Here is a 115,343-nt window from a genome sequence, read left to right on the forward strand (position 1 = left end):
GTTAAAAAATACATTGGATTATTCCGAATACGGCGGTGCCGCTTTGTTTGGATTGAACGCTCCTGTAATTAAGGCGCATGGCTCATCCAATGGTCAGGCTATATTTAGTGCTATTAGACAAACAAGGGAAATGGTAAGCAATGATGTTGTTGGTTTAATAAAGATGTCTTCTGAAGAAGAGAATCGAGAAAAAAGTAGAACGGTAAAGGAGTTATGAAATGAATAAAATAGCATTCGTATTTCCAGGACAAGGGTCACAAACGGTCGGAATGGGAAAAGAATTAGCAGATAAACATTCCGAGGTGATGGATTTTTTTAGAAGAGCTGATAAAAAGTTAAATATTCCACTGAGTAATCTAATTTTTGATGGCCCGAAGGAAGAGTTGACTATTACCTACAATACACAGCCTGCCCTATTAACAACAAGTATTGCTATTTTAGATTACTTTCAAAAATTTGGGATTAAGGCTGATTACGTAGCTGGTCACAGTTTAGGGGAGTATACGGCTCTTGTTGCTGCCGGTACCCTTTCTTTTGAAGAAGGAGTATATGTCGTTAGAAAACGGGGCGAATTTATGGAGAATGCGGTCCCGAATGGAGAAGGGTCAATGGCTGCCATACTAGGGCTTGACCGAGATCGTCTTTTTGCAGTAACAAATGAGGTAAGTGAATCAGGGAATCCGGTTTCACTAGCAAACCTAAATTGCCCTGGCCAAATTGTTATTTCTGGGTCAAGAAAAGGGGTCGAGTTGGCTAGTGCCAAAGCAAAAGAAGCAGGAGCAAAACGGGCTCTTCCTCTAGAAGTTAGCGGTCCATTCCATTCCACTTTAATGAAGCCTGCTGCAGACCAGTTGCGTGAAGTTCTGGATGGAATTGAAATGAAGGATGCCGAAGTCCCAATCGTTGCAAATGTAACAGCTGAGCCTGTTAGCTCAGCATCTGAAATGAAGGATAAATTAATTGAGCAGCTCTATTCCCCTGTATTATGGGAAGATTCTGTTCGCAAAATGATTGAGCTGGGTGTCGATACATTCATTGAAGTTGGTCCTGGAAAAGTTCTTTCAGGGTTAATCAAAAAAATTGATAAAACAGTTACCACTTTCTCTGTCTCGGATGAGGAAAGTGCACAATCTGTTATTGATGTATTAAAGGAGGAGAAAATATGAATCTTGAAGGGAAAGCAGCCCTTGTCACAGGTGCCTCAAGAGGAATCGGCAGAGAAATTGCTCTCGAACTTGCAAGGCAAGGAGCCAATGTAGCCGTAAATTTTTCAGGCAGTGAAGCAAAAGCAAATGAGGTTGTCGATGAAATCAAAGCACTTGGCAGAGAGGCATTCGCTGTAAAATGCAATGTTTCAAACTCTGAAGAAGTTGCTGAGATGATTAAAGGAACCATAGCCAGTTTTGGAAAACTTGACATTCTAGTCAATAATGCAGGAATTACAAAAGATAATTTGTTGATGAGAATGAAAGAAGAAGAATGGGATGATGTTATTAATATCAACCTCAAAGGTGTGTTCCTTTGTACGAAGGCAGTAACAAGACAAATGATGAAACAGCGGGTGGGTCGGATCATTAATATTGCATCAATTGTTGGCGTTAGTGGGAACCCAGGTCAGGCCAACTATGTAGCTGCCAAAGCAGGGGTCATCGGTTTAACAAAAACAACTGCGAAAGAACTGGCATCCCGTAACATTACAGTTAATGCAATTGCACCAGGCTTCATCACAACAGATATGACAGATAAGTTACCGGAAGATGTAAAAGCAGAAATGTTAAAACAAATTCCGTTGGCAAGATTAGGAGAGCCTAAAGACATCGCCAAAATAACAGCGTTCCTCGCATCAGATGATTCGTCCTATATTACTGGACAAACACTTCATATTGATGGCGGCATGGTAATGTAATAAGAAAAGCGGAAGCACCCTTGGGCGCTTGAGCTAGACAGTTTAAAAAGATTAAAATTCAAATAGTAATAAAAACCTAGTGTATTATTTTGTTGAAATACTCTATAATAGCTTGAGGGGAGGTGAACAGGCATGGCAGAGGTATTAGAACGTGTAACAAAAATCATCGTTGACCGCTTAGGTGTAGATGAATCTCAAGTTAAACTTGAAGCTTCATTTAAAGATGATCTTGGTGCTGATTCCCTTGACGTAGTTGAACTAGTTATGGAATTAGAAGATGAGTTCGATATGGAAATTTCTGACGATGATGCTGAAAAAATTAGCACAGTTGGTGACGCTGTTAATTACATACAAAGCACAAAGTAATCGTTGGATTTCTTCACAAAAGCTCCGTTTTCAAACGGGGCTTTATTCTGTAAAATAGAACTTGGCTTCCAACAGTGATGCCAAGTTTCTTTGCGTTTTGCGAAAAACTTTTTTAAACTAGAATGTAGTAGGGTAGGCAGTAGTGTGTAAATTATTAGATGCAAGGTGGAGAAGTTTTATATGCGCAAGAACAATAATGAAAAAGAGTTGAATAATCGCGCAAAGGAAAATCTTTTTAAAGATTTTCAACATACGATTGGTATTTCGATGGAGAATGAAAAATTATTAAAACAAGCATTTACTCATTCATCCTATGTGAATGAGCATCGCAGAAAGCCTTTCGAAGACAATGAGAGACTTGAGTTTTTAGGGGATGCTGTTCTTGAACTAACTGTTTCACAATTCCTTTACAAAAAATATCCAACGATGACCGAGGGTGAATTGACAAAACTTCGAGCAGCCATTGTTTGCGAGCCGTCTCTAGTATCTTTTGCTAATGAATTACATTTTGGAAAATTAGTATTGTTAGGTAAAGGTGAAGAGATGACAGGTGGAAGGGAACGTCCAGCTTTATTAGCTGATGTTTTTGAAGCATTCATCGGGGCCCTTTATTTAGACCAAGGAATTGAAACAGTGATAAGTTTTCTTGAGAAAGTAGTCTTCCCTAAAATAAATGCTGGTGCTTTTTCTCATGTGATGGATTATAAAAGTCAATTACAGGAGCTCATTCAGCGAGATGGTACAGGGACAATTGAATATCGTGTACTTCAAGAAATTGGACCTGCCCACAACAAAGAATTTGTTTCAAAAGTTTCCTTGAATGGCAAGGAATTAGGTGTAGGAACCGGAAAATCAAAGAAGGAAGCCGAACAACATGCCGCCCAAATGGCTTTAGACATATTAAAGGCTAAAACAACTTAGAATGACAAAATGTTTGCAAGGAGTCCAACTTGCATGCATAGGGAGGATTAAGAAATGTTTCTAAAACGGTTGGACATTATTGGCTTTAAGTCCTTCGCTGATCGTATAGGGGTTGATTTTGTTCCAGGCGTAACGGCGGTGGTAGGTCCTAATGGCAGTGGAAAAAGTAATATAACCGATGCTATCCGTTGGGTTTTGGGGGAACAATCTGCTAAATCGCTTAGAGGCAGCAAAATGGAGGATATTATTTTTGGTGGAAGTGACACAAGAAAGCCTCTGAATTTTGCTGAAGTAACATTGACCTTAGATAACCAAGACCAAGGCTTATCCCTTGATTATAACGAAGTAAGTGTGACGAGAAGAGTAACCCGGTCGGGTGAGAGTGAATTCTTAATAAATAAACAGCAATGCCGTCTTAAAGATATCATTGATTTATTCATGGATTCTGGGCTGGGACGAGAAGCATTTTCGATAATCAGTCAAGGGAAAGTGGAAGAAATACTTAATAGTAAAGCAGAAGAAAGACGAACCATATTTGATGAAGCTGCAGGGGTTCTAAAGTATAAACAACGTAAGAAAAAGGCAGAAGTGAAATTGTTTGAGACTCAGGACAATTTAAACCGTGTAAATGATATACTTCACGAACTCGAAAGCCAAGTTGAACCATTAAAAATACAGGCATCAATGGCCAAGGACTTTCTGGAGAAAAAAGAGGAACTTGAAAAGTTTGAGGTTTCCTTAACTGTTTATGAAATTGAAGATCTTCACCAAAAATGGGAAGAACTTTCTAAGCAGTTAAAAGTACATCAGGAAGATGAACTCAAAATTTCAACGGAACTGCAAGTAAAGGAAGCTAAGATTGTTGAAAAAAGAGATCAGATCGCTGCGTTTGATGAGTCCATTACTGACCTTCAAAATGTTCTTCTTCATGCAACAGAGGAACTAGAAAAACTTGAGGGGAGAAAAGAAGTCCTTAAAGAAAGGAAGAAAAATTCCTCCCAAAATAAAGAACAGCTTCAAACGAACATTATTGAAATAACTGATAAAATTAGCCAATTAAAAAAGAATAGTGACAGTGTTTCTATTTCTGCTGAAGAACTAAGTAAGCAAGTAAACCAATTACAAGTACAATTAAAAGAAAAGCAATCAAAACTGCAGTTATTTAATGAAAATATTGAAGAAAAAATCGAGAACTTAAAAAGTGAATATATTGAAATACTTAACGACCAAGCTGGTGCAAAAAATGAATTGAAGTACATTGACCAGCAGCTTGAACAGCAGGGAAGAAAAAGTTCCCGTTTAGATATTGAAAATGACAAGTTTATTGAAGAGCGGCAAATCGCGAAGGACAAGGTATTAGATATCCAATCTTCATTAAACGAAATACAACAAAAAATAGAGAATCAAGTCGGTACCTATAGAGAAAAGCAACGTAAGCTTGAAGCATTGAAAAATAATTATCAAAAACAGGAAAAGACTTTGTACCAGGCATATCAAATTCTTCAGCAGGCACAGTCAAGAAAAGAAGTGCTCGAAGAAATGGAAGAAGATTACTCAGGCTTTTTTCAAGGTGTCAAAGAGGTTCTTAAAGCACGAGGGAAAAATCTCAAGGGAATTGAAGGGGCTGTAGCGGAACTTGTTACCGTTCCGAAAGAGTATGAAACGGCATTAGAAACTGCTTTTGGCGGAGCACTGCAGCATATTGTGGTAGATAATGAACCAAATGCACGATCAGCTATTCAATATTTGAAACAAAATTCTTTTGGCAGGGCTACATTTTTACCTCTAAGTGTCATTAAGGGGAGAGCATTATCTTTAGTCCAATTATCTTCGATTCAAAATCATCCATCTTTTATTGGAACTGCCGTCAGTCTTGTAAAATTTGATCCTAAATTCGCGGAGGTTATGAGCAGCCTTCTTGGAAATGTGGTTATAACAAGAGACTTAAAAGGTGCCAATGAATTAGCAAAAATTCTTCAATACCGATGCCGGATGGTCACGCTTGACGGAGATATCGTCAATCCTGGCGGATCAATGACAGGTGGGGCGGTTAAGCAAAAAAACTCTTCTTTATTAACTCGTAAGGGGGAACTTGAAGAGTTAAAAGAAAAGTTAATTGGGATGGAAGAAAAAACAATTCAGTTAGAGAATCTTGTAAAGTCATTAAAAACAGAGGTACAAGATTTAGAGGTTCTATTGGATGAACTCCGTAAAAATGGTGAAGATTTGAGATTAACGGAACTGACATTGAAGGGTGATCTTCGCCAAGCAGAGCTTGAAGAAAAAAACATTAATGAAAGATTAGCTATATATGACCTTGAAAAAGGGCAATTTTTTGATGAGAAAACAACCCTAACCAATAGAAAAAATGAATTATCTGCTGCGATGGAAAACTACAAAACTTCTTTAGCAGAACTAGATGCTCAAATATCAAAACTCTCGGAACAAAAGTCGAATGATCTGACCTCAAAAGAAGCACTTTCGAATGAAATCAACGATTTAAAAGTTGCCTTTGCCTCCAAGAATGAACAGTATATGAGTACTCAAGAACGCCTAGCTCAATTACAAGCCGATTTAGATGAGAGTAAACAAAAGCTTTCTTTGTATACAGAAGACCTTAATCTGTTAACTTCGGAAATGACAAATAGTTCATCCGGTGAGGAGCAGCTAGAAACTGCTGCAATTAGAAAACAACAAGATAAAGATGCCGCAATGAAGTTAATTTCTGTAAGAAGAGAAGAGCGCTTAACCCTAAAGACCACATTAGAAGATTTAGAATTGGAAGTAAAAGAATTAAAACGACTTCAGCGTGGGCTAATTGTTGTTTTAAAAGACGAGGAAGTAAAAATTAACCGTTTGGATGTAGAACTTGAAAACCGATTTGCCCGCTTAAGAGAAGAATATCTTTTATCGTTTGAGGGGGCTAAGGAGCAATATCCATTAACCATACCGCTAGAAGAGGCTAGGAAGAAGGTCAAGCTCATCAAACTTGCCATCGAGGAACTTGGAAATGTGAATATCGGAGCGATTGATGAATATGAACGTGTATCTGAACGATATGAATTTCTTAATGAACAAAAGACAGATCTCCAGGAGGCCAAAGAAACCCTTTACATGGTAATTGAGGAAATGGATGAGGAAATGAAAAAACGCTTTGAACAAACCTTCAATGGTATTCGAGAGCATTTTGAGCCAGTATTCAGATCACTGTTTGGAGGGGGAAGAGCAGACTTAGTGCTTACCATCCCAGGAGATCTATTAAATACAGGTGTCGAAATTGTTGCCCAGCCGCCGGGAAAGAAACTGCAAAACTTAGGCTTATTATCAGGTGGAGAGCGAGCATTAACAGCCATTGCACTCCTCTTTTCAATTCTAAAAGTCCGTCCTGTTCCATTCTGTATTCTTGATGAGGTTGAAGCGGCATTGGATGAAGCGAATGTCCAGCGCTTTAGCCAATACTTAAAACGATATAGTAAGGAGACACAATTTATTGTAATCACCCACCGTAAAGGAACGATGGAGGAAGCGGATGTATTATACGGAGTAACCATGCAAGAATCAGGCGTCTCAAAACTAGTATCCGTTCGTCTAGAAGATACCAAAGAGCTTGTTGAAACTTAATATTAGGAAGTGATAAAATGAGTTTTTTTAAAAAGTTAAAAGAAAAAATCACTAAATCAACCGATACGGTTACAGAGAAGTTTAAGGAAGGTCTTACGAAGACAAGAAATAATTTTTCAGGAAAAGTAAATGATCTTGTTGCAAGATACCGTAAAGTGGATGAAGACTTCTTTGAGGAATTAGAAGAAATAATGATTCAGGCCGATGTCGGTTTTGATACGGTCATGAAACTAATTGAAGAGTTAAAAATGGAGGTCAAACGCAGGAACATCCAAGACCCACGAGAAGTTCAAAGCGTAATTTCCGAGAAACTGGTTGATATCTATAATGCGGGTGAGGAGCAATCCTCCAAATTAAACATTCAAGAGGACGGTCTAACTGTTATCCTATTTGTTGGGGTTAATGGTGTGGGGAAAACCACCACGATTGGAAAATTAGGCTACAAATTTAAAAATGAAGGAAAGAAAGTACTATTGGCAGCAGGTGATACCTTCCGTGCAGGTGCAATCGAACAACTAGAAGTCTGGGGAGAAAGAGTAGGTGTTGACGTCATCAAGCAAGCAGAAGGATCAGATCCTGCAGCCGTTATGTATGACGCAATTCAGGCAGCAAAATCACGGAAATCCGATATTTTGTTATGTGACACTGCTGGACGTTTGCAAAACAAAGTAAACCTGATGAAAGAGCTAGAGAAGGTTAAGCGTGTCATCGAAAAAGAAGTTCCTGGTGCGCCGCATGAAGTAATCCTAGTCTTAGATGCAACAACAGGTCAAAATGCGTTAATCCAGGCAAAAACATTTAAAGAAGTGACAAATGTAAGTGGAATTGTCCTTTCAAAATTGGATGGAACAGCAAAAGGTGGAATCGTCCTTGCGATTCGCAATGAATTAAAAATACCTGTGAAATTTGTTGGTCTGGGGGAAAAAATGGATGACCTTCAGGAATTTGATGCAGAGAAATATGTATATGGCTTATTTGCGAATGAAATTGAACAAACCGAATAGGTGATGTAAAGGGATTATCTTGACAGATAATGTCCGACCCTGTAAACTACTTATGTAAAGGCTTTTCACTTAACATACGTGTTGGAGGGGATTGGCATGCTTGAAAAGACAACACGAATGAATTATCTTTATGATTTTTATCATTCGTTGTTAACACCTAAGCAGCAAAGCTATATGTCTCTCTATTATTTAGATGATTTCTCATTAGGAGAAATAGCCGAAGAGTATGATGTCAGTCGACAAGCCGTCTATGATAATATTAAGCGGACTGAGACAATGCTCGAGGAGTATGAAGAAAAGCTGCTGTTATTTCATAAATTTCAAGAGCGTAGTAAACTTTTAAGAAATGTGAAAGAATTGCTTAACGAGGACGACCCTTCAAAGCAGGCAATGCTAGAAGCTGTTGCCGAGTTGGAGAATTTAGATTAGGAGGCGGCATGAATGGCATTTGAAGGATTAGCCGACCGACTGCAGAATACAATTCAGAAAATCCGTGGAAAAGGGAAAGTCTCAGAAGCGGATGTTAAAGAAATGATGCGGGAAGTGCGTCTCGCTTTACTAGAAGCAGACGTAAACTTTAAGGTAGTTAAAGATTTTGTGAAAAAAGTCAGTGAACGTGCCGTTGGACAGGAAGTACTGAAAAGCTTAACACCAGGACAGCAAATTATTAAAATCGTTAATGAAGAATTAACGGAATTAATGGGTGGAGAACAAAGCAAAATCGCTGCATCTAATCGTCCCCCTACTGTCATTATGATGGTCGGTTTACAGGGGGCTGGTAAAACGACAACTTCAGGCAAACTTGCTAATTTACTTCGCAAAAAGTATAACCGCAAGCCATTGCTTGTTGCTGCAGATATTTACCGACCTGCTGCCATTAAACAACTTGAAACTCTTGGTAAACAATTGGACATGCCCGTTTTCTCACTCGGTGATCAAGTAAGCCCAGTAGAGATTGCTAGGCAGGCAATTGCAAAAGCAAAAGAAGATCATAATGATTATGTCCTTATTGATACAGCTGGTCGACTTCATGTGGATGAAGCATTAATGGGTGAGTTAAAAGACATTAAAGAATTGACAAAGCCTGATGAAATCTTCTTAGTTGTCGATGCCATGACTGGTCAAGACGCGGTCAATGTTGCTCAAAGCTTTAATGAACAGCTCGGTCTAACTGGTGTTGTATTAACCAAGTTGGACGGCGATACCAGGGGCGGAGCTGCGTTATCAATTCGCGCAGTTACCCAAACACCGATTAAATTTGTCGGTTTAGGTGAAAAGTTAGACGCTCTTGAACCGTTTCACCCTGAACGGATGGCATCTAGAATCCTTGGTATGGGTGACGTGCTTACGTTGATTGAAAAAGCACAGGCTAATGTTGATGAAGAAAAAGCAAAAGAGTTGGAACAAAAAATGCGGACAGCGTCTTTTACGCTCGAAGATTTTTTGGATCAACTTGGTCAAGTCCGGAATTTAGGACCGCTTGACGAATTATTAAAGATGATGCCTGGTGCAAACAAAATCAAGGGATTAAATAATCTTCAAATTGATGAAAAACAAATTTCCCATGTAGAAGCAATTATTCGTTCAATGACGATGGCTGAAAAAACGAACCCTGAAATCTTGAACGCGAAACGGAAAAACCGGATTGCTAAGGGCAGCGGTCGTTCTGTAACAGAAGTAAACCGTTTGTTGAAGCAGTTTGACGACATGAAAAAAATGATGAAACAAATGACTGGAATGCAGCAAAAAGGTAAGAAAAAAGGTGGATTTAAGTTCCCATTTAATCCATTCTAACTTGTTTTGTTTTTGAAAAAATTGGTAATACTGTATGTAAAGAAAAAACACTTTACAAACTATAAAAGAATTGATATTATACTATCTTGTGTGAAACTATTCGGAGGTGCTTTTTTAAAATGGCAGTTAAAATTCGTTTAAAACGTATGGGAGCTAACAAAACTCCTTTCTATCGTATCGTAGTAGCAGATTCTCGTTCTCCACGTGATGGACGTTACATCGAGGTTGTTGGAACTTACAATCCAGTTGCACAACCAGCAAAAGTTGACATCAACGAAGAACTAGCTCTTAAGTGGTTACAAGACGGTGCGAAACCATCTGATACAGTTCGTAACCTTTTCTCTAACCAAGGCATCATGGAAAAATTCCATAATGCAAAATTAAGTAAGTAAAACGGACGACGATGAAACAATTAGTCGAAACGATTGTTAAGCCCCTTGTTGATTTTCCAGAAGACGTCCATGTGGATGTTAAGGAAGACGATAACCGGATTACTTATCAGCTGTCTGTGAATAAAACAGATATGGGAAAAGTGATTGGTAAACAAGGGCGTGTTGCAAAGGCCATTAGAACTGTTGTTTATGCAGCAGGATCATCACAACAAAAGAAAATTTTTCTAGAAATTGGTGAATAGCTTTTTGCACCTAGAAGAAAGGGGGGAATTAATTCCTCCCTTTTTTTGCATACGAATGTGAAGACGTAAGGGAGGTCCTTTCTTTGCAAATCATTCAAACGGTTGTGGTTAAACAAATTCTAACGGAAAATAGTAAGAAAAAATTATTCCATCAATATGAGGCTAAAAAACTACAGCTTCAACGGGAAAACAGTCAGCTTCAATTTGAATTGAAGCGGATGGAAAAAACCAAAAATTTTTCACCTCAAGCGTTGAAGGCTCAATTTGAAAAAGAAATCAGTAAACGTTTAGAAAAAGAAAAGCTTCTTGACTTTCAAATCGAACAATTACATATGCTACCTTTAGGCAGTGAATTAAAGGAAAAGGAAGTACAAGCACTCATTGAAGTGAAAATAGGCGATTCCTGGAATGAACGCACAGGACAGCCTGAGATTATCATTAAAGACGGTATAATTGAGGAAATTAGAGAAGGTGAATAATGAAATGGAAAAATGGTTTAATGTCGGGAAAATTGTTAACACACAGGGAATTAAGGGGGAAGTCCGGGTCATATCAAAGACTGATTTCCCTGAAAAACGCTATAAGGCTGGTAATGTTTTATATTTGTTTATGCCGGGTTCAAGTTCGCCGATTGAATTAACAGTCAAAAGCCATCGAACTCATAAAAATTTTGAATTACTTACATTTGAAGGGTATAACAATATCAATGAAGTAGAAAAGTTCAGAGAAGGAATTTTGAAGGTTCCTGAATCCCAATTAGGTACACTTAAGAAAGATGAATTTTATTACCATGAGATTATAGGATGTCTTGTTGCTACAACAAGAGGAGAAGAACTTGGAAAAGTCTCTGAAATTTTATCTCCTGGTGCCAATGACGTATGGGTGGTTAAAGGTAAGGGAGGCAAAGAAATACTCATCCCTTATATCCATGATGTGGTCAAGAAAGTAGATGTGAAAGAAAAAGTCGTCTTAATTGAACCGATGGAAGGGCTGCTTTCATGATGCAGATTGATATCCTTACCCTTTTCCCAGAAATGTTTTCTGGGGTATTTGGTCAATCAATTTTGAATAAAGCTGCTGAAAAATCTGCAGTCAGTTACAATGTGATAAATTTTCGTGAGTATGCAGATAACAAACATTCTACTGTTGATGATTATCCCTATGGCGGCGGTGCTGGGATGGTTCTAAAACCACAGCCGATCTTTGATGCCGTATCAGCACTGAAGGATAATGCTAAAAGTAAGAACCCAAGGGTCATTCTGCTTTGCCCTCAAGGTGAACGCTACCAACAGCGAAAAGCAGAGGAACTGGCAAAAGAAGAGCATTTAATATTTATTTGCGGTCATTATGAGGGATACGATGAACGAATAAGAGAACATGTGGTAACAGATGAAATCTCGATCGGCGATTATGTCCTGACTGGTGGTGAACTTGGTGCAATGGTGGTAGTTGATAGTGTTGTCCGACTTCTGCCAGAGGTGCTGGGCAATCAGGAATCACATATGAAAGATTCCTTCAGTACGGGACTGTTAGAGCATCCTCACTACACAAGACCAGCGGATTTTCGCGGCCTGAAGGTTCCTGAAGTCCTAATGTCAGGGAATCATAAGTTAATAGAAGAATGGCGCAATAAAGAAGCATTACGTCGAACATTTTTAAGACGACCAGACCTTTTCGAGAAAATGGAATTAACTGATGAACAGGAAAAATGGCTTAAAGAAATAAAAAAAGAATACAAGTAGTATTGCGCGTGTCTAGTAATTGTGGTATGATAATTCTTGTGACTTGAGCTGATACCTATCAGATTGTAGTCTTATAACGATGTTCCGCTGCAATGGATTTAGAAGTTTGATGTGCATGAGCGTCTGTTGGAAGGAGTTGAAAACGATGCAAAAATTGATTGAAGAAATCACAAAAGAACAACTTCGTACTGATCTTCCTGCTTTCCGTCCTGGTGACACTGTACGTGTACACGTTAAGGTTGTCGAGGGTACTCGTGAGCGTATTCAGTTATTTGAAGGTGTTGTGATTAAGCGTCGTGGTGGTGGAATTAGCGAAACTTTTACAGTTCGTAAAATTTCTTACGGAGTAGGCGTTGAGCGTACTTTCCCAGTACACACACCAAAAATTGCGAAGCTAGAAGTACTTCGTCGCGGTAAAGTTCGCCGTGCTAAGCTTTACTACTTGCGTAACCTTCGCGGTAAAAAAGCAAGAATTAAAGAGATCCGATAATAGAAGAGAAAAAGAGCTTGCTCGGAAGCAGGCTCTTTTTTTATGTATATTGATTTGAAACCCTTAACGATATATTTGGAGTTAACCAATTTATTGCTTGTTTTTTAACAAATTATTAAAGTTTGATTAAAAAATATGTTCCCATCGTGTTAAATTTGTTGAAGTTATGTAAAATAAGCTTTATAAAACATTTTTTTACTGAGATTGGCGGGGATTGCGATGACAAAAAAGAAAAATGAACTCTGGGAATGGACAAAGGCCCTTTTGATTGCAGTTATCTTAGCTGCTGTTATTCGATACTTTTTATTTGCTCCAATTGTTGTCGATGGGTTATCGATGATGCCTACATTGAAGGATCAGGATCGAATGATAGTAAATAAGTTTAGTTATAATATTGGGGAGCCAAAGCGGTTTGATATCATTGTCTTTCATGCTCCAGAGAAAAAGGATTATATAAAACGCGTAATTGGACTGCCCGGCGACACCATTGAGTATAAAGATGATACATTATATGTTAATGGAAAAGCGTATAAAGAGCCATATTTGGATAAATATAAAAAGGAAGTTGAGGATGGACCGTTAACCGATCCATTTACCTTGGATGAAACAGCTGTTGGTCGTAAAACCGTTCCAAAAGGTGAATTGTTTGTCATGGGTGACAATCGTCGCTTCAGTAAAGATAGTCGCCATATTGGGACCATTTCTTATGATAAAATTATTGGTAAAACAAGTTTTGTTTACTGGCCATTAAATGATGCCCATATTGTATCAGTGAAATAGATTTTACTACACAGTTACGGCGCCTTGATCAAGGCGCTTAAGCTTTTAGAGGAGGTGGCCGGGTCATGACAATCCAATGGTTTCCAGGCCATATGGCTAAGGCTCGCAGAGAGGTCACAGAAAAGTTAAAGTTAGTTGATATTATATTTGAATTGGTGGATGCGAGGATTCCCTACTCTTCGAGAAATCCAATGATTGATGAAATTATTCAGCATAAGCCAAGGCTTGTTTTGTTAAATAAAGCAGATATGGCTGATCGGGATGCAACTAAGGAATGGATAAACTTTTTTGCCGAAAAAGGAATTAAAGCACTAGCAATTAACTCCCAGGCTGGGGAAGGTATGAGAGAAATTGCGCAAGCTTCACAAGAAATATTAAAAGAAAAATTTGACCGTCTCAGAGCAAGAGGGGTAACGAATCCACGGGCGATTCGAGCAATGATAGTCGGAATTCCTAATGCCGGTAAATCGACTTTGATTAATCGGTTAGCGAAGAAAAATATAGCTAAAACGGGTAATACTCCAGGTGTTACCAAAGCCCAACAATGGATTAAAGTAGGGAAGGAAATGGAACTTCTAGACACGCCGGGAATATTATGGCCAAAGTTTGAGGACCAAGAAGTTGGCAAAAAACTGGCCGTTACCGGAGCAATCAAAGATACACTACTGAACCTCCAAGATCTCACGGTTTATGTACTTAGGTTTTTAGAAAGAGAATATCCTGAGCGCTTAAAGGAGCGTTACAATCTTGAAACTCTTCCTGACGATGTTGTCGAGATGTTTGATAAAATAGGTGTATTGCGCGGATGCCTTGCAGCTGGAGGTATCGTTGATTATGATAAAGTATCTGAACTAGTCATCAAGGAAATTAGGTCAGAGAAATTTGGCCGGATAACATTTGAACGACCTGATGATATTATTACTGAATAAGAATTAGTTTTACTCTCCCGACGGAGAGTCTTTTTTATGGATTTTTCCCAGTATTTATCGGAGGCTATTTTGCCTTATATCTTGTAATATAATTGTATAGAAAATAAAGGAGCATCCTAAATGAAATATCGATCTGCATTTGATATTATTGGTCCAGTCATGATTGGACCATCAAGCTCTCATACCGCAGGCGCAGCTCGAATTGGCCGTGTAGCAAGAACCTTATTCGGTCAGCTGCCAAAGAAAGCAGTCATCTCATTGTACGGTTCATTTGCAAAAACCTATAAAGGACACGGAACAGACTTTGCCATTGTGGCTGGACTGTTGGATTTAGATACATTTGATGAACGAATGCCAAAATCCTTGGATATTGCAAAAGAAATGGGGTTAGAGGTGATCTTTCGTACTGAAGTGGCAGTAACAGATCACCCTAATACCGTGAAAATAAATTTGTATCATGAAGATAACGAACTTGAACTCGTTGGGATTTCAATTGGTGGTGGAACGATCGAGATAACTGAATTAAATTCATTCCCATTGAAACTTTCGGGTGAACATCCTGCAATATTAGTTATACATCAAGACCGTTTTGGTATCATTTCAGCCGTAACAAGTGTGTTATCAAAATATGAAATTAACATAGGGCATATGGAAGTTTCGCGATTAGAAAAAGGTGAAATGGCTTTAATGGTTATTGAAGTGGACCAAAAAATTGATAACAGGGTAATTGAGGAATTACAACAGCTTTCCAATGTATCGCAAATCATTCGAATGGCTGAATAGATTGACTTAAGGACACATCTGGAGGTGTTTATATGTTTCGAAATGTAGCGGAACTTGTGCAACTTGCAGAGGAAAATCAAGTTAAAATTGCAGAAATCATGATTCGTCAAGAAATCGAAGTTTCAGGACTTTCTAGAGAAGAAGTTCTAGCTAAAATGGATAGGAATTTAGCAGTAATGGAACAAGCGGTGGAAAGAGGTTTGAAGGGAGTACACTCCCATACAGGCCTAACTGGCGGCGACGCAGTGTTGCTTCAAAACTATATTAAGAGTGGCCGAGCCCTAGGGGGGACGATTTTGTTAGATGCCGTTAGTAAGGCTGTGGCAACTAATGAAGTGAACGCTGCTATGGGTGTGATTTGTGCTACACCAACAGCTGGTTCAGCAGGCGTAGTACCTGGAACATTATTTGCAGTAAAAGAAAAATTAAATCCAACTCGCCAAGAAATGATAGAATTTTTATTTACGGCAGCGGCATTCGGCTTCGTAGTCGCAAATAATGCCTCTATTTCAGGCGCTGCAGGTGGATGCCAAGCAGAAGTAGGTTCAGCGAGTGGAATGGCAGCTGCAGCGATTGTTGAATTAGCAGGCGGTTCGCCTAAGCAGGCAGCCGAGGCGATGGCGATCACCTTGAAAAATATGCTTGGATTAGTATGTGATCCAGTTGCTGGTTTAGTTGAGGTTCCTTGTGTAAAACGGAATGCAATGGGCGCATCTAATGCGATAACAGCTGCAGATATGGCGTTGGCGGGAATTACAAGTAGAATCCCATGTGACGAAGTCATACATGCTATGTTTTTAATAGGTCAATCCATGCCATCTGCTTTAAGAGAAACAGCCGAGGGCGGACTTGCAGCGACTCCAACAGGGAAAAGATTAGAACAAGAAATTTTTGGAAATGACAAACCATTCAAATTAAAAGACTTAGTATTATCCTAAAAAGTATGAATAACACCCAATGCGAATCAAAGATTGGGTGTTATTTTGCTTGTTAATAGAAAATGATAAGATCAAAATTGCAGGTGATAGAATGAAACAATTAACCATCGCAGAGATTGAAAAGCGAATAGAAAATATCGTAATCGAATCTGATCCGTTCTTATTGGACCTTCTTCAAGATGAGCGTAAAGGTGTTCAACAGTTGGTACATAGATGGAAAAAGAAATATGCCGAGAAACAACAGCTAAAAGAAAAATTTGCTGAAATGAATGTTTATGAACATAAATGGCGTTTAAACGGTTTTGAACTGATTGCAGGTGTTGACGAAGTCGGAAGAGGACCGCTTGCAGGTCCAGTAGTTGCAGCGGCTGTCATTTTGCCACATGACTTTTTTCTTGCAGGAATTGACGACTCTAAAAAGCTGTCTGAAAAAAAACGTTTGGAATACGATTCAATCATTAGAAAAGAATCCATTGCCTTCAGCATTTCTATGATTCATGCGCAGGAAATTGATGAAATGAATATTTATCAAGCGACAAAAAAAGCAATGAATGTTGCTATTGCATCTTTAGAACCTAAACCAGACTTTTTACTTATTGATGCAATGAAACTTGAAATTCCCTTCCCCTCTGAATCTATTATTAAGGGTGACGCCAAAAGTATTTCAATCGCTGCAGCATCGATTATAGCAAAAGTAGCAAGAGATACATTGATGAAGGAAATTTCACAAACCTATCCAGTCTATGGATTTCAACAAAACATGGGCTATGGAACGAAAGAACATATCGATGCAATTAAACAACATGGAATTACATCGTATCACAGAAAGACCTTCGCACCAGTCAAAGACTTTGTTTAAGGAAATCAACAGACTAGTTTAATGTAGCCATACAAAAAAGATTGTCGATTTAAAACCCGAAATCCTTCGGATTTGTCGACAGTCTGTAATAAAAACAGGCAAAGCTAGTTTTTTATTATTATATTAAGAAACAAATTATTCCAAATGAGGTGCTAACTTCCTGTGTGAAATCGAAAAAAATAATTGACAATTTAGAATATTTCTAAGAAGTATATAATTTTTTAGCATAATGGTAGACAAGGTATGTATCATTATATAAAATGAAAACGGAGTCAGTTTTTAGAAGAGTTTGAATAGGAGGATGGGAAATGAATATCCATGAGTATCAAGGGAAAGAGATCCTCAGAAAATACGGGGTTGCGGTTCCAAATGGAAAAGTAGCGTTCACTGTAGAGGAAGCAGTGGAAGCAGCGAAAGAATTAGGTACACAAGTTTGTGTAGTAAAAGCACAAATCCATGCTGGTGGACGGGGTAAAGCCGGCGGTGTTAAAGTAGCAAAAAACCTTGATGAGGTTCGTACATATGCAAGCGAAATCCTCGGAAAAACTTTAGTTACACACCAAACAGGTCCAGAAGGTAAAGAAGTGAAACGCCTGCTTATTGAAGAAGGCTGTGATATCAAAAAAGAATACTATGTTGGACTAGTATTAGACCGTGCGACATCTCGAGTTGTTTTAATGGCTTCAGAAGAGGGCGGTACGGAAATTGAAGAGGTTGCTGAAAAGACTCCAGAGAAAATTTTCAAAGAAGAAATTGATCCGGTTGTAGGCTTACAGCCTTATCAAGCACGTCGCATTGCATTCAATATTAATATTCCAAAAGAATTAATTAATCAAGCTGTTAAATTTATGACAGCGCTATACAATGCATATATCGATAAAGATTGCTCCATCGCAGAAATTAATCCGCTTGTTGTTACAGGTGATGGTAAGGTAATGGCTCTTGATGCAAAATTAAACTTTGACTCGAATGCTCTATATCGTCAAAAAGACGTTCTTGAGTATCGTGACCTTGAAGAAGAGGATGCAAAAGAAATCGAAGCATCTAAATACGACTTAAGCTATGTTGCTTTAGACGGAAACATTGGTTGTATGGTTAATGGTGCAGGCCTTGCTATGTCAACGATGGATATTATTAAACATTACGGCGGCGACCCTGCTAACTTCCTTGATGTTGGGGGCGGCGCAACAGCTGAGAAAGTTACAGAAGCATTCAAAATTATCCTTTCTGATCCAAACGTAAAAGGTATTTTCGTTAATATCTTTGGTGGAATCATGAAGTGTGATGTTATTGCTGAGGGTGTAGTAGAAGCAGCTAAGCAGGTTGGTCTAAGTGTTCCGCTTGTAGTTCGCTTAGAGGGAACAAACGTTGAATTAGGTAAGAAAATCTTAGCCGAGTCAACTGTTGAAATTATTGCTGCTGAATCCATGGCTGATGGCGCACAAAAAATCGTTTCATTAGTGAAATAGGATCATAGAAAGGGGAATTAATGTGAGCGTTTTTATTAATAAAGATACAAAAGTTATTGTTCAAGGGATTACTGGTTCAACTGCCCTTTTTCATACAAAACAAATGCTTGAATATGGAACACAAATTGTTGGTGGGACATCTCCAGGTAAAGGCGGAATGGAAGTAGAAGGCGTTCCTGTCTTTAATACGGTTAAAGATGCTGTTGTTGCAACAGGTGCTACAGCTTCTGTTATTTACGTACCTGCACCATTTGCTGCCGATGCGATTATCGAAGCTGTCGATGCTGAGTTGGATCTTGCCATTTGTATCACTGAACATATTCCAGTTTTAGATATGGTAAAAGTAAAACGTTATATGGAAGGCAAAAAGACCCGCTTAGTTGGTCCAAACTGCCCGGGTGTGATCACTGCTGATGAATGTAAAATCGGAATTATGCCTGGTTACATTCATACAAAAGGACATGTTGGTGTTGTATCCCGCTCTGGAACATTAACATACGAGGCTGTTCATCAATTAACCCAAGCTGGTATTGGTCAAACAACTGCTGTCGGGATTGGTGGAGACCCTGTGAATGGAACAAACTTCATCGATGTTTTAAAAGCATTTAATGAAGATCCTGAAACATACGCTGTCATCATGATTGGTGAAATCGGCGGTACAGCTGAAGAAGAAGCAGCTGAATGGGTGAAAGCGAACATGACAAAACCTGTAGTCGGCTTCATCGGTGGACGTACAGCTCCTCCAGGGAAACGTATGGGCCATGCAGGTGCCATTATTTCAGGTGGTAAAGGTACGGCAGATGAAAAGATTCGTGTCATGAACGAGTGCGGAATTAAAGTTGCTGATACTCCATCTGTTATGGGTGAAACTTTAATTGAAGTGTTAAAAGAACAAGGTTTATACGAAAAGTGTAAAACACACTAATATTTACTGCTAGTGTTTAACAATCAGTCCCTCATAAATGAGGGGCTATTTGTCTAAGCTAAAATTATAAGGAGGAAATTATTAAAAATGGACGACTTTAAGGAGAAACTGATTTCTTTGTTACATTATCCAGATATTTCTTGGAGCACCGTTTTCCAAATGCTAAAAAAAGACCCAACCCTGAAAAACGTCTATAAATTCCAAACCCATTTCCCACACCAGACTAGTTTATTTTCACCTAGTACCTCAAGTAACTCTTCAGATAATTCTTCTAACTCTTCATTTAATCCTGATATCATTCGAGATCAAATCCGCCAATACGAAACCAATGATATAGCTGTGATCACTATTCTAGATAAAGAATATCCTTCATTGTTAAAAGAAATTTATCAACCACCATGGGCATTGTTTGCCAAGGGTGATCTCTCCCTCCTCGAAAAAGACCCCAAACTTGCCGTAGTTGGTTCCCGTCAGGCTACCCAGTATGGAAAAAATGCTATTCGAGTGATTTTTCCTGGTTTAATAGATAAGGGAATCCTTATAGTAAGTGGTTTGGCAAGAGGGATTGACGCACTTGCACATGAATATGCGATAAAAAATGGTGGAAATACTATTGCCGTGATAGCAGGTGGGTTTTATCATATTTATCCAAAGGAAAATATGAACTTAGCTTTAGAAATGATGAAAAATCAACTTGTTCTTTCAGAGTATCCCCCGGATACTAAGCCGCTCAGATGGCATTTTCCATCGCGGAATCGAATCATTAGTGGTTTGTCTAAGGGGACCTTTATTATAGAAGCAAAGCGAAAAAGCGGTTCTCTGATTACCGCCAATTTTGCGGTCAATGAGGGAAGAGAGGTATTTTCCTTACCTGGAAGCATTTTTAACCCTTATTCAATCGGCGCAAATGAACTAATTCAACAAGGGGCAAAGCTGGTAACTGGTGCGGAGGATATATTAGTTGAAATTAGATAAAACTCTAGGTTACCTAAAATTTTTAAGAAAAAATTGTTTATTTTTAAAGGTTTTTATGAATAAATGGAGAAATTAGCTTAAAAAGGTTGCAATAATTTCTAATTTGTTATACATTTTCCAACAGATGTTCGAAAAAAAGAATATTTGCACATGGAATAAATAATTATGTAAAAACACATATAAAAGAAAAACTTTGGGATAGGGCAGTTTTGTAAAGTATTTTCTCCGGTCATTTTAGGTAAAACTGGTATGTAGGAAAGCTTCTCAAATGAAAAGCACCTTAGAAACAGAAATTTTGCCAGAATCGGGGCGCTTCTACACTTTCCCTCTTAAGGAGGATATTTAAATGGCTGATTTTCTTGTAATCGTTGAATCGCCGGCAAAAGCGAAAACGATTGAACGATATTTAGGAAATAAATATAAAGTAAAAGCTTCAATGGGACATATTCGCGATTTGCCACGGAGCCAAATGGGGGTTAATGTAGAAAATAGCTATGAACCAAAATATATAACGATTCGTGGAAAAGGTCCTGTTTTAAAAGATTTAAAAACAGCAGCTAAAAAAGCGAAAAAAATTTATCTCGCAGCTGACCCGGATCGTGAAGGGGAAGCAATTGCATGGCATTTAGCCCATAGTTTATCAGTCGACATTAGTTCTGATTGTCGAGTTGTTTTTAATGAAATAACAAAAGATGCGATAAAAGAATCCTTTAAGCATCCACGTCCAATTAATATGGATTTGGTGGATGCCCAGCAGGCACGTAGAATTCTCGACCGGCTTGTGGGCTATAATATCAGTCCTCTTCTCTGGAAAAAGGTAAAGAAAGGCTTAAGTGCAGGTCGAGTTCAATCCGTAGCTGTCCGTCTTATTATCGATCGAGAAAATGAAATCAAAGCCTTTGTCCCAGAAGAATATTGGACGATTGATGGCGAGTTTTTAAAAGGAAAAGACCATTTCAGTGCCCAATATTTTTCCTTAGCAGGCAAAGAAAAATTTGAACTTAAATCTGAACAAGATGTTCAAAGCATTCTAAGCCAAATGGATGACAATAAGTTTGTAGTCATATCAGTTACAAAAAAAGAACGAAAAAGAAACCCTGCGCCACCTTTTATAACTTCATCTTTGCAACAAGAAGCAGCCCGAAAATTAAACTTTCGAGCTAAGAAAACGATGATGCTTGCACAGCAGTTATATGAAGGGATTGAGCTTGGAAAAGAAGGAACGGTTGGTCTGATTACATACATGAGAACGGATTCAACAAGGATCTCAGATGTCGCACAAACCGAGGCTGCTGAGTACATCCGCTCAGAGTATGGGGAAGATTATTTAAAAGATGAGCAAAGAAAAGAGAAGAAACAATCGAACGCCCAAGATGCACATGAAGCGATTCGCCCGACAAGTACTTTGAGAGATCCCAATAGCTTAAAATCATTTTTATCAAGAGACCAACTGCGTCTATATAAATTAATCTGGGAACGGTTTTTAGCGAGCCAAATGGCACAAGCTGTTATGGATACTATGAGTGTAGACTTGCAAAATGGGAATGTTCTATTCCGAGCAAATGGTTCAAAAATCAAGTTTCCTGGTTTTATGAAACTTTATGTTGAGGGCTCAGATGACAATGTAGATGAAAAGGATAAAATGCTTCCAGATCTAAAAGTTGGGGATGAAGTATTTAAAAAGGACATCGAGCCTAAGCAGCACTTTACTCAGCCACCTCCAAGGTATACGGAGGCAAGATTGGTTAAGACACTGGAAGAGCTGGGAATTGGCCGTCCGTCGACATATGCACCAACCCTCGACACAATTCAAAAGCGGGGGTATGTAGCACTCGATAATAAAAGATTTATACCTACCGAACTTGGTGAAATTATCGATGAGTTAATTTTAGAGTTTTTCCCAGATATTCTAGACGTCGAATTTACAGCAAAAATGGAACAGGGCTTAGATAATATCGAAGATGGTAAGGTCCCTTGGGTCAAAATTATCGATGAGTTTTATCAAGATTTTGAAATTCATCTAAAAAAAGCTGAAGAAGAAATGCAATCGGTTGAAATCAAAGATGAGCCTGCAGGGGAAGATTGTGAGAACTGTGGGAACCCAATGGTCTTTAAAATGGGACGGTATGGGAAATTTATGGCTTGCAGCAATTTTCCTGATTGCAGGAATACAAAACCAATTGTCAAAGAAATCGGAGTAACTTGCCCGAGTTGTAAAGAAGGACAAATCATTGAGCGTAAAAGTAAGAAGAAGAGATTATTTTACGGGTGCACTAAATACCCTGCATGTGAATTTATCTCTTGGGATAAACCACTTCCAAGGGAATGCCCTAAATGTGAAGGCATGCTGGTTGAAAAGAAATTAAAAAAAGGCGTGCAAGTTCAATGTGTTAGTTGTGATTACAAAGAGGAACCTCAAAACTAGGGGGAAGAGTGGACAAAGTCCACTCTTTTCATTTTGTTTTAATCATAATTAAAAACATTTCCACATTACTTAAAACTTTTTTCTTTTTCATTCGTATAGTACAATGCAAGATGGACTAAATTGTGGGAAAGGTAATGATAGGTATGTGAACTTTTCCACATTTACATAAACCAAGGTTAATATTAGGAGGATAATAAATGAAGGATGGTACTATAAATGTAATTGGGGCTGGTCTTGCAGGAAGTGAAGCAGCATGGCAAATTGCAAAACGCGGGGTCAAAGTAAGACTTTATGAGATGAGACCAGTGAGGCAAACACCTGCCCACCATACAGATAAATTTGCAGAATTAGTTTGCAGTAATTCTTTACGTGCTAATACATTAACAAATGCAGTAGGTGTATTAAAAGAAGAAATGAGAAAACTTGATTCTGTCATCATCGCGGCGGCTGATGCTTGTTCTGTACCTGCCGGGGGTGCGCTAGCAGTAGACCGACATGAATTTGCAGCTAAAGTGACTGAAATGGTAAAAAATCATGAAAATGTGACGGTAGTAAATGAAGAAGTAACGGAAATTCCTGAGGGCATAACAGTTATTGCCACTGGCCCGCTAACAAGTCCGGATCTTTCTGAAAAACTTAAGGGGCTGACAGGTGAGGAATATCTTTATTTTTACGATGCTGCTGCACCAATACTTGAAAAAGATAGTATTGATATGGAAAAAGTTTATTTAAAATCCCGTTATGATAAAGGGGAAGCAGCATACCTGAACTGTCCGATGACTGAAGAAGAATTTAACCGTTTTTATGACGCGCTAATCACTGCTGAAATAGTTCCTGTAAAAGAATTTGAAAAGGAAGTTTTTTTTGAAGGGTGTATGCCCATCGAAGTAATGGCGTCACGTGGAAAGAAAACGATGCTGTTCGGTCCGTTAAAACCAGTAGGATTAGAGGATCCAAAAACAGGAAAAAGGCCCTTTGCAGTAGTGCAGCTTCGTCAAGATGATGCGGCTGGAACACTTTTTAATATTGTCGGTTTTCAGACACATTTAAAGTGGGGCGCACAAAAGGAAGTCATTCAATTAATTCCTGGCTTAGAAAATGCAGAAATTATCCGTTATGGTGTGATGCACCGGAATACGTTTATCAATTCTCCAAAAGTCTTAAAAGCGACCTATCAATTCCGAAACAGAGAAGATTTATTCTTTGCCGGTCAAATGACAGGGGTAGAAGGCTATGTTGAATCTGCGGCAAGTGGGTTAATCGCAGGAATAAATGCCGCGCGGTTAAGCCAAGGATTGGATCCACTTGAATTTCCGGAAGAAACAGCGATTGGAAGTATGGCGCATTATATTACGACTACCAATGCTAAGAATTTCCAGCCAATGAATGCAAACTTTGGTTTATTTCCCGAACTGCCGGTAAGAATTAAAGGAAAGCAAGAGAGAAATTTACAGCACGCAAATCGAGCGCTAGAAACAATTCAGAACTTTGTGAAAGTTTTGTAAAGTTTATTGCAAGGGAATTAGAAGTATGTTACGATTTAGTAGCCCTTGCGAAGAAAATATTATGACAAATGTGAATATTTTCTTAAAGTTAATTATAGAGTATTTACAAATTGAAATTTCACATGTTACATAATTATCTGTGCGAAAATTAAATCGAAATCACTCCAAAAGGAGGTTCATCTTTATGAACCAATTTCATGCGACAACGATATTTGCAATCCATCATAATGGTGAATATTCAATGTCAGGTGATGGACAAGTGACATTTGGTAATGCGGTAGTGATGAAACACACAGCAAGAAAAGTAAGAAAGATATTTAATGGAAAAGTACTTGCTGGTTTTGCCGGTTCTGTTGCAGATGCATTTACCCTTTTTGAACTATTTGAGGGAAAATTAGAGGAATTTAACGGAAACCTTCAGAGAGCAGCGGTAGAGCTTGCTAAAGAGTGGAGAAGCGATAAAGTGCTCAGGAAGCTTGAAGCAATGCTAATTGTTATGAATCGTGAATATTTACTGCTTGTATCAGGAACTGGAGAAGTAATCGAACCTGATGATGGAATTCTAGCGATTGGCTCGGGTGGTAACTATGCGTTATCCGCTGGCCGTGCCTTAAAGAAATACTCAGGAGACCACTTGTCTGCAAAGGAAATAGCGAAAGCTTCTTTAGAAATAGCAGCAGAAATATGTGTGTATACGAACCATAACATTATTGTGGAAGAGCTATAACGGAAGGAGACGTATATTATGGGAAAAACCACTAATTTAACCCCTCGTCAAATCGTTGAAAAACTTGATCAATATATCATTGGACAAAAGGATGCCAAAAAAGCAGTGGCTGTTGCCCTTAGGAATCGATTCAGAAGGGGATTGTTAAATGAAAAACTTAGGGATGAAATTATCCCTAAAAATATTTTGATGATCGGGCCAACTGGCGTGGGTAAAACGGAAATTGCCAGAAGAATTGCTAAAATTGTCGGCGCTCCTTTTATCAAAGTGGAAGCTACCAAGTTTACGGAAGTGGGCTATGTTGGGCGTGATGTTGAATCCATGGTTAGAGATCTTGCTGAAACCTCTGTACGTTTAGTGAAAGAAGAACGAATGCAAAATGTGAAGGAACGGGCTGAGGAAAATGCAAACAGCCGACTGGTCGATTTACTAGTTCCGTCCGCTAAGAAAGCAAATAATTTTAAAAATCCTCTTGAGATGCTCTTTGGCGGTGGCAATCCGTCTACAGATACAGAAGCTCAGCAAGAAGATTATTCAATCACAGAAAAAAGAAAAATTGTGAAAGAAAAATTAGCATTAGGGCAGCTTGAGGAAGAAATCGTTACAGTAGAAGTAGAAGAGCAAACACCATCCATGTTTGATATGCTTCAAGGCTCAGGGATTGAACAAATGGGAATGAATATGCAAGATGCATTAAGCAGCTTTATGCCTAAAAAACGCAAAAAGCGCAAATTGACTGTTCGTGAAGCTAGAAAGGTGTTAACTAGTGAAGAGGCTTCTAAGCTAATTGATATGGATGAAGTATCGTCTGAAGCAATCTATCGTGCGGAACAAAATGGAATTATTTTCATAGATGAGATTGATAAAATTGCTAGCAAGAACTCTGGAGGATCTTCAGCAGATGTATCAAGAGAAGGTGTCCAACGAGATATTTTACCTGTGGTTGAAGGTTCAACAGTGGTAACAAAATATGGTTCAGTAAAAACAGATCATGTTTTATTTATTGCAGCCGGCGCATTTCACATGGCCAAACCTTCAGATTTAATTCCGGAGCTTCAAGGGCGCTTCCCGATTCGTGTTGAATTAACGAAATTGACTGTGGAAGATTTTTTCAGGATCTTAATCGAACCTGATAATGCACTAATAAAGCAATATCAAGCATTATTGGAAACCGAAGGTATACAAATTGAATTTTCTGACGATGCTATTCGTAGAATTGCTGAAGTGGCATATGAAGTAAATCAAAATACAGACAATATTGGTGCAAGACGTCTTCATACCATACTTGAAAAGCTTTTAGAAGATTTATCTTTTGAGGCACCAGATATTTCGATGGAGAAAGTTACTATTACACCAAAGTATGTAGATGATAAACTTGGTGCTATTTCGAAAAACAAAGATTTAAGTCAATTTATCCTATAAAAGTGAACATTTGTTTTATGAAAATTTTGGAAGCGATGTTCATTTATTAGATACCTAAAATGTAGAAATTACGCTTGATTAAAATTTAATAATGGTTGTAGTTACTTAGGAGGAAGAAACAGATGGATTTACTTACAAAAACTAGAAGAATTAACGTATTATTGCAAAAGGCGGCTGGAAAACCAGTTAATTTTAAGGAAATGTCCGAGACATTGAGCGAAACAATCGAAGCAAATGTGTATATTGTCAGCCGTCGCGGGAAGCTTCTTGGTTTTTCAATTTATCAGCAAATTGAAAACGAAAGAATGAAAAAAATGTTTGAGGATCGTCAATTTCCTGAAGAATATACAAATGGCTTATTTAATATTCAAGAAACATCTTCTAACCTTGATATTGAAAGCCAATATACTGCTTTTCCAGTGGAAAATGGAGATTTATTCCGTACAGGATTAACAACAATTGTGCCGATTATTGGTGGAGGGGAGCGTCTTGGAACACTCATTCTTGCAAGATTAGAAGCGAAATTCCATGATGAAGATTTAATCCTTGCAGAATATGGGGCAACAGTTGTAGGAATGGAAATTCTCCGTGAAAAATCAGAAGAAATTGAAGAAGAAGCAAGAAGTAAAGCCGTTGTTCAAATGGCGATTAGTTCATTATCATATAGTGAGCTTGAAGCGATTGAGCATATTTTTGAAGAACTGAATGGCCGTGAAGGGTTATTAGTTGCATCTAAAATTGCAGACCGTGTTGGAATTACCCGTTCAGTTATCGTTAACGCTTTAAGAAAGCTTGAGAGTGCTGGGGTAATTGAATCACGTTCACTTGGTATGAAAGGAACATATATCAAAGTCTTAAATGATAAGTTCTTGATTGAATTAGATAAACTAAGAGCAAATTAATTAAACCATTCCCTAGCTGAGCTAGGGAATTTGTTTTTTTAGTAAAGTAATGCTTGATTGTTATTACCACATATGCTATATTATTTCATGGTGTTAATACACACGCTCATTGATTTAAACAGATGGTGCTGTTAATGACAGTTTCTGTTTAGAAATGAAGTGAGCGGAGGAAAACAAACCATTAGGAGGAAAAAATCATGTCAGTAATTTCTATGAAGCAATTGCTTGAAGCTGGTGTACACTTTGGACACCAAACACGCCGTTGGAATCCAAAAATGAAGAAATATATCTTCACAGAGCGTAACGGTATCTATATCATTGACCTACAAAAAACAGTTAAAAAAGTTGAAGAAGCTTATAACTGGGTTAAGGACCTTGCTGGTAACGGCGGAACTGTACTTTTTGTTGGTACAAAGAAACAAGCTCAAGATTCTGTTAAAGAAGAAGCAGGCCGTTCTGGTATGTACTATGTTAACCAACGTTGGTTAGGTGGTACACTAACAAACTTTGAAACAATTCAAAAGCGTATTGGCCGCTTAAAAGATATTGAAAGAATGTCTGAAGATGGTACTTTTGAAGTACTACCTAAGAAAGAAGTAGTACAATTGAAGAAGGAACAAGAACGTCTTGAAAAATTCCTAGGCGGAATTAAAGACATGAAACAACTTCCAGATGCACTATTCATCATCGATCCTCGTAAAGAGCGTATCGCTGTTGCGGAAGCTAAGAAATTAAACATTCCAATCGTTGGTATCGTTGATACAAACTGCGATCCAGACGAAATCGATGTTGTTATTCCTGCGAATGACGATGCGATCCGTGCGGTTAAGCTTTTAACTGGTAAAATGGCTGATGCAATCCTTGAAGCAAAACAAGGTGAAGAAGTAGCTGTTCAAGCTTAATTTAAGTGATTGAATGAAAAGGTGATAAGAGGGAGACCCTTTATCACCTTTTTTTAAGAAGGTTTTTTTAAGAAAGTTTTATATTAGCTGTCATTGGCTAAGATATGGATACATAGAAAAATAAAGGAGGAATTTACATTATGGCAATTACTGCTCAAATGGTAAAAGAATTACGTGAAAAAACTGGTGCAGGTATGTTGGATTGTAAAAAAGCATTAACTGAAACTAATGGTGATATGGAAAAAGCAATTGACTTCTTACGCGAAAAAGGAATTGCATCTGCGGCTAAAAAAGGTGACCGTATCGCTGCAGAAGGGTTAACATATGTTGTTACTGAAGGAAACAATGCAGTTATCCTAGAAGTAAACTCTGAAACTGATTTCGTTGCGAAAAACGAAGCGTTCCAGGCACTTGTTAAAGAATTAGCTGCACATCTTCTAAAAAACAACCCAGCATCTGTTGAAGATGCATCTGCACAAACAATGGAAAATGGCGTGACTGTAGCAGACCATATCAATGCTGCGATTGCGAAGATTGGTGAAAAATTAACACTTCGCCGTTTTACAGTTTTATCAAAAACTGATAACGATGCATTTGGTGCTTACATTCATATGGGTGGCCGTATTTCTGTGTTATCTGTTCTTGAAGGTACTACAGATGCAGATGCTGCAAAAGATGTTTCTATGCATATTGCTGCACTTAAGCCGAAATATGTTTCCCGTGATCAAGTTTCACAAGACGAAGTAGAGCACGAGCGTCAAGTATTAACTCAACAAGCTCTAAACGAAGGAAAGCCTGAAAAGATCGTTGAAAAAATGGTTGAAGGCCGCCTAGGAAAATATTTTGAAGATGTATGTGTCCTTGATCAAACTTTTGTTAAAAACCCTGATCAAAAAGTACGTCAATTTGTTGAATCTAAAGGTGCTACAATCCGTGAATTCGTTCGTTACGAAGTAGGAGAAGGCATTGAAAAACGTGAAGATAACTTTGCAGAAGAAGTAATGAATCAAATTAAAAAATAATCTGAAATATTCTTGAGCAAAAGGGAATATTACGAAATAGTTATTAAATAGGGGACACTGTGTGTTCCCTTTTTTAAAAAGTATTAATACATAAATGGAGGTTTATATGAACGGTCCTAAGTACAAACGCGTTGTATTAAAGTTGAGCGGAGAAGCACTAGCAGGTGATGAGAGCTTTGGAATTAAACCTTCTGTGATCAAATCGATTGCTATTCAAGTGAAAGAAATAGCGGAACTTGGTGTCGAAGTTGCTGTTGTGGTTGGCGGCGGTAACATTTGGCGTGGTAAAATTGGCAGTGAAATGGGAATGGATCGGGCAACTGCTGATTATATGGGGATGCTTGCAACGGTAATGAATTCCTTAGCCTTACAGGATAGTTTAGAGCATTTAGGCATTGAATCAAGAGTGCAAACTTCTATCGAAATGCGTCAAGTAGCTGAACCTTATATTAGACGTCGTGCGATTAGACATTTAGAGAAAAAACGAGTGGTAATTTTTGCAGCTGGTACTGGGAATCCATACTTCTCAACTGATACAACAGCAGCACTCCGAGCAGCGGAAATTGATGCTGAAGTGATCCTGATGGCTAAAAATAATGTCGATGGTGTTTACTCTGCAGACCCTCGTTTGGATGCAAACGCAACTAAATATGAAGATTTGTCCTTCCTTGATGTGCTTAAAGAAGGATTAGCAGTTATGGACTCAACTGCCTCTTCATTATGTATGGACAATGATATTCCATTGATTGTATTCTCAATTATGGAGCAGGGCAATATTAAACGCGCTGTTATGGGTGAAAAGATAGGAACAATTGTTAGGGGGAAACATTAATGCCAAAACAGGTCATTGCTGCGACAAAAGATCGTATGACAAAAGCGATTCAGTCATATTCACGTGAACTTGCAAGTATTCGAGCGGGAAGAGCAAGTGCTTCATTATTAGATAGGATTACAATTGATTACTATGGTGCACCAACCCCTGTCAATCAAATGGCTGGAATTACCACACCTGAAGCAAGGCTGATTGTGATACAACCGTATGATAAATCCATTCTTGGTGATATTGAGAAAGCTATTCTCAAATCCGATTTAGGATTAAATCCTAGTAATGATGGAACGGTTATCCGCCTTGCGATTCCACAGTTAACTGAGGAGCGTCGTAAAGAACTGGTCAAGTTAGTTAAAAAGTATTCAGAAGAAGCTAAAGTAGCTGTCCGTAATATCCGTCGTGACGGAAATGATGATTTGAAAAAGCTTGAGAAGAACGGTGAAATTACTGAGGATGCTCTTCGCGGTCATTCTGATGATATTCAAAAGCTTACTGATGAGTATATTAGTAAAATTGATCAAATTACAAAAGATAAAGAAAAAGAAATTTTGGAAGTATAATTTATTATAGAACCCTCTGCATAGGGGGTTTTTCACTATTTTATTACGTAAATAATTCCAATTGAGGGATTTTGAAAGTTGTCTGAAAATAATTCTTAATTCCTTTTATTTTACATAAGTTAATTAATAGAGATATCTTAATGCTTTTTTGGTATGATAAAAACATGCTACCCCGAAATGTCCATTACATAACAACACACGCTTCAATGGAATTGATTGATGATTTATTTTCGGAGGAAATGATTAACTAATTAGAGGAGCAATGTCATGTTTAATAAAATAAGGCTTGGGAAGAACCGAAATACCTCTTCCACACTCCGAAATAAAATAGATGAAATAAAAAAATTGCCTGTTCCTGAACATGTGGCGATTATTATGGATGGAAACGGGCGTTGGGCTAAAAAACGAGCATTACCAAGGATTGCTGGTCATCACGAAGGTATGAAAGTCGTCCGAAAAACCACGAAGTTAGCCAATGAACTTGGAATTAAGACGTTAACATTATATGCGTTTTCGACTGAAAATTGGAAAAGACCAAAAAATGAAGTGGAGTATATAATGAGTCTTCCTGATGAGTTTTTAGGTACTTTTCTTCCAGATTTGATTTCAGAAAATGTACAGGTGAAAATGATGGGTTACAAAAATCAACTTCCCCCACATACACTGCGTGCAATTGAAAAGGCTATTGATGATACAAAGGATAACAACGGGTTAGTCCTCAATTTTGCTTTAAATTATGGGAGTAGAGCAGAAATACTAGATGCTGTTAAGAAGGTCTTAAAAGATAGCAAAAGTGGTAAACTAAAAGAGTCAGCCTTAGATGATAAGGTCTTTTCTTCCTATCTAATGACCGCCGACTTTTCTGATCCAGACTTATTAATCCGAACGAGTGGTGAAATCCGCTTAAGTAACTTTATGCTTTGGCAGTTAGCTTACTCAGAATTTTGGTTTACCGATGTGTTATGGCCAGATTTTAGTGAGGAACATTTACTGGAAGCAATAGAAACATTTCAAAAACGACAGCGTCGGTTTGGTGGTATATAGTACAACAAAGGTGTTGAAAATTAAATGAAGCAAAGAATCATAACAGGAGTCATCGCAGCTGCACTTTTTTTACCCATCGTTTACTTTGGCGGGTTTCCAATGGTATTGTTAACCTACTTTTTAGCGACGATCGGTTTATATGAATTATTGAAAATGAAAAAAATTAATATTTTTTCTGTAAATGGTGTTTTGACGGTTTTATTTCTTTGGGTGCTGCTTTTTCCTGAGGAGTATTATCACATATTGGATTCCTTTTATTATTCAAAAGTGGAGATATGTATTGCTTTAATTTTTTTGTTACTTACTTTTACAGTCATAACCAAGAATCAATTTACATTTGAAGATGTTTCATTTTCCATTTTGTCTGCTATTTATGTAGGGATTGGTTTTTACTTTTTCTTCGAAACAAGACAAGACGGCGGCCTCGTTTTTATCTTGTATTCTTTATTTATGATTTGGGCTACCGATTCAGGTGCATATTTTATTGGAAAGGCCCTTGGAAAGACAAAGCTTTGGCCGGAAATTAGCCCCAATAAAACAGTGGAAGGATCAATTGGCGGTGTTGTTTGTGCTGTTTTGGTTGCAGTTCTCTTTGCAATCTTTTCTGACATCAATGTCGGTCTCTTATCATTAATGGGAATTACAGTTGTTCTATCTATTTTCGGACAAATTGGTGACTTAGTTGAATCTGCTTTTAAGCGTCATTTCCATGTTAAAGACTCTGGGAATATCTTGCCAGGTCACGGAGGGATTCTTGACCGATTTGACAGCCTATTATTTGTTTGGCCCTTGCTTCATCTGTTTCACCTTTGGGTATAAAGCGTATGTGCTTTACATTTAGGAGTTGACCTTATTGAAAAAGATTAATTTATTGGGTGCGACAGGATCAATCGGCACTCAAACGTTAGATATTATTCGTGAACATCCATCCGAATTTAGAGTGACAGCTATTTCTGTTGGGAAAAATATTGATTTGGCTCGAAAATTTATTGTTGAGTTTCAACCTGAGCTTGTTTCTGTACAAGACTATCAGGATTGTCATACATTAAAAGCAGAATTCCCTAATATTAAGTTTACATTTGGTCAGGAAGGACTTATTGAGGCTGCCGTTTATGAAAAGGCAGATATCCTTGTCAATGCTGTTATTGGAAGTGTGGGTTTAAACCCAACGCTGCAAGCGATCGAGAGTGGGAAAATCATTGCTATTGCTAATAAAGAAACTCTTGTAACTGCTGGCCATTTAGTAATTGATGCTGCTAAAAGAAATAATGTTCCACTCCTACCTGTCGATAGTGAGCATTCTGCCATTTTTCAAGCCTTGCAGGGGGAGAAAGAAAAAAATATTGAAAGATTAATTCTTACTGCTTCTGGTGGAAGCTTTCGTGATCGAACTCGGCAAGAATTGAAAAATGTTACCGTCGAACAAGCTTTAAACCATCCAAATTGGTCAATGGGAGCCAAAATCACCATTGATTCGGCCTCGATGATGAATAAAGGTTTGGAAGTCATTGAAGCACACTGGCTCTTTAATATGCCATATGAAAAGATTGATGTACTGCTTCATAAAGAAAGCATCATCCATTCAATGGTTGAATTCCATGATAGCAGTATAATTGCCCAATTAGGTACACCAGATATGCGCGTACCTATCCAATTTGCTCTTACCTATCCCGATCGCTTAGCATTACCTACATCAAAACGTTTGGATTTAGCAAGTATTGGGAAATTGCATTTTCAGGAAATGGATGTTGCAAGATTTCGCTGTCTAGGGTTTGCCTATGAAGCAGGAAAAAAAGGGGGTTCGATGCCTACGGTATTGAATGCGGCAAATGAAGTGGCCGTTGCAGCATTTCTAGCGGGAAAAATCCATTTCTTGCAAATTGAAGATTTGATTGAAAAGGCATTAACTACTCACCAAATCGTGGATCACCCTAGCTTAGCAGCAATCCAAGAGATAGATACAGAAACAAGAGATTATGTACGTTCACTTCTATAAAAAAAGGTGGTTTTAATTTGACTACAGTAATTGCCTTTATTGTGATTTTTGGCGCGCTTGTATTCTTTCATGAATTAGGTCATTTGATTTTCGCAAAAAGGGCAGGTATTTTATGCCGTGAATTTGCCATAGGTTTTGGTCCCAAGGTATTTTCCCATAAAAAAGGGGAAACGACGTATACTATTCGCTTACTACCGATTGGCGGATTTGTCCGTATGGCTGGAGAAGACCCAGAAATAATTGAAATTAAGCCTGGCTATCGAATTGGCCTGTTGTTTGATAAAGATGAGAAAGTAAATAAAATCATCCTGAATAATAAAGAAAAATTTCCTAATTGCCGAATTGTTGAAGTGGAATATGCAGATATAGAAAAAGATTTAATCATTAAAGGATTTCCTGACGATGAGGAAGAGGAATTAAAAACATTTACCATTGACCCAAAAGCAGTCATTGTAGAAAATGGGGTCGAATCACAGATTGCTCCCATTGATCGTCAATTTGGTTCAAAAACATTGGGGCAACGAACAATGGCTATTTTTGCTGGACCAATGATGAATTTTGTACTTGCATTCATTGTATTTATTATTATTGCTTTTATTCAAGGTGTTCCTACGAATGAACCTAAGTTAGGTGAAATTACTCCTGAAGGAGCAGCAATGGCTGCAGGTCTTAAAAAGGGTGATTTAATACAGACAATCAATGGTTCAGAAATAACTAGTTGGTCTGATGTTGTGGAAGTTATTCGGAAAAACCCAAATGAAAAACTCGATTTTTCAATTCGCCGTGACAACAAGGATTTAGATATCACGGTAACCCCGATTGAAAAAACAGTGGAGGGAAAGAAAATTGGACTGATTGGTGTATATAGTCCAGTTGAAAAATCTCCCATTCAAGCGGTAAAAGCAGGATTCACAGAAACCTATTTCTGGACTAAGCAGATTTTTGTGATGGTCGGTAAATTAGTTACGGGACAATTTTCAATCGATGCTCTATCTGGGCCGGTTGGTATTTACCAAGCTACTGATTCTGTTGCTAAATCTGGAATTTATTATTTAATGAAATGGGCCGGGATTTTAAGCATTAACTTAGGAATTATGAACTTATTACCTATTCCTGCTCTTGATGGCGGCAGATTGATGTTTTTTGCTGTTGAAGCTGTCAGAGGAAAACCGATTGATCGTCAAAAGGAAGGAATGGTCCATTTTATTGGATTTGCCCTCCTCATGCTGCTCATGCTAGTCGTAACGTGGAATGATATTCAAAGATTCTTCCTGTAATTAAATATTAATGATTTATGGGGCCGTCTATACGGTCCCTTCATTTGTTTTCAGGAAAACTATTTTACCTAAAATGGAGAATTTTTTCTGTCGAATAAAGACGAATCCATTCAACTCATATGATATAATTATTTTTTGACGAAATAAAAATTTAATGATTTTTAATAGATGGGAGAGAGAAAGATGAGCGAACATGCCGACGGCAAAAAAGAGCGATTCCAACTCTTGCTCCAGCAGCTGCAATTAATCGAGGATGCTGTTGTAGTGCATTTCAACAATGCGCAAATAGATAGGCTTTTAGTTGAAAAAAAGAATCGAAAGTGGCATTTTCAATTTTCACTCGAAAATATCCTTCCCTATAATATCTACGTTCTGTTTACGACACAACTTGAACGGACATTTTCAAACATTGCCACGATATCGTTCCAAATTAATGTAACAAACCAAACCATTTCATCTGAATTAATACGAGATTATTGGAGTTATAGCATTCAGCAAATCGATGGGATTGCTCCGCCGCTTTTAAAACTTTTACATGAACAACTCCCTGAAGTGAATGGAAATAAACTAACAATTACAGTTCGTAACGATACAGAGGGACTTGCATTAAAGAGGAAATATGGAGAGATAATCTCAAATATATATCAATCGTTTGGATTTCCTAGCCTTTCAATAGAGACGGACCTGAAAAATGTAGAAAAAAGTGATGAATACCAACAATTTTTACTTGCTAAGCAAAAAGAAGATCAAGAACGCGGACTGCAGGCAATGGTTGAATTGCAGAAAAAAGAAGCTGAAAAAGATCAAGCTTCGGGTGATTTGCCATCTGGTCCACTTACTATTGGTCTTACGATTAAAGATAATAACGACTTACGCAGTTTGATTGATATTGTTGATGAAGAAAGAAGAGTAGCAGTGGAAGGTTACATCTTTGATGCTGAGATTCGTGAACTCAGGAGCGGCAGGTCGCTGTTAACCTTTAAAATAACTGATTACACAAGTTCCATCATGGTAAAAATGTTTTCACGAGACAAAGAGGACGCCGCTCTCTTCCAACTTGTCAAGAAGGGGATGTGGGTAAAGGTTCGAGGAAGCATTCAAAATGATACCTTTGTCCGAGACCTTGTCATGATAGGAAATGATATCAATGAAATCAAACCTGCAGGTCGTAAGGATACGGCTCCTGAAGATGAAAAACGGGTTGAGCTCCATCTTCATACCCCGATGAGTCAAATGGATGCTGTCACACCTGTAAGTGCGTTGATTGCTCAGGCAAAAAAATGGGGGCATAAAGCGATTGCCGTTACCGATCACGCTGTTGCCCAATCCTTTCCTGAAGCATATGGTGCAGGGAAGAAAAATGATATTAAAATTCTCTATGGCGTTGAAGTAAACTTAGTAGATGATGGGGTCCCAATCGCCTATAATGATGCGCACCGTCAGCTTACCGAGGATACTTATGTCGTTTTTGACGTTGAAACGACGGGTCTCTCAGCAGTGTACAACACTATTATCGAACTAGCTGCTGTAAAAATACATGATGGAGAAATCATTGATCGATTTGAATCCTTTGCCAATCCACATCACCGATTATCGGCAACAACAATCAATCTCACTGGAATAACGGACGACATGGTCCAAACGGCTCCGGAAATAGAAGAAGTTCTTCGGAATTTTAGAGAATGGGTCGGAGATTCTGTCCTTGTTGCCCATAATGCTTCCTTCGATATGGGTTTCCTAAATGTCGGCTATAAGAAAATAGGCTTTGATAAAGCAAATAATCCTGTTATTGATACGCTTGAACTAGGACGCTTCCTGTATCCAGAGATGAAAAACCATCGGTTAAATACGCTGGCAAAGAAGTTCGATATTGAATTAACCCAGCATCACCGGGCGATTTATGATGCGGAAGCCACTGGTTATTTACTTTTGAAAATGTTAAAAGATTCATTAGAAAAAGGAATCGAATATCATGATCAATTTAATGATAATATGGGTAAAGGCAATGCTTACCAACGTGCACGTCCCTATCACTGTACATTATTAGCTCAGACTCAAGCGGGTTTAAAGAATCTGTTTAAACTTGTATCCATTTCTCATCTTGAATACTTTTATCGTGTCCCACGATTGCCTCGATCTGTTTTACAAAAATACAGAGAAGGGATTCTTGTTGGCTCCGGATGTAATAAAGGGGAAGTATTTGAGGGGATGATGCAAAAGTCTCCAGAGGAAGTGGAAGGCGCTGCCCGCTTTTATGATTACATTGAAGTCATGCCAAAAGAAGTCAATGCCCCTTTAATTGAAATGGAATTAGTGAGCGATGAAAAAGCAATGGAAGACATTATTGCGAAAATCGTTAAATTGGGAGATAAATTAGGTCTTCCAGTTGTTGCCACAGGGAATGTCCATTATCTTAACGAAAATGATAAAATTTATCGCAAAATATTAATTAATTCGCAAGGGGGAGCGAATCCGCTCAACCGTCATCAACTTCCAGATGTTCACTTTAGAACAACCAATGAAATGCTTGATGCCTTTTCATTTTTAGGAAAAGAGAAAGCAAAAGAAATTGTCGTCACGAACACAAATAAAATTGCTGATATGATTGAAGTCATTAAACCAATTAAAGATGATTTGTATACACCGAAAATTGAGGGTGCCGATGAAGAAATGCGCGAAATGAGTTACGGAATGGCACGGAAGATTTACGGTGACAACTTGCCTGAAATTGTTGAAGCCCGGTTAGAAAAAGAACTGAAAAGTATTATTGGACATGGATTTGCCGTTATTTATTTGATTTCACACAAGCTAGTAAAAAAATCATTAGATGATGGTTACCTTGTAGGTTCCAGGGGATCTGTCGGCTCATCACTGGTTGCAACGATGACAGAAATTACGGAAGTAAATCCACTGCCGCCACATTATGTATGTCCAACCTGTAAGCATTCAGAGTTCTTTAATGATGGATCGGTTGGATCTGGGTTTGATTTACCTGATAAAGACTGTCCGCAATGCGGCGGTAAATACCATAAAGACGGACACGATATTCCGTTCGAAACGTTCCTTGGATTTAAAGGGGATAAAGTTCCCGATATCGATTTAAACTTCTCTGGTGAGTACCAGCCGCGTGCCCATAACTATACGAAGGTTCTTTTCGGTGAAGAATATGTTTATCGTGCTGGAACAATAGGCACGGTTGCCGATAAAACAGCTTTTGGTTATGTGAAGGCATATCAGCAAGATAACAATCTTCAACTCCGCGGTGCCGAAGTGGAACGATTAGCTTCGGGATGTACAGGAGTTAAAAGAACAACGGGACAGCATCCGGGGGGGATTATCGTAATCCCTGATTACATGGATGTTTATGATTTTTCACCGATTCAATTCCCAGCTGACGATAGAAATTCAGAATGGAAGACCACTCATTTCGATTTCCATTCCATCCATGATAATGTCTTAAAGCTCGATATTCTAGGGCACGACGATCCGACAGTCATTAGGATGCTTCAGGATCTGAGCGGAATGGATCCAAAAACAATCCCAACCGATGACCCTGAAGTTATGAAGATATTCAGCGGCACCGAGTCATTAGGTGTAACTGAACAACAAATCATGTGTAAAACGGGTACACTGGGTATTCCAGAGTTTGGGACTCGATTTGTTCGTCAGATGCTTGAAGATACAAAACCAACTACTTTTTCTGAACTAGTGCAAATCTCAGGTCTGTCTCATGGTACCGATGTATGGCTTGGGAATGCTCAGGAATTAATTCATAATAAAACATGTAATCTGAGTGAAGTAATTGGCTGCCGGGATGATATCATGGTCTACCTTATTTATCAGGGATTGGATCCTTCCTTTGCTTTTAAAATTATGGAATCCGTTCGTAAAGGTAAAGGGTTAAGTGAGGAAATGGAAGCTGAGATGAGGAAAAATGAGGTTCCGGAATGGTACATCGACTCCTGTAAAAAGATCAAGTATATGTTCCCTAAAGCTCACGCGGCTGCCTATGTACTTATGGCAGTTAGAATTGCCTATTTCAAGGTTCATTTGCCGCTCCTATATTATGCCGCTTACTTTACTGTACGTGCTGAAGACTTTGATATTGAAGCGATGTCGCGCGGTTCAGAAGCAATTCGTGCTAAAATTGAGGAAATCAATGCTAAAGGCTTGGAAGCATCAAACAAAGAGAAAAACTTATTGACGGTATTAGAACTAGCATTAGAAATGACAGAAAGAGGCTTTGTATTCCAAAACTATGATTTATATAAATCTTCTGCCTCTGAATTTATCATTGAAGGCAATTCCTTAATACCGCCATTTAATTCGATTCCAGGTCTTGGAACAAATGCGGCCTATAATATTGTCAAGGCTCGGGAATCAGGAGAGTTTTTATCTAAAGAAGATTTGCAGCAGCGCGGAAAAGTATCTAAAACTATCCTTGAATATTTGGACAAACAGGGGTGTCTCGCATCCCTTCCAGAGCAAAACCAGTTATCGTTGTTTTAAATAGGAAAATACTTGACAAACGGCGAAGATATTTGCATAAAAATGATGGTTATGGTATAGTTTTATTGGAAATACTAAGAAATACTCTCGTGAACAAGAGTGGGGAAACCCGCTCTTTCCTTTTTGTATACGACTTTTTTCTTAGTATAACTTGATAAAACTTTCCGTGAACTACATACAATATGGGTGAAATTATCGGAAAAGGAGGTAAAGCATGAGCAAGGTAACGGAAGTTGTAGAAGAATTGGCTGCACCTATTTTTCAAGAACTTGGTTTAGAATTAGTGGAAATTGAGTATGTGAAAGAAGGGAAAAGTTGGTTTCTACGCGTATATATCGATAAAGACAACGGTGTTGATATTGAAGATTGCGGACTCGTTAGCGAAAAACTCAGCGAAAAACTCGATGAGCTTGATCCGATTCCCCATAACTATTTTCTTGAAGTTTCTTCACCTGGGGCTGAGCGCCCATTAAAAAAAGATAAAGACTTTCAAAAAGCAATCGGTAAAAATGTTTTTATCAAAACTTATGAACCAATCGATGGGGAAAAAAGCTTTGAGGGGACCTTATTAGAATTTGATGGACAACTTTTAAAAATTGAAATGAAAATAAAGACCCGTAAGAAGACGATTGAACTTCCCTATGAAAAGGTAGCAAATGCGCGTTTAGCAGTTACATTTTCGTAATGAAATTATTGGAAAAAGATAGGGGGATACACAAAGATGAGCAGCGAATTATTAGATGCTCTTACTATACTGGAAAGAGAAAAAGGTATTTCCAGAGATGTTATCATTGAAGCAATTGAAGCAGCCCTTGTTTCGGCGTATCGCCGAAATTTTAATCAGGCACAGAATGTAAGGATTGATTTAAATTTACAGACAGGATCGATGCGTGTTTTTGCTAGAAAAGAAGTCGTCGATCAAGTATTTGACCCTCGTCTTGAAATTTCCTTAGAGGATGCTAGACAAATCTCACCAAATTATCAAGTTGAAGATGTTGTCGAAATGGAAGTCACTCCTAAAGATTTCGGACGGATTGCTGCTCAGACCGCTAAACAAGTTGTTACCCAGCGTGTTAGAGAAGCAGAACGAGGAATTATTTATTCAGAATTTATTGACCGTGAAGAAGATATAATGACTGGTATTGTTCAAAGATTGGACTCCAAATTTATTTATGTAAGTCTTGGGAAAATCGAGGCCTTACTCCCAGTGAATGAGCAGATGCCCAATGAACGGTATAAACCCCATGATCGAATCAAAGTATTTATCACAAAAGTAGAAAAAACAACCAAGGGTCCCCAGATATTTGTTTCACGGACACATCCAGGCCTCTTAAAACGTCTGTTTGAGATTGAAGTACCAGAAATTTATGATGGAACTGTTGAAATTAAATCAGTTGCTCGTGAGGCAGGAGACCGCTCGAAAATCTCTGTTCATTCAGATAATCCCGAGGTAGACCCTGTTGGTTCTTGTGTTGGACCAAAAGGAGCAAGGGTTCAAGCGGTTGTTAATGAATTAAAAGGTGAGAAAATCGATATTGTTAAGTGGTCAGCGGATCCAGTTGTTTTTGTGGCAAATTCTCTTAGCCCGTCTAAAGTTTTAGATGTTATGGTGAATGAAAATGAAAAAGCAACAACTGTTGTTGTTCCTGATTATCAACTTTCATTGGCAATTGGTAAACGGGGACAAAACGCCCGCTTGGCAGCAAAATTAACAGGCTGGAAAATTGATATTAAATCTGAAACAGAAGCACGCGAAATTGGTATCTATCCGCGTGAAGAAACCATTAGGCTTTTTGATGATCATGTTGAAAATGACTTCGATTATGAAGAAGAGCTTGATTAAAAAGTGAGGTGAATGATGAGTGAACCAAAAGAAAAAAGTTCCTTTGCGTAAGTGTGTAGCAACCGGTGAAATGAAGCCGAAAAAAGAACTAGTTCGCATCGTTCGCTCAAAAGAAGGGGATGTATCCATCGATCTGACGGGAAAGAAATCCGGAAGGGGTGCCTACCTTTCAAAGGACAAGGAAGCAATCTTACTTGCCAAGAAAAAAAATACCCTATCTAATCACTTACAGGTTTCTATAAATGATTCGTTATACGAAGAGCTACTTGAGCTTATAGAGAAGGAGAATTGACAATCCAAATGAAAGATAATCAATGGATGTCATTGCTTGGCTTGGCCAATCGAGCACGTAAAATCATATCAGGTGAGGAGCTAACCGTGAAGCAGATTCAAAGCGGAAAAGCACGACTCATTTTATTATCAGCAGATGCTTCTGCAAATACGACAAAAAAAATTACTGATAAGTGTAATTCGTATGAGGTTCCATATAAATTTGTGGAAAATCGTCATCTTCTTGGCCAAGCGATTGGCAAGGAAGCCCGCGTTGTTGTAGCTGTACTGGATGATGGCTTTGCAAAAAAAATGGTAACGTTGCTCGATTAAATCTAGCGGGGGTGAAAAGATGAGTAAAATACGTGTATATGAATACGCAAAAAAACACAACATTTCAAGTAAAGAAATCATCACTAAACTAAAAGAAATGAATATAGAGGTCTCTAATCATATGGCAACAATAGAAGACGCAGACATTAAAAAGCTTGATGAAACATTCAACAAAAAAGAGAACAAGACATCACAACAACAAGAAAATAAACAAAATGGACAACAGTCGCAACGAACTAATTCACGTCCAGCTCAAGGGCAGCAACGTCAAAACCAAAGACCTGCTCAATCCACACAGCGACCACAAGTACAAACCAAAACGGCTAAAGCATTTGAGGAAGCGGCAGATAATAATGTTGCTCCAACAAAAGTTAAAGTGGTCTCTCCTCCAAAATCAGGAGATGGAAAGAAACAAAATCAGGAATATCAATCAAAAGAAAATAAGGTCTTTAATAATGCTGATAAAGCAAAGTCTAAGCCTTATAATAACAACCAAAACCGCAATAATAATATTAATAATAAAAATAAAAAGAAAAATCATACGCCAGTTCAACAAACACAGCCACAGAAGAAAAAAGAGAAGGAACTTCCAGCTAAAATTACTTTTAGTGAATCTCTAACGGTTGGCGAGTTAGCGAAAAAGATCTATCGTGAGCCTTCGGAAATTATTAAAAAGCTCTTTTTACTTGGAGTAATGGCAACAATTAACCAGGTATTAGATAAAGATGCGATTGAATTAATTGCAAGCGAGTATGGTGTTGAGGTTGAAGAAGAAATTAAAGTGGATACAACAGACCTTGAAGTATACTTTACTGAGGATTCAGAGGATTCTCTTGTAGAAAGACCTTCTGTCGTTACAATTATGGGTCACGTCGACCATGGGAAAACAACCTTGCTTGACTCCATTCGTAACACAAAGGTAACGGAAGGAGAAGCCGGGGGAATTACTCAACATATTGGTGCGTACCAAGTTGTTGAAAACGGCAAAAAAATTACCTTCCTTGATACTCCAGGACACGCTGCCTTTACGACAATGCGTGCACGTGGAGCTAAAATTACGGATATTACCATTCTTGTCGTAGCTGCTGATGATGGTGTAATGCCACAAACGGTTGAAGCGATTAACCATGCAAAAGCTGCTGAGGTTCCAATTATTGTCGCAGTGAATAAAATGGACAAAGAAGCTGCCAATGCGGACCGTGTAATGCAGGAATTAACAGAACATGGTTTAGTTTCTGAGGCTTGGGGCGGGGATACTATCTTTGTTCCCCTATCTGCAAAAACAGGTGAAGGTATCGATAACCTATTAGAGATGATTCTTCTCGTTAGTGAAGTAGAAGAGTATAAAGCTAATCCAGATAGAAAAGCAGTCGGAACAGTCATCGAGGCACAATTGGATAAAGGGCGTGGATCTGTAGCCACATTATTAGTCCAAAACGGTACATTAAAAATCGGTGATCCAATCGTAGTTGGTAACACGTTCGGTCGTGTACGTGCGATGGTAAATGACAAAGGCCGCCGTGTGAAAGAAGCAGGTCCATCCACACCAGTTGAAATAACTGGACTTAATGATGTGCCGCAGGCAGGGGACCGTTTTGTCGTATTTGAAGATGAGAAAACTGCACGACAAGTCGGGGAAGCTCGTGCTCAATCTGCATTAGCAGCTCAACGTGGAGAAAAATCCATTGTTAGCTTAGAAACTCTATTTGATCAATTGAAACAGGGCGAAATGAAGGACTTAAACATCATCCTAAAAGCAGATGTTCAAGGCTCTGCGGAGGCTGTTGCTGCTTCATTGCAAAAAATAGATGTTGAGGGAGTAAACATTAAAATTATTCATAGTGGTGCGGGTGCCATTAATGAATCTGATATTACCCTTGCCGCAGCTTCAAATGCCATTGTTATTGGTTTTAATGTTCGTCCAGATGTTAATGCCAAACGGGCAGCAGAGGCTGAGAAAGTAGACGTTCGTCTTCACCGTATTATTTATAAAGTTATCGAAGAGATTGAAGCGGCTATGAAAGGTATGCTTGATCCTGAATTCCAAGAGAAGATTATTGGTCAAGCAGAGATTCGTCAAACTTTCAAGGTTTCAAAAGTTGGGACGATTGCTGGTTCATATGTTACAGATGGTAAAATTACCCGTGACAGTGGAATTCGTCTAATTCGTAATGGTGTTGTAACCTTTGAAGGTAATATTGATGCGTTAAAACGATTTAAGGATGACGTAAAAGAAGTATCACAAGGGTACGAATGTGGAATTACCATTAAAAACTTTAATGATGTGAAAGAAGGAGACATCATTGAAGCTTATGTAATGGAAGAAATTGAACGTAAATGATCATCGGTGCTGCTGAATGCGAATGTATAATTTATGATGCGCATTCTTTAAAAGAGAAACGAGCGGTTTTGCAAAGAATCCTAACTCGCTTAAAACAGAAATTTAATGTTTCTGTAGCTGAAGTAGGTTTTCAGGATGTGTGGCAGCGAACGAAAATTGCGATCGTTGTCGTCACTTCCACTCGTGTAAACACGGAACATGAGTTGAATAACGCGTTAAAATTAATTGACTCCTTTCCAGAAATAGAGAGAACGATCACCGAGATTGAATGGCTTTAAGTTAAGAGGTGAATGTGATGAGCCACAGAGCAAATCGTGTTGGAGAACAAATGAAGAAAGAACTTGGTGACATCATCGGTCGTAAAATAAAAGACCCACGGATTGGTTTTGTTACGGTTACCGATGTCGAAGTAACAGGTGATCTACAACAGGCTAAAGTATATATTTCCGTATTAGGTGATGAAGAACAAAGGGAAAATACTTTAAAGGGTCTAGCTAAAGCGAAAGGCTTTATTCGGACCGAAATTGGCCACCGAATCCGCCTTCGAAAAACCCCTGAGATTATCTTTGAATGGGATGAATCAATCGATTACGGGAATCGAATTGATACACTTCTTCACCAACTGCATAAGGATGAAAAGCCTTTAGAAAATAGGGAAGAAGAATAACTGGATAGACATATGTCTATCCTTTTTTTTGATTGGAGGTTTTACAGTGGAAGGAATTCTACCTTTATTTAAACCAGCGGGACTAACATCCCATGATTGTGTCTTTCGGTTACGGAAGATATTAAAAACAAAAAAAGTGGGGCATACGGGCACATTAGACCCCGACGTCACAGGTGTACTTCCGATATGTATTGGAAAAGCAACTAAAGTGGCCGAATATATTACGGATGCAGGTAAAGCATACGAGGGAGAAGTCACTATTGGTTATTCAACAACAACGGAAGATGCGTCAGGAGAAACAGTTGCCCAAAAGCCAGTAACCAGGGTTATTCATCGGGAAGAAATTCTTAAAGTTTTAAAGTCATTAACTGGTGAAATTGAACAAACACCGCCAATGTTCTCGGCAGTAAAAGTTGGTGGTGTCCGACTGTATGAATACGCGCGAAAAGGAATCGAAGTCGAAAGGCCAACTCGAAAGGTAACGATTTATTCAATCGACTTATTAGACGATCGATCTGAATATATCGGTGAAACGATAAAATTTAAGTTTAGAGTCAGTTGTAGTAAAGGAACGTATATTCGTACCTTAGCCGTAATGATTGGTGAAATGCTTGGCTTTCCAGCACATATGTCCTACCTGCAAAGAGTTCAATCAGCTTCTTATTCCTTAGAGGACTGCTTAACGTTTGAAGAGATTGAAAAACATATGGAAGCTGGAACGATTTTGAGTGTATTAAGGCCTCTAGAAACTGCACTTTCTCATTTGCCGAAACTCCAAATTAATGATAAAGTAGCAGAGAAAGTGAAAAATGGCGCATTATTACAAATGCCTGAACATTTAAAAACTAGTAACGGACCGATTATCGTTGAAACTGTAGATGGACTGGCTCTTGCTATTTATTCAAAGCATCCTAACAAGCCTGACCTCTTTAAACCAGTTAAAGTGCTACGAAATGATTTAGATTAAAAGGTACGGTATAGAAAAGGTGAGTTTCTTTTGGAAGTAATTAGGCTTAGATTCCCATTTAATAATGCAATAGATGAATATCCGCCTCTCTCAATGGCGTTAGGCTACTTTGATGGTGTTCACCGTGGACATCAACAGGTAATTCTCGAGGCTAAAAAGCAAGCTAAAGAAAAAGGAATAGGCAGTGCGGTGATGACATTTGACCCGCATCCTTCAGTAGTATTAGGAAAAACAGATAATCAGATTAAGTATATTTCCCCATTAACTGAAAAAATAAAGATAATTGAAGAGCTAGGAATTGATTATTTATTTATTATTCATTTTAGTGTGGAATTTGCTAATCTGCTGCCACAGGAATTTATTGACCAATGTGTGATTAGCCTGAACGTAAGGCATGTGGTCGCTGGCTTTGACTTTACCTATGGACGAATGGGAAAAGGAACAATGGAAACATTGCCCTTTCATTCTAGAGATAAATTTTCTTTTTCAGTTGTTCCAAAATTTACACAAGGTGATGAAAAGGTAAGTTCAACTAGAATTCGCAAACTGCTTAAAGAAGGCAGGACCAATGAACTCTATTCACTTTTAGGCCGATATTATACAACATCAGGCATCGTCATCCATGGTGATAAACGAGGCCGGACGATTGGTTTTCCTACTGCGAATGTAGATTTAAATGATGATTATATTATGCCGCCTGTTGGTGTTTATGCCGTTCGAATGAAGGTACATTCAAAATGGTATACTGGCGTATGTAATATTGGCTATAAACCTACATTTAATAAGGATGCACTCCTACCTTCCGTGGAAGTCCACTTATTTGATTTTAATGAAAATATCTATGGTGAAGAAGTGATTATTGAATGGCATCTCCACTTACGTAATGAACAAAAATTTTCAGGAATTCAAGAGCTAGTCGCGCAAATTGAACGAGATAAGCAAAATTCACTCAATTACTTTAACAAATAAGCTAGGTTATCGGTTACTATAGCCAAGTTGAATGGAGTAGGAGGCTCCCGGGAGTGCCCGTGATCCGCTCGCGCCTGAAGAGGAAATCAGACATTCTTCTTAATTATCGTCTTAAAAGGTGTTTTTCCTACAATAAACTTCGTTATATCCTTGCTTTTTGGCGTAAAAAGTTGTATTCTTATTAACGTATTAAAAATAACCTCTACTTGGCAAGACGAATCACCAACGCTTGCTCGGTATCAGGGGATTTGTAAAATTTAGGAGGTGAATTCGGATGGCAATCACTCAAGAACGTAAAAATGAACTTATCAATGAGTTTAAAACTCATGAAAGCGACACTGGATCTGCAGAAGTTCAAATCGCTGTCCTTACAGAATCAATCAACAATTTGAATGAGCACTTACGTACTCATAAGAAAGATCACCACTCACGTCGCGGTCTTTTGAAAATGGTTGGTAAACGTCGTAATCTTTTAACATTCCTACGTAACAAAGATGTTCAACGTTACCGTGTGTTAATTAATAAGCTTGGTCTACGTCGTTAGTTTACAGAAGCGGGATTATTCCCGCTTTTTTATTAGGCTAAAAAAGCTTACAGCTAAAAAAAGAATTTTTTATACATATTTTTAAGTCAGGACTTTTTTGTGCATACTAATAAGGTGATTTGCATTGATAATATAAGCTTTTTAAGCTTTTTAATATTAGTTTAGAATGATGATTACAGCGAGGGTAGAAATTTTCGCTTCATCCTCCTAAGTGATTTAGATAGAGAGGGGTAAAAATATGGAACAATTGAAACATGAGTATTCCATTGTTTGGGCAGGTCGTAAATTAACCGTCGAAATTGGACAATTAGCCAAACAGGCAAACGGTGCTGTCCTAGTTCGTTATGGGGACACAGCAGTATTGAGTACGGCAACAGCATCAAAAGAACCTAAAAACTTAGACTTTTTCCCATTAACTGTTAACTATGAAGAACGTTTGTATGCAGTTGGTAAAATTCCAGGGGGCTTCATTAAACGTGAAGGCCGTCCGAGTGAAAAGGCAATCTTAGCAAGCCGACTGATTGACAGACCTATTCGTCCACTATTTGCTGATGGGTTCCGTAATGATGTTCAGGTTATTAGTATTGTCATGAGTGTGGATCAAGACTGTTCAACAGAAATGGCTGCAATGTTTGGTTCTTCATTAGCACTAAGTACTTCGGATATCCCATTTGAAGGACCGATTGCTGGCGTTGTTGTTGGTCGGGTGAATAATGAATTTGTCATTAATCCAACCGTTGAGCAAGCTGAAAAAAGTGATATACATTTAACAGTAGCCGGTACGAAAGATGCCATTAATATGGTTGAAGCAGGGGCATTAGAGGTTCCTGAGGAAACCATGCTTGAAGCGATTATGTTTGGTCATGATGAGATTAAGCGCCTCATTGAATTCCAAGAAAAAATTGTCGCTGAAATAGGCAAGCCAAAAAGAGAAATAACTCTTTATGAGATTGATAAGGACCTCGAGGCTGAAGTGAGGGAAATGTGTGAAGCTGATATGGTAAATGCTATTCAGGTTCAAGAGAAGCATGCCCGTGAAGATGCCATTAAAGAGGTGAAAAACCGAGTAATTGCTAAATTTGAAGAACAAGAAGCAACAGATGAAGATCTGAAACAAGTTAAGCAAATATTGGACAAGATTGTTAAAGGTGAAGTCCGCCGTTTAATTACAGTTGAAAAGGTTCGTCCTGATGGCCGTAAAATCGATGAAATCCGTCCGCTTTCTTCACAGATTAGTATTTTACCTCGTACACATGGTTCTGGTCTGTTCACACGTGGTCAAACTCAAGCGCTCAGCATTTGTACTCTTGGGGCAATGGGTGACGTACAAATTCTTGATGGTCTCGGTATTGAAGAAGAGAAACGCTTTATGCACCATTATAACTTCCCTTCCTTCAGTGTTGGTGAAACAGGTCCAATTCGTGGTCCGGGTCGTCGTGAAATTGGTCATGGTGCACTTGGAGAGCGTGCGCTTGAACCAATTGTACCGTCTGAGAAGGATTTCCCATACACCATTCGTCTTGTATCTGAAGTGCTTGAATCCAATGGTTCTACGTCACAGGCAAGTATTTGTGCAAGTACATTAGCGATGATGGATGCTGGAGTGCCGATTAAAGCACCTGTTGCCGGAATTGCAATGGGTCTCGTTAAATCAGGTGAACACTATACCGTATTATCAGATATCCAAGGAATGGAAGATCATCTTGGAGATATGGATTTTAAGGTGGCAGGTACAGCTAAAGGGGTTACTGCCCTTCAAATGGATATTAAGATTGAAGGACTATCCCGTGAGATATTAGAAGAAGCTCTTCAACAAGCAAAAGTTGGCAGAATGCATATTTTGGATTCAATGTTAGCCACTATTTCTGAACCAAAAGCAGAGCTTTCACAATTTGCGCCAAAAATCTTGACGATGACAATCAATCCAGATAAAATTCGTGATGTTATTGGACCAAGTGGAAAACAAATCAATAAGATTATTGAGGAAACTGGTGTTAAGATTGATATTGAGCAAGATGGTACAGTATTTATCGCCTCAACAAATCAAGAAATGAACCAAAAAGCCAAGAAGATCATCGAAGATATTGTTCGTGAGGTCCAAGTAGGTGAATTGTATCTTGGTAAGGTGAAACGAATTGAAAAATTTGGAGCTTTCGTAGAAATCTTTGCTGGGAAAGATGGTCTTGTGCATATATCTGAACTTGCCGAAGAACGTGTTGGTAAGGTCGAGGATGTTGTAAAAATAGGGGACGAACTTTTAGTGAAGGTAACTGAAATTGATAAACAAGGTCGTGTGAACCTTTCCCGAAAAGCTGTTTTAAAAGAACAACGTGAAAAGGCAGAAGAAAACAAATAGTAAGAGTTTAGAATGATGAGTCAGGGTCCTTACCCTGGCTTTTTCAATTTGTTAAACATGTTCCTTTTTTCTTCTTATAATAGCATTAGTTGTATTAAACCGACAGTTCTACCTTGTCCTTTCTTTACATAATCTTTATGGAAAGGGGGAAAGTTAGATGAAAAAGGTTTATTTCATTATAATCATATGTGTAGCCGGATGGATCGCGGTAAGTAATCCATTTGTTAGCAAATATTTATCTTTCAAAATGGAATCATCTTTGCCAGCAGTAAAAGAATCAGACCCTCTTTATCAAAGCATTATTAAAAATGCTCCTACATATGAAATATCGCCTAAAGATGCAACTATAGACAGGGTCTGGAAAGCAATTCCAGGCTATAATGGACGTGAGGTTGACATTGCCGCATCATATAAAAATATGAAAAGCAAAGGTGTTTTTAATGAAAAGAAACTCGTCTTCACCGAGATTAAGCCTAAGGTGCACCTTAATGATTTACCGCCATCCCCTATTTATAAAGGGAATCCTGATAAACCAATGGTAGCTTTTATTATTAATGTGGCCTGGGGCAATGAATATTTATCAGAAATGCTTGCTACATTAAAAAGGCAAAATGTTTCGGTTAGTTTTTTTCTGGAAGGAAATTGGACTAAGAAAAACCCTGAACTCGCTAAATTGATCGTTACTTCTGGCCATGAGGTCGGTAATCATTCTTATTCTCACCCTGATATGAAGCAATTAACAGCTAGCAGGGCCAGAGAACAAATTCAAAAAACCAACGAAATTATTGAAGCTGCTACCGGTAAGAAATGTATTTGGTTTGCCCCGCCTAGTGGCAGTTATCGGGATGAAACAATAAAAGTGGCTGCTGAATTTAAAATGAAGACGGTTATGTGGACGGTTGATACGGTTGATTGGAGAAAACCATCTCCAGATCAGCTGATTTCCCGTGTCATGTCAAAAATTGATAATGGTTCAATGGTTCTTATGCATCCAACTGAGTCTACTGCAAAATCACTTGATCGCTTAATCACTCAAATTAAACAAAAGGATTTAAAAATCGGAACAGTTTCTGAGTTGATGAGCGAAGAAAGAGTGCAATAATTTTAACGTAAGAAATACTGGAAATTGGAGAAAATACAACATTATAAGTATAATGTAAGATGGAGAAGTAGCTGCGTTTGTTTATAGACTGGAGGAAGTCGATGATTAATAAATACACTTGCCAAAATGGCGTAAGAATTGTTTTAGAAAATATTCCTACCGTACGTTCGGTAGCAATTGGTGTTTGGATTGGTACTGGTTCAAGAGATGAGAACCCCGAGAACAATGGAATATCCCATTTTCTTGAGCATATGTTCTTTAAAGGCACCACCACGAGATCTGCGAAGGAAATAGCTGAATCCTTTGATAGCATTGGCGGACAGGTGAATGCATTTACATCTAAGGAATATACATGCTATTATGCTAAAGTTCTTGATACTCATTCCCAATTTGCACTAGATGTGCTCGCAGATATGTTCTTCAATTCCACATTTGTGGAAGAGGAATTAAACAAAGAGAGAAATGTAGTTTTAGAAGAAATAAAAATGTATGAAGATACCCCTGATGATATCGTTCATGATTTATTGAGCAGGGCTGTTTTTGGAGACCATCCATTAGGCTATCCGATTCTAGGGACAGAAGAAATACTTAATACATTTACTGGAGAAACTCTAAATGAATACATTCATGAGAGATATACTCCAGAAAATGTGGTCATCTCAATTGCAGGAAATGTTACTGATGCATTTATTAAAGAAGTTGAAAAGTATTTTGGTTCCTATAAAGGTGGTAACAGTCAAGTTACTGAAAATATTCCTACTTTTCATTCGAATCAAATCTCGCGGAAAAAAGAAACAGAACAGGCCCATTTATGTATAGGTTATGAAGGATTAAAGGTCGGCCATGAAGATATTTACAGCCTAATTACTTTAAATAATATTTTAGGCGGCAGTATGAGCTCAAGATTGTTCCAAGAGGTTCGCGAACAACGGGGCTTAGCGTATTCAGTATTCTCATACCATTCTGCTTACCAAGATAGTGGTATTGTAACACTATACGGTGGAACTGGTGCGAAGCAGCTGAATGTATTATTTGATACCATTCAAGAAACACTTAATACATTGAAGCGAGATGGAATTACTGAAAAGGAATTAACGAATAGCAAAGAGCAGCTAAAAGGCAGCTTGATGCTAAGTCTTGAGAGCACAAATAGCCGGATGAGCCGGAATGGAAAAAATGAACTTTTATTAAAACGTCATCGTTCACTTGATGAAATAATTGAACAGATTGATTCGGTTACAAAAAACGGAGTCGATGAAATGGCAAGAAATATCTTTACAGATAAATATTCTGTCACTTTGATAAGCCCAGACGGAGAATTTCCTAATAAACTTGCATAAAAAGAAGAGGTATTCCATTTAGATGGATACCTCTTTTTATATAGGAAAACTTCACCACTAAGTTCTGAAATCTTTTCTTTAGTCTAAATATGGACTTCCTCCTATAGACTATTAGTAAGGTGGAAAGGAAGGGGGGCATTTGCATTGAGATTGAGTGAATTAAGCGGGAAAGAAATTGTTGATGTAAAAAAGGCCGAACGAATGGGAGTACTCGGACAAACTGATTTAGAAATTAATGAAGGGACAGGCCAAATTCAGGCACTGCTTATCCCTTCTATAAAATGGTTTGGTTTTCGAAAACAAGGGGAAGAAATTAGGGTTCCGTGGCATCATATAAAAAAAATAGGCTCTGATATGATCATTATCGATGTACCAGACGAGGATTAATACACGCAAGCCCATGGAGGCCCAAGCAAGATTCATCTTGCTTGGGCTTTTTTATTTAGTACGTATGGAAAACTCACCGAATGAAGAGAACCGACATAAGATGGTGGAGTGATATATAGAAAAGGATTCTCTTAGTAGGATTTTTAAAAAAAGAAGGTGAATGTTTTCATGCTGACAGGGATGCAGATTGCCGTGATTGGCGGGGATGCCAGACAGCTGGAAATCATCCGCAAGTTAACCGAATTAGATGCGAGATTATCGCTTATTGGTTTTGAGCAACTTGATCACGCATTTACAGGTGCGGTCAAGGAAAAGTTGGATGAAGTAGATTTTTCAAATATGGATAACCTTATCCTGCCAGTACCCGGTACAAATTTAGAAGGTCAGGTAGAAACAATCTTTTCTAATGAAAAGGTTATTTTGACAGGGGATATGCTTGCAAAGACCCCCGAGCATTGTACGGTTTATTCCGGAATTAGCAATCCTTACTTAAATGGAATTACTAAGGAAGCTAAACGAACTCTTATACAATTATTTGAAAGGGATGATGTGGCCATCTACAATTCAATTCCAACGGTTGAAGGGACAATAATGATGGCGATTCAACATACCGACTTTACCATACATGGGTCAAATATTGCGGTTCTAGGCTTAGGGAGAGTGGGGATGAGTGTGGCAAGAACCTTTGCTGCACTAGGAGCAAAAGTTAAGGTGGGAGCAAGGAAAAGTGAGCATATAGCTCGGATTACTGAGATGGGATTGACACCATTCCATTTAAATAATCTAGTTAATGAAGTAAAAGACACTGATATTTTAATAAACACAGCACCACATTTGATCGTAACAGCGATGGTTATCTCAAAAATGCCTTCACATACGCTTATTATTGACTTGGCCTCCAAGCCAGGAGGTACTGATTTTCGTTATGCTGAAAAAAGAGGGATTAAAGCATTGCTTGCACCGGGACTGCCTGGGATTGTCGCTCCAAAAACGGCGGGTCAAATTTTGGCCAATGTTCTTGCCCAACTGCTTCAAGATGATTTAAGAAAGCGAAAGGGGAAAGTGAAATGAGTTTAAAAGGTAAAAGAATTGGCTTTGGCTTAACTGGCTCTCATTGTACGTATGATGCAGTATTCCCAGAAATTGAAAAGTTAGTTCAAGCCGGTGCAGAGGTAATGCCTGTCGTTACTTTTACGGTTAAAAATACAGATACCCGCTTTGGAAAAGGAGAAGATTGGATCCAAAGAATTGAAGATTTAACAGGAAACAAAGTGATCGACTCCATTGTAAAAGCAGAGCCGCTCGGACCAAAAATTCCTTTAGATTGTATGGTAATTGCTCCATTAACAGGGGTATCAATGAGTAAATTTGCGAATGCCATGAACGATAGTCCAGTATTAATGGCAGCAAAAGCAACACTGCGTAACTTAAAACCAGTGGTGCTGGGGATTTCAACAAATGATGCACTCGGTTTAAATGGAGTAAATTTAATGAGATTAATGGCTACCAAGAATATATACTTTATTCCATATGGGCAGGATGATCCAATTAAAAAACCAAATTCAATGGTTGCAAGAATGACATTGCTCACAGAAACAGTTGAAGCAGCTATCGAAGGGAAACAAATTCAACCTGTATTAGTAGAAAGGTATAAAGATTCTGACTAATAATTCCTTCATTCATCAAAATAGGTTATTTCTTTTAAGGAATATGTTAAAATAAATTATTCTATCATCAGTGGGAAGATTCAACCCACTGATGAGAAATAAAAAATTATTAATAACATGCTGGATGCTTTATACAGGCGATTTCCTTTTAAAGTATATAACCAGTTATGTACAACGATGAGTATGGAAGGGGAAAACTAGTAATGACTCAACAAAATGGATATCACGTTGCTGTTGTTGGAGCAACAGGAGCAGTCGGACAACAAATGATACAAACATTAATGAAAGAAAACTTCCCAATCAGAAAACTTACCCTATTATCTTCAGCACGTTCAGCAGGTAAAAAAGTAGATGTTAATGGTCAAGAATATACGATTGAAGAAGCAAAGCCTGAGAGTTTTGAAGGCGTTGAGATAGCCCTTTTTAGTGCAGGCGGTAGTGTATCAAAGGAGCTTGGTCCAGAAGCAGTTAAGCGTGGTGCGATCGTGGTGGACAACACTAGCGCTTTTAGAATGGATGAGAATACACCTTTAGTTGTACCAGAAGTGAACGAAGAAGACCTTCATCAACATAATGGGATTATTGCTAACCCAAATTGTTCCACCATTCAAATGGTTGTTGCCCTTGAGCCAATTCGTCAACAATTTGGTTTAAAGAAAGTTATCGTCTCCACTTATCAAGCTGTCTCCGGTTCAGGTGCAGCAGCTGTCGAGGAATTAATGCAGCAAACTCAGTCAATCTTAAACGAAGAAGCATATGAACCAAAGATTTTACCAGTGAAATCAGATAAAAATCACTATCAAATTGCTTTTAACGCGATTCCACAAATCGATAAATTTCAAGATAACGGATATACATTTGAAGAGATGAAAATGATTAATGAAACTAAAAAAATCATGCACTTATCAGAGTTACAGGTTTCTGCAACTTGCGTTCGACTTCCTGTAGCAGTTGGTCATTCTGAATCAGTTTATTTTGAAATTGAAGCGGATGATGTTAGTGCGAATGACATTAAAGCATTATTAAAGGATGCTCCAGGTATTATTTTACAAGATGATCCAGAAAATCAACTATATCCAATGCCTGCAAATTGCGTTGGGAAAAATGATGTTTTTGTCGGTCGAATTAGAAAGGACCTCGATGAATCTCGTGGTTTTCATATGTGGGTTGTCTCTGATAACTTGCTTAAAGGAGCAGCTTGGAACTCTGTCCAAATCGCAGAAAGTTTAGTGAAATTAGGTATTGTAAAATAAAGTTACATCACAAAGGCAGGTTTTTGTGTCACCATGAAAATTATTGTTCAAAAATTTGGCGGTACATCTGTAAAAGATGAAGAAAGCAGAAAATATGCTCAGAGCCATATCGAAAAAGCTTTAGCTGATGGCTATAAAGTGGTAGTTGTAGTTTCCGCGATGGGAAGAAAAGGTGACCCTTATGCAACAGATTCATTACTTTCTTTAGTCGGTGGAAATTTAAGTAAAATTTCAAAACGCGAACATGATTTATTATTGTCATGTGGTGAAGTTATATCTAGTGTTGTGTTTGTGAATATGCTGCTTGAGAGCGGAATTAGTGCTGTATCATTAACTGGTGCACAAGCAGGTTTCCGTACAAACAATGACCATACAAATGCAAAAATTATTGATATGCAATGTGATCGGTTGCTTAGTGAGTTAGAAAGTAATGATGTTGTCGTGGTAGCAGGCTTTCAAGGTGCGGCAAATAATGGTGATATGACAACCATTGGCCGGGGTGGAAGTGACACTTCAGCGGCTGCCTTAGGAGCTGCCCTAAATGCTGAGTATATTGATATATTTACAGATGTGGAAGGAATTATGACAGCAGACCCGCGTATTGCTGAAAATGCAAGACCACTATCTGTTGTAACTTACACAGAAGTGTGTAATATGGCTTATCAAGGTGCAAAGGTCATTCACCCTAGGGCGGTTGAAATCGCTATGCAGGCAAAAGTGCCAATCCGGATTCGCTCAACCTATTCAGATAATTTAGGAACATTGGTCACATCCATAAATAAAAATAATCGTGGCAGTGATATTAAGGAACGTGTTGTAACCGGAATCGCTCATGTTTCAAATGTTACCCAAATTAAAGTCTTTGCAAAAAAGGATCAATATTACTTGCAGGCTGAAGTATTTAAGGCGATGGCCAATGAAGGCATCAGTGTAGATTTTATCAATATTTCTCCTAATGGTGTAATCTATACAGTTACGGAAGAAATGACTGATCGTGCAATTACAGTTCTAAATGAATTAGGCAATGACCCCGTCGTTGAGCGTCATTGTGCTAAGGTTTCTGTTGTTGGTGCAGGAATTGCCGGTGTCCCTGGTGTTACCTCCAAAATCGTGACGGCTTTATCGGATTATGGGATTCGTATATTACAATCTGCAGATAGTCATACTACGATTTGGGTACTTGTAAAGCAGGATGATTTAGTTAAATCGGTTAATGCCCTTCATGATGCCTTTCAGTTAGAAGATGAATCAGTAGAATTTAATATTACTGAATTATAAAAGTTATCTTCAAATGAATAGTAAATCCCTAAGATGAATTGTGGATTTAATTATGCTTGATGGTATTGAGAGGAGTAGAAATATGGTTCATTTCGGGCGAGTTTCGACGGCAATGGTAACTCCCTTTGATAAAAAAGGACATATTGACTTTGCTAAAACCACGCAATTAGTGAATTATTTAATTGAAAATGGAACAGAATCCCTTGTAATTGCTGGGACCACTGGTGAATCTCCAACCTTGTCTAAGGAAGAAAAACTGGCATTATTTGATCATGTTGTTAAAGTAGTAAATAAGCGCATTCCAGTAATAGCTGGAACAGGAAGCAATAATACTTATGCATCCATTGAATTAACAAAAAAAGCTGAGCAGCTTGGAGTGGATGCAATAATGATTGTTGCTCCTTATTATAATAAACCAAATCAAGAAGGCCTTTATCAGCATTTCAAGGCTGTTGCAGAAGCAACCTCCTTGCCGGTAATGGTTTACAACATACCAGGCCGTTCTGCAGTTAATATCCATCCTGATACGATTATTCGATTATCAAAGATAGCAAATATTGTTGCAGTTAAGGAAGCAAGCGGTGATCTTAATGCAATGACACATATCGTTGCTAATACAGATGATGATTTTGTTTTATATAGTGGGGATGACAGTATGACAATCCCTGTGCTTTCTATTGGCGGGGTAGGTGTAATTTCGGTTGCATCTCACGTTATTGGGAATCAACTGCAGGAAATGGTTAAAGCTTTTTTTAATGGTGAAAACGAAAAGGCTGCTAAAATGCATCAACAGCTTCTCCCAATTATGCAAGGGTTATTTGCTGCACCGAGTCCTGCTCCTGTAAAAACGGCTTTACAGGTATCAGGATTAGATGTCGGGTCAGTAAGGCTCCCACTCGTTGGGCTGACAGAACAAGAACGAACAACATTAATTACTCTATTAAAACAAATAAAATGAATAGTCAAAGCCAACCGGATCAAAAAGTCGGTTGGCTTTTTGATTTAAAAGGCAGTGTTAAGGCTTATTGTATATTTTGGCAGCCTGTTGATTGGAGCGGAAATCAACTGGCAACTTTAACAGAGCCATCAGAAAAAGTCATTATTGCATTTTTATTGGAAAGGTTTTCAAAAATCAAGTATAATAATTATAACTGATTTGGATCGGAAATAAGAAAGGCGGATGCACCCTATAGAGCGGAGCTACAGCTAGACATTTTTCGGAGTTCAATTAAATAAATTTAGTTACAACATAGGAGGATTTACAAATTGATAAACAAAATTAATAACTCCATTAAGGTAATCTCACTTGGTGGCGTAGGAGAAATCGGAAAAAATATGTATCTTGTCGAAGTGGACAAGGATATATTTATTATTGATGCCGGCTTAATGTTCCCCGAGGAAGAAATGCTAGGCATAGATATTGTCATTCCGGATATTACATATTTAAAAGAAAATAAGGAACGGTTAAAGGCAATTTTCCTTACTCATGGACATGAAGATCATATTGGGGCATTGTCATATGTTCTTACCCATATTGATGTGCCTGTTTATGGAACAAAGCTCACACTGGCACTTGCAAGTGCAAAGCTTAGAGAACAGGATTATTTTAGTAAGACAAATTTTATTGAAGTGCAGTCAGATACGATTGTTAACTTAGATGCAGTTGATGTTAGTTTCTTTAAAACCAATCATAGTATTCCAGATTCTGTGGGGATTTGCATTCATACCTCTGAAGGATCCATTGTTTATACAGGTGATTTTAAATTTGATCAGGCGGCTACACAGCTTTATAAACCTGAAATTGGAAAGATGGCAGCTATTGGAGAACAAGGGGTTTTATGTTTATTGTCTGATAGTACGGAAGCTGAAAAGCCTGGTTATACTGCATCAGAAGCAATTGTGGAACGGGAAATGTCCAATACCTTCTATAATGCACCTGGGAGGATTATTGCAGCATGTTTTGCCTCGGATATAAATAGAATTCAACATATTTTTAACTCAGCAAAGGAAAACGGACGTAAAGTGGCTGTGGTCGGTAAGAGCTTGGAGCGGATCTATCATATTGCCCTTGATTTAGGATATTTAGAAGTAGAAGAAGATCTAATTATTCCTGTCAGTCAGTTAAAAGAATATCAGGATCATGAAATTGTCGTATTAATGACTGGGAGTCAGGGTGAACCGATCGAGGCTTTGCAGAGAATGGCAAAGCAAATGGATAAAGTGGTTAACATCCAAAAAGGAGATACGGTTTTGATTGCCGCTTCCCCGCTTAGAGGCAGTGAAGTATTTTTATTTAAAACAATCGACTTGCTCTTTAGAGCTGGTGCTAATGTTATATCGGGTAAAAGGACGATCCATGTATCAAGTCATGGCAGTCAAGAAGAATTAAAATTTATGATTAACTTAATGAAGCCGAAATATCTCGTTCCTGTACATGGTGAATATCGGATGCTTAAAGCGCACCGAAAATTAGCTTTGGAATGTGGTCTCACAGATGAACAAATTATTATCCCTGACCGTGGAGATATTCTAGAATGGAAGGAAGGCAGACTAGCCATTTCGGGTAAGGTTCCTTCTGGGAATATTCTAATCGATGGCATTGGTGTTGGTGATGTCGGGAATATCGTCCTACGTGACCGAAGGCTCTTATCGCAGGATGGAATCCTAATTGTCGTAGTGACATTGAAAAAACAAGACAAGAGTATAGCAGCTGGTCCTGAAATTATTTCTAGAGGATTTGTTTATGTTCGCGAATCGGAGAAGTTGATGGAGGAGTCAACAAAACTAGTTCGTGACATTGTAGAAAGAAATATTGCCAAAGAAACATTTGAATGGTCTAGTTTAAAGCAAGAGATAAGAGAAGAATTAAATCGAAATTTATATGAAAAAACAAAAAGAAGACCGATGATTCTCCCAATCATTATGGAAATCTAGAATGAAAGCACTGGACATCCAGTGCTTTTTATTTTTGGCATGATTTTACCTTATAAGATAATACTAACCTATATCATGCTTGAAGGGAGTATTAAGGATGAATAACGATTTTCAAAAGGATAAAACTGCGAGTCAAGAAGGCGGCGAACCTCAAAAAGAGGATAAACCATCTTCTGCATTAATAGAAAAAATTCAGCAGCTAGGACAAACAAATGTCCCGCAGCTGTCAACAGATTCTAAAATTCATTGTTTGACAATTATTGGTCAAATTGAAGGGCATTTGGCACTGCCACCACAAAACAAAACAACAAAATATGAGCATATCATTCCTCAACTTGTAGCAATAGAACAAAACCCTAAAATAGAGGGTGTTCTCATTATTTTAAATACGGTTGGCGGGGATGTTGAGGCAGGCCTAGCTATATCTGAAATGCTTGCGACTCTGTCAAAGCCGACGGTTTCCATTGTATTAGGAGGAGGCCACTCCATTGGAGTTCCAATTGCTGTTTCCTGTGACTACTCCTTTATTGCTGAAACGGCAACCATGACGATCCACCCTATTCGATTAACGGGTCTTGTAATTGGTGTGCCGCAAACCTTCGAATATATGGATAAAATGCAAGACCGGGTCATTAACTTTGTAACCAAGCATTCAAAAATTAGTGAAGAAACATTTAAAGATTTAATGTTTGCAAAAGGAAATTTAACTAGGGATATTGGAACGAATGTAATTGGTGTTGATGCTGTTAAGACAGGTTTAATTGATGAAGTAGGCGGGCTTGGACAGGCAATGAAAAAGTTAAATGAAATGATTGACCTACATAAAGAAAAGGATGAGGGGATGATCCAATGATACTTTATACTATGGTGCCACCCGAATTAATTTTTCCTTATGAGGTGGAATCACCCAGACAACCACAAATGGTCAGTTACCAGGGCATACCCCTCATGGTAGAGTTTGTAGATGGTCAAAATGTTCAAGTCATCCGGAATCTAAGTACAGATCCCCAGCATTACTTGGATGACCAACTATGTCCGGGAGCAAAAATTTCTTTCGCGAACCTGGACGGATTGTCCGCTATGTAATAGAAGATTATGGTATAATCAAGGGAAGACACTAAAGCAGCCAGTAAGGCTGCTTTCTTCCTTTTTACCCTCTTATACAGGGATGTTAGATACTAAAGGAATAATATACCATAATAAACACAGGGTGATTAGATGGCAAAGAAAAAGAGAAGACAACCTAAAAAAAGAGATAACCATTTGAAAAAGACTGTTCAATTTGAATTATCCGCATTGGCCATTTTAGCAATTGCAATCATATCGATAGCAAAACTTGGTGCAGTAGGAAAAGCAACCGTGATTTTCTTCCGATTTTGGATGGGAGAATGGTATATGCTCAGTTTAATTGGACTAGTTGTATTAAGCGTTTATTTAATGTGGAAACGAATTATTCCTTTTTTCTTCCATATTAAATTAGTTGGAGTGTACTTTATTACTTCAGCGATTCTGCTCCTAAGTCATGTCACGCTTTTTCATTTGCTAACCAATGATGGGAAATTTAAAGACCCCAGTGTGATCAGCAATACATGGGAATTATTTATGATGGAACTAAGAGGTGAAACAAGCACAACCGATTTAGGTGGGGGAATGCTTGGGGCAGTATTATTTGCTATATTTCATTATTTATTTGCAGAGACCGGGACGAAAATTATTGCTTTTATTTTCATCCTAATTGGAGTTATTTTACTAACTGGAAAATCTTTTGGAGATTTTGTTGCGAAAATCATGATGGTTCTTGTTGATTTCTCAAAAAGTCAATGGGATGCATTTAAAACCGATATGACAGAATGGAAACAAAAACAACAGGAGAAAAAAGCAGAAAGAACTACACAAAGAAGACAAGTGCAGGAGAACAGTGAACAGAATCGCCAGACAAGATCAACTACAGAATCACAATCACCTCAGGAAGAAATCAGTTCTCCAGAGCCAATTATTTCTAGCTTTGCAGATAGGGCCTATGTCGAAGAGGTAATTGAAACAAATCAGCCTGCAGAAACGAAGCAAACTAAAAGCAAGCCGGAAGAAAATGAAGATCCAATACCGCCAATCACTTTTACAGAAGTCGAGAATATCGACTATGAGTTACCCCCGCTTAGATTGTTAAGTTTGCCAAGAAAAGCAGACCAAAGTGGAGAATATGAACAAATCCATGCGAATGCGGCAAAGCTCGAGAGAACATTTCAAAGCTTTGGAGTAAAGGCGAGAGTTACTCAAGTACATTTAGGACCAGCTGTTACAAAATATGAAGTTCATCCCGATGTAGGTGTAAAGGTAAGTAAAATTGTCAGTCTAAGTGATGACTTAGCATTAGCACTAGCTGCTAAAGGAATTCGAATTGAAGCGCCAATCCCTGGTAAATCAGCGATTGGAATAGAGGTCCCTAATTCAGAGGTGGCAATGGTTTCACTTCGTGAGGTATTAGAAGCAACCCAAAATGACAAGCCCGACTCAAAACTGTTAATTGGTTTAGGCAGAGACATTACTGGTGAGGCTGTTTTGGCGGAATTAAATAAAATGCCCCATTTGTTGGTTGCTGGTGCAACTGGAAGCGGAAAAAGTGTATGTATAAACGGAATTATCACTAGTATATTGATGCGAGCAAAGCCTCATGAAGTAAAATTAATGATGATTGACCCGAAAATGGTTGAATTGAATGTTTATAATGGGATTCCACACCTATTAGCACCGGTAGTAACGAATCCAAAAAAAGCCTCACAAGCATTGCAAAAAGTAGTAAGCGAAATGGAACGACGTTATGATTTGTTCTCCCATACGGGAACGCGTAATATTGAGGGCTATAATGAACATGTAAGAAGGCACAACTTAGAAGAAAATGATAAACAGCCATTGCTGCCATTTATTGTCGTTATTGTTGATGAGTTAGCAGACTTAATGATGGTTGCCTCTTCAGATGTGGAGGATTCGATTACCCGCCTTGCACAAATGGCCCGTGCGGCAGGAATTCACTTAATTATTGCAACCCAACGGCCATCTGTTGATGTCATTACTGGGGTAATTAAAGCAAATATTCCATCAAGAATTGCCTTTGCCGTATCCAGTGCTACCGATTCCAGGACAATTTTGGATATGGGTGGTGCAGAAAAACTGTTAGGCAGAGGCGATATGTTATTCCTTCCAGTTGGAGAATCAAAGCCAGTTCGAGTTCAAGGTGCTTTCCTTTCGGACCAAGAAGTGGAGGATACGGTAGAATTTGTAATTGGACAGCAAAAAGCGCAATATCAGGATGAAATGATACCAGATGATATCCCAGAAGTAACGGGTGCGGTCGATGATGATATTTATGAAGAGGCAGTTGACTTAATTATCGAAATGCAAACAGCATCTGTTTCTATGTTACAAAGACGTTTTCGTATTGGGTATACAAGAGCAGCAAGATTAATAGACGAAATGGAGGCACGTGGGATCGTTGGACCTTATGAAGGCAGTAAGCCACGAGCTGTCTTGCAGGCGAAACCAATAGATAAAGAAGAACAAAGTTCATAAATTAGTTGGTGAAATTTCTAGAAACTGTAAAAGGTAGACTAGAAAATATAGTGCCTTTATTATGATGGGAAAATTATCATAATAAGGGCTGTTTTTTTTGTGGGTGAAATTACTCAAAAAATCCAAAATAATATATAGGAAAAATTTCCTTGATACATTTGTGACATAACCTTCCCCATTATCGACAAAATTTATAAATAGCTATTTATTTATACCCAAAAAAGTGTTAATATAAATTTCGATTAGTAGAAATGATATCAGATGTCTGATGTCTAAGGAAAAGGCTGGAGGATACAGGATGTCTATAAAATCAGATAACCGGCATTTATACCTACAAGTTATCGATCGTCTAAAGCAAGATATAGCAGATGGGGTATATAAAGAAAAAGAGAAATTACCTTCTGAGTTTGATCTTGCCAAACATCTTGGTGTGAGCAGAGCAACTCTTCGAGAAGCATTACGGATCCTCGAAGAAGAAAATGTCATCATTAGACGACATGGCGTGGGTACTTTTGTTAATGTAAAGCCCTTGTTTACATCAGGTATAGAACAACTTAATAGTGTAACAGCCATGATTAAACAAGCTGGAATGACTCCTGGAACAATTTTCCTTAGTTCATCAACACAAGATGCTACCGAAGAGGATATTCGCCGTTTTTCCTGTTCTATTGATGAGGAGATTTTCGTGATGGAGAGGGTTAGAACCGCCAATGGGGAGCCAGTCGTTTATTGTGTCGACAAGGTACCCAAACGTATTCTGCCGGAAACATTTTCACATGCAGAAGAATCGATCTTTCATATTTTGGAAGAAAAAGCTAACAGAAGAATTACATACGCCGTTGCTCAAATTGAGCCCTTAGGCTATCATGAAAAAATTTCCCCAATTCTAGAATGTGAACCAGAAACTGCATTGTTAGTCTTAAAGCAAATGCATTTCGATGAAATGGATGAACCTATTCTTTTTTCGGTAAACTATTTTAAAGCAGACAAGTTTAGTTTTCATGTTTTAAGGAAAAGAATTTAAATTTTTTTCATCCATCTTGAAAACGCAATCAGTCTTGCTATTCAAACATTTTTACTTAATCAATCCATATTCATAGGGGGTCAATACCATGAAAAAGCGTAAAATTGGAACGGCATTATCACTTGTTCTTGCTGCTGGTACACTATTAGGAGCATGTGGAAAAAGTGATAATACAAACAAAGATACATCAAAAGGCGGAGAAAAGAAAAATGAATTCTCTGTAGCAATGGTTACTGATGTTGGTGGTGTTGATGACAAATCATTTAACCAATCTGCTTGGGAAGGTCTTCAGAAATTTGGTAAAGATAACGGATTATCAAAAGGTAAAGGCGGATATGATTACGTTCAATCAAAATCAGATGCAGATTACGCTACCAACTTAAACACTCTTGCCCGTCAAGATTTTGATTTAGTATTCGGTATTGGATTTTTGATGCAAGGTGCTGTGGAAGAAATTTCAAAGCAACAAAAGGATCATCACTTTGCAATTGTTGACTCTGAAGTCAAACAACCAAATGTTGCAAGCATTCTATTTAAAGAACAAGAAGCATCATTCCTTGCAGGAGTTGCAGCAGCAATGACAACTAAATCCAATAAAATTGGATTTATTGGTGGTATTGAAGGGGCAGTTATTGAACGTTTTGAAGCAGGCTTTGTAGCTGGTGTTAAAGCCGCAAAACCTGAAGCGACTGTTGACATTCAATATGCTGGTGCATTTGATAAAGCAGAGCTTGGACAATCGATTGCTTCGAAAATGTATTCTTCAGGCGATGATGTAGTTTTCCACGCTGCTGGTGGTACAGGTGTAGGCTTATTTAAAGAAGCTAATGACCTTAAGAAAAAAGATCCATCTCGTGAAATTTGGGCTATCGGGGTTGACAGTGACCAAGCAAACATGGGTCCAGATATTGTTTTAACTTCCGCTCTTAAACGCGTAGATAATGCGGTTTATGACGTTTCTACAAAAACGAAAGATGGTAACTTCCCTGGTGGGGAAGTGGCATTATACGGTCTTGCTGAAGACGGTGTTGGGTTAGCTCCAATCAATAGCAAAGCACCGAACAAGGCTGCGATTGAAACATCTGTTAAAGATTGGACTGACAAAATTAAATCAGGTTCAGTGAAAGTTCCTGGTACTCGTGCAGAATTAAAGACTTTTAGCGCAAAATAATTTTTGTGGAATAAGCGGGAGAATTCTCGCTTATTCCAAACTATGGAATCCTAACTGAAGCGTGGAATAAATGTTCTACCTTTCATTTAAGATTTTATTAGGGAGTTAATCCCTGTTTTTTAAAAATCCTTAAAGGTCTGACCTCTTACTACTATTGGTCAAATTTTCCTTTTATCTTAACACAGGGAGTGAGAAAGATGGATTTTGTAATTGAAATGCTCAACATTCGAAAGGAATTTGGCGGTTTCGTTGCGAATGATAACATTACCCTTCAATTGAAGAAGGGCGAAATTCATGCATTACTTGGTGAAAATGGTGCAGGCAAATCCACTTTAATGAATGTACTTTTTGGTTTATACCAGCCGGAACAAGGAGAAATTCGGGTAAAAGGGAAACCAGTTAATATTTCTAACCCAAATATTGCTAATGATCTAGGGATCGGAATGGTTCACCAACACTTTATGCTTGTCGATACTTTTACTGTAACGGAAAATATTATTCTCGGCAGAGAAATCACCACAGGCGGTCGAATTGATCTTAAAAAGGCAGAAAAAGAGGTTCGTGAAATTTCAGAACGATATGGTTTGGCCGTTGACCCTCAAGCAAAAATTTCCGATATATCTGTTGGAATGCAGCAAAGGGTAGAAATTTTAAAAACGTTGTACCGAGGTGCTGAAATTGTCATTTTTGATGAACCATCAGCCGTACTAACCCCACAAGAAATAAAAGAACTTATGCAGATTATGAAAACGCTTATAAAAGAAGGAAAGTCGATTATATTAATCACTCATAAGTTAAAAGAGATTATGGAAGTTGCCGATCGGTGTACCGTCATACGCAAAGGTAAAGGAATTGGGACTGTAAATATTAGTGAAACAAACCCTAATGAACTTGCGAGCTTAATGGTTGGGCGTGAAGTCGTCTTCAAAACCGAGAAAACAGAAGCAAAACCCAAACAGGATGTATTACAGATTCAAGACTTACTAGTAAAAGATGCTCGCGGTATTAATGTTGTAAATGGTCTTAATCTATCCGTAAAGGCCGGGGAGATTGTTGGGATTGCGGGTGTTGATGGCAATGGACAATCAGAATTCATTGAGGCTATTACTGGTTTACGTAAGGCAGAAAGTGGCAGCGTGAAGTTAAATGGAAATGAACTTATTAATCATACTCCTAGAAAAATAACTGAGGCGGGTGTTGGTCATATTCCTCAGGACCGCCACAAACACGGACTTGTGTTAAATTTCCCAATCGGTGAGAACATGGTCTTACAAACGTATAATAAAAAGCCATATTCAAAAAATGGGATTCTAAATTTTAAAGAGATTTATAAAAAGGCAAAAACTTTAATTAGTGAGTTTGATGTCAGGACTCCAAGTGAGTACACCTTGGCTCGCGCTCTTTCTGGCGGTAACCAGCAAAAGGCCATTATTGGACGTGAGGTTGACCGTAATCCGGATTTATTAATTGCAGCACAGCCTACACGTGGATTAGATGTTGGTGCGATTGAATTTATTCATAAGCGTCTTATAGAGCAGCGTGATAATGGAAAAGCTGTTTTACTTATTTCATTTGAATTGGATGAAATATTAAACGTGAGTGACCGAATTGCTGTTATATATGAGGGGAAAATTGTTGCGGTAGTTAACCCAAGAGAAACTTCAGAACAAGAACTTGGCTTATTGATGGCTGGGTCAAATAGAAAGGAAGCGGGTGAACACGCCAATGCTTAAAAGCTTTAAAAGTATCTTAACACCTATTATTGCCGTTTTATTGGGGATAATTGTTGGAACTATTATTATGATCATCAGCGGTTATGATGCACTCGCAGCATTCACAGCATTATGGAACGGGGCTTTTGGTGATTCTTATTATCTAGGAGAAGTAATTAGACAGTTTACTCCTTATATTCTTGCAGGATTAGCTGTAGCATTTGCTTTTCGTGTCGGCCTGTTTAATATTGGAGTAGAGGGACAATTTTTAGTTGGCTGGCTAGCCGCAGTATGGGTGGGAGTTGCCTTCGATCTCCCGAAAATTATCCATTTACCATTAGCTATTATAGCAGCTATGGTAGCTGGAGCCTTGTGGGCGTTCATCCCTGGCTTCTTAAAAGCTCGTTTTCGCGTTCATGAAGTAATTGTTACCATTATGATGAATTATGTTGCCCTGCATGTTTCAAATTATTTTATAAAAAATATCATTACAGATAATAAAGATAAAACAGATATGATTAAAGAATCTGCCACATTAAGGTCTCCCTGGTTAGAGAGTTTAACTGATTATTCAAGACTTCACTGGGGTATTATCCTTGCCATTTTATCCTGCTTTGTTATGTGGTTCTTATTAGAACGGACAACTAGAGGATTTGAATTAAGATCAGTAGGTTTTAACCAACATGCTGCCCATTATGCTGGGATGAATGTTAATAAAAATATTATCCTCTCTATGGTTATTGCTGGTGCTTTTGCTGGGTTAGCAGGATCGATGGAAGGATTAGGAACTTTCGGCTACGCCACCGTTAAAGGCGGTTTTACAGGTGTTGGATTTGATGGGATTGCTGTTGCCCTGCTAGGTGGGAATACATCAATAGGTGTATTTTTCTCAGCTATATTATTTGGTGCACTAAAAGTGGGAGCATTAAATATGCCTCTCGAAGCGGGTGTTCCGAATGAATTAGTTGATATCATTATTGCCTTGATTGTATTCTTTGTTGCATCAAGTTATATTATTAGAATATTTCTTGACCGATTTAGTAAAAAGGAGGTGAAGTAAGTTGAGCTTAATGGAAATATTAATGATTGTTGTTCCATCCACTTTGTTATGGGCAGCTCCACTTGTCTTCACTGCATTAGGCGGTATTTTCTCTGAGCGTTCGGGAGTTGTAAATATTGGTCTTGAAGGATTAATGGTTATAGGTGCATTTACAGCTATTGTCTTTAACCTTACCTTCGTTAATTCGTTCGGAAGTTGGACACCTTGGATTGCAATTGTAGTTGCTATGGTTGCGGGTGCGATATTTTCAATGTTACATGCGGTAGCTGCGATTACATTCCGTGCTGACCATACTGTTTCTGGTGTTGCTATTAACTTACTTGCATCAGGCTTAACATTGTTTCTAGTGAAACTAATCTATGATAAAGGTGAAACAGATATTATCAGCAAAGGATTCAATAAAATTGATATCCCGGTTTTAAAAGATATTCCAGTTATTGGGAAAATATTTTTCCAAAACACGTATTGGACTTCATTCTTAGCAATCATTGTTGCAATTATCGTTTGGTACATTGTATTTAAAACACCATTTGGACTGCGCCTCCGTTCTGTTGGTGAACATCCAATGGCTGCTGATACAATGGGGATTAATGTTACTAAAATGCGTTATTTAGGTGTTATTCTTTCAGGTGCTTTTGGTGGTCTGGGTGGTGGAGTGTATGCACAATCCATTACATCTAACTTCAGCCACTCAACAATCAGTGGTCAAGGTTTCATGGCATTAGCTGCAATGATTTTCGGGAAATGGCATCCACTTGGCGCACTTGGTGCTGCAATATTCTTTGGTTTTGCACAAAGTATTAGTATCATTGGATCAAGCTTACCTTTCTTAAAAGAAATTCCGAATGTGTACCTGTTAATTGCTCCTTATGTTTTAACTATATTAGCTTTAACTGGCTTCATCGGTCGTGCAGATGCACCTAAAGCATCTGGTACTCATTATATTAAAGGTAGTAGATAATTCATCTACTATACGGACGGAATCCTTGGTTATCTTGCCAGGGGTTCTTTTTTTATGAGAGAAAAAGTGATATTGCTTGTATTGACCAACCCTGCCAAATTATAGTAATAAGTATAGGTTTTCTTTCAAAGGAAATGATATAAAGAAAAATGCTTACATATTGTAATGTATAACCTTTAACAGTTAAGGAGGAATGGATGTGGCAACAGCTGCAGAAAAAATAACAGAGCTTAATGGATATAGACTTCATGTGATCCCAACAGAAAAATATAAAACGAATACTTTAATTTGGAAAATGAAAGCCCCGCTTACAAAAGAAGATGTAACCAAACGAGCACTTCTTCCACAAGTATTGCAAAGCAGTTCAGCAAAATATTCTTCAACCACTGCACTTCGGTCCTATCTTGATGAGTTATATGGAGCGACACTTTTCGTTGATCTATCTAAAAAAGGTGAATACCATATCATGAGTTTTTCAATCGAAATTGCCAATGAAAAATTCTTAAGTGATCCAAGTCCATTATTAAGAAAAGGGTTTGAATTATTAGCAGAAATATTAACAAATCCAAACCTTAAAGGTAATGCTTTTGATCCAGGCACTGTAGAAAAAGAAAAGCGGACACAAAAACAAAGGATTCAATCCGTTTTTGATGATAAGATGCGCTACTCAAATGTACGCCTGATTCAAGAAATGTGTAAGGGGGAACCTTATGCTTTAGAAGTAAACGGGGATGCTGCCGATGTAGATGCCATAACTCCAGAGAATTTATATGAATATTATCAAGACGCCTTTTTATCTGATGAAATGGATTTATATATTATCGGTGATGTTGATGAAGAAGAAGTGAAGCAATTTGCATCAGATCTATTAAGGTTTGAGGATAGAACACCGAAAAAATTAGTACAAGAAAAGGTAACCTTGAATAGACAAGTTAATGAAGTGAAAGAGCAGCAAGATGTAAAACAAGGGAAATTAAACATTGGCTATCGCACAAACATCGTCTATGGTGATTCGGATTATTTTGCCTTGCAAGTGTTCAATGGCATATTTGGCGGGTTCTCACATTCTAAATTATTTATAAATGTACGTGAAAAAGCAAGTCTTGCCTATTATGCAGCAAGCCGTCTTGAGAGTCATAAAGGCTTAATGATGGTTATGTCAGGAATTGATTTAAAAAATTATGATCAGGCAGTTGGAATTATACATGATCAATTAGAGGCGATGAGAAATGGTGATTTTACAGACGAAGAACTCGTCCAAACAAAAGCAGTTATTCAAAATCAAATCCTAGAGACCATAGATACATCAAGAGGGTTAACTGAAATTCTTTATCATAATGTTGTGGCCGATGCAAATATTAATCTTGATACATGGCTGAAAGAAATGCAAAATGTAACGAAAGAAGAAATCATCGCAGTCGCTAAAAAAATTGAAATCGATACCATCTACTTCTTAACAGGAACGGAGGCGGGCAAATAAATGGAGAAAATTAGTTTCGACCAACTTCAGGAAGAACTTTACCATGAAAAACTGGCCAATGGTCTAAATGTGTATATTTTACCGAAAAAAGGATTTAATAAAACCTTTGCTACCTTTACGACAAAGTATGGTTCTGTGGATAATACATTTGTTCCATTGGGAAAAGAAGAGTATGTAAAAGTTCCTGATGGAATTGCTCACTTTTTAGAGCATAAGCTGTTTGAAAAAGAAGATGGCGATGTTTTTCAACAATTTAGCCGCCAGGGAGCATCGGCTAATGCGTTTACCTCCTTTACTCGAACAGCCTATTTATTTTCAAGCACGTCAGACGTAGAAAAAAATCTAGAAACCCTCATCGATTTTGTTCAGGAACCATATTTTTCAGAAAAAACAGTTGAAAAAGAAAAAGGGATAATTGGGCAGGAAATTACTATGTATGATGATAATGCGGATTGGCGTTTATACTTTGGATTGATTCAAAATCTTTACCAAAACCATCCGGTAAAGATTGATATCGCTGGAACAATTGAATCGATTTCCCATATTACTAAAGATTGGCTCTATGAATGCTATAACACCTTCTATCATCCGAGTAACATGCTATTATTTATTGTTGGCCCAGTAAACCCAGAAAGTTTCATGAATCAAGTTAAAGAGAATCAAGCGAAAAAGGAATACAAAGATATGCCTGAGATTCAGCGGAAATTTGAAAATGAGCCGACAGAGGCAGCTGAAAAAAGACGTGTGCTTGAAATGAATGTGCAAACATCAAAATGCTTACTTGGAATAAAAGCACTACATGTCGATCAAAGCGGAAATGAAATGTTAAAAAATGAATTAACCATGAATGTCCTATTGGATTTATTGTTTGGGAAAAGTTCGGAAAACTACAATCAACTCTATAATGATGGACTAATTGATGAAACCTTTTCTTTCGATTATACCCAAGAGCAGGGCTTTGGGTTTGCCATGATCGGCGGAGACACTGGAGAACCTGATAAATTAGCAGAAACTCTTCAAAAAATGCTTCTAGATGCTAAAAATCAAAATGTCTTTAATGAGGATCAACTAGAAAGAGCGAAGAGGAAAAAGATTGGTGCATTTTTGCGGGCGGTAAACTCACCAGAGTATATCGCCAATCAGTTTACGCGCTACGCATTTAATGATATGAATTTGTTTGATGTGGTTCCAACACTTGAAAAAATCACCCTAAACGATGTTCAGTCACTAGCGTCAGAAGTCATATCAGAAGACCGGTTTTCAGTATGTCAGGTAATTCCTAAGAAAAAATAAATACATGAAAGCGTCGATTAACCGGCGCTTTTTCTTCGTATTAGTCACAGCTAAAAGAGAGTGGGAACAAAATGAAATATGTATTAATAACGGGTGCAAGTGGTGGAATCGGCCAAGCGATAGCATATAACCTGGCAGAAAAAGGCTATCATTTGTATCTGCATTACCATAAAAATACACAAGCAATAAAGGAATTAATAAATAATCTAGAGGCATACGGTGGGGAGTATATTCCGATTCAAGCAAATTTAGCTGATCCAAGTGGATATAAAAAGGTCAATTCAGAAATATTTTCATTAGATGCAATTATCCATTGCGGGGGCCAAAGTCAATATGGGCTTCTTGTTGATTTACAACAATCTGAAGCAGAAGCATTATTAAATGTTCATGTGTTAACGCCATTAATGCTGACAAAAGAGCTCCTTCCGAAAATGCTTGCTAAAGGAAACGGAAATATTGTGGTGATTACTTCGATTTGGGGGCAAACAGGAGCGGCTTGTGAAGTTGCATATTCTACGGTTAAGGGAGCGCAAATTGCATTCGTTAAGGCATTGAGTAAAGAAGTAGCCAGGAATGGAATTCGTGTAAATGCCATTGCCCCTGGAGCTATATTGACACCAATGATGGAAGGTTTTACACCAGAAGAAGTAGATCAGCTTTCATACGAAATACCAATGGGCAGATTAGGGCAACCGGAGGATATAGCGAGGGGTGTAGCATATTTACTTTCCGAAGATTCATCCTACATGACAGGACAAATCCTAGCAATAAATGGCGGGTGGTATACCTAAAATTTCAATGTAATCAATGTATAGTTCCCTCCTCTTCGTCACAAAATAATCTTGTACTAATAAAAGAGGAGGGAAATAACCATGTCTGTTTTAGATAACTGGAAACAATGGGAGGACTTCTTAGCCGATCGTCTTCATCATGCACAAAATGAAGGTATGAGCGATGGAGCCATTAGTAACCTTGCTTTTCAAATTGGTGATTATTTATCAAACCAAGTAGAACCAAAAAATGAACAGGAAAGAATTCTTGCTGATCTTTGGTCAGTTGCAGATAAAGAAGAACAACAGGCAATTGCAAATATAATGGTTAAATTGATTCAAAATAACGGCAGTCGTTAAAAGAGAGGAGGACTTTCTCCTCTCTTTTTGTATGCATTCTTGGAGAATCACTGTTAACGAACGGAATATCTTTGTTTTTACTTTCATCTTCATCCAAAATCATTTATTATAAGGGTTAGATAAGAAATTGTAAAAAAAATGTCGAAACTTCTTTTGAGGAGGTTTATTACTTGAAAAAAGAATGGTATTTAGAATATGAGATTCAGAAGAACCGACCAGGCCTACTAGGGGACATTTCATCCCTATTAGGAATGCTCTCTATTAACATTGTTACAATAAATGGTGTGGATGAAGGACGACGAGGATTACTCATTTTAGCAAAAGATGATGACCAAATTAAACGCCTTGAGTCAATTTTACATACGATGGACACAATAAAACTAATTAAACTTAGAGAACCCAAACTGCGTGACAGGCTTGCGGTAAGACATGGACGTTATATTCAAAGAGATGCGGACGATAAAAAAACCTTCCGTTTTGTAAGGGATGAACTTGGCTTATTAGTTGATTTTATGGCAGAATTATTTAAGCAGGAAGGCCATAAGTTAATTGGTATTCGCGGAATGCCTCGTGTAGGAAAAACAGAATCATTGGTGGCTGCAAGTGTTTGTGCAAATAAACGCTGGTTATTTGTGTCTTCCACTTTGTTAAAACAAACAATCCGTAATCAATTAATTGAAGATGAATATAACGAAAACAATCTATTTATACTGGATGGAATTGTTTCTACCAGACGTGCTAATGAGCGTCATTGGCAGCTTGTTCGTGAAATCATGAGACTTCCGTCTGTAAAAGTCATCGAGCATCCTGATATTTTTGTTCAAAACTCAGAATATACACTCGACGATTTTGATTACATTATTGAGCTTAGGAATGACGCGGAAGAAGAGATTACATATGAGGTCGTTGATCAGCATAGTATGTTCTCCGGATCTGATTTTGGAGATTTTGATTTTTAATAAATTGGAAGGTGTTAACAGTTGACTGAATTAGGGAATCGACTAAAAGAAGCCCGATTAGCTAATGGATTAAGCTTGGATGATTTACAATCCATGACGAAAATTCAAAAGAGGTATTTAATTGGTATTGAAGAAGGGAATTATGCGAGCATGCCCGGGAATTTTTATGTTCGCGCATTTATTAAGCAGTATGCAGAGGCACTAAGTCTTGATCCTGATGAAATTTTTGAAACCTATAAAGGTGAAATTCCTGCAAGCTTAAATGACGAATTGCCACAGCAATTGTCCAGAGTGAAAACACATAAATCAATTTCAGAAAGCAATTCTAAAATTTTTGATATATTACCAAAGGTTTTAATCTGTGTTTTTGTAATTGGAGTTGCCAGCCTGTTATATTATTTTGTATATAAACATGCGGGTGATAATACGAACGAATCAATTAATAAGGAAAATGAACCGGTTAAAATTGTGAAATCGGAGAATCTTGAAAAAGAAAAAGCAGAAGAGAATAAGAAGGATGACATCCAACAAAAGAAAGATAATACAGAGCAGGAAGAGCAGCAAACAACTGTGGAAGAATCACCAAAACAAGAAATTACAGCCGTTCAAAGCAGCGGCAGGAATTCAACCTATGAATTAAAAAATGCAGACAAGTTTGTTGTGAAGTTGGTTTCTAAAGGGCAGACTTGGGTTAGTATTAAAAATGGAAAAGGGAAGTCCTTTTTCCAAGGATTATTAAAAACAGGCGGTACTGAAAGTCAAACAGAAGACTTATCAGCAGAGAGTGCGGCCGTTATTCGAGTGGGAAATGCCGCTGATACAGAAATCTATGTTAATGACCAAAAGCTCGAGTATGCAGTGCCAGCGACTGCAAATGTTCAGAACATAACGATCCAATATGTTCTGAAAAACGAATAGTCATCTGTTGATGACTATTTTTCGCTTTTAATATTAAAACGGAGGAAAACTATGAATATTCCGAATAGAATCACTGTATCAAGAATATTATTAATTCCAATATTCTTGATTATTATGCTTGCTCCTTTTGAATGGGGCGATATGCATCTACTGGGGACAGACCTTCCCGTGACCCATTTTGTCGGTGCATTGATTTTTATTTTAGCCTCATCCACTGACTGGGTTGATGGGCATTATGCCCGAAAGTATAACCTGGTGACTAATATGGGGAAATTTCTCGACCCGCTTGCTGACAAATTATTGGTCTCGGCTGCATTGATTGTTCTCGTTGAATTGAATGATGTTTATGCACCTTCATGGATTGTGATTGTTATTATTAGCAGGGAGTTTGCGGTAACAGGATTACGTCTCTTACTTGCAGGAGAAGGAGAAGTGGTTGCGGCTAACATGCTTGGAAAAATTAAAACCTGGGCGCAAATTGTCGCTATTTCAGCACTTTTATTACATAATATTATTTTTGCAATGATTCCATTTCGTTTTGATATCGTGGCATTGTGGGTTGCATTAATTTTTACGATTTGGTCTGGATGGGATTATTTTGCGAAAAATAGTCATGTCCTTAAAAATTCAAAGTAAGTTTTACCAACTTAGGAGTAAAGGATGTTGATTACGATGAATGCTGAGATTATTGCAGTTGGTTCGGAGTTATTGCTCGGTCAAATTGTGAATACGAATGCACGTTTTTTGTCCCAGCAATTGGCGGACCTTGGGATTAATGTCTTTTATCATACGGTGGTTGGTGATAATCCTGATAGATTAGAATCGGCAATTGAAATAGCTGAGAAGCGTGCGGATCTTATAATCTTTACGGGTGGCCTTGGACCAACAAAGGATGATTTAACGAAGGAAACAATTGCGCGGCACCTTGGAAAAGAACTTGTGACCGATGAGGATGCATTAACTTCGATAGAATCATACTTTAAACGGACCCATCGCCCAATGACCGAAAATAACCGAAAACAGGCACTTGTATTAAGCGGTGCACGTATTCTTCCAAATGATCATGGAATGGCTCCAGGAATGGTTGTTAAATCTAACGATCACACCTATATGCTGCTCCCTGGCCCACCTAAGGAACTTGAGCCGATGTTTAGTCAATATGGGTGTCAGGCACTCTCTAAAGAAAACCTGTCCAAAGAGGTAATTGTTTCAAGGGTGTTAAGGTTTTTTGGAATTGGTGAAGCTGCCTTGGAAACCGAGATTATGGATTTAATTGACGCACAGAGCAACCCAACGATCGCCCCGCTTGCTGGGGATGGGGAGGTTACATTGAGGCTGACTGCAAAACATGTAGACGGAAAAATAGCTCAGTCACTTCTCGATAATCTAGAAAATACCATTAACCAGCGTGTAGGTGAGTTTTTTTATGGATATGACCATACGTCACTAATGGAAGAAGTAAGAAAGACCTTACAGACACGAAAACTTACAATTACTGCGGCTGAGAGTTTAACCGGTGGACTGTTCCAACAAGGGCTGACCGCCATTTCGGGTGCAAGTTCGGTGTTTACTGGTGGAGTTGTCTGCTATTCAAATCAAGTAAAACAGCAGATTTTAAAAGTGCGGCAAGAAACACTAGAAACAGAAGGTGCAGTTAGTGAACAATGTGCTAGGGAACTGGCTGAAAATGCTGCCCAATTATTTAAAACGGATATTGGAATTAGTTTTACTGGTGTAGCAGGTCCTGAAGAGCTTGAAGGCAAGCCGGTTGGTACTGTATTTATTGGGATTTCAATAAAGGGAAAGCCAACCGTTGTTGAAAAACTTATCCTTGGCGGTACAAGAGAAGCCAATCGAGGGCGTGCCGTAAAATATGGGTGTCATTTTCTCCTTCAATTGTTAAAAGAGTCACAGAATGCTTAATAGTATTCTGTGATTTTTTTTGAATAGATTAGTTAGCGGAAAAATCAGAAAATGGATGAAACTAACTTTATCTGCCTGCTAAAGTTGCAAAAAAATACAAAAAGCATAGAGAATTACCTAAAATTACATCAAAGTTGCTTTGAAAATAAACGAATGAATGTTCGTTTTTTTGCTCGACAAATATTCGAAAAGAAGTTATATTATTAATAGGAATTAATTTAATAGATTATAGCAATTAGCATGTGTTTATATATAAGGGAGGAAATGATTCGTGAGTAATGATCGTAAAGCGGCCTTAGAAATGGCGTTAAAGCAAATAGAAAAGCAATTTGGTAAAGGTTCCGTCATGAAGATGGGAGAAAAAACGGATACAAAGATTTTAACGAGTCCAAGTGGCTCATTAGCACTTGATGCAGCACTTGGGGTAGGTGGATATCCTAGAGGACGTATTATTGAAGTATATGGCCCTGAGAGCTCTGGTAAAACAACGGTTGCATTACATGCAATTGCTGAAGTTCAAGCAAACGGTGGACAAGCTGCATTTATCGATGCTGAACATGCGCTTGACCCAACGTATGCCCAAAAATTAGGTGTTAACATTGATGAGTTATTATTATCACAACCTGATACGGGTGAACAAGCGCTTGAAATCGCGGAAGCATTAGTACGAAGCGGTGCCATTGATATTCTTATCGTTGACTCTGTAGCCGCATTGGTTCCAAAAGCGGAAATTGAAGGGGAAATGGGAGATTCTCACGTTGGTTTACAAGCACGTCTAATGTCACAGGCACTTCGTAAACTATCTGGAGCCATTAACAAATCTAAGACGATCGCAATCTTTATTAACCAAATCCGTGAAAAAATTGGCGTTATGTTCGGGAATCCTGAAACCACACCTGGTGGTCGTGCGTTAAAGTTTTATTCAACAGTCCGTCTTGAAGTGCGCCGTGCGGAAGCGTTGAAGCAAGGGACTGACATTGTCGGGAATAAAACCAAAATAAAAATCGTTAAGAATAAGGTTGCTCCGCCTTTCCGTACAGCAGAAGTAGATATTATGTATGGCGAAGGGATATCTAAGGAAGGCGAGATTGTTGATTTAGGTTCTGAATTAGATATCGTCCAAAAAAGCGGTTCATGGTATTCCTATAACGACATTAGAATTGGTCAAGGCCGTGAAAATGCAAAACTGTATTTAAAGGAAAACCCTGATATTCGTCTCCAGATTCAAACGCAAATACGTGAACATTATGGCTTAGACGGTGAGAAGTTTGTAACTGAAACAGATGATGATGAACAATTTGAACTAATTGATTAATGTAAAAGAGCAAAGCTATTTATATGGTTTTGCTCTTTTTTTACAAAGGCTGTGTTAAAAGGGCACTTTTGATTTAATAGCAAGTTGATTGGAGCGGAAGGCACGAAGACTCCCGCGGAAAGCAAAGTGCCTGGAGCGGAAATCAACAGCCAAGTATAACAGAGCTTCACAAAATATATTTTAATTACAATAATATAGTCATAAGTTGATAAAGATTTTAGCCTATCGGTCATAAAATGATGTCCTATTCTAAATATTTCAAAAAGCCAATAGGACTAAGCCTTGACAATGAATATTCCCACCTTTACAATTAACATGTATATTTTACATTTTTGGTATTATTACAATCCGAAAAAAGCCTTGGTGCTTGCTGTATGTTGAGTCTAAACAATGTACATGCCGACACTTAAAAAATGTAACAAAAGTTCATAGCAAGAGGAGGTGTAACGATTGGATTTAATTACTATCATCTCCATTTTGCTTGGCCTTATCGTCGGTGCCGTTGTTGGCTATTTTGTTCATAAGTCCATTGCTGAAGCAAAAGTAGCAGGTGCAAAGAATGCTGCAGAGCAGATTCTTGAAGATGCGAAACGTGATGCTGATTCACTGAAAAAAGAAGCTTTGCTAGAAGCAAAGGATGAAATTCACAAGCTGCGTACAGAAGCAGAACGTGAGGTTCGTGAACGAAGAAATGAAATGCAAAAACAAGAAAACCGTTTACTGCAAAGAGAAGAGAATTTAGATCGAAAAGAGGAAACGTTAAACAAGCGTGAAAATCTTTTAGAAAAGAAGGATGATTCTCTAAACCAAAGACAACAGCATATTGAAGAGATGGAAAGCAAAGTGGACGAGTTGGTACGAAAACAACAAACTGAACTCGAACGAATTTCAAGCTTAACGCGCGAGGAAGCAAAAGCTATCATTATCGACAGAATGGAGCAGGAATTAACCCATGACACTGCCATAATGATTAAGGAAAGTGAGAATCGTGCGAAAGAGGAAGCAGACAAGAAAGCGAAGGAAATTCTTTCGCTAGCAATCCAGCGTTGCGCTGCTGACCATGTTGCGGAAACGACTGTCTCTGTCGTCAACCTGCCAAATGACGAAATGAAGGGCCGTATTATTGGCCGTGAAGGAAGAAATATTCGTACGCTAGAAACATTAACAGGAATTGATTTAATTATTGATGATACTCCTGAAGCTGTAATTCTATCAGGTTTTGATCCTATTCGTCGCGAAACGGCTCGCCTGGCATTGGAGAAATTAGTTCAAGACGGGCGTATCCATCCAGCACGAATTGAGGAAATGGTTGAAAAGTCTCGTCGTGAAGTGGATGAATATATCCGCGAGGTTGGTGAGCAAACCACCTTTGAAGTGGGGGTTCATGGACTTCATCCAGATCTTATCAAAATTCTTGGCCGCTTGAAATTCCGTACAAGCTATGGTCAAAACGTCTTAAAACATTCAATGGAAGTAGCACAGCTTTCTGGATTACTTGCTGCTGAATTGGGTCAAGATGAAACCTTAGCACGTCGTGCGGGCTTGCTTCATGATATTGGAAAGGCAATTGACCATGAAGTAGAAGGCAGTCACGTAGAAATTGGTGTTGAACTTGCAACTAAATACAAGGAACACCCTGTAGTAATTAATAGTATAGCATCACATCATGGGGATACAGAGCCAACGTCTATCATTGCTGTTTTAGTTGCCGCTGCGGATGCATTATCAGCTGCAAGACCTGGTGCCCGTAGTGAGACTCTTGAAAACTATATCCGACGTCTTGAAAAGTTAGAGGAAATCTCTGAGTCTTATGAAGGTGTAGAGAAATCTTTTGCTATTCAAGCTGGACGTGAAGTTCGTATTATTGTAAGACCTGATTCGGTTGATGATCTTGCTGCGCATCGATTAGCTCGTGATATTCGTAAGCGCATTGAAGAAGAACTTGATTATCCTGGACACATTAAAGTGACAGTTATCCGAGAAACACGGGCTGTTGAATATGCGAAATAAAGCGGTGCACATGCACCGCTTTTTTTTATGAAAGTGCTTATCCGATTAAATGAAGTCTGAATGTGATACAATTGAAACATTAACAATTTTTCTTGATGAGAGGATTAAAAATGAATCTACTTTTTATAGGTGATGTTGTCGGGTCACCAGGCCGAGACATGGTAAAGGAATATTTGCCAAAATTAAAAGAAAAATATCGTCCGCATTTTACCATTATTAATGGGGAAAATGCTGCAGGCGGTAAAGGAATTACAGAAAAGATATATCGTGAATTTTTAGGTTATGGCGCACAAGCTGTAACCCTTGGTAATCACTCATGGGACAACCGTGAGATCTTTGAGTTTATCGGTTCAGCCAAAAATATGGTTAGACCAGCGAATTTTCCTGAAGGAACACCAGGTAAAGGGATGGCATTTTTTAAAGTAAATGATTTAGAAGTTGCCGTCATTAATCTGCAAGGGAGAACTTTCATGGCACCGTTGGATTGTCCATTTAAAAAGGCAGACGAATTAATTGAAATTGCCAGAGAAAGAACTCCATATATTTTTGTGGATTTTCATGCCGAAGTAACCAGTGAGAAGCAGGCAATGGGTTGGTACCTGGATGGGAGAGTATCTGCGGTTGTAGGGACACATACACATGTTCAGACGGCTGATAGCCGCATTCTGCCTAATGGCACAGGGTATTTATCCGATGTGGGCATGACGGGTCCGTATGACGGTATTTTAGGGGTGGAGAGAGATGCTGTTCTTAAAAGGTTTCTGACGAGCCTTCCTGTCCGGTTTGAGGTGGCGGCAGGCGGAAGAAATCAGCTTAGTGCCGTCTATATTGAATTGGATCGGAAATCCGGCTTTACAAAAAAAATTCAACCTATCTTAATAAATGATGATCATCCGTTTTATACTTAAAGAGCAAATTGGTTTTGCTCTTTTTTTTTATAGCTCCAAAAGCTCCAGAGCCTAGAGACTGGCGCATTTTTTTTGTCCAAGCCGGAATATGTTTTTTGACAACTGAATATAGTAGCAGTGGAATGTTATAACCTGATTTGTTCATGAAACTGCTCATGCGGGATCGGGATTTTCTAAGGAGGAGCTAGAAATGGATATATTAAAAGTTTCAGCAAAATCTAATCCTAATTCTGTAGCTGGTGCGCTTGCCGGGGTTCTGCGTGAAAGAGGTGCAGCGGAAATACAGGCAATTGGGGCGGGTGCATTGAATCAAGCCGTTAAGGCAGTAGCGATTGCTCGAGGATTTGTAGCACCTAGCGGAGTTGATTTAATTTGTATCCCTGCGTTTACCGATATTTTAATTGACGGGGAAGAACGCACAGCTATCAAACTAATTGTAGAACCGCGTTGAAAGAGATAGACTTTTGACAAGTAAAAACAAATAATGATTGATACTACCTGCTTGTATAATCAAGCAGGTATTTTTTAGTTATAGGTCAAAAATCAAAAATATCGATAAAACATTATTCTAAGATAGACTATAATTATTTCTAGAATATAAATAATAGATATTTGTTTGAAGAATAAATGTTAGAAAAACTGCCATATAATGAGGTGGATTTTTGTTTTTACAGCAGTCGACATAATCGAATCCGAGTATATTTCAAATAATAAAAAAATATTCATATTTTAGACAATATTTCGCTTTAAAGGGTTGCAATTTTTAGTGCATAGGTCTAGAATTGTAAGCGTTTAGTACATATCTTAAGTTACATTTTTTAGTCTTGCTATTATAGGCTAAATTCTAGTGAAATACTCGGAATAGTGCTAAACTAATAAATGAATCAATTTATTCTAATTAATTTTTACATATCCAAAGGGGTGTAAGTCATGATCAATCAACTTTCATGGAAAGTTGGAGGACAACAAGGGGAAGGTATTGAAAGTACTGGGGAAATCTTTGCAATTGCACTGAATCGCCTGGGCTATTACTTGTATGGTTATCGTCACTTTTCTTCACGGATTAAGGGTGGTCATACCAACAATAAAATCAGAGTAAGTACGACAGAAGTGCGTTCAATTTCTGATGACCTAGATATCCTAGTAGCATTTGACCAAGAAACGATTGATTTAAATTACAAAGAACTACACAGTAATGGTGTAATCCTTGCTGATGCGAAATTTTCACCAAAGAAGCCTGATGATACACAAGCATCATTGTATGCGGTACCATTTACTGAAATTGCCACTGAACTTGGAACTTCTTTAATGAAGAACATGGTAGCAATCGGTGCAACATCTGCTATTTTAGACTTAGATATTAATGTATTTGAAGTAGTAGTTCGTGAGATTTTTGGCAAAAAAGGCGACCAAGTTGTTGCGAAGAATATGGATGCAATCAAAGCCGGCTTTGAAAAAGTGAAAGAAAATCTAGCTTCAGGTGTCCCAACAATGGAACTTGAAAAGGCTGACGGCCAAAAAAGGATGTTTATGATTGGTAACGATGCGATCGCACTTGGTGCTATTGCAGGCGGATGCCGATTTATGGCAGCTTATCCTATTACACCAGCATCTGAAATAATGGAGTATTTGATTAAAAAATTACCTGCTTTAGGTGGTACAGTTATTCAAACAGAAGATGAAATTGCTGCTTGTACAATGGCCATTGGAGCTAACTACGGCGGTGTACGTGCAATTACTGCTTCAGCTGGACCTGGGTTATCATTAAAAATGGAAGCAATTGGACTTTCTGGTATCACTGAAACGCCGCTGGTAATTGTGGATACGCAACGTGGAGGTCCTTCAACAGGATTACCAACAAAGCAAGAACAATCGGATCTTATGGCAATGATTTATGGTACACATGGTGAAATCCCAAAAATTGTTATGGCTCCAAGTACGGTTGAGGAAGCTTTTTATGATACAGCGGAAGCATTCAATTTAGCAGAAGAATATCAATGCCCTGTCATTATTTTATCTGATCTTCAATTATCTTTAGGAAAACAGACCGTTGAACCATTAAATTATGACAAAGTTGAAATCAGACGTGGAAAATTGGTAGCTGATGAAATCCCAGCTAACGAAAATAATGCATATTTTAAACGGTATGAAGTTACAGAAGATGGTGTTTCACCACGTGTAATTCCTGGTATGAAAAATGGTATCCACCATGTAACAGGTGTTGAGCATGATGAAACAGGTAAACCATCTGAATCTGCTGCAAATCGAATTGCGCAAATGGATAAGCGTTTCCGTAAAATCGAAAATATTCGCTTTAATACACCTGTATATAAAAATACTAAGCACGAAGATCCAGATGTATTATTTGTCGGTTTTAATTCAACACGCGGTGTTATTGAAGAAGCGATGACACGTTTAGAGAATGATGGCTTAAAAGTAAATCATGCTCAGATTCGCTTAATTCACCCATTCCCAACAGACGAAGTTCTTCCGTTAGTTCGTGCTGCTAAGAAAGTGATTGTTTTAGAAAACAATGCAACCGGGCAATTAGCAAATATTATGAAAATGAATGTTGGACATGCTGAAAAGATTACTAAGCATCTTAAATATGATGGAAATCCATTCTTACCACACGAAGTTTATACAAAATGTAAGGAGTTGTTCTAAATGGCCACTTTTAAAGACTTTCGTAACAATGTAAAACCGAACTGGTGCCCTGGCTGTGGCGACTTCTCTGTACAAGCGGCAATGCAACGTGCGGCAGCGAATGTTGGTTTAGAACCCGAAAATCTTGCTGTAATTTCTGGAATTGGCTGTTCTGGCCGGATTTCAGGTTATATTAATTCCTATGGTTTCCATGGAATTCATGGCCGTTCACTTCCAATTGCACAAGGTGTGAAAATGGCAAATCGTGACTTAACTGTTATCGCTTCTGGCGGAGACGGAGATGGATATGCAATTGGAATGGGTCATACGATTCATGCTATTCGTCGTAATCTCGACATTACTTATATCGTAATGGATAACCAAATTTATGGTTTAACAAAGGGTCAAACATCACCACGTTCAGCAGCAGGCTTTAAAACAAAGTCATCTCCGCTTGGATCGATTGAGCAATCAATTTCTCCAATGGAAATGGCGTTAACTGTAGGAGCAACATTTGTAGCACAAAGTTTCTCTACAGACTTAAAAGATTTAACTGCTTTAATTGAAGCAGGTATTAATCACAAAGGATTTTCATTAATCAATGTGTTCAGTCCATGTGTTACTTATAATAAGGTAAACACATACGATTGGTTTAAAGAAAATCTAACTAAACTTAGTGATATCGAAGGTTATGATCCTTCAAATCGCGAAGAAGCAATGCAGACATTAATGAAGCATAATGGTCTTGTTACAGGGCTAATTTATCAAAATACTGAACGTAAGTCTTATCAAGAATTAATAACTGGCTTCTCTGAAACACCATTATCAAAAGCAGACCTTAATTTGGATCAAAATTATTTTGATAAATTAGTTTCTGAATTTATTTAATGGCAAATAGAAAATCCCGGGGCTATAGCCCACGGGATTTTCTATTGTTTTCAAGTCCGTTAACCTTTATACTATAATAATGTGTGGACTATGTCTGAAAGGGGCATTTGAACAAATGAATGAAAAACAACGTTTAGAAGGTACGCAAGTCGAGTCTGTTAATTCTTCGGACAAAAAATCCGCCAAGGATTACAGCAAGTACTTTGAACAAGTAATTACTGCACCATCCTTGAAGGATGCTAAAAAGCGTGGAAAAGAAGAAGTAAAGTACCATAATGACTTTGCGATTCCAGAGGAGTTCCGTGGAATGGGCGAGGGTAGAAAGTTTTATATCCGTACCTATGGGTGTCAGATGAATGAGCATGATACGGAAGTTATGGCAGGGATATTTTTAGCTTTAGGTTATGAACCCACTGACAGCACTGAAGATGCAAATGTCATTTTATTAAATACATGTGCAATTAGGGAAAATGCTGAAAATAAAGTGTTTGGTGAACTAGGTCATTTAAAGTCATTAAAATTGGAAAAGCCTGACTTACTTTTAGGTGTTTGTGGATGTATGTCACAAGAAGAATCTGTTGTTAACAAAATTCTAAAAACCTACCATCAGGTTGATATGATTTTTGGTACCCATAATATTCACCGTTTACCACATATCTTGAATGAGGCATACATGTCAAAAGAGATGGTTGTTGAGGTATGGTCTAAAGAAGGAGATGTCATTGAAAACCTTCCAAAAGTCCGTCGTGGGAATATTAAAGCTTGGGTTAACATCATGTATGGTTGTGATAAATTCTGTACGTATTGTATCGTACCATTCACTCGTGGGAAAGAAAGAAGCCGCAGGCCGGAAGAAATCATTCAAGAAGTACGTCATCTTGCCGCACAGGGTTACCAAGAAGTTACCTTGCTTGGTCAAAATGTAAATGCTTATGGAAAAGATTTAGAAGAAGGTTCGTATGGTCTGGGTGAATTGATGGATGAATTACGAAAAATTGATATTCCAAGAATCCGCTTCACCACAAGCCATCCGCGTGACTTTGATGATCGTTTAATTAATGTGCTGGCCAAAGGTGGAAACTTAATGGACCATATTCATTTACCGGTTCAATCAGGTTCTACTGATGTATTAAAAATTATGGCACGTAAGTATACTAGAGAACAATATTTAGAATTAGTAAGAAAAATTAAAGCGGCAATTCCTAATGTAGCTCTAACCACAGATATTATAGTGGGTTACCCAAATGAAACGGATGAGCAGTTTGAAGAAACAATGTCTCTCTATCGTGAAGTCGGTTATGAATTAGCATATACCTTTATTTATTCTCCACGTGAAGGCACTCCAGCTGCAAAAATGGAAGATAATGTTCCAATGGAAGTTAAGAAAGCACGGTTACAACGCTTAAATGCACTTGTGAATGAACTTTCCTTAGAAGCGATGAAAAAGCATGAAGGGCAAATCGTTGATGTCTTGGTTGAAGGGGAGAGTAAGAACAATCCTGATGTCCTTGCAGGTTACACATCTAGGAATAAGCTTGTAAACTTTGTTGCACCAAAATCTGCAATTGGAAAAATTGTAAAAGTCAAAATAACAGAAGCAAGAACATGGTCATTGAACGGAGAAATCGTGAAAGAACTAGATCCAGCAGAGGTGAAGTAAAGTGGCGAAATATACAAAAGATGATATCGTTGCACGTGCAACAGACTTAGCTCGAATGATTGCAGAAACAGAAGAGGTTGACTTCTTTAAACGTGCAGAAGCACAATTAAATGAAAACACGAAAGTTCACACTTTAATTTCAGATATAAAAGGATTACAAAAGCAAGCTGTAAATCTTCAGCATTATGGAAAACCTGAGGCCTTGAAAAAGGTTGAAGATAAGATTGCTTCGATTGAGCAAGAATTAGATGAAATTCCTGTTGTACAGGAGTTCAAACAATCACAATTAGATGTAAACGAATTGCTTCAAATTATTGCTTCAACCATTTCAAATACAGTCACCGATGAAATCATCATTTCAACGGGCGGCGATGTATTATTAGGAGAAACTGGTTCAAGCATGCAAAATGGCGGCGGTTCTTGTGAAGGTCACGACGATTGCGATCACGAACATTAAGATTCCAGCCAGGCTTACTAGAGCCTGGCTTTATTTTTTTCCTCCTATTTATTTTCCCCTCCAATCTGAATCTTATTACTCTTCATTTTTAAAGTACATGCATACAAGGCACACACCTATAACTCCCGCATAAAATGAACTATGACTAAACTTTTATCCAGTACTCAACAAAATAAATTTCACACTAGTCTTATATCTTGCATACGATGAAATGAAAATGAATGAGGAGGGTTCGCGCGAAATGGGAGAATATAGAGAGATAATTACCAAGGCCGTAGTAGCGAAAGGACGTAAATTTACACAGTCCAATCATACGATTAGCCCGGCGCATAGTCCAACAAGTATACTTGGCTGTTGGATCATCAACCATAAATATAATGCGAAAAAGGTTGGCAAGACTGTAGAGATACATGGCTCTTATGACATCAATGTTTGGTACTCATTTAATGATAATACCAAAACAGAAGTTGTCACAGAACGTGTCCAATATACAGACGTCATTAAGTTAAAGTATCGTGACCATGATTGCCTCGATGACAATGAAATTAGTGCTCGAGTGCTGCAGCAGCCAAATTGTGTTGAAGCAGTCATTTCTCCGAATGGCAATCGTATCATCGTCCATGTTGAAAGAGAATTCCTCGTAGAGGTGATTGGCGAAACAAAGGTTTGTGTTCTTGTCAGCTCTGATGGATGCAAGGACTGCGATGATGATTGGGGTATGGATGTAGACGATGAAGAATTCGAAGAGTTAAATCCAGATTTCTTAGTCGGCTCAGAAGAAGAATAAAAGTAACTAGGAGGTTTTACTTCCTAGTTTTTTTCTTTTTCATGGGAATTATTAAATGGAAAATTAGCATGCTATGATAAGGAGGTGTTAGAAAATGGAACCTAGACAGCCTGGAAATAAAAATATACCCGATTTTGACAAATTAAATGACCGAATAATTGCAGAGAGTTCACCCTCACCAATGTTAGTGATCAAAACCAATCTCGATCCACAAGATGCTACTGAATGTAATCCGTACTATAATGATACCATCGGGAAAAACCCTAAAAAAGTAAAGGATTACTTTGAGGAATAAGAAAGCCAGGAGATTACCCCTGGCTTTCTGTCCATTCTGCTTTTAATAACGACAAAACGTACGTATTATAAAATTGTTCATTTTGATTAATATAGCCGCGAAGAATTCCTTCCTTTGTGAAACCAATCTTCAGTAGTAAATTGATTGATGCTACATTTTCCGGAAAGACAACGGCACCAAGTCGATTTAAATCTAAGTGTTGAAAGCTAAAGCGGATTACTTCATTTATTGCTTCGGAACTTAGTCCCCTTCTCCAATAATCTGGATGGAGTTCATAGCCAATCTCAGCACGCCTATTTTTTAAATGTAAACCGTTAAGCCCCACCGTACCGATGAAGCGCTGATTTTCTTTTAATTTTATACCCCAACGGATCCCGCGTTTTTCAACAAAATTCTTATAAAACATGTCAATTAATCTTGAAGCTTCAACAGGTAAAGTAAAACGATTAGTCCCATAAAACCTCGTCACTTCTTCTAAGGATAAAATTTCGTATATGTAGTCCACATGCTGATGGGTTATTTCAATTAATTTAAGTCTTTTGGTTTCTAAAATGGGAAAAGTCATAGCAAATCCTTTCTATTAGCCCTTAGTGCTTCGAATTTCCATATGAATTCTAAATCTTAATACTAATTATTAGTGTATAATGGCATAAAAGAAATTTCCATTATATTTTGGTTTAGAAGGTGTACATTTTGCAAAAAGCGGAGTATATAAATTTAATAGAAACAGAGCTATTCCCGAAAATACAATTAACGACAACAAGTCCGTTTGACCCAATTATAGTAGAAAATCAATCACAGATCTGGAAAACCATCGGAAGTGGTAATTATGCTGGAGTATTTTCGCTTGATGCAAAGCCAGAATGGGTTGTAAAAGTATATGGTCGAAATCCTGAGGAACTTAAGAAGGAAATTGAAGTATATAAAAGATTAGGAAATCATAAAAGTTATTCTACTCTGTATGATTATGGGGAAAATTATTTAATCTTAAAAAAGCTAGAAGGTATCACTTTGTTTGATGCCCTGGTAAAGGGGGTTCCAATTCCCGAATCAGTTATAAATGATATTGATTCCGGTTTGGATTATGCAAGGTCAGTTGGATTAAATCCCTACGATGTCCATGGGAAAAATGTCGTCATGTTTGAGGGTAGGGGTTATATAGTGGATATATCTGATTTTTATAAAAAAGGATTTTGTAGGAAATGGAAAGATTTAAAAAAAGCTTATTATAAGATTTATTTACCATATATATATAAATATCATCCACCAATCCCTTTTTTTATGGTTGATGCAATGCGGAAAGGATATCGGATGTATCGTCGTTTGAAAAAGAAAGGCAAAAAATAATTATATGTAGCGAGGTGTTATTATGGATGACCGTCAGTTTCGAAACGCAATGGGGAAATTTGCAACTGGAGTAACAGTAGTGGCAACAGAAGTAGCGGGAAATGTACATGGAATGACTGCAAATGCCTTTATGTCTGTTTCGCTTAATCCAAAACTTGTTGTCATATCGATTGCTGAAAAAGCACAAATGCTTGAAAAGATAAAACAAAGCAAAAAGTTCTCGGTCAATATACTTGCTGCAGGACAACAAGAATTATCAATGATATTTGCAGGACAGTTAAAAAATCAACAAAATGTAGTGTTTGACCGTCTTGAAGGAATCCCGGTTTTACCTGGCGCAGTGGCACAAATTACATGTGAAGTATCGGCAGAGCATGTTGAAGGAGATCATACCCTTTTTATTGGCCGGGTAACTAGCATTAACCTGGAAGATTCGGACCCGTTGATTTATTTTAGTGGAAGATATCGATCGCTTCGAGACGAGTAAAAAAGATTCAATAAGTCCTATTTGGTAGGGCTTATTTTTTTATTTTCTGAAAATTTGATACAATAATAATAAAATACAACCCATAAATAAAATGAAAGGAGCCATTACAATGGTTTTACAACTCGAAAATGTCTCATTAAGACGAGAAGGAAATTGGATTTTGCAAAATGTAAATTGGCAGATTAATAGAGGAGAAAATTGGGTATTATTTGGTTTAAATGGCTCGGGTAAAACTGCAATCTTAAATTTATTAAATGCCTATTATTTTCCGACAAAAGGGAATGTAACTGTACTGGGCATGGAATTTGGGAAAACGTATTTAAGTGAGAAACTGCGCAAACAGATTGGATTTGTATCATCTTCACTTCAGGAAAAATTTCATTCCGGAGATAACGCATTTGAGGTTGTCTTAAGCGGGGCTTTTGCATCGATTGGTCTCTATGAAACACCCACAGATGAAATGAGGAAAAAGGCTGTTGGCCTTTTGGATTCACTTGGTTGTATTAGATATGCAAACCGAAATTACGAAAAATTATCACAGGGTGAAAAGCAGCGTGTATTAATTGCTCGTGCACTGATGGCAGACCCTTCTTTGCTGATTTTGGATGAACCGACAAATGGATTAGATTTTATTGCACGTGAACAACTATTAGAATCGATTGAAAAAATTGCAAAAGATCCCGATGCCCCGAGCTTGATTTATGTCACCCATCATGTTGAAGAAATCCTGCCTGTTTTCACTAAAACCCTTTTACTAAAAGAGGGTCAAGTTTTTGCAGCTGGGGAGACAAGTAAATTGCTAACAAGTGAAAAGTTAACGGAATTTTTCAATCTTCCAGTACAGGTTGAGTGGAAGATAAACCGTCCATTGCTTACAAGACTACAGGTTGATGAGAAAGATAGAATCAGTACATATTGATGATTGAAGAGGCGTATGAATTCATCATGCGCCTACAATCGTTATTTTGGTTTATGTGTAAAACTTCACAGATTTAAAGAAGATTGTATTATATAGTAAAAGGGAGCTGTGATATTAAAATTTATCTGACTGAGAGGATAGGCACGATGAAAAAATCTTTTGTTTTCATATTGAGTCTGATGTTTATATTTATTGCAGGCTGTGGGTCAGCAAGTAACTTAACGATAAAACTTTCTACTCCAAAAACATTTACATCTGGAAAAATATATGCGATGCAGTTTTCTGTGGTCGACAAACAGGGAAATCCGGTGGAGGGGGCTAAAGTGAGTGCTGAATTAAATATGAAAAATATGGACCACGGAACAACCCCTGTAGCAGTTAAAGAAATTGGGGATGGCAAATATATTGGAACCGCTAATATAGCGATGAACGGTGATTGGATGGCTACAATAAAAGTAGAACAAGATGGCAAAATTGTTGAGGATGAAAAGCAATTTACTGTGGAGGCAAAAACATTAGCGAATGCCCATAAAGCGACAAAAGAAGTTACTTTACCTGAATTTAAGTTAATGGACCAGAATGGAATTTCAGTAACGAAACAAGATTTTTTAGGAAAAACCGTTGTACTGACCTTTACGTATGTTAATTGTATCGATCCAAACGCATGTCCCATATTATTGGGGAATTTCAGCCATTTGCAGCAGGATCTGAAATCAAAAAGAAGTAAGACAGATAATCTTTTACTTGTGTCCATTTCACTTGACCCTGAAAATGATAAACCAGAAATCATGAAAGAACATGCAAAGAAAATGAATTTTGATTTATCCTACCTGAAAATGCTGACAGGGGATAAGAAGCAGATTCAAAACTTGGCAAATACCCTCGGTGAGCATTATGAAAAAAGAGGGTCTGAAGTTTTACATGACAACAAAACGTTTATCTTTAATGGAGACGGAAGGCTGACGCATGAATTTACAGGAAGCATCATTGATCGTGATGAATTATATCAGGATGTTGTTTTCAAATTGGAGGAATAGTAAGATAGCAGCAGCCTGAAGAGCCTAAAAAAAGGAGTATCTACAATGCCAATTATTAATGTTCAAATATTAGAAGGAAGACCAAAAGAGAAAATAGAAGAAGTTATTCACAATCTTACTAATACTGTTTCAGAAACATTAGACGCTCCAAAGGAGAGCATAAGAGTTATCGTTACAGAGATCCCAAAATCCCATTGGGGAATAGCTGGGGTCCCAGTTTCAAAAAGGTAATGGAGAGTATAGTGGTTTTTTGGGGGGAATTAGATCCTTGTAGTTAGCAAAAGTGTGTGAGTGCGAAATAACTTGTCATTTAGACTATCCTTTAGAGGACAGTCTTTTTATTTATTATGGTAAAATTAATCTGAGGTTTTTGACCGGAAAATCTAGTATAATCATTTGGACAACCTTTAGATAAATGAATCGGAGAGAAATATATGTTTTTTCGTTTAATGTACCATATCGTCTTGCCTATTTATGTTGTATTTGTGATTTTTTCCTCTACAACGTTGAATAAATCCCAAAACCACTTTTTAATGATTTTACTAGGCATTATTTTTATAATAAGCATTTTTTTGGAAAGGATTTATCCACGCTATTTTATTTATATAGCGGCTATTGAGATCATTTCGTTACTATTGTTTCATTTTACAACCCAGTTGAATTGGTGTTTCTCCATTTATATTATTTTACTTAGTAAATTCTTATTTCAAATCAGGGGTGTGCTTAAAGGGATTTTTCTTGGTTTTGTCTTGATTGCCTTTTACACATTAATAAGAATTTCGTATACTCCTGTCGATGCCTATAGCGTACTTGCAGTTGGATCGGACTTCTTAACATCTCTAGCTGTAGTGCTTATCATTCAATACATCATCGAGACAGAGAGAGCAAAAAATCTCCTCAAAGAAGAGAAGAAACGGGAAGAATTACGTTATCAAGAGGAAAAAATGAAACTCTTAGGAGAAATGGCTGGTGGCCTCGCACATGAAATTAGGAACCCTTTGACCATTATCCAAGGATTCATCAAACATTCTAAAGAGCATAATTATAATATAAAACCTTGGTATGACTTAATCCTTAGTGAAGTCAGTAGAATGAATAAGTTAACAGTTGAATTCCTGCAATTTTCAAAACCAAATGTCTCTTTATACCAAACATTTTCCAAGCATGAGTGTTTAAAGAGGGTAATCGTATTAACAGATTCCAAAGCCCGTAGTTCGGGACATCAAATCATATACACGGATTACAATCCCGATCTGTTTTTACCAATGGACTTGGATAAAATGGTACAAGTTTTTGTGAATTTAATAAATAATGCCATCCAATCAATGGTTGAAAATGGAGATATTACGATTCGATTATTAAAAGATGAGAACAAAGCTGTAGTTGAGATTAGTGATAAGGGTGTTGGTATCGAAGATGCAAATCTGGAGAAAATCTTTAGTCCTTTCTATACAACGAAATCTGATGGAACGGGGTTAGGGCTTTCTATTTGTCAGAAAATTATTCAGGATCATGGAGGAACGATTAAGGTGACTAGTATCCCAAATCAAGGAACTAAATTCACCATTTGTTTTCCTTTAAAAAATGAATATCACGAAACTCATGCGGTAAAGTAGAGGTTGCTGTTTTAAAGGCTATTTCATTTGGAACAGAGAGAGAAGGTGGCTTTATGAAATCAAATGATCAATTCACAGGAAAAGCAGAGGTATATGCAAAATATCGTCCCAGCTACCCCCCTGAATATATTGAATATATAATTTCTAAAGCTGGTTTAAATGAGGATAGTATTATTGCAGATATTGGCTCGGGAACCGGAATATTAAGTGGGCAGCTTATTGATAGGGGATTTACTGTAATTGGAGTGGAGCCAAATGATGATATGAGGACAGTTGCAGAACAAGCTTTGAAGACGGATTCCCGTTTTATTTCGATTAAGGGTACGGCTGAAAACACAAGTTTAACTGATAATAGTATAAATCTAGTTACCGTAGCACAAGCATTTCATTGGTTCGACATGGAGCCATTCAAATTGGAATGTCAACGGATTTTACATCAAGATGGAAAAGTTGCTCTTGTCTGGAATAGCCGGGATGGGTCAAGCGATATAAACAAGGAAAGTGCAGAGGTTTGCCAAAGGTACTGCCCAAATTTTAAAGGATTTAGCGGTGGTATGGAGGAAACTCCGATTGCATTTCAGCAATTTTTTAAAGATGGAAAGTATGATTTAAAGTTCTTTCACAATGACCTGCAATTTAATTTAAATGGATTTTTGGGACGATACTTATCCGCTTCATATTCCCCCAAAAAAACCGATGAGGAATATCATCCCTTCCTTACAGCATTATCAAATCTATTTTCCAGATATAGCAATAGTGGGCAAATAGTTATTCCAAATATCACAAGGAGCTATCTAGGTATAGTGTAATTGCTTAACAATTTGTCTCCGAACAACATTTTTACCTAATTAGGGTAGTGAAACAGGTCACGTAGAAGAAGACTACGTGACCTGTTTCACCTCTTTCAATTGTGTTTCCAATCGATTTTTTCGATAAAATTGACAAACGCCTTAACAACATTCCACTCCATAGCTTCTTTATGGTAATACATCCACGTTCTTCGCAAAATTGAATTTCCTTCTTGGTCTTTTAAATTGATTTTGTATATGTCTTCTATCCCTTTGAGTACTCTGCTAGACAAAATGCAATATCCTAAACCATTTAAAACCATTTCCTTACAGGGGTCTACTTGATCGACTTCTATACTTATAAAGGGGGCTTGCGCAAAATTTTCTGCCCACCAATGATCAATGAGTGATTTTAATAGGTAGTCCCCTCGATATTCGATTCTAGGAAGACGAGGCAGGTCCTTCATATTAAATTCATTTTTTGAAGCAATGCAAATAGTTTCCTCAAACAATTGATGTTTCGATAATCCCCGCCAGCCATAATCTCCACGAACAAAGCTGATATGAACGTCTTTATTATGAATAAGTTGAGTTACGTCTCTGCTCCATCCCGTCGTTACTTTGAATTCCACATGTGGATATTGCATTTTAAATAATTTCAAAATATAGGGAAGTTCGTAATTCGCGAAAAAGTTGGAAACCCCCAATTTCAACGTACCTACCACTTGGTCACTTTCGTGATTACTCATATTTTGGACATTTTCTTTTATCTTTTCATAATGTGCTAATGCCTCCTCAGCACAATGAACAAGGTATTCTCCTTGTGGGGTAAAATGCACTCCCCTGCTTTCACGGGTTACGATTTTTACGCCTAGTTCTTCCTGCATATGCTTTAATCGAGTCGTTAATGCGGGTTGAGTAAGAAATAAGAGGCGGGCTGTTTTTGTTAAATTCTTTTGATGATAAAGCACCTTTAGTATTTCCCAGTCACGGTAATCCATTTTTCCACCCATCTATCTGATATTAATATTTTTTATAAGTTAATATTATTTTTTAGCATTTTATTTATTTCAATTATTACATTATCCTTAACCTTAAGCAATTGAAAATTACTTACTAAATAATCTGAAACAGAACATATAAGTAACACAACATTGGGGGAATTGTGAATGGGAGTACAGAAGAACCAGCATAATCCATGGAGGAAATTCAATGGTCCAAACCTTGGCTATGTTATTGAACAATACGAGCGGTATACAAACGGAGAAGAATTGATTGATCCAAAATTAAGAGAGCTTTTTCTAAAATGGGGCTCACCATTGTCTTTTGAGTCAAGACATACCGAAGAATACCCTAATAATGATTCTTTCAATCCTAATAATTCTACAAATATACAGATAGTACTGAAAGTGGTAAAGCTGCTTAAGAACATTCGTTCTAACGGTCATTTAGAGGCAAACATGAACCCACTAGAGGGGAATGTGCAAAATCAAGAGTTGTTTCATCCAGAAAAACATGGGGTAAGTGAGGAAGAGTTGAAAGCGATTCCAGCCAAACTAGTTTGGGAGGAGGCCCCGGCAGGAATACAAACGGCATGGGATGCGATCAACCATTTAAAGGATATTTATACCTCCACACTAGCCTTTGAATTTAACCACGTGCACCATATGGATGAACAATCATGGTTGACTCAAATGGTGGAAACAGGTTCCTTGCATCGGTCCTTATCAAAAGAAGAACAAAAAAACTTGCTTCAGGGTTTGACAGAGGTTGAGGGATTTGAACAATTTTTGCATAAAACCTTTGTCGGTCAGAAGAGATTCTCCATTGAGGGCGTTGACATGCTAGTACCGATGCTGAATGAGGCCGTGCACGAAGGTGTCGGGGATGGAGCAAGTAATGTCGTGATTGGAATGGCGCATCGCGGCCGCTTAAGTGTTCTTGCGCATGTGTTAAACAAACCATACAGCAAGATGTTCTCTGAATTTCTACATTCGTCCGCTAAACAACAAGGTCCTTCAGAAGATTTAGTCGATATTAGTGAGGGCTGGACAGGAGATGTGAAATATCATTTAGGCCGGAATCGTTTCTTGGAAGGCCCCGGGAATGTTCGAGCGCGGATTACCTTAGCGAATAATCCGAGTCATCTTGAGTTTGTTGATCCGGTAGTTGAAGGTTTTGCGAGAGCGGCCCAAGAAGAACGGAAGAATGCCGGTTACCCTAAGCAGGATGTTACGAGGTCGTTTGCGATTTTGGTCCATGGTGATGCAGCTTTTCCGGGTCAGGGAATTGTAGCGGAGACCTTGAATTTAAGCGGGTTAAAAGGATATCGAACGGGTGGAACCATCCATATCATTGCCAACAACATGGTAGGCTTTACAACCGATAGCCACGATTCACGTTCGACGAGATATTCGAGTGACTTAGCAAAAGGATTTGAGATTCCGATTGTCCATGTCAATGCGGATGACCCTGAAGCATGTCTGGCCGCTGTTCGTTTGGCTTATCAGTACCGCGCTCGTTTCCAAAAGGACTTTTTGATTGATTTGGTTGGATATCGTCGATTTGGCCACAATGAAATGGACGATCCAGCGGTTACTCAGCCACAGGTATATAAAAAAATTGTGAACCATCCAACTGTAAGAGCAGTGTATGCTAAACAGTTGCAAAATAGGGGCATTCTCAATCAAGCTGAAGTTGAGCAAATGAATCGCAGTGTGCAAGATATGTTAAAAGTGGAGTTTGAAAAAGTATCAGATAAGACGCAAAGTGAACCTCCAGCAGAAGTAGAAGTTCCAATGGTAATTGCCAAAGGAATTCCACAGTTGGAAACAAGCGTGCCACTTGATACACTTCGTGAAATAAACCAAGATTTACTGAAATGGCCGGAAGGTTTTCATGTATATCCAAAATTAAAGCGGATTTTAGAGCGTCGTGATCAGGCATTAGAAGTTAATGGGAAAGTAGAATGGGCGGTAGCAGAAGTGCTGGCATTTGCGTCGATGTTAAAAGATGGTACACCCATTCGTCTAACTGGCCAAGATTCTGAGCGTGGAACGTTTGCGCAGCGGCACATTGTGCTCCACGATGCAGAAACCAATGAGACGTATTCACCATTGCATCATCTTCCGCAAGCACGAGCTTCGTTTGCGGTTCATAATAGCCCGCTGTCGGAAGCAGCTGTTGTAGGTTTTGAATATGGATACAATGTATTTGCTCCTGAAACACTTGTCATGTGGGAAGCTCAATATGGCGACTTTGCCAACACGGCACAGCCGCTCTATGATCAATTTGTTTCATCTGCAAGGGCAAAATGGGGACAAAAATCAGGCTTAATTCTCCTGCTGCCTCATGGGTATGAAGGCCAAGGTCCGGAGCATTCAAGTGCCCGCCCTGAACGGTTTTTACAGTTAGCTGCTGAAAACAACTGGACGGTGGCCAACCTGACAAGTGCGGCCCAATATTTTCATATATTACGCCGTCAAGCTGCCATCTTAGGATCAGAGTTTGTTCGACCATTGGTGATTATGACGCCAAAGAGTCTGCTCCGCCACCCGCTAGTTGCTTCTACTGGTACTGCACTAAGCGAAGGTCATTTCCAAACGGTTTTGGAACAGCCTGAACTCGGAAAAGTGACAGAAAAGGTAAAGCGTTTAGTGTTAACAACGGGTAAGATGGCCATTGATCTGGCTGTTGGAATAGACTCACAGAAAGAAAATCGAAACCTAGAAGAGGTTCATATCGCTCGAATTGAACAATTGTATCCATTTCCTGAGGAAAAAGTAGAAGCCATCATAGAGCGTTATCCTAACTTGAAGGAAATTGTTTGGGTGCAGGAAGAACCGAAAAATATGGGTGCGTGGCATTATATCGCTCCAACTCTCTTTGAACTTGCTTCTGGCAGACTGACTGTTGGTTACATTGGACGTCGTGAACGTTCAAGCACAGCAGGAGGCGATCCAGCCGTTCATAAGAAAGAACAAGAACGGATTATCCAACAGGCTCTGAACTATATTGAGTCTAATAGATTCTCAGAAACAAGAAAGAGAACTAGTTACTAATTGCATTTAAGGAAAATAATTTAAGTAGAAATACTAACTTAATAGGGGAATTACCAACAAACATAGGAGGATACACCACATGATTGAAATCAAAGTACCAGAACTGGCAGAATCCATTACAGAAGGAACTATTGCTCAATGGCTCATTAATATTGGTGACAAAGTAACCAAAGGGGATAGTGTTGTTGAGTTGGAAACTGATAAAGTTAATATAGAATTAAATGCCGAATACTCAGGTGTAGTTACAAAGGTTTTAAAAGGGCCTGGCGATATCGTAGAAGTAGGCGATGTTATTGCGATTATCGAAGAGAATGAGAATGCAGCTACTGTAGCCAATTCATCTGTTCCAGCAGCTCCGGAAAAATCAGCTGAAGTAGAAACCTTTAATCAACAAAGCACCCAAGCTGAGCAAGAACTTCCGAAAGCTGCAAGCCCGATTGCTTCACCAGCTGCAAGAAAATTGGCCAGAGAATTGGGAATCGATTTAGCGCAAGTAAGCAGCAGGGATCCACTTGGCAGAATTAGACCAGAGGATGTAAAAGCATACACTCCGGCACCTTCAGTTAAAGAAGAGCGAAAGTTGGAAAAAACCAGCCCAAAACCAGCCGTACAACAAATAGATGAAGAGTTTGACAAACCAGTTGAACGGGTGAAAATGTCCCGCCGGCGTCAAACTATCGCTAAACGCCTAGTAGAAGTCCAGCATACAGCAGCGATGTTAACCACTTTTAACGAAGTCGATATGTCGGCCGTTATGGATTTACGCAATCAACGGAAAGATGCTTTTTATGAGAAACATGGTGTTCGTCTGGGATTCATGTCATTCTTTACCAAAGCTGTAGTCTCAGCTTTAAAGCAATTCCCACTTTTAAATGCTGAAATACAAGGCGATGAGTTGATTATCAAGAAATTCTATGATATTGGTATTGCTGTTGCAGCACCTGAGGGGTTGGTCGTCCCGGTTGTCCGCGGTGCGAACCAGAAAAACTTTGCCGAAATCGAACAGGATATCAGTAATCTTGGTAAAAAAGCTCGTGATAATGCACTTACGTTAAATGATTTGCAAGGTGGAACATTTACCATTACAAACGGTGGAGTTTTCGGTTCGTTAATGTCAACGCCAATCTTGAATAGCCCGCAAGTAGGGATTCTCGGAATGCATAAAATCCAAACAAGACCAATTGCGATTGATAAGGAGCGAATGGAAAACCGCCCGATGATGTATATCGCCTTGTCATACGATCATCGAATTGTAGATGGAAAAGAGGCTGTTAGCTTCTTGGCGACAGTCAAAGAATTATTGGAAGATCCACACTCGTTATTATTAGAAGGGTAAGAGTTTCAAAGGATTCATAAATATTGTTTCTCAGACTGTCGACAAATCCGAAGGATTTCGGGTTTTAAATCGGCAGTCTTTTTGTTTGGCTACATTAAACTAGTCTGTTGATTTCCGTTCCAGGCGGCTTCGCTTTCCGCGGGCGGTTCGGGAAGCCCTAAAGCAGATGCAGCTAAGGCAGAATTTTACAATATTGAAAATTCAGAATATTTATGTTAACCTTATTGATGTACATCAATGACAGGCTGCTATTTTAGCAGTAATTTTTGTATTACATAATAGTAAAGCGCTTTCATAGATTTAGCGCTGAACTAACCAACTAGTCGGTCACTATGGAATTTATATTTTCAATTTAGGGGGATTTATATGGATGTAAGCGGAATTTTAAAGGTAGTTGCAGAAAGTAAACTTGTATATCCAAGCGAAGAAAAACAATCTATCACCTCAATTGGAAGCAGTAAAGCTTTTCAAGAACTTCTTCAAAAATCCCAAAAAGATCCCGAAGCCTTTTGGAACGATGTGGCGAAAGAGCTATTCTGGTATGAGCCTTGGCAAAAAACAATAAGTGGAAGCCTTCCTGACTTTCGCTTTTTTGAAGGGGGCATCAGTAACCCTTGTGTTAACTTACTCGATCGTCATGTGGAAAATGGTGCTGGAAATCGCACCGCACTGATTTGGGAGGGAGAAAACGGGGACACTAAGTTTTTTACATATAATATGCTGTTAGCAGAAGTAAATCGCTTTTCGAGTGTCTTGCGTTCCTTTGGTGTGAAAAAAGGGGATTGTGTGGCGATTTTTCTTCCGAATTTGGCAGAGGCAATAATTGCCGTGCTCGCTTGCTTTCGGATTGGGGCAATTTACAATACAGTATTTTCAGGATACTCCGAAAAGTCATTGAAGGACCGTCTCATTAGCTTTGAGCCAAAGATTATCGTAACGACTGACGCTACGATAAGACGTGGAAACAAAGTTTGCTTAAAGGAAAAAGTGGACAGGGTAATACCAGATATTCCATCCATTGAAGCGGTAATCGTCGTTAATCGCCTTAATTCAGAAATCAATATGACAGAAGGACGGGATTTCTGGTGGGAGGAACTAACTAGAATGGCAAGTATCCATTGTGAACCTGAGAAGCTAGAGGCCAATGAATATGGAATTGTCTTCTATACAAGCGGTACAACAGGAAAACCAAAGGGAGTCGTTCATTCAGGAATGGCCTTTGTAATCCAAAATTACATTTATAGCAAATATCATATGGATCATCATGATGATGATGTTTTCTGGTGTACGGCTGATATTGGATGGTTAACGATGCATATTTGGGGAATTGCGGGCGCACTCGCAAATGGAGTGACCACTGTCGTATATGAAGGATCGATTGACTTTCCAACAAAGGACAGATTTTATCAGGTAATCGAGAAATACCGTGTTAATAAATTGTTTACCGCACCAACTGCTTTACGGATGTTAAAAAGTCTAGGGGAAAAAGTACGGAATCAATTTGACTTATCATGTCTGGATGTCGTTTCCCTAGTGGGTGAACCCTTTGATCCAGAATCATGGCAATGGACGTATGATGTATTAGGAAAGAAAAAAATATGTGTTAATAATACGTGGGGACAAACAGAAACAGCGGGCTGCCCAATTGCTGGTGCCTCATGGTTAACTCCAATGAAGCCGGGATCAGCCGGAATGCAATTTTTAGGTGCAGATATAGCTGTAGTGGATGAAAAGGGAAATCCAGTAAAACCGGGTACGTTAGGAAATTTAATCATAAGAAAACCATTCCCAATGCTTTGCCGCACACTCTGGAAGGAACCGGAGCGCTATATTTCCTCTTATTTTAGTCAGGTAGAAGGAAGCTATTTTGCAAGTGATTTGGCCCTAATTGATGAGGATGGCTATGTTTGGGTTGTTGGTCGTTCAGATGATGCATTCAACGTTGCCGGTCATCGTTTAAGTACAATGGAAATTGAAAGTGCAGTTCTTGAATGTGAAGGAGTTGCTGAAGCGGCCGTAATTGGTGTCCCAGATGAAATCAAGGGTGAGGTACCGCTTGTATTTGTCCGGGTAAATGATCTTTCTCTAGGGACTGATGATTTAAAAGAAAAGATTAATGAGCGTATTATACAGCTTATCGGAAAAATTGCTCTGCCAAAATCCATCATCTTCACAGAAACACTGCCGAAAACAGTTAGCGGAAAAATCATGCGCCGCTTATTAAAGGAAATTTTCGTGTCTGGAAAGGTTTCAGGTGATATTACAGGGCTTGAAGATCCAGCAACAGTGGCGCAAATTCAAATGATTATCAATGAAAGGTCGATAGTGAAATAAAACAAAAAGTCTGATGGAATTTCCATCAGACTTTTTATATATCAAACTACTATGCTTTTTTCATCTCTATTAGTAAGATATGAGAGTTTTTTTCTGCCTTAATTGTGATATCTTCTTCAACAATCTCCATTCCATCTCTATCAGAGAGTTCAATGCCATTAATGACAGAAGTACCTTCTATTTGAACTAAATAAGCCTGCCTGCCTTCTTTAACTGGAAAACTTATATCTTTTCCTTGCTGCAATTCCAAGGAATAGATGTTTGCATCTTGGTTAATCGTAATTTGAGCATCTCCGTCTCTTCCCGAAACCATGTGCAGCCAATTATTTTTCCTATCATCCCAATTGAATCTAAAATCACCATAGGATGGTGCATGGCCATTTTTGTCTGGTAAAATCCAAATTTGTAAAAACCTTGATGTATCTTTGCCTAAATTGTATTCGCTATGCAGTACACCCGTACCTGCACTCATATATTGAACTTGTCCGCGTGTTATTGTATTTTGGTTACCCATGCTGTCACCATGAGTCAACTCACCATTCACCACGTAGGAGATAATCTCCATATTTTTATGTGGATGCGTGCCAAAACCTGTTTGCGGATTAATTAAATCATCATTGATTACACGTAAAACCCCAAACTGAATATTGTCTGGATTATAATATTCTGCAAATGAAAAGTGAAATTTACTTCTTAACCAACCAAGATTACTAGAACCCATATCATTGCTGTTGATTTTTCTTAGCATATTTTTCTCCCCAATCTATTATAAAAAATGTATATACAGAAAACTTGCCTCTTTTGCGCTCTATTGATATTTGTGATTCTAAAATATAATTATCTCGAATCCGAGATAATTATATACATTATATTTCAATGTGTCAACATTAGTAGAGGGCAATAATAAATTAACTTCTTTTATATTAAAAGGAAATGTGGGTATTTCTCAATTTAAACGGAATTTTACTTTTTATTTTTCAAGCACAGTGAAATCAACATTCAGTTATAATAAATCCTAAAAAAAAAAGAAACCCTTGATAAATAAGGATTTCTTTGACGTCCCGAAGAGGATTCGAACCTCCGACCTACAGTTTAGGAAACTGTTGCTCTATCCTGCTGAGCTATCGAGACAAGTATTAGGAACGTTATTCATTATAATTTGTTAATGACAAAAGGTCAACAAAAAGTTGATATTATTGGAACGGTAGTTCTCTGGCCACTTCGGTTCCTTTCGAAGTCTTTTCACGGAATATCAACCAGACGATCAAACTGAGCCCAATTAGTAAACCTTCCAGCGATAAAATGTACCAAGGATAGGGTCCTAAAACATCTAATAAACTGGCACTGTCGGGTTTATGGCTTAAAAACATATAATTTCCGCCCACCAGCTTATTAATCAACATAATGATTGGCATAAGCACATTTAAAAAGATACATAATTTTAAGACGGACCAAATTGTCGGCCGGTAACCTTTTGCCCATGTAAAATAAAGCGGCACCCAGATTTCCATCAGATGTGTATAAAAGAAATGGAAAAACCGAAAATGTGGGAAGTCATAATTTAAAGCTGGAGTGAATAATGCCTGTGATGCGCCTAATAAAGCAGTAAATAATAATATCTCGTAGATAATTCTTTTCCTTGTCAGCAACAGAAGGACGGTTAATATTAAACTAATGCTGCATAACTCCAATGGAATAGCGTGACTAACATTCCAACTGCCATTTATAATCATCCAAAAATGATAGGTCAATTCCATGATGATGAGAGTGATAGCGATACCGATCTCGGTTCGCCGTCTTTGCCTAGCATTCAGTTGATCTCTATTAAGATAGATTATGCTGGAACCTAGGATTAAGATGGTGATAATTACAAAATGACTGGTTGAAAACATGTCAAAATCATAGTTTGTGAAACTGCGGCCAAACACCCCATCCATAACTCCACCACCTAATTCGGCTAATGTACCTTTACCTTTTCTAATTATATTCGATGGAATTGCTTTTACACCTCTTCAAAAATATAAAATAGTTCCATTTCACTCCGTTCTATAATTAGGATTTTTCTTCCTAAAGAAGTCTGTATGAAGTATGGTATAATAGTTTGTCGAAGAAAATCGAAAGTCTTTTTTTAGTGGAGGTCATTATGGCTGCATATACGCCGATGATACAACAATACTTAACCGTTAAGGCAGATTACCAAGATGCCTTTTTATTTTTTCGCTTAGGCGATTTTTATGAAATGTTTTTCGATGATGCCATTAAAGCATCACAAGAATTAGAAATAACTCTAACAAGCAGACAAGGTGGCACGGATGAACGGATTCCGATGTGCGGCGTTCCCTATCATTCTGCACCTAACTATATTGAACAGCTCATTTCAAAAGGCTTTAAAGTGGCGATTTGTGAGCAGGTTGAAGACCCGAAGCTGACCAAGGGTATGGTGAAAAGGGAAGTTGTCCAATTAATCACGCCTGGTACAGTGATGGAAGGGAAGGGGTTATCGGATAAAGAGAATAATTATATTGCCTCAATTACCCAATTTGATGATGAAACCTTTGGGTTTGCCTACAATGATATCTCAACAGGTGAAAGCCGAGTCACACTCCTATCGAAAAATTTTGATGAAGTCCTAAATGAGTTAGCAGTCTTAAGTGCGAAGGAAGTAGTTGTTGCGAGCAACTTTGATGGGGAATGGCAAAAGAAACTTCGGGAACGTGACGTCTTAGCGATTTCATTTGAAGATAATAGTTCAATAGATATGAATTTTTCTCATTTGCTAAAAGATTTGAATCAAGAAAAGCTAAAGCAAACAATGGCGCGGCTTTTTCATTATTTATACCGGTCGCAAAAAAGAAGTTTGGATCATCTACAGCCAGTCACCACCTACCAAATCCATCAATATATGAAAATTGATTACTATTCCAAACGTAATCTTGAATTAACAGAAACGATTCGTTCCAAAGGAAAAAAAGGTTCTTTATTATGGCTCTTAGATGAGACGATGACCGCAATGGGCGGAAGGATGTTAAAGCACTGGATCGACCGTCCATTAATCAGTCAAATTGAGATTGAATCGCGCCAATCAATTGTGGAAGTCCTAATATCACATTATTTTGAGCGTCAAGAACTACGTGAAAAACTAAAGGAAGTTTATGATTTAGAACGATTAGCTGGAAGAGTAGCCTTTGGGAATATCAATGCCCGTGATTTGGTCCAATTGAAGCGCTCGTTAATGCAGGTTCCATATTTACAACAAATTTTGCAAGGTATGAAGGATGAAAAAGTGAACCAAATCGCAGAGCTGCTTGATCCTTGTGAAGAAATTACGGATTTGTTGGAGCAGGCGATTGTTGAAAATCCACCGCTTTCCTTAAAAGAAGGGAATATGATTCGCGATGGGTACAATGCCCAGCTCGATCAATATCGTGATGCCAGCCGGAATGGAAAAACGTGGATTGCTCAGCTGGAACGGGAAGAACGCGAGAAGACCGGTATTAAATCACTAAAAGTTGGTTATAACCGTGTATTTGGTTATTATATTGAGATTACACGTGCAAACCTACATCTGTTAGAAGAAGGACAATACGAACGGAAACAAACATTATCCAATGCGGAACGGTTTATTACTCCGGATTTAAAAGAAAAAGAAGCATTAATTTTACAAGCAGAGGAAAAAAGCAGTGAACTGGAATATGAATTGTTTACGGAGATTCGCGAGATTGTAAAAGAACAGATTCCGCGTTTACAAGCATTAGCCAAAACGATAAGTGAACTGGATGTCCTGCAGTGCTTCGCTCAAGTAAGTGAAGACCGCCATTATGTCAAACCACAGTTTTCAATGGAGGGTCGTGTCGTTGTTAAAGAAGGCCGTCATCCCGTGGTAGAAAAGGTATTGAACGCCCAGGAATACGTCCCAAATGATTGCTTCATGGACAGCGACCGGGAAGTTTTATTGATTACAGGCCCGAACATGTCGGGGAAAAGTACCTATATGCGTCAAGTCGCTTTGGTTGCGATACTAGCGCAAATCGGCTGTTACGTCCCAGCCTCCGAAGCGGTCCTGCCCATTTTTGATCAAGTATTTACCCGGATTGGTGCAGCCGATGATTTAATTTCCGGACAAAGTACTTTTATGGTTGAGATGCTTGAAGCTAAAAATGCGATTTCAAATGCTACACAAAACAGCTTAATCTTATTTGACGAAATCGGGCGTGGTACTTCCACTTATGATGGGATGGCCCTTGCACAAGCAATCATTGAATACATTCATACCAATATTGGGGCAAAAACTCTTTTTTCCACCCATTATCATGAATTAACGGTTTTAGAGGAAGAACTATCTAAGCTGCAAAACATCCACGTTAGTGCAATTGAGCATAATGGAAAAGTCGTCTTTCTTCATAAAATAAAAGAAGGACCAGCCGACAAGAGTTACGGAATCCATGTCGCTCAGCTGGCAGGACTGCCTTCAGACTTAATAAGCCGTGCGAATGAAATATTAACTGCACTAGAGCAGTCTGATTCCCAGGAGGTCAAGCCGAAAACAGAAGTAGTGGAGGTAGTTCACGTAGAAGAACAGCCTGCTCAACTTTCTTTCTTTGATGAACCGAAAGATGTGAAGAAGCAAGAGTTATCTTCTAAAGAGAAGCGTGTGATTGATAAAATGAAGGAATTAGATATATTGGATTTAACACCACTTCAAGCAATAAATATGTTGTATGAGCTCCAAAAAAAGTTAAAGTAGGGGGTGAATCGGAATGGGGAAAATTATTCAATTAGATGATGCCTTATCGAATAAAATCGCAGCGGGAGAGGTAGTCGAGCGTCCTGCCTCCGTGGTAAAAGAGTTGGTTGAAAATTCAATTGACGCGGGCAGTACGGTGATTGAAATTGAAGTGGAAGAAGCCGGACTTGCCAAAATCCGCATTACCGACAATGGATATGGGATTGAGGAAGAGGATGTGTTACTCGCCTTTCAACGCCATGCCACCTCTAAAATAAAGAATGAAAATGACTTGTTCCGAATCAGGACCCTCGGATTCCGGGGAGAGGCTCTGCCAAGTGTCGCCTCTGTTTCACGGCTCGAGATGAAAACTTCTACGGGTGAAGGGGCAGGAAATCGGGTGGTTATCGAGGGCGGCAAAGTGGAAATATTTGAGAAAGCATCGAGCCGAAGAGGAACCGATATTACGATTACCGATTTATTTTTCAATACACCTGCCCGCTTGAAATATATGAAGACCATTCATACCGAGCTTGGAAATATAACGGACGTTGTGAATCGATTGGCCCTTTCCCATCCAGAAGTAGCCTTCCGCCTCATCCATAATGATAGGAAATTATTGCAAACCAATGGAAACGGAGATGTTCGCCAGGTCCTAGCATCGATTTATGGTTTGGGAATCGCCAAGCAGCTGGTTCCCATCTCCGGGACATCGCTTGATTATAACATCACTGGTTTTGCTTCCATGCCTGAGGTAACCAGAGCATCACGAAACTATATTTCAACGATGATTAATGGACGTTTTATCAAAAACTATCCATTAGCCAAGGCGATCCAAGAAGGCTACCATACCTTGCTTCCAATCGGCAGGTTCCCAATTGTTCTCCTGAACATTGAGATGGACCCTTTGCTTGTGGATGTCAATGTTCACCCTTCCAAGATGGAGGTCCGTATTAGTAAAGAAGCAGAGTTGAATGAACTTGTCACAACGATGATAAAAGAGGAGTTTAAATCGAAAATCCTCATCCCGACAGCCTATACAGCCGTGAAAAAAGAAGCGCCAAAGGAAGAACAAACTTCCTTGACCCTTGATGAAGGAACCATTACGCCCGTGGAGAGGAAAGAGTTGGAGTGGTTCCAGCCAGAAGCCACGGCAATCGTCCAAGAAAAACGTCCGTCGCTGGGTGATGGCCCAACAGAAACACCTATTTCCAAATGGCCGATTCAACCCGAAATCGAAGAGGAAGAAACAATGGTGCCTGACACCTGGTTCGAGACGAATCCATTTAGTGAGGCGCCGGCTAGGTCTGATTCATATGTAAGCACTACAGTTCAACCCAACCCTGATATAATCGAGACTAAGTGTGACACACCTTCAGGAAGTAGAGTCCCCCGGTTATATCCAATTGGGCAAATGCATGGGACCTATATTTTTGCCCAGAATGAAAATGGCTTATATATCATTGACCAGCACGCAGCCCAAGAGCGGTTAAAGTACGAGTATTTCCGGGAAAAGGTAGGTCAGGTCCAATCTGAGTTACAAGAAATGCTGGTACCCTTAACGTTTGAATATTCGACGGATGAATTTTTGAAAATAAATGAATACCAACACGAGCTCGAAAAAGTCGGAGTTTTTCTTGAGGAGTTCGGGATTAATAGCTATATTGTTCGTTCCCACCCGCAGTGGTTTCCAAAAGGGGAGGAAAAAGAAATCATTGAAGAGATGATTGAGCAGCTATTATTAATGAAAAAGGTAGATATAAAGAAACTGCGTGAAGAAGCGGCGATTATGATGAGTTGTAAGGCATCCATTAAAGCGAACCGCCATTTACGAAATGACGAGATCCAAGCACTCTTGGATGATCTACGTAAGGCCTCCGATCCATTTACGTGTCCGCATGGAAGACCGATCATTGTCCATTATTCGGTTTATGAAATGGAAAAAATGTTTAAACGGGTGATGTGATTTTCAATATGTAGAAAGCGAGCACAGAACCTATGAGAAGAGCAAAAAGCCTTACTCTTTATTGAGTAAGGCTTTTTGCTCTTCTTTAATTCCGTAGCATCAGCCAAGTTCTTGACGGCGTTTTTGTCTATTTCTCTGCAATTCTCCCTGTTTCCACGTATATTTTTGCATATACAACTTTAAAACATCATTAATTGTCTTTCCGCTTTTTTCTACTGCTTCCAAAAATCTGTCTCTAATATGTGGTGGAACGTCGATACTTACTTGAACCGTTTCGGTCAAATTCTTCTCCTTTAGTTCCTCTTTTCTTAGCTGCTGCATTAATCATGCCTCCCCTGTGCAATTAAAAAAAAAGAATAGTTTAAAAACAAAAAAAATTATAAATATTTATGATAAAATAATTTTAACAAGTGGAAGCGGATACAATGAAATAATATTTTTCGACAAATTTCGACATTTTTTCAGCATAAAGGTTTTCTGTATCAAAATATAAACCTCCATTGCTTATAAAAAATAAATGATGTACAAGAATAAAGAAAAAGCTGCAGAATGTTGTGTTCTGCAGCTCTTTCAACTTCTATCTATTTTAGTGTTAACTAGTTAGAATTTCTATCAGAAGCATCTTATATCACAGCAACTGGAAGCTTGTTCATGTACATCAGGGCTTTTCCAGTTCCAATTGCTACCGATTCTAGTGGGTTTGGTGCAAGTTGAACAGGAACGACAATCTCTTTGCTTAGCCATGCCTCCATACCATTTAATAAAGCTCCACCGCCGGTCAGAATAACACCACGGTCAACGATGTCTCCACTGAGTTCTGCTGGGCAATCTTCAAGGGTTGCACGGATTGCCTCTAAAATATGCAAAAGTGGTTCCTTAATTGCTAAACGAATTTCATAGGAAGATAGTTTAATTGTTTTTGGCAGCCCAGTTACAAGATCACGGCCGCGGATATCCATGAAAATTTCCTCGTGGTCAATGAGAGCATAACCAATTTCCATTTTGATGTTTTCTGCTGTTCTTTCCCCAATCAGGATATTATATTCTTTCCTGATATGTTGAATAATATCTTCATCGAGACGGTCACCACCGATTTTAATGGAATGGCAGGAAACGACACCGCCAAAGGATATTATGGCAACTTCGGTATTACCGCCGCCAATATCGACCACTACATTCGCTACAGGCTCATCGATTGGTAATCCTGCTCCAATTGCCGCTGCGACCGGTTCTTCAATTAAGCTGATTTTCTTTGCACCCGCTTGTTTTACCGCATCTTTGATCGCTCTTCTCTCAACACTTGTAGAACCAGACGGGATACTTACGACAACATTTGGTTTCCGAACGGCAAATCCAATCTTTTTGGATGCCTTACGCATGATGTGTTTTAGCAATTCAGTCGTTACATCATAATCAGCTATAACTCCATCTTTCATAGGACGAATGGCAATGATTTTTTCAGGGGTCTTGCCAATCATTTCCTTAGCTTCTTGTCCAATAGCTACTACATTTTTGGTGACCGTATCGATTGCCACCACCGCCGGTTCATTTATCGCAATTCCTTTATTTTTACTATACACAAGTATATTTGCAGTTCCTAAATCAATTCCAATATCAAAAGTTGATAACATCTTTTTTCACCTTATTCCATTATTTTTGGTTACTAGATATGCTACGGGTAGTCTATCATAAAGTTGGGGGTAGTAAGCGGTTTGTAAATGAACCGTTATCCTTTTGTAAAGTTACAAGAAAATTATTCCTTTTTGGTAATGAAAATGAAAAATTATGATTCATGTGGATTAGGAGCATAGAAAAGAACTTTTATGTATATAATAGTTTGATGTTCAACTGCTTTTTAAATTTATGTTACGATGAAGGGGTGAAAGTGGAATCGAAAGTGTGCTTTCACTGAAAATGGGATAAGGCAGTGTGAAAATATTGGATTTAAAACAAAAGTTATTAGTAATCATCGGACCAACTGCTGTCGGAAAAACAAAGTTAAGTATCGAAATGGCTAAACGCTATAATGGAGAGATTATCAGCGGGGACTCGATGCAGATCTATCGTGGCATGGATATTGGTACAGCAAAAATTAAACCAGAAGAAATGGAAGGAATTCCACACCATCTAATTGATATTAAGGAGCCAACTGAAAATTTTTCGGTTGCCGAATTTCAACACCTTGTTCGGGCTAAGATTGATGAGATTGTTCAAAAAGGCAAGCTGCCTATCATTGCTGGTGGAACAGGGTTATATATACAGTCTGTCATTTATGATTATCAATTTTCCGATGTGCCCGGTGATGAGACATATCGTCTTATGCTGGAGGAAAGAGTAAAGGAAATCGGTAATGAAGCTCTGTATAAAGAATTAATGGAGGTGGATCCTGAAAGTGCTTCACAAATCCACCCGAATAATATAAGAAGAGTCATTCGTGCTCTTGAAATTTTCCATCTGACAGGAAAGACAATGCAAGAGTTTCAAAGTACGCAGCAACCAGACCTTTTGTACGATACTGCGATTATTGGGTTAACAATGGAACGAGAGAAACTTTATGAGCGGATCAACTACCGAGTGGATATTATGGTTGAGGAAGGGCTCATAGAAGAAGTAAAACGTCTATATCAACAGGGTTTACGTGATTGCCAATCCATCCAAGCGATAGGCTACAAAGAGATTTTTACATACTTTGATGGTAAAATGTCGTTAGAAGAAGCAATAGCCAATTTAAAGCAAAATTCGAGAAGATACGCGAAAAGACAATTGACATGGTTTCGGAACAAGATGGATGTTGTTTGGTTTGATATGACCGATGTGGAGAATATATCAAAAAAAATAAAGGAAATTTCACATTGTGTTGAAGGAAAGCTTAAAGTAAAATCGAATACATATTAGTAGAGATAAAAGAGGAGGAAATACAAATGAAAACAACAATTAATATTCAGGACCAATATTTAAACCAGTGCCGCAAAGATAACATACATGTGACCGTCTTTTTATTAAACGGATTCCAATTAAGAGGCCAAATTAAAGGCTTTGATAATTTTACAGTCCTTTTTGAATCAGAAGGTAAGCAGCAATTAGTATATAAGCATGCCATCTCAACCTTTGCACCGCAAAGAAACGTTCATCTTGAATTGGATAACCAATAAGTTTTTAAGAGCCCATCTTAAGGGCTTTTTTTTTATTTTTGTGAAAACTTTTTTAATGAAATTCACCGTGTATGAATACATATTAGTTGAAGGACTATGCATTTCTCCTAAGTATATTTGAGGTCGGAATTTAGAGGATAAATTCTGAGTGGCCATAAAAAAGCATCCTTTGTAATCTGTTGGCGAAAATGAGAGGTGAAAGCTTTGGACCAACCCATTCGAATGAAAAGTAACGGCCAAATAAGTGTTGTCCTCAACTCACAAAAGGGAAAAACCATTTCAAAAGAGTTACCTGAATTTCAAGTGGTTCCGAAGGATATTCCGCCTGAACACACGGCTCTTAAAGAAATTGAAGACGAGCTTGGGGCATTGGTTGGGATGGAAGAAATGAAAAAGATGATTAAGGAAATTTATGCTTGGATTTATGTAAATAAAAAACGTGAAGAAATGGGTTTGAAAGCAAGAAAACAAGCCCTTCATATGATGTTTAAAGGAAATCCAGGTACAGGAAAAACGACAGTAGCAAGACTAATTGGCAAGCTTTTTCAAAAAATGAGTGTATTAACAAAAGGTCATTTAATTGAGGCTGAGCGTGCTGACCTTGTTGGCGAGTATATTGGCCACACCGCACAAAAGACTAGAGATTTAATCAAGAAGGCCCAAGGGGGAATCTTGTTTATTGATGAGGCGTACTCATTGGGCCGAGGTGGTGAAAAGGATTTTGGCAAAGAGGCTATTGATACCCTAGTAAAGCATATGGAGGATAAACAGCATGAATTTATTCTGATTCTTGCCGGATATTCTCGGGAAATGGATCATTTCTTAACGCTTAATCCTGGGCTGCATTCGCGCTTTCCGATAGTGGTAGATTTTCCTGATTATAATATCGAACAATTAATGGAAATTTCTGCAAGAATGCTAATTGAAAGAGAATACGCATTCAGTCATGAAGCGGAAAAAAAGCTTAAAGAACATTTAATATGGGTGAAAGCAGTATTAAGCCCAAATAGTTTTTCAAACGGTAGGTATGTTCGAAATATTATTGAAAAATCAATCCGTGCTCAGGCGATGAGGCTGCTTATGTTAAATAGCTATGACCGTCATGAATTAATGACACTTAGAAGTAATGATCTTGTGTTTGAAGAAGATTAACCACAAAAAAACGACAGATTCTTGATAATCTGTCGTTTCTATTTGGAAAAGAATCTTAATTTGCTTCGAGCTTACGAATGGGCAATTTCCAATTAAAGGTATAAGAAAGTACTCGTAACACAGTTACAATAACAAATAAGGAATATAACTCCAATGGCTGTTCAGCAATACCCAGCCCGAGAAATAAGCCTGTCAAAATGGCCCAGAGCGCATAAATTTCTGCTCTTAGTACAATAGGCTTTCTTCCGGCTAATAAATCACGAATGATTCCGCCGCCAATTCCAGTTAAGACCGAGGCAACGATTACAGCACTAAGAGGGAGGTCCATTTTTACAGCGTAAATGCCACCTTGAATGGCAAAAGCAGAGAGGCCGATCGCATCAAATAAGTTCCCCCATTTTTGCCAGTGTTTGAGAAGATTGCTTGGAAATAAAAACACAGCAGTAATTGATAACAAGGCAATTTGAAAAAATAATCCTTGGTCCCAAAGTGCAGATACCGGTACGCCAATTAATAAATTTCGAATTGCTCCGCCTCCGAAAGCAGTAACGATTCCTAAAATATAAACCCCGAAAATATCATATTCTTCCTCCATCGCCACAATTGCTCCACTGACAGCGAAGGCTATGGTTCCAATCATACTTAAAACATCCCATGTCATTTTTGCTATCCCCTTGATGTCTATTTTATTTTTACACTATTAATATAGTAAATATGTAACAGGTTTCAAACATTAAAATTTTATCATGTTGTAGAAAAAATACAATAAGTTTTTGGGGAATTGGAGAAAATAGAGATTATATATATTTTTTGTTATGATGAAAGCTAGATGTTTAGAAAGGAAGGTTGCCTTTTGGAACAGAAAGAAACGAAAGAGAAAGTAATCCTAGTTGGCTGCCAAACCAGCGGGGACGATGACTTACGTTTTCACTATTCAATGGAGGAGTTAGAGGCATTAACTGAAACCGCTCAGGGGGAAGTGTTGGTATCTGTCGTTCAAAAACGAGAGCGCCGTCATCCAGCGACATACATAGGTAAAGGGAAAGTCGAAGAACTAAATGCACTCGTAGAGGAACTTGAGCCTGATATCGTCATTTTTAATGATGAACTCTCGCCAAGTCAAAAGAGAAATCTTGCTACAGAATTAAATGCCCGGGTGATTGACCGCACCCAGCTGATCTTAGATATCTTTGCACAGCGAGCGAGGTCCAAAGAAGGAAAACTGCAAGTGGAACTTGCTCAATTGCAATACATACTACCGCGGCTTGCCGGTCAGGGGACCGCTTTATCTCGTCTTGGTGCCGGAATTGGGACTAGAGGACCTGGTGAAACGAAATTAGAATCGGACCGTCGTCACATCCGGCGCCGAATCGATGATATCAAAAGTCAGCTTTCTGTCATCGTTCAGCACAGGGATCGATACCGAGAAAGAAGGAAGAAAAATAAAGCCTTTCAAGTGGCTATTGTTGGATATACTAATGCTGGTAAATCAACCTTGTTTAACCGTTTATCCGAAGCCGAGTCTTATGAGGAAAATCAATTGTTTGCCACCCTTGATCCAATGACACGAAAACTGATCCTGCCCAGTGGTTTCTTTGCTTTGATTACGGATACAGTTGGCTTCATTCAAGATTTACCGACAACGCTTATTGCTGCCTTCCGGTCCACCCTCGAGGAAGTAAAGGAAGCAGATTTGCTGCTTCATGTAGTGGATATGTCCAACCCGGATTATTTCCATCATGAAAAAACAGTAAAAAAGCTGTTAGATGATTTGGAAGTGAAAGATATCCCGCAAATAACGGTATATAATAAGAGGGATATTCAGCATGCTGATTTTGTCCCAACTGCGGATACACCAACAGCATTTATCAGTGCTTTTGACGAGAATGACCGCCATTCTTTAAAAGAAAAAATAGAGCAAGTTGTGATGGAATTGATGGTTCCTTATGAGGTAGCCGTTCCTTCTACGGAGGGAAAACTGCTTTCTCAATTAAAAAATGAGACCATCTTAAGAGGACTTTCTTTTGATGAAGATAGTCAGTTATATCACTGTAAGGGATTTTCGCTGCAAGATCATCAAATTACAGGCCAATTACAGAATTATAAAAGTAGATAGGAGATTCATGCATGTTTCAACAGTTAAAAAATGGGGAAAAACTCCAGCCAATCGTTAGGGAAGTCGAACAACAAATTGCTGGGGTACATAAGGAAATTGATGAAAGAATCGAAACCAATCAATTTAGGGTTTTACAGAGGTTTCAAAAACATCGGGTCAGTGACTCTCATTTTATCCCGTCAACTGGATACGGCTACGATGACATAGGAAGAGATACGTTGGAAAATGTCTATGCAGATGTCCTTGGCGGTGAAGCAGGACTGGTTCGCTCGCAAATCATTTCTGGTACCCATGCCATTTCCATTGCATTATTTGGTGTTCTTCGCCCTGGGGATGAACTCCTCTATATTACAGGCAAACCGTATGATACCTTGGAAGAAATCGTCGGTCTTCGTGGAAATGGGGTTGGTTCTTTAAAAGAATTTGGCATTTCTTATGATAGTGTTGCCCTGACAAATGAAGGGCGAATTAACTGGGATCAAGTATCTGAAAAAATAAAACCGAATACGAAGATGATTGGGATTCAACGTTCCAAGGGCTATGACCCAAGACCTTCTTTTACAGTAGCTGAAATTGGCGAAATGATTAAGTATGTAAAAGAAATTAAGTCAGATGTCGTTGTATTTGTGGATAACTGC

General features: G+C 38.3%; 106 protein-coding genes, 1 tRNA gene and 1 pseudogene (2 of these 108 cut by a window edge). 100 read left to right on the plus strand and 8 right to left on the minus strand.

The window, feature by feature from the left end; translation table 11 throughout:
• The 83 genes from plsX to ACE198_RS04740 all read left to right on the plus strand — a co-directional run.
• Window positions 1-217 carry the end of a phosphate acyltransferase PlsX gene (gene plsX / locus ACE198_RS04330; RefSeq protein WP_375374792.1) on the plus strand. It extends 800 nt beyond the left edge of the window, so the window shows 217 of its 1,017 coding nt (coding positions 801-1,017); its start codon lies beyond the left edge, outside the window; it ends in the stop codon at window positions 215-217.
• 1 nt (window position 218) lies between these two features.
• On the plus strand, window positions 219-1,166 hold the full coding sequence (gene fabD / locus ACE198_RS04335; protein WP_375374793.1) for an ACP S-malonyltransferase: 948 nt from the start codon (window positions 219-221) through the stop codon (window positions 1,164-1,166).
• Complete coding sequence (fabG, locus tag ACE198_RS04340; RefSeq protein WP_251456118.1) at window positions 1,163-1,906, plus strand: 3-oxoacyl-[acyl-carrier-protein] reductase; 744 nt, start codon at window positions 1,163-1,165, stop codon at window positions 1,904-1,906. The genes fabD and fabG overlap by 4 nt, the downstream gene beginning before the upstream one ends.
• Window positions 1,907-2,038: 132 nt before the next feature.
• On the plus strand, window positions 2,039-2,272 hold the full coding sequence (gene acpP / locus ACE198_RS04345; RefSeq protein ID WP_026566432.1) for an acyl carrier protein: 234 nt from the start codon (window positions 2,039-2,041) through the stop codon (window positions 2,270-2,272).
• A gap of 180 nt (window positions 2,273-2,452) precedes the next feature.
• Window positions 2,453-3,193, plus strand: coding sequence for a ribonuclease III (gene rnc / locus ACE198_RS04350; protein WP_283878296.1), 741 nt, complete (start codon window positions 2,453-2,455; stop codon window positions 3,191-3,193).
• Window positions 3,194-3,247: 54 nt separating this feature from the next.
• Window positions 3,248-6,814, plus strand: a complete 3,567-nt coding sequence (smc, locus tag ACE198_RS04355; RefSeq protein ID WP_375374794.1) for a chromosome segregation protein SMC — start codon at window positions 3,248-3,250, stop codon at window positions 6,812-6,814.
• A gap of 17 nt (window positions 6,815-6,831) precedes the next feature.
• Window positions 6,832-7,818: a signal recognition particle-docking protein FtsY gene (ftsY, locus tag ACE198_RS04360; RefSeq protein WP_098571668.1), complete on the plus strand. Its 987-nt coding sequence runs from the start codon at window positions 6,832-6,834 to the stop codon at window positions 7,816-7,818.
• A gap of 96 nt (window positions 7,819-7,914) precedes the next feature.
• Window positions 7,915-8,247, plus strand: coding sequence for a putative DNA-binding protein (locus ACE198_RS04365; protein ID WP_098571669.1), 333 nt, complete (start codon window positions 7,915-7,917; stop codon window positions 8,245-8,247).
• Between the two features lie 12 nt (window positions 8,248-8,259).
• Window positions 8,260-9,612: a signal recognition particle protein gene (gene ffh / locus ACE198_RS04370; RefSeq protein ID WP_098571670.1), complete on the plus strand. Its 1,353-nt coding sequence runs from the start codon at window positions 8,260-8,262 to the stop codon at window positions 9,610-9,612.
• Window positions 9,613-9,731: 119 nt separating this feature from the next.
• Entirely contained in the window at window positions 9,732-10,004 is a 273-nt protein-coding gene (rpsP, locus tag ACE198_RS04375) for a 30S ribosomal protein S16 (RefSeq protein WP_088086361.1), read from the plus strand.
• An 11-nt stretch (window positions 10,005-10,015) separates the two neighbouring features.
• Window positions 10,016-10,246 carry a KH domain-containing protein gene (locus ACE198_RS04380; protein ID WP_251456113.1) on the plus strand — a complete coding sequence of 77 codons (231 nt, stop codon included), beginning with the start codon at window positions 10,016-10,018 and terminating at the stop codon, window positions 10,244-10,246.
• An 83-nt stretch (window positions 10,247-10,329) separates the two neighbouring features.
• Window positions 10,330-10,725, plus strand: coding sequence for a YlqD family protein (locus tag ACE198_RS04385; protein ID WP_251456111.1), 396 nt, complete (start codon window positions 10,330-10,332; stop codon window positions 10,723-10,725).
• Between the two features lie 4 nt (window positions 10,726-10,729).
• The gene (gene rimM / locus ACE198_RS04390) at window positions 10,730-11,248 is read left to right on the plus strand and encodes a ribosome maturation factor RimM (RefSeq protein ID WP_098571672.1); all 519 of its coding nucleotides are present in this window, start codon (window positions 10,730-10,732) and stop codon (window positions 11,246-11,248) included.
• Window positions 11,245-11,988 (plus strand): tRNA (guanosine(37)-N1)-methyltransferase TrmD, encoded by a 744-nt coding sequence (trmD, locus tag ACE198_RS04395; RefSeq protein WP_251456109.1) that lies wholly within the window; start codon window positions 11,245-11,247, stop codon window positions 11,986-11,988. Before rimM ends, trmD begins: the two co-directional genes overlap by 4 nt.
• Before the next feature lie 145 nt (window positions 11,989-12,133).
• Complete coding sequence (rplS, locus tag ACE198_RS04400; protein ID WP_026566443.1) at window positions 12,134-12,478, plus strand: 50S ribosomal protein L19; 345 nt, start codon at window positions 12,134-12,136, stop codon at window positions 12,476-12,478.
• A 219-nt stretch (window positions 12,479-12,697) separates the two neighbouring features.
• Complete coding sequence (lepB, locus tag ACE198_RS04405) at window positions 12,698-13,258, plus strand: signal peptidase I (RefSeq protein ID WP_251456107.1); 561 nt, start codon at window positions 12,698-12,700, stop codon at window positions 13,256-13,258.
• A gap of 65 nt (window positions 13,259-13,323) precedes the next feature.
• Window positions 13,324-14,187, plus strand: a complete 864-nt coding sequence (gene ylqF / locus ACE198_RS04410) for a ribosome biogenesis GTPase YlqF (RefSeq protein WP_251456105.1) — start codon at window positions 13,324-13,326, stop codon at window positions 14,185-14,187.
• A 120-nt stretch (window positions 14,188-14,307) separates the two neighbouring features.
• Window positions 14,308-14,970: an L-serine ammonia-lyase, iron-sulfur-dependent subunit beta gene (gene sdaAB, locus ACE198_RS04415; protein ID WP_251456103.1), complete on the plus strand. Its 663-nt coding sequence runs from the start codon at window positions 14,308-14,310 to the stop codon at window positions 14,968-14,970.
• 32 nt (window positions 14,971-15,002) lie between these two features.
• Window positions 15,003-15,908, plus strand: coding sequence for an L-serine ammonia-lyase, iron-sulfur-dependent, subunit alpha (sdaAA, locus tag ACE198_RS04420; protein ID WP_251456101.1), 906 nt, complete (start codon window positions 15,003-15,005; stop codon window positions 15,906-15,908).
• Window positions 15,909-15,999: 91 nt separating this feature from the next.
• Complete coding sequence (locus ACE198_RS04425) at window positions 16,000-16,767, plus strand: ribonuclease HII (RefSeq protein ID WP_375374859.1); 768 nt, start codon at window positions 16,000-16,002, stop codon at window positions 16,765-16,767.
• Window positions 16,768-17,075: 308 nt separating this feature from the next.
• Window positions 17,076-18,236: an ADP-forming succinate--CoA ligase subunit beta gene (gene sucC, locus ACE198_RS04430; RefSeq protein WP_251456099.1), complete on the plus strand. Its 1,161-nt coding sequence runs from the start codon at window positions 17,076-17,078 to the stop codon at window positions 18,234-18,236.
• Window positions 18,237-18,258: 22 nt separating this feature from the next.
• Window positions 18,259-19,161: a succinate--CoA ligase subunit alpha gene (gene sucD / locus ACE198_RS04435; protein WP_098571679.1), complete on the plus strand. Its 903-nt coding sequence runs from the start codon at window positions 18,259-18,261 to the stop codon at window positions 19,159-19,161.
• 87 nt (window positions 19,162-19,248) lie between these two features.
• Window positions 19,249-20,136 (plus strand): DNA-processing protein DprA, encoded by an 888-nt coding sequence (gene dprA / locus ACE198_RS04440; protein ID WP_251456097.1) that lies wholly within the window; start codon window positions 19,249-19,251, stop codon window positions 20,134-20,136.
• A 346-nt stretch (window positions 20,137-20,482) separates the two neighbouring features.
• Window positions 20,483-22,561, plus strand: a complete 2,079-nt coding sequence (gene topA / locus ACE198_RS04445; protein WP_251456095.1) for a type I DNA topoisomerase — start codon at window positions 20,483-20,485, stop codon at window positions 22,559-22,561.
• Between the two features lie 197 nt (window positions 22,562-22,758).
• Complete coding sequence (gene trmFO / locus ACE198_RS04450) at window positions 22,759-24,066, plus strand: FADH(2)-oxidizing methylenetetrahydrofolate--tRNA-(uracil(54)-C(5))-methyltransferase TrmFO (protein WP_375374795.1); 1,308 nt, start codon at window positions 22,759-22,761, stop codon at window positions 24,064-24,066.
• 184 nt (window positions 24,067-24,250) lie between these two features.
• Window positions 24,251-24,793, plus strand: coding sequence for an ATP-dependent protease subunit HslV (hslV, locus tag ACE198_RS04455; RefSeq protein WP_088086376.1), 543 nt, complete (start codon window positions 24,251-24,253; stop codon window positions 24,791-24,793).
• 18 nt (window positions 24,794-24,811) lie between these two features.
• Window positions 24,812-26,215 carry an ATP-dependent protease ATPase subunit HslU gene (hslU, locus tag ACE198_RS04460; RefSeq protein WP_251456092.1) on the plus strand — a complete coding sequence of 468 codons (1,404 nt, stop codon included), beginning with the start codon at window positions 24,812-24,814 and terminating at the stop codon, window positions 26,213-26,215.
• A 122-nt stretch (window positions 26,216-26,337) separates the two neighbouring features.
• Window positions 26,338-27,117, plus strand: a complete 780-nt coding sequence (gene codY, locus ACE198_RS04465; protein WP_026566456.1) for a GTP-sensing pleiotropic transcriptional regulator CodY — start codon at window positions 26,338-26,340, stop codon at window positions 27,115-27,117.
• 197 nt (window positions 27,118-27,314) lie between these two features.
• On the plus strand, window positions 27,315-28,019 hold the full coding sequence (gene rpsB / locus ACE198_RS04470; protein ID WP_098571684.1) for a 30S ribosomal protein S2: 705 nt from the start codon (window positions 27,315-27,317) through the stop codon (window positions 28,017-28,019).
• Window positions 28,020-28,159: 140 nt separating this feature from the next.
• Window positions 28,160-29,041: a translation elongation factor Ts gene (gene tsf, locus ACE198_RS04475; RefSeq protein WP_375374796.1), complete on the plus strand. Its 882-nt coding sequence runs from the start codon at window positions 28,160-28,162 to the stop codon at window positions 29,039-29,041.
• Window positions 29,042-29,147: 106 nt separating this feature from the next.
• Complete coding sequence (gene pyrH / locus ACE198_RS04480) at window positions 29,148-29,873, plus strand: UMP kinase (protein WP_098571686.1); 726 nt, start codon at window positions 29,148-29,150, stop codon at window positions 29,871-29,873.
• Window positions 29,873-30,430 carry a ribosome recycling factor gene (frr, locus tag ACE198_RS04485; RefSeq protein ID WP_098571687.1) on the plus strand — a complete coding sequence of 186 codons (558 nt, stop codon included), beginning with the start codon at window positions 29,873-29,875 and terminating at the stop codon, window positions 30,428-30,430. The genes pyrH and frr overlap by 1 nt, the downstream gene beginning before the upstream one ends.
• 267 nt (window positions 30,431-30,697) lie before the next feature.
• Entirely contained in the window at window positions 30,698-31,474 is a 777-nt protein-coding gene (locus ACE198_RS04490) for an undecaprenyl pyrophosphate synthase (RefSeq protein WP_375374797.1), read from the plus strand.
• Window positions 31,475-31,498: 24 nt separating this feature from the next.
• Window positions 31,499-32,293: a phosphatidate cytidylyltransferase gene (locus ACE198_RS04495; RefSeq protein WP_098571689.1), complete on the plus strand. Its 795-nt coding sequence runs from the start codon at window positions 31,499-31,501 to the stop codon at window positions 32,291-32,293.
• Between the two features lie 34 nt (window positions 32,294-32,327).
• On the plus strand, window positions 32,328-33,470 hold the full coding sequence (gene dxr / locus ACE198_RS04500; protein WP_098571690.1) for a 1-deoxy-D-xylulose-5-phosphate reductoisomerase: 1,143 nt from the start codon (window positions 32,328-32,330) through the stop codon (window positions 33,468-33,470).
• 17 nt (window positions 33,471-33,487) lie between these two features.
• Window positions 33,488-34,747: an RIP metalloprotease RseP gene (rseP, locus tag ACE198_RS04505; RefSeq protein WP_098571691.1), complete on the plus strand. Its 1,260-nt coding sequence runs from the start codon at window positions 33,488-33,490 to the stop codon at window positions 34,745-34,747.
• A 183-nt stretch (window positions 34,748-34,930) separates the two neighbouring features.
• A complete protein-coding gene (locus ACE198_RS04510; RefSeq protein ID WP_375374798.1) occupies window positions 34,931-39,256 on the plus strand; it encodes a PolC-type DNA polymerase III in 4,326 nt (1,441 codons plus the stop codon).
• Between the two features lie 214 nt (window positions 39,257-39,470).
• Window positions 39,471-39,941, plus strand: a complete 471-nt coding sequence (gene rimP / locus ACE198_RS04515; RefSeq protein WP_098571693.1) for a ribosome maturation factor RimP — start codon at window positions 39,471-39,473, stop codon at window positions 39,939-39,941.
• A 36-nt stretch (window positions 39,942-39,977) separates the two neighbouring features.
• Window positions 39,978-41,099, plus strand: a complete 1,122-nt coding sequence (gene nusA / locus ACE198_RS04520) for a transcription termination factor NusA (protein ID WP_098571694.1) — start codon at window positions 39,978-39,980, stop codon at window positions 41,097-41,099.
• 19 nt (window positions 41,100-41,118) lie between these two features.
• Window positions 41,119-41,391: an RNase P modulator RnpM gene (rnpM, locus tag ACE198_RS04525; RefSeq protein WP_098571695.1), complete on the plus strand. Its 273-nt coding sequence runs from the start codon at window positions 41,119-41,121 to the stop codon at window positions 41,389-41,391.
• 8 nt (window positions 41,392-41,399) lie between these two features.
• Window positions 41,400-41,702 (plus strand): YlxQ family RNA-binding protein, encoded by a 303-nt coding sequence (locus ACE198_RS04530; protein ID WP_098571750.1) that lies wholly within the window; start codon window positions 41,400-41,402, stop codon window positions 41,700-41,702.
• Between the two features lie 19 nt (window positions 41,703-41,721).
• On the plus strand, window positions 41,722-44,043 hold the full coding sequence (infB, locus tag ACE198_RS04535; protein ID WP_251456087.1) for a translation initiation factor IF-2: 2,322 nt from the start codon (window positions 41,722-41,724) through the stop codon (window positions 44,041-44,043).
• Complete coding sequence (locus ACE198_RS04540) at window positions 44,040-44,321, plus strand: DUF503 domain-containing protein (RefSeq protein ID WP_098571697.1); 282 nt, start codon at window positions 44,040-44,042, stop codon at window positions 44,319-44,321. The genes infB and ACE198_RS04540 overlap by 4 nt, the downstream gene beginning before the upstream one ends.
• Window positions 44,322-44,338: 17 nt before the next feature.
• Window positions 44,339-44,710, plus strand: coding sequence for a 30S ribosome-binding factor RbfA (gene rbfA / locus ACE198_RS04545; RefSeq protein WP_375374799.1), 372 nt, complete (start codon window positions 44,339-44,341; stop codon window positions 44,708-44,710).
• Window positions 44,711-44,756: 46 nt separating this feature from the next.
• Entirely contained in the window at window positions 44,757-45,677 is a 921-nt protein-coding gene (gene truB / locus ACE198_RS04550; protein WP_251456083.1) for a tRNA pseudouridine(55) synthase TruB, read from the plus strand.
• Window positions 45,678-45,707: 30 nt separating this feature from the next.
• Window positions 45,708-46,646 (plus strand): bifunctional riboflavin kinase/FAD synthetase, encoded by a 939-nt coding sequence (gene ribF, locus ACE198_RS04555; RefSeq protein WP_251456081.1) that lies wholly within the window; start codon window positions 45,708-45,710, stop codon window positions 46,644-46,646.
• Window positions 46,647-46,920: 274 nt separating this feature from the next.
• A complete protein-coding gene (gene rpsO / locus ACE198_RS04560) occupies window positions 46,921-47,190 on the plus strand; it encodes a 30S ribosomal protein S15 (protein WP_026566475.1) in 270 nt (89 codons plus the stop codon).
• 238 nt (window positions 47,191-47,428) lie between these two features.
• Window positions 47,429-49,546 (plus strand): polyribonucleotide nucleotidyltransferase, encoded by a 2,118-nt coding sequence (pnp, locus tag ACE198_RS04565; protein WP_251456079.1) that lies wholly within the window; start codon window positions 47,429-47,431, stop codon window positions 49,544-49,546.
• 157 nt (window positions 49,547-49,703) lie between these two features.
• A complete protein-coding gene (locus tag ACE198_RS04570; RefSeq protein WP_251456077.1) occupies window positions 49,704-50,648 on the plus strand; it encodes a polysaccharide deacetylase family protein in 945 nt (314 codons plus the stop codon).
• Window positions 50,649-50,749: 101 nt separating this feature from the next.
• Window positions 50,750-51,988, plus strand: a complete 1,239-nt coding sequence (locus ACE198_RS04575) for a M16 family metallopeptidase (protein ID WP_251456075.1) — start codon at window positions 50,750-50,752, stop codon at window positions 51,986-51,988.
• A gap of 144 nt (window positions 51,989-52,132) precedes the next feature.
• Entirely contained in the window at window positions 52,133-52,375 is a 243-nt protein-coding gene (locus tag ACE198_RS04580) for a YlmC/YmxH family sporulation protein (RefSeq protein ID WP_098571704.1), read from the plus strand.
• Window positions 52,376-52,543: 168 nt separating this feature from the next.
• Entirely contained in the window at window positions 52,544-53,446 is a 903-nt protein-coding gene (dpaA, locus tag ACE198_RS04585; protein WP_251456073.1) for a dipicolinic acid synthetase subunit A, read from the plus strand.
• Entirely contained in the window at window positions 53,443-54,042 is a 600-nt protein-coding gene (dpaB, locus tag ACE198_RS04590) for a dipicolinate synthase subunit B (RefSeq protein WP_026566481.1), read from the plus strand. The genes dpaA and dpaB overlap by 4 nt, the downstream gene beginning before the upstream one ends.
• A 203-nt stretch (window positions 54,043-54,245) precedes the next feature.
• A complete protein-coding gene (asd, locus tag ACE198_RS04595; protein WP_375374800.1) occupies window positions 54,246-55,295 on the plus strand; it encodes an aspartate-semialdehyde dehydrogenase in 1,050 nt (349 codons plus the stop codon).
• Between the two features lie 33 nt (window positions 55,296-55,328).
• The gene (gene dapG / locus ACE198_RS04600; RefSeq protein WP_375374801.1) at window positions 55,329-56,573 is read left to right on the plus strand and encodes an aspartate kinase; all 1,245 of its coding nucleotides are present in this window, start codon (window positions 55,329-55,331) and stop codon (window positions 56,571-56,573) included.
• Window positions 56,574-56,655: 82 nt separating this feature from the next.
• Window positions 56,656-57,531 carry a 4-hydroxy-tetrahydrodipicolinate synthase gene (gene dapA, locus ACE198_RS04605; RefSeq protein WP_375374802.1) on the plus strand — a complete coding sequence of 292 codons (876 nt, stop codon included), beginning with the start codon at window positions 56,656-56,658 and terminating at the stop codon, window positions 57,529-57,531.
• A 308-nt stretch (window positions 57,532-57,839) separates the two neighbouring features.
• Window positions 57,840-59,507, plus strand: coding sequence for a ribonuclease J (locus tag ACE198_RS04610; protein ID WP_375374803.1), 1,668 nt, complete (start codon window positions 57,840-57,842; stop codon window positions 59,505-59,507).
• A gap of 97 nt (window positions 59,508-59,604) precedes the next feature.
• Complete coding sequence (locus ACE198_RS04615) at window positions 59,605-60,360, plus strand: ClpP family protease (RefSeq protein ID WP_251456067.1); 756 nt, start codon at window positions 59,605-59,607, stop codon at window positions 60,358-60,360.
• A complete protein-coding gene (locus ACE198_RS04620; protein ID WP_251456066.1) occupies window positions 60,357-60,593 on the plus strand; it encodes a YlzJ-like family protein in 237 nt (78 codons plus the stop codon). Before ACE198_RS04615 ends, ACE198_RS04620 begins: the two co-directional genes overlap by 4 nt.
• Window positions 60,594-60,725: 132 nt before the next feature.
• On the plus strand, window positions 60,726-63,074 hold the full coding sequence (locus tag ACE198_RS04625; protein WP_251456065.1) for an FtsK/SpoIIIE family DNA translocase: 2,349 nt from the start codon (window positions 60,726-60,728) through the stop codon (window positions 63,072-63,074).
• A 298-nt stretch (window positions 63,075-63,372) separates the two neighbouring features.
• Complete coding sequence (locus ACE198_RS04630; protein WP_098571714.1) at window positions 63,373-64,098, plus strand: GntR family transcriptional regulator; 726 nt, start codon at window positions 63,373-63,375, stop codon at window positions 64,096-64,098.
• A gap of 88 nt (window positions 64,099-64,186) precedes the next feature.
• The gene (locus tag ACE198_RS04635; RefSeq protein WP_251456064.1) at window positions 64,187-65,269 is read left to right on the plus strand and encodes a BMP family lipoprotein; all 1,083 of its coding nucleotides are present in this window, start codon (window positions 64,187-64,189) and stop codon (window positions 65,267-65,269) included.
• Window positions 65,270-65,466: 197 nt separating this feature from the next.
• On the plus strand, window positions 65,467-67,002 hold the full coding sequence (locus ACE198_RS04640) for an ABC transporter ATP-binding protein (RefSeq protein WP_375374804.1): 1,536 nt from the start codon (window positions 65,467-65,469) through the stop codon (window positions 67,000-67,002).
• Window positions 66,995-68,041 (plus strand): ABC transporter permease, encoded by a 1,047-nt coding sequence (locus ACE198_RS04645; RefSeq protein WP_098571717.1) that lies wholly within the window; start codon window positions 66,995-66,997, stop codon window positions 68,039-68,041. Before ACE198_RS04640 ends, ACE198_RS04645 begins: the two co-directional genes overlap by 8 nt.
• A gap of 1 nt (window position 68,042) precedes the next feature.
• Window positions 68,043-69,002 (plus strand): ABC transporter permease, encoded by a 960-nt coding sequence (locus ACE198_RS04650; protein WP_251456062.1) that lies wholly within the window; start codon window positions 68,043-68,045, stop codon window positions 69,000-69,002.
• A 193-nt stretch (window positions 69,003-69,195) separates the two neighbouring features.
• Complete coding sequence (yfmF, locus tag ACE198_RS04655) at window positions 69,196-70,482, plus strand: EF-P 5-aminopentanol modification-associated protein YfmF (protein WP_375374805.1); 1,287 nt, start codon at window positions 69,196-69,198, stop codon at window positions 70,480-70,482.
• Window positions 70,483-71,775 (plus strand): EF-P 5-aminopentanol modification-associated protein YfmH, encoded by a 1,293-nt coding sequence (gene yfmH, locus ACE198_RS04660; protein WP_375374806.1) that lies wholly within the window; start codon window positions 70,483-70,485, stop codon window positions 71,773-71,775.
• A 71-nt stretch (window positions 71,776-71,846) separates the two neighbouring features.
• A complete protein-coding gene (ymfI, locus tag ACE198_RS04665; protein ID WP_375374807.1) occupies window positions 71,847-72,566 on the plus strand; it encodes an elongation factor P 5-aminopentanone reductase in 720 nt (239 codons plus the stop codon).
• 81 nt (window positions 72,567-72,647) lie between these two features.
• Complete coding sequence (locus ACE198_RS04670) at window positions 72,648-72,905, plus strand: DUF3243 domain-containing protein (RefSeq protein WP_098571722.1); 258 nt, start codon at window positions 72,648-72,650, stop codon at window positions 72,903-72,905.
• Window positions 72,906-73,075: 170 nt separating this feature from the next.
• The gene (locus tag ACE198_RS04675; RefSeq protein ID WP_098571723.1) at window positions 73,076-73,864 is read left to right on the plus strand and encodes a DUF3388 domain-containing protein; all 789 of its coding nucleotides are present in this window, start codon (window positions 73,076-73,078) and stop codon (window positions 73,862-73,864) included.
• Between the two features lie 21 nt (window positions 73,865-73,885).
• Window positions 73,886-74,782 (plus strand): helix-turn-helix domain-containing protein, encoded by an 897-nt coding sequence (locus ACE198_RS04680; RefSeq protein ID WP_375374808.1) that lies wholly within the window; start codon window positions 73,886-73,888, stop codon window positions 74,780-74,782.
• A 51-nt stretch (window positions 74,783-74,833) separates the two neighbouring features.
• Entirely contained in the window at window positions 74,834-75,418 is a 585-nt protein-coding gene (gene pgsA, locus ACE198_RS04685) for a CDP-diacylglycerol--glycerol-3-phosphate 3-phosphatidyltransferase (protein ID WP_098571725.1), read from the plus strand.
• A gap of 36 nt (window positions 75,419-75,454) precedes the next feature.
• Window positions 75,455-76,705: a competence/damage-inducible protein A gene (locus ACE198_RS04690; protein WP_375374860.1), complete on the plus strand. Its 1,251-nt coding sequence runs from the start codon at window positions 75,455-75,457 to the stop codon at window positions 76,703-76,705.
• A 271-nt stretch (window positions 76,706-76,976) separates the two neighbouring features.
• Entirely contained in the window at window positions 76,977-78,020 is a 1,044-nt protein-coding gene (gene recA, locus ACE198_RS04695; RefSeq protein WP_098571726.1) for a recombinase RecA, read from the plus strand.
• Between the two features lie 450 nt (window positions 78,021-78,470).
• Window positions 78,471-80,030, plus strand: coding sequence for a ribonuclease Y (gene rny / locus ACE198_RS04700; RefSeq protein ID WP_098571727.1), 1,560 nt, complete (start codon window positions 78,471-78,473; stop codon window positions 80,028-80,030).
• A gap of 110 nt (window positions 80,031-80,140) precedes the next feature.
• Window positions 80,141-80,938: a TIGR00282 family metallophosphoesterase gene (locus ACE198_RS04705; protein WP_375374809.1), complete on the plus strand. Its 798-nt coding sequence runs from the start codon at window positions 80,141-80,143 to the stop codon at window positions 80,936-80,938.
• Between the two features lie 190 nt (window positions 80,939-81,128).
• Entirely contained in the window at window positions 81,129-81,389 is a 261-nt protein-coding gene (spoVS, locus tag ACE198_RS04710) for a stage V sporulation protein SpoVS (protein WP_026566505.1), read from the plus strand.
• A 479-nt stretch (window positions 81,390-81,868) separates the two neighbouring features.
• Window positions 81,869-83,605, plus strand: coding sequence for a 2-oxoacid:acceptor oxidoreductase subunit alpha (locus ACE198_RS04715; RefSeq protein ID WP_142332956.1), 1,737 nt, complete (start codon window positions 81,869-81,871; stop codon window positions 83,603-83,605).
• Window positions 83,606-84,472 carry a 2-oxoacid:ferredoxin oxidoreductase subunit beta gene (locus ACE198_RS04720; RefSeq protein ID WP_098571729.1) on the plus strand — a complete coding sequence of 289 codons (867 nt, stop codon included), beginning with the start codon at window positions 83,606-83,608 and terminating at the stop codon, window positions 84,470-84,472.
• Window positions 84,473-84,587: 115 nt separating this feature from the next.
• Window positions 84,588-86,132, plus strand: coding sequence for a tRNA (N6-isopentenyl adenosine(37)-C2)-methylthiotransferase MiaB (miaB, locus tag ACE198_RS04725; RefSeq protein WP_098571730.1), 1,545 nt, complete (start codon window positions 84,588-84,590; stop codon window positions 86,130-86,132).
• A gap of 1 nt (window position 86,133) precedes the next feature.
• A complete protein-coding gene (locus ACE198_RS04730) occupies window positions 86,134-86,589 on the plus strand; it encodes a YlbF/YmcA family competence regulator (RefSeq protein ID WP_098571731.1) in 456 nt (151 codons plus the stop codon).
• Window positions 86,590-86,830: 241 nt separating this feature from the next.
• Complete coding sequence (locus ACE198_RS04735; RefSeq protein WP_026566510.1) at window positions 86,831-87,376, plus strand: outer spore coat protein CotE; 546 nt, start codon at window positions 86,831-86,833, stop codon at window positions 87,374-87,376.
• A gap of 94 nt (window positions 87,377-87,470) precedes the next feature.
• On the plus strand, window positions 87,471-87,671 hold the full coding sequence (locus ACE198_RS04740) for a hypothetical protein (RefSeq protein WP_375374810.1): 201 nt from the start codon (window positions 87,471-87,473) through the stop codon (window positions 87,669-87,671).
• A gap of 13 nt (window positions 87,672-87,684) precedes the next feature.
• Here the strand turns inward: ACE198_RS04740 and ACE198_RS04745 are convergent, their stop codons facing one another.
• Window positions 87,685-88,236 (minus strand): GNAT family N-acetyltransferase, encoded by a 552-nt coding sequence (locus tag ACE198_RS04745; RefSeq protein WP_375374811.1) that lies wholly within the window; start codon window positions 88,234-88,236, stop codon window positions 87,685-87,687.
• A 128-nt stretch (window positions 88,237-88,364) separates the two neighbouring features.
• Here ACE198_RS04745 and ACE198_RS04750 point away from each other — a divergent pair, with 128 nt between their 5' ends.
• The 7 genes from ACE198_RS04750 to ACE198_RS04780 all read left to right on the plus strand — a co-directional run bounded on the left by ACE198_RS04750 (window position 88,365) and on the right by ACE198_RS04780 (window position 93,886).
• Window positions 88,365-89,018: a protein kinase family protein gene (locus ACE198_RS04750; RefSeq protein WP_251456058.1), complete on the plus strand. Its 654-nt coding sequence runs from the start codon at window positions 88,365-88,367 to the stop codon at window positions 89,016-89,018.
• A 22-nt stretch (window positions 89,019-89,040) separates the two neighbouring features.
• The gene (locus tag ACE198_RS04755; protein ID WP_098571735.1) at window positions 89,041-89,505 is read left to right on the plus strand and encodes a flavin reductase family protein; all 465 of its coding nucleotides are present in this window, start codon (window positions 89,041-89,043) and stop codon (window positions 89,503-89,505) included.
• Between the two features lie 109 nt (window positions 89,506-89,614).
• On the plus strand, window positions 89,615-90,424 hold the full coding sequence (locus ACE198_RS04760; RefSeq protein ID WP_375374812.1) for an ABC transporter ATP-binding protein: 810 nt from the start codon (window positions 89,615-89,617) through the stop codon (window positions 90,422-90,424).
• A gap of 146 nt (window positions 90,425-90,570) precedes the next feature.
• A complete protein-coding gene (locus ACE198_RS04765) occupies window positions 90,571-91,461 on the plus strand; it encodes an SCO family protein (protein WP_375374813.1) in 891 nt (296 codons plus the stop codon).
• A 45-nt stretch (window positions 91,462-91,506) separates the two neighbouring features.
• Entirely contained in the window at window positions 91,507-91,692 is a 186-nt protein-coding gene (locus ACE198_RS04770) for a 4-oxalocrotonate tautomerase (protein WP_098571738.1), read from the plus strand.
• A 203-nt stretch (window positions 91,693-91,895) separates the two neighbouring features.
• Complete coding sequence (locus tag ACE198_RS04775; RefSeq protein ID WP_375374814.1) at window positions 91,896-93,077, plus strand: two-component system sensor histidine kinase NtrB; 1,182 nt, start codon at window positions 91,896-91,898, stop codon at window positions 93,075-93,077.
• Window positions 93,078-93,130: 53 nt separating this feature from the next.
• A complete protein-coding gene (locus ACE198_RS04780; RefSeq protein ID WP_098571740.1) occupies window positions 93,131-93,886 on the plus strand; it encodes a class I SAM-dependent methyltransferase in 756 nt (251 codons plus the stop codon).
• Between the two features lie 95 nt (window positions 93,887-93,981).
• Here the strand turns inward: ACE198_RS04780 and ACE198_RS04785 are convergent, their stop codons facing one another.
• Entirely contained in the window at window positions 93,982-94,866 is an 885-nt protein-coding gene (locus ACE198_RS04785) for a LysR family transcriptional regulator (protein ID WP_098571741.1), read from the minus strand.
• A 168-nt stretch (window positions 94,867-95,034) separates the two neighbouring features.
• Between ACE198_RS04785 and ACE198_RS04790 the strand changes: the two are divergent.
• The 3 genes and pseudogenes from ACE198_RS04790 (at window position 95,035) to ACE198_RS04800 (ending at window position 101,596) form a co-directional block, all read left to right on the plus strand.
• Window positions 95,035-97,936, plus strand: a pseudogene (locus ACE198_RS04790) (2-oxoglutarate dehydrogenase E1 component).
• A 69-nt stretch (window positions 97,937-98,005) separates the two neighbouring features.
• The gene (gene odhB, locus ACE198_RS04795; protein WP_375374815.1) at window positions 98,006-99,262 is read left to right on the plus strand and encodes a 2-oxoglutarate dehydrogenase complex dihydrolipoyllysine-residue succinyltransferase; all 1,257 of its coding nucleotides are present in this window, start codon (window positions 98,006-98,008) and stop codon (window positions 99,260-99,262) included.
• Window positions 99,263-99,628: 366 nt separating this feature from the next.
• Window positions 99,629-101,596: an acetate--CoA ligase gene (locus ACE198_RS04800; protein WP_375374816.1), complete on the plus strand. Its 1,968-nt coding sequence runs from the start codon at window positions 99,629-99,631 to the stop codon at window positions 101,594-101,596.
• Between the two features lie 49 nt (window positions 101,597-101,645).
• On the opposite strand, the gene ACE198_RS04805 is transcribed toward ACE198_RS04800, so the two are convergent.
• The 3 genes from ACE198_RS04805 to ACE198_RS04815 all read right to left on the minus strand — a co-directional run bounded on the left by ACE198_RS04805 (window position 101,646) and on the right by ACE198_RS04815 (window position 103,533).
• On the minus strand, window positions 101,646-102,344 hold the full coding sequence (locus ACE198_RS04805) for a pirin family protein (protein ID WP_098571745.1): 699 nt from the start codon (window positions 102,342-102,344) through the stop codon (window positions 101,646-101,648).
• Between the two features lie 309 nt (window positions 102,345-102,653).
• Window positions 102,654-102,727, minus strand: a tRNA-Arg gene (locus tag ACE198_RS04810).
• A 62-nt stretch (window positions 102,728-102,789) separates the two neighbouring features.
• Complete coding sequence (locus ACE198_RS04815) at window positions 102,790-103,533, minus strand: YwaF family protein (RefSeq protein ID WP_375374817.1); 744 nt, start codon at window positions 103,531-103,533, stop codon at window positions 102,790-102,792.
• Window positions 103,534-103,739: 206 nt separating this feature from the next.
• Between ACE198_RS04815 and mutS the strand changes: the two genes are divergently transcribed.
• Together mutS and mutL are read left to right on the plus strand one after the other, a co-directional pair.
• Window positions 103,740-106,340 (plus strand): DNA mismatch repair protein MutS, encoded by a 2,601-nt coding sequence (mutS, locus tag ACE198_RS04820; RefSeq protein ID WP_375374818.1) that lies wholly within the window; start codon window positions 103,740-103,742, stop codon window positions 106,338-106,340.
• A gap of 13 nt (window positions 106,341-106,353) precedes the next feature.
• Window positions 106,354-108,285 carry a DNA mismatch repair endonuclease MutL gene (gene mutL, locus ACE198_RS04825; protein WP_375374819.1) on the plus strand — a complete coding sequence of 644 codons (1,932 nt, stop codon included), beginning with the start codon at window positions 106,354-106,356 and terminating at the stop codon, window positions 108,283-108,285.
• Window positions 108,286-108,384: 99 nt separating this feature from the next.
• On the opposite strand, the gene ACE198_RS04830 is transcribed toward mutL, so the two are convergent.
• On the minus strand, window positions 108,385-108,606 hold the full coding sequence (locus tag ACE198_RS04830) for a hypothetical protein (protein WP_098572228.1): 222 nt from the start codon (window positions 108,604-108,606) through the stop codon (window positions 108,385-108,387).
• A 302-nt stretch (window positions 108,607-108,908) separates the two neighbouring features.
• Window positions 108,909-109,916, minus strand: coding sequence for a rod-share determining protein MreBH (mreBH, locus tag ACE198_RS04835; protein WP_375374820.1), 1,008 nt, complete (start codon window positions 109,914-109,916; stop codon window positions 108,909-108,911).
• A gap of 307 nt (window positions 109,917-110,223) precedes the next feature.
• Between mreBH and miaA the strand changes: the two genes are divergently transcribed.
• From miaA to spoVK, 3 genes are all read left to right on the plus strand, one after another.
• Window positions 110,224-111,180 carry a tRNA (adenosine(37)-N6)-dimethylallyltransferase MiaA gene (gene miaA / locus ACE198_RS04840; RefSeq protein WP_098572270.1) on the plus strand — a complete coding sequence of 319 codons (957 nt, stop codon included), beginning with the start codon at window positions 110,224-110,226 and terminating at the stop codon, window positions 111,178-111,180.
• Between the two features lie 26 nt (window positions 111,181-111,206).
• A complete protein-coding gene (gene hfq / locus ACE198_RS04845; protein WP_026566590.1) occupies window positions 111,207-111,437 on the plus strand; it encodes an RNA chaperone Hfq in 231 nt (76 codons plus the stop codon).
• A gap of 204 nt (window positions 111,438-111,641) precedes the next feature.
• A complete protein-coding gene (gene spoVK / locus ACE198_RS04850; protein WP_375374821.1) occupies window positions 111,642-112,589 on the plus strand; it encodes a stage V sporulation protein K in 948 nt (315 codons plus the stop codon).
• A 55-nt stretch (window positions 112,590-112,644) separates the two neighbouring features.
• Here spoVK and ACE198_RS04855 read toward each other — a convergent pair whose 3' ends face one another.
• Window positions 112,645-113,250 carry a trimeric intracellular cation channel family protein gene (locus tag ACE198_RS04855; RefSeq protein ID WP_098572231.1) on the minus strand — a complete coding sequence of 202 codons (606 nt, stop codon included), beginning with the start codon at window positions 113,248-113,250 and terminating at the stop codon, window positions 112,645-112,647.
• A gap of 192 nt (window positions 113,251-113,442) precedes the next feature.
• Between ACE198_RS04855 and hflX the strand changes: the two genes are divergently transcribed.
• Complete coding sequence (gene hflX / locus ACE198_RS04860; protein ID WP_375374822.1) at window positions 113,443-114,705, plus strand: GTPase HflX; 1,263 nt, start codon at window positions 113,443-113,445, stop codon at window positions 114,703-114,705.
• A gap of 11 nt (window positions 114,706-114,716) precedes the next feature.
• Window positions 114,717-115,343 carry the beginning of a methionine gamma-lyase family protein gene (locus ACE198_RS04865; RefSeq protein WP_375374823.1) on the plus strand. 645 nt of this gene lie beyond the right edge of the window, so 627 of the gene's 1,272 nt are visible here — the first part of the coding sequence; its start codon is at window positions 114,717-114,719; its stop codon lies beyond the right edge, outside the window.

This window comes from Neobacillus sp. KR4-4, assembly GCF_042136325.1.
Taxonomy (GTDB): Bacteria; Bacillota; Bacilli; order Bacillales; family Cytobacillaceae; genus Neobacillus.

Coding starts and splice junctions, on each gene's coding strand:
- dapG (WP_375374801.1), top strand. CDS start 55,329: ATGAAAATTATTGTTCAAAAATTTGGCGGTACATCTGTAAAAGATGAA.
- sdaAA (WP_251456101.1), top strand. CDS start 15,003: ATGTTTCGAAATGTAGCGGAACTTGTGCAACTTGCAGAGGAAAATCAA.
- tsf (WP_375374796.1), top strand. CDS start 28,160: ATGGCAATTACTGCTCAAATGGTAAAAGAATTACGTGAAAAAACTGGT.
- dpaA (WP_251456073.1), top strand. CDS start 52,544: ATGCTGACAGGGATGCAGATTGCCGTGATTGGCGGGGATGCCAGACAG.
- sucC (WP_251456099.1), top strand. CDS start 17,076: ATGAATATCCATGAGTATCAAGGGAAAGAGATCCTCAGAAAATACGGG.
- ACE198_RS04815 (WP_375374817.1), bottom strand. CDS start 103,533: ATGGATGGGGTGTTTGGCCGCAGTTTCACAAACTATGATTTTGACATG.
- rnc (WP_283878296.1), top strand. CDS start 2,453: ATGCGCAAGAACAATAATGAAAAAGAGTTGAATAATCGCGCAAAGGAA.
- rimP (WP_098571693.1), top strand. CDS start 39,471: ATGAGCAAGGTAACGGAAGTTGTAGAAGAATTGGCTGCACCTATTTTT.
- ACE198_RS04620 (WP_251456066.1), top strand. CDS start 60,357: ATGATACTTTATACTATGGTGCCACCCGAATTAATTTTTCCTTATGAG.
- ACE198_RS04615 (WP_251456067.1), top strand. CDS start 59,605: ATGAATAACGATTTTCAAAAGGATAAAACTGCGAGTCAAGAAGGCGGC.
- ACE198_RS04830 (WP_098572228.1), bottom strand. CDS start 108,606: ATGCAGCAGCTAAGAAAAGAGGAACTAAAGGAGAAGAATTTGACCGAA.
- ACE198_RS04715 (WP_142332956.1), top strand. CDS start 81,869: ATGATCAATCAACTTTCATGGAAAGTTGGAGGACAACAAGGGGAAGGT.
- yfmH (WP_375374806.1), top strand. CDS start 70,483: ATGGAGAAAATTAGTTTCGACCAACTTCAGGAAGAACTTTACCATGAA.
- ACE198_RS04780 (WP_098571740.1), top strand. CDS start 93,131: ATGAAATCAAATGATCAATTCACAGGAAAAGCAGAGGTATATGCAAAA.
- rbfA (WP_375374799.1), top strand. CDS start 44,339: ATGAGCCACAGAGCAAATCGTGTTGGAGAACAAATGAAGAAAGAACTT.
- trmFO (WP_375374795.1), top strand. CDS start 22,759: ATGAAGGATGGTACTATAAATGTAATTGGGGCTGGTCTTGCAGGAAGT.
- frr (WP_098571687.1), top strand. CDS start 29,873: ATGCCAAAACAGGTCATTGCTGCGACAAAAGATCGTATGACAAAAGCG.
- hslU (WP_251456092.1), top strand. CDS start 24,812: ATGGGAAAAACCACTAATTTAACCCCTCGTCAAATCGTTGAAAAACTT.
- dapA (WP_375374802.1), top strand. CDS start 56,656: ATGGTTCATTTCGGGCGAGTTTCGACGGCAATGGTAACTCCCTTTGAT.
- ACE198_RS04570 (WP_251456077.1), top strand. CDS start 49,704: ATGAAAAAGGTTTATTTCATTATAATCATATGTGTAGCCGGATGGATC.
- dpaB (WP_026566481.1), top strand. CDS start 53,443: ATGAGTTTAAAAGGTAAAAGAATTGGCTTTGGCTTAACTGGCTCTCAT.
- ffh (WP_098571670.1), top strand. CDS start 8,260: ATGGCATTTGAAGGATTAGCCGACCGACTGCAGAATACAATTCAGAAA.
- ACE198_RS04765 (WP_375374813.1), top strand. CDS start 90,571: ATGAAAAAATCTTTTGTTTTCATATTGAGTCTGATGTTTATATTTATT.
- ACE198_RS04805 (WP_098571745.1), bottom strand. CDS start 102,344: ATGCTAAGAAAAATCAACAGCAATGATATGGGTTCTAGTAATCTTGGT.
- rpsO (WP_026566475.1), top strand. CDS start 46,921: ATGGCAATCACTCAAGAACGTAAAAATGAACTTATCAATGAGTTTAAA.
- ACE198_RS04645 (WP_098571717.1), top strand. CDS start 66,995: ATGCTTAAAAGCTTTAAAAGTATCTTAACACCTATTATTGCCGTTTTA.
- asd (WP_375374800.1), top strand. CDS start 54,246: ATGACTCAACAAAATGGATATCACGTTGCTGTTGTTGGAGCAACAGGA.
- rpsP (WP_088086361.1), top strand. CDS start 9,732: ATGGCAGTTAAAATTCGTTTAAAACGTATGGGAGCTAACAAAACTCCT.
- smc (WP_375374794.1), top strand. CDS start 3,248: ATGTTTCTAAAACGGTTGGACATTATTGGCTTTAAGTCCTTCGCTGAT.
- ACE198_RS04740 (WP_375374810.1), top strand. CDS start 87,471: ATGGAACCTAGACAGCCTGGAAATAAAAATATACCCGATTTTGACAAA.
- odhB (WP_375374815.1), top strand. CDS start 98,006: ATGATTGAAATCAAAGTACCAGAACTGGCAGAATCCATTACAGAAGGA.
- hslV (WP_088086376.1), top strand. CDS start 24,251: ATGAACCAATTTCATGCGACAACGATATTTGCAATCCATCATAATGGT.
- ACE198_RS04425 (WP_375374859.1), top strand. CDS start 16,000: ATGAAACAATTAACCATCGCAGAGATTGAAAAGCGAATAGAAAATATC.
- ACE198_RS04690 (WP_375374860.1), top strand. CDS start 75,455: ATGAATGCTGAGATTATTGCAGTTGGTTCGGAGTTATTGCTCGGTCAA.
- rpsB (WP_098571684.1), top strand. CDS start 27,315: ATGTCAGTAATTTCTATGAAGCAATTGCTTGAAGCTGGTGTACACTTT.
- ACE198_RS04575 (WP_251456075.1), top strand. CDS start 50,750: ATGATTAATAAATACACTTGCCAAAATGGCGTAAGAATTGTTTTAGAA.
- ACE198_RS04490 (WP_375374797.1), top strand. CDS start 30,698: ATGTTTAATAAAATAAGGCTTGGGAAGAACCGAAATACCTCTTCCACA.
- spoVS (WP_026566505.1), top strand. CDS start 81,129: ATGGATATATTAAAAGTTTCAGCAAAATCTAATCCTAATTCTGTAGCT.
- ACE198_RS04670 (WP_098571722.1), top strand. CDS start 72,648: ATGTCTGTTTTAGATAACTGGAAACAATGGGAGGACTTCTTAGCCGAT.
- topA (WP_251456095.1), top strand. CDS start 20,483: ATGGCTGATTTTCTTGTAATCGTTGAATCGCCGGCAAAAGCGAAAACG.
- ACE198_RS04630 (WP_098571714.1), top strand. CDS start 63,373: ATGTCTATAAAATCAGATAACCGGCATTTATACCTACAAGTTATCGAT.
- acpP (WP_026566432.1), top strand. CDS start 2,039: ATGGCAGAGGTATTAGAACGTGTAACAAAAATCATCGTTGACCGCTTA.
- rimM (WP_098571672.1), top strand. CDS start 10,730: ATGGAAAAATGGTTTAATGTCGGGAAAATTGTTAACACACAGGGAATT.
- ACE198_RS04745 (WP_375374811.1), bottom strand. CDS start 88,236: ATGACTTTTCCCATTTTAGAAACCAAAAGACTTAAATTAATTGAAATA.
- fabG (WP_251456118.1), top strand. CDS start 1,163: ATGAATCTTGAAGGGAAAGCAGCCCTTGTCACAGGTGCCTCAAGAGGA.
- ACE198_RS04705 (WP_375374809.1), top strand. CDS start 80,141: ATGAATCTACTTTTTATAGGTGATGTTGTCGGGTCACCAGGCCGAGAC.
- ACE198_RS04540 (WP_098571697.1), top strand. CDS start 44,040: ATGATCATCGGTGCTGCTGAATGCGAATGTATAATTTATGATGCGCAT.
- ACE198_RS04380 (WP_251456113.1), top strand. CDS start 10,016: ATGAAACAATTAGTCGAAACGATTGTTAAGCCCCTTGTTGATTTTCCA.
- lepB (WP_251456107.1), top strand. CDS start 12,698: ATGACAAAAAAGAAAAATGAACTCTGGGAATGGACAAAGGCCCTTTTG.
- ACE198_RS04775 (WP_375374814.1), top strand. CDS start 91,896: ATGTTTTTTCGTTTAATGTACCATATCGTCTTGCCTATTTATGTTGTA.
- trmD (WP_251456109.1), top strand. CDS start 11,245: ATGATGCAGATTGATATCCTTACCCTTTTCCCAGAAATGTTTTCTGGG.
- rplS (WP_026566443.1), top strand. CDS start 12,134: ATGCAAAAATTGATTGAAGAAATCACAAAAGAACAACTTCGTACTGAT.
- ACE198_RS04755 (WP_098571735.1), top strand. CDS start 89,041: ATGGATGACCGTCAGTTTCGAAACGCAATGGGGAAATTTGCAACTGGA.
- ACE198_RS04735 (WP_026566510.1), top strand. CDS start 86,831: ATGGGAGAATATAGAGAGATAATTACCAAGGCCGTAGTAGCGAAAGGA.
- fabD (WP_375374793.1), top strand. CDS start 219: ATGAATAAAATAGCATTCGTATTTCCAGGACAAGGGTCACAAACGGTC.
- ACE198_RS04510 (WP_375374798.1), top strand. CDS start 34,931: ATGAGCGAACATGCCGACGGCAAAAAAGAGCGATTCCAACTCTTGCTC.
- pgsA (WP_098571725.1), top strand. CDS start 74,834: ATGAATATTCCGAATAGAATCACTGTATCAAGAATATTATTAATTCCA.
- ACE198_RS04365 (WP_098571669.1), top strand. CDS start 7,915: ATGCTTGAAAAGACAACACGAATGAATTATCTTTATGATTTTTATCAT.
- sdaAB (WP_251456103.1), top strand. CDS start 14,308: ATGAAATATCGATCTGCATTTGATATTATTGGTCCAGTCATGATTGGA.
- ACE198_RS04800 (WP_375374816.1), top strand. CDS start 99,629: ATGGATGTAAGCGGAATTTTAAAGGTAGTTGCAGAAAGTAAACTTGTA.
- ACE198_RS04760 (WP_375374812.1), top strand. CDS start 89,615: ATGGTTTTACAACTCGAAAATGTCTCATTAAGACGAGAAGGAAATTGG.
- pnp (WP_251456079.1), top strand. CDS start 47,429: ATGGAACAATTGAAACATGAGTATTCCATTGTTTGGGCAGGTCGTAAA.
- mutS (WP_375374818.1), top strand. CDS start 103,740: ATGGCTGCATATACGCCGATGATACAACAATACTTAACCGTTAAGGCA.
- mreBH (WP_375374820.1), bottom strand. CDS start 109,916: ATGTTATCAACTTTTGATATTGGAATTGATTTAGGAACTGCAAATATA.
- ACE198_RS04720 (WP_098571729.1), top strand. CDS start 83,606: ATGGCCACTTTTAAAGACTTTCGTAACAATGTAAAACCGAACTGGTGC.
- miaB (WP_098571730.1), top strand. CDS start 84,588: ATGAATGAAAAACAACGTTTAGAAGGTACGCAAGTCGAGTCTGTTAAT.
- ACE198_RS04635 (WP_251456064.1), top strand. CDS start 64,187: ATGAAAAAGCGTAAAATTGGAACGGCATTATCACTTGTTCTTGCTGCT.
- yfmF (WP_375374805.1), top strand. CDS start 69,196: ATGGATGTGGCAACAGCTGCAGAAAAAATAACAGAGCTTAATGGATAT.
- ACE198_RS04640 (WP_375374804.1), top strand. CDS start 65,467: ATGGATTTTGTAATTGAAATGCTCAACATTCGAAAGGAATTTGGCGGT.
- ymfI (WP_375374807.1), top strand. CDS start 71,847: ATGAAATATGTATTAATAACGGGTGCAAGTGGTGGAATCGGCCAAGCG.
- codY (WP_026566456.1), top strand. CDS start 26,338: ATGGATTTACTTACAAAAACTAGAAGAATTAACGTATTATTGCAAAAG.
- ACE198_RS04530 (WP_098571750.1), top strand. CDS start 41,400: ATGAAAGATAATCAATGGATGTCATTGCTTGGCTTGGCCAATCGAGCA.
- infB (WP_251456087.1), top strand. CDS start 41,722: ATGAGTAAAATACGTGTATATGAATACGCAAAAAAACACAACATTTCA.
- ACE198_RS04495 (WP_098571689.1), top strand. CDS start 31,499: ATGAAGCAAAGAATCATAACAGGAGTCATCGCAGCTGCACTTTTTTTA.
- ACE198_RS04625 (WP_251456065.1), top strand. CDS start 60,726: ATGGCAAAGAAAAAGAGAAGACAACCTAAAAAAAGAGATAACCATTTG.
- ACE198_RS04855 (WP_098572231.1), bottom strand. CDS start 113,250: ATGACATGGGATGTTTTAAGTATGATTGGAACCATAGCCTTCGCTGTC.
- dprA (WP_251456097.1), top strand. CDS start 19,249: ATGGACGACTTTAAGGAGAAACTGATTTCTTTGTTACATTATCCAGAT.
- mutL (WP_375374819.1), top strand. CDS start 106,354: ATGGGGAAAATTATTCAATTAGATGATGCCTTATCGAATAAAATCGCA.
- hfq (WP_026566590.1), top strand. CDS start 111,207: ATGAAAACAACAATTAATATTCAGGACCAATATTTAAACCAGTGCCGC.
- pyrH (WP_098571686.1), top strand. CDS start 29,148: ATGAACGGTCCTAAGTACAAACGCGTTGTATTAAAGTTGAGCGGAGAA.
- ftsY (WP_098571668.1), top strand. CDS start 6,832: ATGAGTTTTTTTAAAAAGTTAAAAGAAAAAATCACTAAATCAACCGAT.
- ylqF (WP_251456105.1), top strand. CDS start 13,324: ATGACAATCCAATGGTTTCCAGGCCATATGGCTAAGGCTCGCAGAGAG.
- ACE198_RS04785 (WP_098571741.1), bottom strand. CDS start 94,866: ATGGATTACCGTGACTGGGAAATACTAAAGGTGCTTTATCATCAAAAG.
- ACE198_RS04770 (WP_098571738.1), top strand. CDS start 91,507: ATGCCAATTATTAATGTTCAAATATTAGAAGGAAGACCAAAAGAGAAA.
- nusA (WP_098571694.1), top strand. CDS start 39,978: ATGAGCAGCGAATTATTAGATGCTCTTACTATACTGGAAAGAGAAAAA.